Below are 113809 nucleotides of genomic sequence, written 5' to 3' on the forward strand. Positions count from 1 at the left end.
AGGGGCCAGCCGTCCTCGACCACGCAGCGGGCCAGACGCAGGCGACCGGTCTCGGTCAGGGGTGCATTACGGTGGACCACGAGGGCCTTTCTGGTCGGTGTAGACGTCGCAATCCACACCGAACCGGAAGGGCCCTCACCCGTTCAAGATCCCTCAGCCGAGACCTGGCTCACCCGTCCACAACCTCCCCGGACAGAACAGCTAGCGCCCCCACGACGCCCTGCCCGGCATTCGCGAACCGGCAGCCGCGTTCCCCTCACGCAGCCCACCAATGGCTGCCATCGGATGTGCCCGCCCGCTGGCCCAGGTCACGGGCGCGATAAACCCCTTAGCCGGTGAGGATCAGCCTCTCTCCTCCCCTCCGGCTCGTCCCCAACGGGACGCCTCCCCCCCCGTTACCTTGTTCGTGGCTCCGCAACGGGGCCTCCGGCCTTCGGGTCCGGCATGACTTCCCCCCCTTGTTGTTCATGATCCGGGGGGTGGTGTCACCGGGCCCGAAGGCATCGACGGACCGCTGATGAGGGGCTTGAGCACCGGCTTCACCCGGGCCGGAGGAGCTCTCCGTAACGTGGATGTGGCAGCTCGGTGCCCAGGCAAGGCCGGACGAAAGCGTGATGGAGGGGCCTGCACGTGATCGACACCGGCGACATCGACGTCTTCCTCGGCCTGGACGTCGGCAAAGGCGAACACCACGCCACTGCCGTCACCCCGGCCGGGAAGAAGGCGTTCGACAAACGCCTGCCCAACACCGAACCCAAACTCCGCGAGCTGTTCGCGAAACTCCAGGCCAAGCACGGGACGGTGCTGGTCGTGGTCGATCAGCCGGCCTCCATCGGCGCCTTGCCGCTGGCGGTCGCCCGGGACATGGGCTGCCCGGTCGCCTATCTGCCGGGGCTGACGATGCGGCGGATCGCCGACCTCTACCCAGGTGAGGCCAAGACGGACGCGAAGGACGCGTTCATCATCGCGGACGCGGCTCGCGCCATGCCGCACACGCTGCGGGCGATCGACGGCGAGGACGAGACGATCGCCGAGCTGGAGATGATCGTGGGCTTCGACGACGACCTCGCAGGGGAAGCGACCAGGGTCGCGAACCGGCTGCACGGTCTGCTGACCCAGATCCATCCCTCGCTGGAGCGGGTGCTGGGCCCGCGGTTGCAGCACCCGGCCGTTCTCACGCTGCTGGAACGGTTCGGCTCCCCGGCACAGATACGCAAGGCCGGCAGACGGCAACTGGTCACGCTGCTGCGGCCGAAGGCACCGAGGATGGCCGAGAGGCTGGTCGAGGAGATCTTCGCCGCCCTGGACGAGCAGACCGTCACGGTCCCTGGCACCGAGGCGGCCGCATTGATCGTCCCGAGCCTGGCCACCTCGCTGACGGCCGTCCTTGACCAGCGCAAGCTGCTGGCCGGGCGGATCGAGGAACTCCTGGAGGACCACCCTCTTTCGAAGGTCCTGACGTCGATGCCGGGAGTCGGCGTCAGGACCGGAGCCCGGATCCTGATCGAGGTCGGTGACGGCAGCACCTTCCCGACCGCCGGCCACCTCGCCGCCTACGCGGGTCTCGCCCCGGCGACCCGGAGCTCGGGCTCATCGATCCGCGGCGAACAGCCATCCCGGAGGGGAAACAAGCAGCTCAAACGAGCCTTCTTCCTCTCCGCGTTCGCCGCACTCGGCGACCCGGCATCGCGGGCCTACTACGACAAAAAGATCACCCAAGGGAAGCACCACACCCAGGCTCTGCTCTGCCTCGCCAGACGCCGGGCCGACGTCCTCTTCGCAATGCTCCGCGACGGCACCTTCTACCAGCCTCAACCCGCCACGGCCAGGTGAGGAGTCCAGACCGATCAGTCAGTCCTCCGGCCGAAGCCGCCGACGAGCGTCCGCAAGCCGCTGGTCATAGTCAGGTGCGAACAGCTCAGGAAGCGCTTTGTCCAGCGTTCCGGCGATCCGATGGATCGGTCCCCACACCGCCGGGTCATCAACAACACGGCTGAGGTCCGTCATCTGCAGCTTCTCCAGCCAGTGCGACAGCACCAGTGCCTCGTCACTCGTGAGCTTGATTGTGACCTGGCTATCGCCCATGCGCACCCCTACGGATCGGCCCACCCTCGACCACACGAACCTACTGGCCTTCGACCTTGACCAACCACATAGGGGCACCCCCCCCCCGGCAGTACGACCTCCCGGACGGTCCCCGCCGAGCGGAAGCACAAACTCACTCGCTCGGGCCTCGCCGGCCGCGACCGGCTTCAACGCGCCCTGAACGCCGCACACCGCCTTGGGATGAGGTCGCCTCCCTCACACACGTGTCAAGCAGCCGAGCCGGGGCGCGGCACCCTCACCGTGCCCCACAAACATCCTCGTCAACCCGTCTGAGACCCAGGAGAGTCAGTGATACCCGGCGACCTCGTCATCGCGGCCCTCGTGTGTGCAGGCATCGGCAGCGTGTGTCTACTCGCGGCCGGCATCACAGCCCTGGCCGCCGCCTACCGGTACGCCCACAAGCTCAAATGCACGTCGTTGAAAGAGCATGATTAACAGGCGGAGCCGTCGTACCGGCGCCACGGCGGTCGCCCCACACCGCCGCAGAAGCCGCCGAAGCACGGACCGGGGCCGTGGCACACACGGTAAACCTGCCGCACTGCGGCCCGATCGCAAGGATTGGCGCGGCATGACGTGGACAGGCTCAGCGCCGCGCTGCAGACCGGGAAGATCCGCACGCCAGCCTCGGAGGCGTGGCCGAGATCTGTATGCGCATCGCCGGGACTGGGCCTGAGCTCGGGCCGCTCCTCCAGCAAAGCAGAAGTTGTCGCCGACGCCCGGAGGGGCACAGCCGTCGTGGATGGGACATTCATCCTCAGGGCGACGTCCAGGTGGCCAGCACGGGCGCGGTTTCAAAGCCGATGATGAAGAGAGAGGCGCGAGTATCCTGGTCTACACCCCGCTCGCCGGCAGTGCTGACGCCATAGCCGTGACGTCATCGAGCGGTGGACACCACGGCTATCGCGGTCACGAAGTCAGGTCTTCCGGTGCTCGGCGCATTCGTCCATGCATTGTCAGGTAGAAGAGGCGCAGGGACTCTTCCGGACCGCCTGCCTCGAAGCGATTGAGCACCTTTCCCAGAGGATTCCAGACACGAGTGTCCGGCATCCGGATGCCAACTGGCTGCCCGAAGCGGGCACGTTGGTCGGCATCGAGGTCAATCCAGATAGCCCCCGCACGGCGGACGAGGATCTCCCCGACGTACGCGCCGAGCCCGAACAGCGTGTCGCGGGCCTGTTCTCGGTCGGCCCCGCCCTTGCGTAACCCATCGATCAGGAAGTCGACGATCCGCAGGCTGCGCTCCGAATAGTCCAGCGGCAGACGACTGCGAGCAGTGGCACGTGTGACAAAGGCCGCAGCGCACAACCGCATACGACTGGCGTCGGGCGCGCGTCTATCCATCTCGCTCAAGTGTCATCCCCTCGTTCAGCAACGGGGGAACTTGACCTTCATTCCCCCCCCCATTTGCTAAGCGGATTCTGGTCGTTGAGCGTCACAGGTAAGGAAGGTGACACATGCCACACTGAGAGTGAGCGAAGGAAGCACAACCTACCCGCGGGCAGCGGTTCATCCGCTGCGGTCTCGGTCAATGAGACATCGAGCACCTGTTTCTCCGGTCCAAGCAGAAGCTCGGATGGACTCGGCTGCGGCTTCGCAGGCACAGCTCCGGGGTGGCTCGCCTGCTGGCCACCGACCTCAGCTTGGCTCCCGCCACAACCAGGCCGAGCGAGACGCCGCGGGCATCAGTGGCGACCGAGCGTTTCAGGCCCTGCTCCCCGCCAAGGCTGCTGCTGACCGGCTGGCGGAGTCCGATGACCTGGACTGGAAGGAGCAGCTCCCGCGGCCTCCGCGCGAGGGCCGCTGGAACGAACTGGCCAAGGATGTTGCCGCGATGGCCAACACCCGCGGCGGTCAGATCATCTTCGGCGTGCGGGACACCACGTGCGAACTGGTCGGCATCGACCCGGACAAGGCGAACATCGAGCAGTACGCCCAGTGGGTCCGCAACCACGTCCACCCCTACCTGCCCGACCTCACCTTCAGGGTCCTCACTTCCCCAGACGGCGCCACCAGCGTGCTCGTGGCCGATGTCCCGGCCAGCCCCATGGCCCCCCACCTCGTCTACGGCACCGCCGCCAAGGACAAGGACCAGCAGGCCGCCGTCGCCCCCTACCGTGACCGCGACCACACCGCCTGGATGGCCGAGCACCAACTCGAACGCGCCTACCGCGACCGCTTCACCCGCGCCCAGCGCGCCGAGGACGAAGCACACCACCTGCTCGCCCACGCTCAGGAGACCGTGGCCGCCCAGCACACCGAGCCGACTGCCTACTTCTTCGCCCTGGCCCGCCCCGAGCGCCCGCTGCCGCGCACCGCCCCCCGCCTGACCCGCGAAGAGACCACCGCCGTCGCCCAGGCCGCCCGCCGCGGGGGCCGTGATCCGATGAGGCCCGGTCCCCTGGCCAGTCTGGAGGTCGTCACCGGCAACCCGCGGCCCGGACTGCGCCGCTGGGTCCTCAGCACGCTCCTCCTGCCGGGCGCCCGCGAGGTCCACGCCGAACTGCACCACGACGGGACCGTGCTGCTGGCCGCCAACGTCTCCTGGAAGGCCGCACGCAACCTGGTCGCCGATGACCTGCCCGACGCGGGCGTCGCGGTGTCCGAGGACTTCATCGGCGCGTGCTGCCGCGATCTGACCACCACCGCCTGGGAACTGGCCCGTCGGCTGCGGGTGGACAGCGCGCTGTAGGTGACCGCGAAGCTCACCGCCGTCACCGCCGCTCCCATAGCGCCGCCGCCCGCCCTGGTCCCGGTCGTCACCGGTTTCGGCGACTTCACCAACGTTCCCGACCACGCCCGCCACCCCCGCCGGATCCAGCCCGTCACCGCCACGCTGACCCCGCTCGACGAAGGCGGAGCCCTTGAGGAGACCGCACAGGAGCTGTTCACCGACGTGATGAACCAGTTCGGCCTCGACCCGCAGCTCTGAAGCTTCCGACGCCCGCCCCACCCAGACGAAACGAGCAGACCCTGCCGTGTACCAGGACACCCCATCTACAGCCGCCTCATTGCCGAGCGCGGCGACATACCCGCCCAGGTACGTGGTGAAGCCGACCGCATACACCGCCACCTGGCACAGACGATGCGCCTGCCCCAACCGCACGCCGCATCCACCCCCGGGCCGGGGCTGTTGCATGCCGCTTCGCGACTGGGGCCCGGCGGGCCGGCCGCCGCGCCGTGATTCCGGCCCGAAGCCCGTGGTTGTCCCGTCTGGTGCCGCCCCTTTGCCGCGCTGTGACGGTGCCCGGCCGAGTGCCGTGTCAGCCCACGACTGACGCGGACAGGTAGGCCCCAGACGCGCCGCGTCACTCACAGAGCCCCGCCCGTGGTGGTCCGCCACGCAGCAGGCGCCGGATCCCCCACGGCCCGACGCAGGACGCGGGACTGCAGCAGATCCGCGACGCCCTGCCGCCCGCGCCCGCCCCCCCCTCACGCGTCCTACGGCCCGACACGATCAGCTTGTCGCCCGATCTCAACCGCGCCCGGCGCCTGGTAGTCGCCGCCCGGCCCTTGCGCGTCCGTGGCCCTCCGGTCGGCCGGCATGGTGCCGCCCGCTGGCAGCGCACCCGGCAGGTCGGCCGTCCAGGTGCCGCTGGAGGAACTCCAGTTGGTGTCCCAGCAGCCGGGCGAACGTGTCGTCGGTCGGTGCGGCATGTGTCATCCCGCTCAGTGGCAGCACCTCGTGCGGTTTCCCGGCGGCCAGCAGGGCGGCGGACAGTCGCAGCGTGTTGGCCACGAAGGCGTTGTCGTCCGCCAGTCCGTGCATCAGCAGCAGCGGACGGCTGAGCTTCAAAGCGTCGGCGAGCAATGAGGACATCTCGTAGTTCCCCGGGTAGCGGTCGGGCAGACCGAGGAAACGCTCCTTCCAGCAGGCGTCGTAGAGCCGCTGGTCGGTGAGCGGGGCGCCGGCCACCGCGGCGGCGGCCAGCATCCCGCTGAACGACCAGCCGCGGATGCCGACCCGGCCGAGGTCCAGTTCCGGGTGGCGCTCGGCGGTCGCGTGCAGCGCGGCGATCTGGTCGGTCAGGGTCGGGCCGATCAGGTCGCCGAAGATCTCCTTCTCCCAGCGTGGTCCGCGTCCGGGCGTGCCGGCGCCGTCCGTCACCAGCACCGCGAAGCCCTGTTCGGCGAACCACTGTGAGACGAAGGTGTGACTGCTCTGTTCGGCCATCACCTTCTGTATCGCGGGGCCGCCGTAGGGGTCGACCAGCACCGGCAGTGGTGCGTCGCCGGGCTGGTGCCAGGATGGCAGGAAGAGGTGCGTGCGCAGTTCGCGTGGTCCGACGGCGGCGGATTCGACGCGCAGTTCGAGCAGTGGTCGCTGGGCGTGCGAGGTGATCTCGACGGGCGGGGGGCCGGCCGGCTGTGGTCGGCCGTCCTCGGCCGGCCGGTGCACGGTGGTGCGCGAGCCCGGCAGGTCCAGCGTGCGGGTGGTGTGCACCAGCGTGCCGCCGCGAAGGACGCCGGAGTGCACGCCCGGCTCCTCGGTCAACCGGCGTATGCCCTGGTCGGGGTGGTACGTCCACAGGTGGCGCTCGGTGGGCTCCGTGGCGGCCACGAAGAAGACCGTCTCGCCGTCCACGGCGAGCACTTCGTGCAACTGCAGGCCGTCCGGCGTGACCGGCGTTCCGTCGATGCTCAAATGCCGGGTCTCGTCCCGGTCCAGAGAGTCGACCAGCAGGCCGGTGGCTGTGTGCGCAGGCACCCCGGGCACCAGCAGTTCCACCCAGTGCTCGTCGTGCCGTTCGGCCAGCAGGCTGGTCGCACCGTCTGCCGGGTCGACGGCCAGCAACTGGAGCGTGCGCTGGTCGCGGCTGAGCACGACGGCGAACGGACCATGGCCGTCCCAGCCGGCCGCGGGCAGGTACTCGAAGCCGGCACGGTCCCAGCGAATTTCGCAGCGGTTGCCTGCCAGGTCGGCGATCCAGAGCGTGACCTCAGCGTTGGCGGTACCGACCTGCGGGTAGCGCATGGTGCGCGGCGGCTTGGCGGGGTCGGCCGGATCGGCGATGTACCACAGCCGGACCGCCCGGTTGTCCACCCGGGTGGTCAGCAGCCGCTCCCCGTCCGGTGCCCACCAGTACGCCCGGTAGCGGCCCATCGACTCGCTCGCCACATGCTCAGGCAGGCCGAAGAAGACGTCCGGTCCCTCCGCCGGCTCAGGCGCGGCCACCGCTCGGTCGCCCCTGCCGTCGGCGCCGATCACCCGGAGCGCGCCGCCGCAGACATAGGCAATGTGCCGGCCGTCCGGGGACGGGCGCGGGTCCACCACCGGCTGCCGGGCGGGCAGCTGCCGGAGCGCACCGGAGCCGGTGTCCACCACCCACAGCTGCCCGGACAGCGCGAAGGCGGCCAGCCGGGTGGCTGTGTCGGTGGCGTAGTCGGTGATCCCGCAGGCCTGCTGCCGGGCGCGCTCGCGCCGGATGCGCTCCTCCTCCGGCACCTCATCGGCCGTGCTGCCGAGCAGTTCGGCGGGATCAGCCAGTAGCCGCTCATCGCCGGTGGCCAGGTCGAGCGCCCACAGGCACCCGACCGGATCGTCCCCGGCCCGGCTCCGCAGGAACAGGACAGCCCCACCGTCCGGCGCCACGGTGAAACGGGTGGGCGCGCCGAGGGTGAAGCGGCGGGTGCGGGTCAGCTGTCGCGGAAGGGAACGAGTCAACATGCCTGACACTGTGTCACTCGCTTTGACGCAGCGGCGCCGAAAATGTTGGGCGTGCGCCGGGGCTTGCGAGGCTGGGGTGGTGATCGCGGTCAGGGATCTCGCCTCGGCCAGCACGCAGTCGCGGCGGCCGTCACAATCGCCACCAGCGGGAAACGCCGGCCGCGGGGATCCGGCAGGCTGGCAAGAAACCGGGCCGAGCACACCGCGTCCGGCAGTGGCCGCGGGGAGACGGCATGGGCCAGTTGTTCCAGGCCCGAGAGGATGGGAGAAGAGGAGACCGACAGGCATGGTCTTCGGTTTTGGTCATGCGGACTCGACAACTACATGATCGCCGGGCCGGGCCAGCGGGTGTTTCAGGAGCGGCTGCCGGGGGCCCAGGGGTGCGGAGCGCGGCCCTCGGGCAGCGCTGTCAGCGTTGTCGCCGCCGGATGCCGGCCGCGCGGGCTGCTGGCCCGACGGCAACGGTCAGGCCGCGGCGGCGGTGGGTGGCGGGCAAGCGCCTGGGCGCGGAGGGCGGCGGGGGGCGGACAGCCGGAGCGCAGCCGGAGGCGAGCCGCCGGGCGGCACGGCGACGGGCCCAGCGGCAACGAGCACGGTACCGGTAGCGCGGCCAGGACGGCGAGGCGCTCGGCGGAGCACCGCGGCAGAGCGGGTAGCGGGGTGGCGCCGACGGGCTGCCACGGCAGGACGCCGGTGAGCGGGCGAGCGGAGGCCAGGCAGCGGGACGGCGGCCGGGGGCGGCACGGGCCCATGGGCGGGGTGGCGCGCTCGGCCGGACGGTGACGGCCGGGAGCCAGTACGGACGGGGAGCGGCGCGGGCGAGGCGCGGCGTGGAGGCCGCCGTCATCTACGCGCGCGAGCACGGCGACTTGAAGCGTTCACGTTCCGCGTGCCCGCCGTCAACGACCATGAAGCGGAAGGCACGGGGTGGCCAGCCTCCCTCGCCAACTTCCCGCTCGGGCAGTGGACCGCCGACGCACGCCGGTTCTACGCCCGCGGCGACATGGTCGAGGACCGCATCGCCCAGGTGGAGAAGCTCGGCGTGATCTGGTCGCACTTCGACGTCGCGTGGGAGGAGGGCCTGTCCGCCGCGCGCGGGTGGGCGGCCGAACACGGGCACCTCCTGGCCCCGCTGGACGCCACCTTCCAGGGCGCGAAGGCGGCATCTTCCTGAAGAACGCGCGGGCCGCCGCCCGCAAGGCCGCCGAGAACGACCGGCGGCGTGCGGAAGGGCTGCGAGTGCCGGCGAGCAGTGGCGTGCGTGGGGTGCTCCCATCCCGTCTGCCGTCGACCCCGGCAGAGCCGAGCAGACGCGGCCCATGGCTTCCAGGTCGTTCGTACGGTGGCGCGCTCCACCTGGACGCCATGAACCACGCCCGCTCCACGGTGTGCGGGCCGACGGCAGACGGGGTGGGAGCTGGGGTGGATGGTGGGTTGAGGAGGGAAGCGGGTGCGGCTTGGCGCGGGCTCTATGGTGCTCTACGGCACCGTCAGGCCACAGGCCAAGTCCGTGCAGTAGCTTTCTCGTGGAGGGGTGCCATGTCTGCGTGGATCATGTTGGGCTCGGGCTGTTTTGTCGTAGTCCTGGGTGTGTTGACCTTGACCGGCAGCCGGGGAATCGCAGAGTACGCGCGGTCGTCTAGGGATGGTTGGGGTCGGATAGCGATGGGTGGTGGCTTCGTCTTGGACGGCGGAGCTAAACTTCTCGGCTTCTCCTCCGGAGCAGGCATGGCTGTTTCCACCGTTGCCCTGGGGATCATCGTGCTCGGTGCGGTGCTTCAGCTCCGGGCTGGAATGTTCGCCAAGGACCGTCATGCTGGCGACGCAGATTGAACAGTGCCTTTACTTCTGGTCAGGGCAAGCGTCAAGTGAGCCACTGATGTCTGACACCAGCGGCTGACACCAACAGCCCTGAACACAGTCGGATTCCGGCGTACCTCAGCGGCCGGCGTCGAGCCGCTTTCCCTTCGAAGTGCAGGGTCCGGAAGGCGTCGTGATCGACCCGTCCTCCGGTGCCGAAGAGGATGGCACGCCCAGGAGCACTCCCACCCTCCCGAAAAAGGACAGAAGTCCCCTATGTCGGTTTCTTGGTCCGTGGGTGTTCCGGACAGTGGATCTCCCTCAGCTCACCCAGACGCCCGTGGCCAGCCCCTTCCGTACACCGACCCCCGCCGGCCGGTCCGCTGGTGTTTCAGCCGGACTTGCCGCACCGCCCGGTCAGGAAAGATGCTGCCCTCCAACTCGGGGCCGAGGCTGCGGCGGGGCAGGCACGTCCAGGACCAGGCCGCCGGTGCAGTACGCCAGCACCGTGCCGTCGGCATCGACGTCGAAGACCGCCAGCGGGCCGTTCTCGAACCGCGGGTCGGCTCCGCCCGCCGGGGTTGCGGCCGGGGCCGCCCTTCTTCGCGCCTGGTCGGCGCGCCGGCGTCGACGTCCTGGTGGTGCGCGCCGGGCGAGTCGCGGCGGCCGGAGCAGCGGCGACGGGGGCCGGGGCGGCGGCGGTCTGGGTGTTCTCGGTTGCAGTCATGACCGCAGCCTCGGGGGCCACTGGATGTCAGTGGTTCTGCCATGGGGCGTGTCAGTAGGTGCTGACGTCGTCGGCGTCGGTGAGGCGGAGGCTGTAGCGGACGACGTCGGCCAGGACGGCGGTGCCGTCGTCGGCGCGGACCAGGAGCCCGCCGGGGCCAGGCCGTCGCTCTGTCTCGCATCGGAACTGGGCCAAGGTGCATTCGCTGCCGCGGTAGCTGCGCGCGATGCCAGCCGCCACGACGCAAGACACGGCGATTTTTTCAGCAACGCGTCGGTTCTGACGTACAGTGCGGTCGCCAAAGAGTCCAACTTTGCCTTCACTCACTGGCGTAGGACTCCCTTCCCACGTTCGCGCGGCCGACCCCTTGCAATTGATCATCTGGTGACCGCGGGGGAACCGCACGCGGCACCGAGCCGTCGTAGCCACCACGACGTGGACGCGGTTCTCGCGTTCGCCCCAGTCACCGGGAGGCAGTCCATGGACGGCGGCGGTCACAGCGACTCAGGTCACAGCCACGGCGGTTCCGGGCACCACGGCGGCCATCACGGCCACCACGGTCATGACAGCTCCAGCGACAGCAGCGGCTGGCTCGTGACCCGCGCCCGTAAAAAGGGGCGGGGCAGCCCCCTCGCGCAGGCCCTCACCGTCGTGGTGCTGAGCGTCAGCCTCATGGCCCTGATGGTCTTCGCGAGCGCGCGCTGAAGCGTGCCGCACGTCCGGCGCGTCCGGCGACCCTGTCCCGGAGGCCGCCGCGTGCAGGACGGCGGCGCTCCTGCGGCAGCTCGAATGGCCCGACGGGAACCCCGACATCCTGCGGCAGGCGTGGAACGACATGCTCGGCCTGTGCGCCGACTGGCGCGACCACCCCGAGCTGCCCGCCGACCTTCGCGAGCCACTGGCCACCGCGGAACCGCTTCAGCCCTGATCGGGCCGTACGTGCTGCGGCCCCGGGTGCCGGGCAGGTACCGGGGCCGCCGACCTGCACGAGTCCCGTGGGATCCTTCTACAACCCGTGCACGCGTCACCCCAACAACGCTCCCGGCGCCGGCGGGACACGACCGGCGTCAACACCGACGGCATGTCCGCCCCTCCTGCGACGATGCCCCCATACAGCCGCTGCCGACCCCGTGCCCCGCCGGCCAGATCCCCGACGCCACCGCCGTCGGCGCCTTCAACACCGCGTACCGGCAGGCCAAGCACCAGCGCGCCGTGTTCGTCGCCGTCGAGAACCAGGGCCGCTGCTGGACCGTGAAGGCCGACGCCCTCACCGCCGGCCCGGACCACACCGTTGAGGACGCCGCGTACGACTCGATCCGCGCTGCCGTCATCCGCCTGATCCGCGCGCGGGAAATCCTCAGGGGCGCAAGCCCAGCGGCGACCGGTTCGACATCCGCTCCGCAGCCAGGAGATAGGCCACGGGAGAGCCACTTCGCTGTTGCTGACGGGCCTTCAGGCGGCCCGTGTAGGGAACGACGGTGAGCGCGACCGCCGCGGTCCCGACCGCTGGGTGGCCTCCGGAAACGGCCAGGGTGCCCAACGCTGTGCCGGAGACGGCCCCAAGGTCCACCTTCAACCCAGCGTAGCCACCGTCGACTCGATGCCGAAGAAGCGCAACGCCCGGCGCAGTTCGTCCAGTTGCGGCTTGGTGGCCCGCTCGTAGAGCGCCTGCAGGTGGGCCTGGGCGATCTCGGCGTTCTCGACAGCGGCGATCTGTTCCAGTTCGGTTGCCAGGAAGTCGATGTGCGCGTGGAAGGCCGCGAGCTCGGGCGCGTACCGCTGCCGGAAGCGCACCAGCTGGGAGACGGGCACGGCTGCGATCCTCTCGGGCCGAATCGCCGCGCGCAGCGAGAGATGGACGTAGGCGGCCCGAGTGTCCAGGTGGCCCGTGGGTACGGGCTGGTCGAGCAGATCGGTGAGGTGGTCGAGGGCACAACACCGCGTGGTGTATCCGCACATCGTCGGTCACGGGTGACAGCGCGTTGTGACGGGCGACGGCGTCGGCCAAGGCGGTCAGGTAGACGGTGCCCAGCTTGGGGTGGAGGCCGATCCACGGGTCCCAGTCGTCGACCTGCTGGGCCAGGTCTGCCCTCACCAAATAGCGCCGCAGGTCGTCGGAAATCTTGGCGCCTGCGATGTCGCGGTAGATCCACACCAGTGCCCGATCGTGAACAGGCTCATCAGATGGCTGCCGGCTGGCTGGAGGGTAGAGGTCCACGGCGAGTGCTGGGGCTGTTCGTCGCAGGGCTCTGACGGCATAGCCCGCATGCCGTCCCTCACCCTCGATGAGTTCGAAGAAGGCGGCGGCTACCGTCTCCAGGTCGTGCCTGCTCGGAGTGATCTCCTCCAGGAGATCACTCTCCCCACGGATCTCCCGGACTACCTCGCTGTCGCGATCATCGACCGCGCGCGGACGAAGCCTGACGATCCTTTCCCATGACAGCAGCGCGAGCTTGAGCCAGTCGCTGTCCTGGAAGTGCATCCACGGGTAGTACAGGGCGATCGACGCCATTCCCCTCCGTTTCGTCATGCGCCTTGCGCGGCCCAGTCTGGCCAAGCATCGATGAGAAAGACGCCCACCCACCAGACTTCGGTGAGAGCGCTCAAGGTTCGTTGCGACGGAACAGCATGTTGTCGGTCGGCAGGGCCGGCCAGTCGATGTCGGGGTCGGCGTGCTCGTCGGGGTTCAGCGGCTGATGGTGGGCCGGGTCGGACACTCGCGGCTCGCAGGTGGAGATCGTGCAGAACATCGGCCGCGCGCTGCGGCTCAACAAGGACGGCAGCACGAAGGTCGCGCGGATCATCGTGCCGGTGTTCCTGGAGCCCGGCGAGGACCCCACCGACATGATCGCCTCCGCCAGCTTCCGCCCCCTCGTGGCCGTGCTCCAGGGCCTGCGCAGCCACGACGAGCGCCAGGTCGGCCGCCCGGCACGGCGGCTGGGTGCGCAGCGAGCGGCGTGACGTGGCGGAACACGCGCTGTTTCGCCGCGGGATGCTGTTCTTCCTCCGCAGGGCGGACGAGCGAATCGCCGGTGTGCTGTGCCGTCTCGAAGGGGACGTGCTCGTGATACGGCTCGCCGGCGTCCTCGAAGGCGATCCGGGGCATTACCGGGACGGGGCACAGCTCGTCCTCTACCACCTGGTCATGCGGTGGGCAATCGAGGAGGGCATCGCCCACGCAGAAATGTCGGGGTCACGGCCGTTCATCAGCGAGGGCCTGTACGCCTTCAAGCGCAAGTTCCGCCCGCGGATAGTCGTACCGCGCACCCACTTCGCCCGCAAGCGCCTCGTGCTGATTCCTCGTCAGGACACCCCGGAGGTACGCGACTTCCTGTGTGACCATCCCGCCATCACCATCGATCCGGCGGGGAAGCTGCACGTCACCTACCTCTACGACCGTGATAGGCCACCCCGAGTGGACCTCCCGTGGGACTGCTCCGGCATCACCGGGGCACACGAGTTGCATTTGGACGACCTGCTCGCGGGTCTGCCCAGGCCGGACGCACATGACGGGAGGTGAACGGGAGACATCCCGGATGCGCACACGACCGACGGCGACGACGAACCGCCGTGGAGGCCCGGCGTCGCCGCTGCGCGTCCTGGCAGCCGGTCAGGCGATCACCTCGGCCGGTGACGGGGCCTGGCTCACGGTGTGGACGATCTACCTCACCCGGTTCGGTGGGCTGAGCGCCTCCGAGTTCGCCGTCGGTGCGACCGCTGGGGGCGCCCTGGCACTTCTCATCGGCGTCCCCCTGGGACGTCTGGCGGACCGGCTCGGGCCCCGGCGCATCCTGGTCGCTCTCACCCTCGTCAGCGGTATCGCCCTGGCCGCCTTCCTCGGCGTCAGGAACTTCTGGACGTTCCTGCCCGTGGCCCTGGTCGCCAACGCCTGCGACAAGGCACGTGTGGGTGTCTTCCAGGTCTACGTCATGGGACTGGCCGGCCGCCATGAACGTGTCGCGGAACTCGGCAAGCAGCAGGCGGCACGCTCCGTCGGCTTCACCCTCGGCGGTGCCCTGGGCGGTGTCGTCCTCGCCTTGGGCTCGCTGCCCGCCTTCGTCGTCCTCATCCTGGCGAACTTCACCACCAACATCCTCTACGCCGTCATACTGCTGCGCCTGCCCCCGACCGTTCTTCCGGCCCGTGACAGCGCGCACCAAAGCACACGTGTCCTGAGGGACGTGCCCTTCGTCAGCATCGCCGTGGCCGGCGGTGTGCTGACCCTGGGCTGGTCGCTGCTGTCCACCGGAGTGCCCCTGTGGATGACGCATCACACCGACGTGCCGCCGTGGACGGCCGGCGCCCTCGTCGTACTGAACGGTGTCCTGGTCGCCCTCCTGCAGGCCAGGGCGGCACGCGCGGACAACTCCCGCCGGACCGCCACGCGCAAGGTCCTGTCGTCCGCCGTCGTCCTCGGTGTCGCCTGCGTCCTGTTCGCGCTCACCGGCGTCGTCCACGGCCGCGTTGCCGTGCTGGTCGCACTGGTCGCCGGCTGCGTCCACGCGGCGGCGGAGGTGATCTTCGTGGCGGCCTTCTGGGGTCTGTCGGTCGCCCTGATGCCCGAGGACGCCGCGGGCGAATACCAGTCGGTGGCAAGCATCGGCACGGCCGCCGCCAGTGTCCTCGCGCCCCTGGTCGTCGTGCCGCTCGTGGTCGGCGTCGGAGCGACCGGATGGGTGCTGCTGGCCGGGGTGTTCGTGCTGGCCGGAGCCGCGACCGTACCCCTGTCCGCACAGGCCGCCGGTAGACCGTCCCACCAGGAAACCGCCCGCCACACCGCGGTGGAGAACCCCGACGGCCCACCACGCCCATCGGCGGAGGCTTCCCAATGATGTTGTCCAGCGGCGCTGTTTCAGCGCTGGATGGTGACCACCATCTGCGGCAGCACTCGGCCGGCGATGGAGCCCGAGGGGACGGTTCCTATGCGGACTGCGCCCATCGCGCGGTAGAAAGGCTCAGCATTCGGGTCCGCGTCGATCGTGAGCTGGGTGTACCCCAGGTCTCGCCCGGCAGCGATGGTGCGTTCGAACAGAAGGCGGCCGATCCCCTGGCCAATGGCCTGCGGGTCGACAAACATCATGCCTAGAACGCCAGTGGGTGGCTCCCCCTCAAGGGTCGTGAAGCCCAGGATGCGGCCATCTCTGTCAGCCACCGTGGCTCGTCTGCGTGCGACCTCGTTCGCGGCGACGGTGAGCTCGTCTCGACACGCGTCCAGGAACTCGGCGTCATAGCCCCAATGCGCCTTGGACCGCACTGCCAAGTCGGTGAGCAAACCGGCTTCCGTTGCCCGTGCAGGCCTGATCAGCACGTCCATCTACGTCCCCCGCTCAGGTGTAGGTCTTTCGATCCACCACCGTGGCCTCCACTCCCCTCCGTGCACAGGGCGCACGGTGAAGTCCACCGTGTCTGCTCATCCCCGGCGGCGGCCCCTCGCGTGCGCCACGGGTTCGGCCGACTGCCGGCGTACTGCCGTGAGCGAGAGCGGCGCCGGACGGGTGGCGGCTTCGGCGACGGGGACAGCGCCATACGCAGCCGGGCCGCGTCGGCGAGCCGCTCCAGGCGCTCGCGCTGCTCCGGCGAGAAGTGCGGCGGGGTCGGGGCAACCATGGGGCCCCTGTGCTTGAGGGAGTGGTCCCCGGCACCCTCACCGCTCCGGGGTGGCTTCGAGGGTGGTCGGCCGGTCGCGTCCCGGCGCCTGGCGCGGTGACGTCGTCGTCCGTCCCGCCGTGCCCGCGAGAGCCGGGAATGCATCGCGGGATGGCGCTGTTGAGAGAACCGTCTGACATGTTCGAGTCAACAAGCTCGGGCGGTCGGCGGAAGGAGTCCCTCATGGCACGCAGCACCACACGCCCCATCGTCAAGCTGAGGTCGACGGCCGGCACTGGAGTCACCTACGTGACCCGCAAGAACCGTATGCACGACCCCGACCGACTGGTCCTGCGCAAGTACGACCCGGTGGCCGGCCAGCACGTTCTCTTCCGCGAGGAGCGCTGACCCCGCGCACCCCACCCCCCGCTTCCCGCCTCCGCGCCCGCCGGCGCAGGCCCCCCCGAGGAGGAACACCCCATGAGGAACGGCATCCACCCCGTCTCCCGCCCCGTCGTCTTCCGCGACCGCACGGCGGGCTACGAACTGCTCACCCGCTCCACCATCGACACTCAGCACACGGTCGAGTGGGAGGACGGCACCACATATCCGGTCGTCGACGTCGAGATCTCGTCGGCGAGCCACCCGTTCTACACCGGCACCTCGCGCGTCGTGGACACCGCGGGCCGGGTGGAACGCTTCCAGCACCGCTACGGCCTTACCACCGCCGGCCGCCGCTGAACCCCACCGACCGTCACCGACGGATGAAGGTACGCAAGTTCCTTCGCTCGCTGAAGGCCAGGCCTGGCGCCCCGGCCGTGCGCCGGCGGGGCGCGACCTTCGTGATCAGCAAGAAGGAACCCCGCTTCAATGCCTGCCAGGGCTGACCCCCGCCGCGGCGCGTACCCACGGCCCGGCACCGCACCCGCGGTGCCGGGCCATTCCGTGCGGTACACGTACATCCGCCCGGGCCGACAGCGCCGGGTGAAGCCGTCAACCGAGAGCAGCGTCCACCAAACGCGACATCGTCGTGCACCCCGCACACGACCTCGGCGCACTGCCGGCCGGTCCGGTCGTCCAGCCGGACCACGAGATGACCCCCGTCACGGGCGGCAGCCGCGGCATCGGGCGTGCGACCGCCGAGCGGCTCGGCAGGGAAGGCGCCCTCGTGGCCGTGCACTATGGGCGCAACACCGGTGCCGCGGAAGAGGTGGTGGCGTCGATCCGCGCGGCAGGCGGCACGGCCTTCGCCGTACGAGCCGAACTGGGCACGGGGGGCGACGTGGAGGCCCTGTGGGCCGAGTTCGACCGCCAGATCCTCGAGCACGGCGACAGCACCGGTCTCGACATCCTGGTGAACAACGCCGGCATCACGCCCCGCGGCCACATCGAGGAAGTCACCCCCGCGGCCTTCGACGAGGTGTTCGCCGTCAACGTGCGGGCCCCGTTCTTCCTGGTGCAGCAGGGGCTCAAGCGGCTGCGGGACGGCGGCCGGATCATCAACGTGTCGTCCGGGGCGACGCGCATCGCACTGACCGACATCATCGCCTACGGCATGACCAAGGGTGCCATCGACACCTTCAGCCTCACCCTCGCCAAGGCCCTCGGCAGCCGCGGCATCACCGTCAACTCGGTCGCGCCCGGCATCATCGACACCGACATGAACGCCTCCTGGCTCCGGGGCAACGAAGCCGCCGAGCAGTCCGCCGCGCAGCTCTCGGCACTCGGCCGGGTGGGCCGCCCCGAGGACGTGGCGGACGTCGTCGCCTTCCTGGCCTCGGACGACGCCCGCTGGGTGACCGGGCAGGTCATCGACGCCACGGGCGGCTCGCAGCTCTGATCCGAAGCACGGCTCACGCCATGGGCCGGCGCCACGCAAGGGTGTCAACGGGGACACCGCATCATCACGCACGACACTCAGCACGGAGACCCCATGCATGTCGTCATCGCCTGGTGGGACGGAACTCGCTCCGCCGGAACCCCGGCCAAGGACTCCATCGCCCGGCCGCAAGCCCCTGGCGCCGCCCCCGGCTCCTGCGCCGGCGAGTTCCCGGGCCTGCGGACGAGCCACTGGCTCACCGACCCAACGGCCGACCGGCAGGGCCTGGCCCTCCTGTGGGACAGCGCGGCTTCTGCCACGCGGTCCCTGCCGGCACTCGCCACGAAGACGTTCGGCTGCGCGCCGTCCCACCGCTGGGCCTTCGAACTGGACGAAACGCTCCAGCCGAAACCGGCCGGCACCCCCGGGCTCCCGCAGGAGCTCAGCCTCCTCCTCCACGTCTGAACCCCCTGCACTCCGCGCCCCTGGTTCACCCCCGCACCGGGGGCGCGGGCATGTTGCCGCAGAAGGTCAGCCCTCTACCACGCCGCCATGTACGTGGACTCAACGGGTGCTCTCGTCAGCGTGGCGGAAGTGGTGCCGCGGGGTGGCGCCCTCGTCGAGTGCCCGGCGGTACGCCGTGATCGCTCTGCCGGAGCCGGAAATGAGGCATGGGCGCACCACAAACGCACCGGATCGGGCGGTGAACAGCGCTCGGCGAGGGGCTCGGGCTCCGTGGTGCCGACCTGGTCTACGGCGCGGGCGGCGTCGGCGTCATGGGCGCCATCTCTCAGGCCGCGCACCGGTCCGGAGCCAGGGTGACCGGGGTGATCCCGCACGCGCTGCGCGAGCGCGAGCGGGCGGTCGAGGTGTGCGGCGAGATCTTCGCGGTGCCCAGCATGCACGAGCGCAAGGCGCTGATGTACCGGCTCTCGGACGCGTTCCTGGTGCTGCCGGGCGGGTTCGGCACGCTCGACGCCGCAAGCGGTGCGAGGAAGGTTTCTTCACGCCCCGGGAGTGTTCCATCGTCAAGATCGCCGACGCTCCTGAGGCGGCGCTCGACCTGCTGGGGCTTCCCTGCCCGGTGCCCGTGGCCCAGATGGCTTCCGGCTGAGCGGGAGGTGGAGGGGGTGGGGCCGCAGCACCCGAAGTGCGCAGCAGCGTACGGTGGTTCGCCGTAGCCGAAGGCGCGGCGCATCCCTTTCGGCGCCCGGCGGGACGCGCCACGTTCAGCCGGCGGCCGGGGGCGCCGCCTTCTCCGGCCGCTCCGCCCAGATGATGCTCGACCCAGCAGCAGGAACGCCTCCCCGCGTACCCGCCAGGAGCCAGGGCCGAAGACGGCTCCTACTCGGTGGTGTGCGTGGGGTAGACCTGGACGTCGGTGTAGGCGCCCTTGATGTCTCCCGCGCCCGCGGGCCACTGCAGGCTCACCGTGTGCGTCTCGTTCGGGGGCGTCACCAGAATGTTGGTCGGGGACGTGAGGCTGTTGCCGCTGTTGTCGATGTCGTAGGCGAGGTCGAAGACAGCGGCATCGCCGGGCTTCAGGGTGGTGATGCGCGGCTGGGCCTGGCCGCGCTCGATGGGGCTCGAGGTGTGGTCGGCGTCCTTGATGTCGACGCCCGCGAACCCCGTCACCGAGCAGGTGACCGAGCCCCGGTTGACCATGGTGACGTCGATCCTGCCGGCAACCGTGTCGGGCGCGGCGTTACGGGCGTCGATGGCCAGGTCCGCCGTCTTGCAGAACGCCACCTTGCCCCCGGTCTCCGTCCCGCCACCGTTCCCGCCGTCGCCGCCGACCTCGGTGCCCTGTCCGGAGCCCGACCCCGCAGCACCGGCCTCCGCGCCACCACCAGAGCCAGAACCACCCTCCGGCTTCGAACCGCCGTCCGGCTTCGAGCCGCCGTCCGAGGGCGAGTCGCCCTCCGAGGACGGGGAAGAAGACGAGGCCGAGGAGCCCTTGGAGGACGTCTCCTTCCCGGAGCCGTCGCTTCCGCAGGCGGTGAGCGAGAGGGTGGCGGCAACGCTGATGGCGGCCAGAGCAGTGATGCGGGTGTACTTCACGGTGTTCCCCCAGGAGCAGCGCGGTGCGTGCGGTCGGAAGTATTTGTATCCCGCACCGAGTCACAGGCGGCTCTGTGCCTCGTCTTCGTTCCGTCACAGGCGAATCGATGACCTCACGGCCTGCCAAGGCGCCGCCACGGCACTTACTGCGAGGGGTTTTCGCAGGCCGGCATACGTGTCCGCATCTCAGTTCGTTCCGCCGGGCGGTTCATTCCCTGAGGTATATATGGGCGGTCGCCGTCTGATGGCCAGGGTGCTGGCGGGGCACCTGCTCGGCGCCTTGGTGTGCGGGGACGGTAGGTGCTGGCGGGGTGAAGGGGCGGGGTGGGTCAGGTGGCCGACGCGGGTGTTGCGGGGTTCGGGTCGCTGCTGCGGCAGTTGCGGTTGGATGCGTCGCTGACGATCGAGGCGTTGGCGGAGGCGTCGGGGGTGAGTGTCCGCGGGATCGGGGATCTGGAGCGGGGGCGGCGGGCGACTCCCCAGCGGGGAACGGTGGCCGCGCTCGCGGACGGACTGGGGCTGGGTGAGGCGGAGCGGGAGCGGTTTCTGGCCGCCGCCCGGTCGGGCCGCAACCCGCGCCCCCATTCGGCGAGCCTGCGTGTCTTCCCGCGCGGCATCGATGATTTCACCGGCCGGGGGGCAGAACTCGCGCGGCTGACGGCACTGGCGGAGCAGGCGGTTGCCGGGCTGCCGGTGGCGGCGGCGGTGTCCGGGCCGCCCGGGGCAGGTAAGACCACTCTGGCGCTGCACGCCGCCCATGAGCTGGCCGGGCGCTTTCCCGGCGGGCAGCTGCTGCTCGATCTGCGGGGCATGGACGACGATCCTCCCGGTCCGGCTGAGCTGATGCTGCGTGTGCTGAAGGCGTTGGGGGTGGCCGACCGGGATCTGGCCAAGGCGGGCCCGCAGGGCCACCCGGGGCTGTACCGGCAGGTGCTGGCCGAGCGGCGCTGTCTGCTGGTGCTCGACAACGCCCGTGACGAGGCGCAGGTCCGCCCGCTGCTGCCGAGTGCGGGCGCGGGCATGGTGGTGGTCACCAGCCGGCGGATGCTCACCGGCCTGGAAAGCGTCCACCGCCTGCCCCTGGGCGAACTCTCCCCCGCCGACGCCACCGCCCTCCTGACCGTGCTGGTCGGACGGGAACGTACGGACGCGGACCCGGTCGCGCTGGCCGAGGTCGCCCATAGCTGCGCGCATCTGCCGCTGGCACTGCGGGTGGCGGGCAACTGGCTGGCCACCCGTACCGGCTGGAGTCTGCGCCGCCTCGCCGACCGCCTTGCCCTGGAAGAGCGCCGGCTGGACCAGCTGTCGGCCGGCGACCTTCATCTCTCGGCGGCTTTCGACCTGTCGTACCGCCAGCTCACCCCGGGTGCCGCCCGTCTGTTCCGGCTGCTGTCCCTGGTCGACGGCCCGGATGTCAGCGCCGCGGGCGCCGCCCAGCTCACCGGGCAGCACCTCTTCGACGCGGAGGACACCCTCGAGGAACTCGTCGAGACCGGGCTCCTGGGTACCGATCGGGACCGCTACCGTCTGCACGACCTGCTGCGCCTGTACGCCCGTAGCCGATTGCGGGCGGAGGAGCCCGAGGGCGAGTCGGAGAAGGCCCGTTCGGCGCTGCGCCGCTGGATGCTGGAGACCGCCGTCGTGGCCGGCCGCTGGTACGAACCCGACCACGGTGCCCCGCCCGCCACCTGGCAGGGCACTGCCGACCTGTCCACCGCCGAGCACGCCCGCCACTGGCTCCAGGCCGAAGGCGACAACTGGCTCGCCGCCCTGCGCGCGGCCGCCAACGCGGGCGACCACACCACCGTCGTCGAGGTCGCCGAAGCCCTGCACTGGTTCTCCGACCAGTGGATCTTCTGGGGACACTGGCCCGAGGTCTTCGGCACCGCCGCGCGCTGCGCCCAGGCGCTCGGCGACCCTCTTCTGGAAGCCACCCAGCTCAACTACCACGCCTGGGCCCTGCTCGTTTGTGAACGCCGCCACCGTGACAGCGTGGACCGCTCCGCCCAGGCCCTGGCCGCCGCCCAGCGCGCCGGAGACCTCCCCCAGCAGGGCTGGGCCCACGTCTACTCCGCCTGGGCGCTCGGTCTGCTCGGCGACCATGCCGCGGCGGCACATCACAACCAGGAGTCAGCCAGGCTCTTCGAGGCCGCCGGCGACCTTCACGGCACCCTCCAGGCCATGAGCAGCACAGCCCAAAACCTTCACCTGGCGGGCCGGAACGAGGAATCCGTCACGGAGCACATCCGCACGCTCGCCTTCCTCGACCAGGCCGGCGACGACATAGAACCGCACGTCGCCGAGGTCACCCGCGCGAACCTGCAGATGAACATCGGCCGGGCCTACGCCTCCCTCAGGAACTGGTCCGAGGCCGCCGGCCACCTGCACACCGCCGTAAGGCTCTGGCGCGACGGCGGGAACAACGGCATGGAAAGCCGCGCCCTGGTCTTCCTCGGCGACGCCCTGCTGGCCGCCGGACGCGATGACGAGGCCCGGAACGCCTTCACCCGGTGCCTCGCCCTCGGCACGGCGGCCGACCCCCAGCGCATCACCGAAGCCCGGGAACGCCTCGCCGGCCTCGGCTGAGCGGCCCCGGACGGCGCCCGGCTCGGTAGCCCGCCTTTGTGCCGGCCCTGGTGTGGTCCGGTTGAACTGGCGCGCCGCCCACGCCGGCTCACCCGGGGAGCCCGCGCGGGAAGCCGTGGTCACGGATGGGGGCCACCCGGATCAGCGCGTGCCCGCGTCCAGCGTCCAGTAGTGCTGGATTTCGGTGCTGCCCGGCGGCCGGGCCTGGTGGTAGTAACCCACGCCGGCTTCCAGGGCCGCGCAGTTGAGGATGAGGTTGCGGTGCGCCCAGTGCCATGCCGAGTCCCTCTGCATCCAGTACTCCACTGCCTGAGCGGGGCTGGGGGCGGGCTCGGGCTGCCCCCACTGGAAGTAGACGTTTTCCCCGCGGAAGGTGTGGTAGCCCGCGAGGTCCATGGGCTCGCCGCTTTCCCATACCAGTTTGCCGTCAGGCCCTCGGTGCATGTTCGAGTCCTGCTGGACCTGGGCGCTGGGAACGGTGGAGAGGTAACTGCTGTGGTCGTGCGCGATGTTTCCGAGCTGCTGGGAGAGCTGGAAGGGGTTGGGGCAGCCGCTCAGCTTCGCTTCTCCCTGCGGGTCCGGTTCGAGAAGGGGGTACGCCTCCGGGTGCGTCCGTGCGTGGTTGACCAGATCGAAGAGCTGTTGTTCCAGCGGATCCGGCGTGGGGCCGGCGCCCGAGGTGATCTGTCCGATCCTGCCGCTGACGTACTCGGTGAACCACAGGTTCCCGTCCGGGCCGGCCGCGATGCCGAACGGGTGGCCGTCCGCGGTGGGCAGGGGGTATTCGGTGACGGATCCCGTCGAGGTGATGCGTCCGATCCGGTTGCCCGTGGACTCGGTGAACCACGCGTCCGCGTCGGACCCGGACGCGATGGCGTACGGGGAACTGCCGGGGTTGGGCAGGGGGTATTCGGTGACGGATCCCGTCGGGGTGATGCGCCCGATCCGGTTGCCTCTGGATTCGGTGAACCACAGGTTCCCGTCCGGGGCGGCCGCGATGCCGGCCGGCCCGCTGTCGGGGGTCGGCAGGGGGAATTCGGTGACGGATCCCGTCGGCGTGATCTGCCCGATCTTGCCGCTCCAGTGCTCGGTGAACCACAGGTTTCCGCCCGGTCCCGCCACGATGTGCAGCGGGCGACTGCCCTCGGTGGGCAGAGGGAATTCGGTGACGGTCCCGCCCGGGGTGATTCGCCCGATCTTGCCGACCCAGTACTCGGTGAACCAGAGGTTGCCGTCGGGGCCGGCCGTGATGCCGAACGGGAAGGCGTCCGCATGGGGCACGGTGAATTCGGTGATGTTCCCGCCCGGGGTGATCTGCCCGACCTTGCCGCCGAAGTACTCGGTGAACCAGAGGTTGCCGTCGGGCCCGGCCGCGATCCCGAAGGGGAGGCTGACTGCGGTGGGCAGGGGGAATTCGGTGACGGACCCCGCCGGAGTGATCTGCCCGATCCGGCTGCCGGTGGACTCGGTGAACCACACGTTGCCGTCGGGGCCGGCCGTGATCCCGAGCGGATGGCTGTTCAGTACGGGCAAGGGGTATTCGGCGAGGGACCCGGCCGGGGTGACCTGACCGATCACACCGTTGTCGTACTCGGTGAACCACAGGTTCCCGTCCGGTCCTGCGACGATCCCGGTCGGCCCGCTGTCCGCGGGGGGCAGGGGGTATTCGGTGACGGACCCCTCCGGGGTGATCCGCCCGACCTTGCCGCCGAGGTACTCGGTGAACCACAGGTTGCCGTCCGGTCCGGCCGCGATCCCGGAGGGCTGGCTGCCCGCGGTGGGGACGGGGTGCTCGGTGATCTCCCCGCCCAGGGTGATCCGTGCGATCCGGTTGCCGTCGCCCTCGGCGAACCACAGGTTGCCGTCCGGGCCGGCCGCGATGTCCCACGGGGAGCTGTTCGGGCTGGGGATGGGGTGTTCGGTGATGGCTCCGGCCGGGGTGATCCGTCCGATCCGGTTACCGGTGGACTCGACGAACCACAGGTTGCCGTCCGGCCCGGCCGTGATCCCCGTCGGCCCGCTGCCCGCGTCGGTCAGCGGGAATTCGGTGATGGACCCGTCCGGGGTGATCCGCCCGATCACACCGTTGCCGTACTCGGCGAACCACAGGTTGCCGTCCGGGCCGGCCGTGATGCCCCACGGGAAGCTGTCCGGGCTGGGGATGCGGTATTCGGTGATGGCTCCGGCCGGGGTGATCCGCCCGAGCAGGCCGCTGTCGTATTCGGTGAACCACACGTTCCCGTCCGGGCCGGCCGTGACTCCCGTCGGCCCGCCGTCCGGGGTGGGCAGGGGGTATTCGGTGATGGCTCCGCCCGGGGTGATCCGCCCGAGCAGCCCCCTGTCGTACTCGGTGAACCACAGGTTGCCGTCGGGCCCGGCCGCGACGTCCCAGGGGTAGGGGGAGCTGCCCGGGGTGGGCAGGGGGTATTCGGTGACGATCCCGGGGAGGGCCGCGGCCGGCGCGCCTGTCTGGAGGAAGTTCGGCAGACGGCCTCGACGAAGGCCGTGCGGGGTGAAGGGTGCGGGCATTGGAAAACCTCATCCGCGTCCCACGCGGCGTCAGCCCCCCTACGGGGGTGTCGCCGCGGTGTAGTGGCCGCGCCGGGCTCGGTTGCCGAAAGGGCGGCACCGGCCTGAGATGAGCCGTTCGTGGTGCGTGCTGTGCGCGCACCGTGTGCCGACGAGCACGGCCAAGGGTTCGGCACCCATATTGCTTCCACTGTCAGCCTGTTACTCCGTGTGGGTGATCGCAACTTGCGCGGAGGCAGGGGCTTGTCCTCGGCTCAGTGGGCGGTGAAGCCGCCGTCCACCGGCAGGGCGACGCCGATGACGAAGCCGGCGGCCGGGCTGCACAGCCACAGAACCGCGGCGGCGATCTCGTCGGCGGTGCCCAGGCGGCCGATCGGCTGCTGTTTCATGATCTCGGCCATGGCCTCGGCCTGCCCTTCGAGCATGGCGGCGACCATCGGGGTGTCGATGGTGCCGGAGCACACGGCGTTGATGCGAATGCCCCTGGGCGCGTACTCGACGGCGGCGCTGCGGGTCAGGCCGATCACGCCGTGTTCGGAGGCGTGGTAGGCGGCCCGTTCGGGCAGGCCGACCAGGCCGCCGAGGGAGGAGCGGTTGACGATCGCGCCGCAGCCCTGGGTCCGCACCTGGCGCAGTTCGTGCTTCTGGCAGGTCCAGACGCCGCGCAGATCGACCGCGTTGACGCGGTCGAAGTCCTCGGCCCTCTCGTCGGCGGCATCGGTGGGCGGGGCCTGGATACCGGCGTTGTCGAAGGCCATGTCCAGGCGCCCGAAGGTGTCCACCGTGCGCGCGACCCTGGCGGCGGCCTGGGCCTCGTCGGCCACGTCGCAGCCGATACCGAGGGCCTGGTGGCCGGCGTCGGCAAGCTCTCGGGCGGCTCGCTCGGCGGCCTCCTGGTCGAGGTCGGCGAGGACGACGGCGGCACCGGCCTGCGCGAAGGCGCGGGCGGTGGCCAGGCCCATGCCGGAGGCGGCCCCGGTGACCAGGGCGACCTGCCCGGTGAAGTCGTAGGCGGGGTTCGTCAGCGAAGAATTCCTGTTCAGCGATCGGGGGCCGAGATGGCCGGAGTGGGCCGTGTGGTGCCGGCCGCCGGGGCGGGTGCCGGCACCGCGCGAGGTCTCAGGGACGCAGCAGGGCCTTGATGGCGCGGCGTTCGTCCATGGCCTTGTAGCCTTCGGCCGCCTCGGACAGGGGCAGTTCCAGGTCGAAGACCCTGCCCGGATCGATGCGGCCGGCGAGGACCAGGTCGATGAGGTGGGGCAGGTACTCGCGTACCGGGGCGGGGCCGCCGCGCACGCCGACGTGGGAGTAGAACAGCTGCTCGCCGTCGAGGGAGACGCCGTGGGGGACGCCGACGAAGCCGACGTTGCCGCCGGGACGGGTGGAGTTCAGTGCCTGCTGCATCGACTGCGCGTTGCCCACGCACTCCAGCACCCGGTCGGCGCCGATCCCGCCGGTCAGCTCCTTGATGCGGGCCACGCCCTCCTCGCCCCGCTCGGCGACGATGTGGGTGGCGCCGAACTCGCGGGCCAGTTTCTGCCGGGACTCGTGCCGGGACATGGCGATGATCCGCTCGGCGCCCAGTTCCCTGGCGGCGATCACCGCGCACAAGCCGACCGCACCGTCCCCGACGACGGCGACCGTGTCGCCCGGTCGCACCTCGGCGGCCTTGGCCGCGTACCAGCCGGTGCCCATCACGTCGGAGCAGGCCAGCAGGCTGGGGATGTACTTCTCGTCGGGCATCCGGGGGGTGGCGACCAGCGTGCCGTCCGCCAGCGGGATACGGATCCTCTCGGCCTGGCAGCCCTCCGCGCCGACGAACTCCCGGTGCAGGCAGTTGGTCTGGTAGCCGTTCTTGCAGTTCGGGCAGGTGTTGTCGGAGGCGAAGAACGAGCCGATGACGAACTGCCCCGGCTGGACGGCCTTCACGTCGGCGCCGACTTCCTCGACGATCCCGACGTACTCGTGCCCGAACGGGGTGGGCTGGACGACGGGGTTGATACCGCGGTAGTCCCAGAGGTCCGAACCGCACACACAGGTGGCGACGGTGCGGATGACCGCGTCGGCCGGGTTCTGGATCGTGGGGTCGGTGCGCTCCTCGAAGCGCACATCCCCGGGAGCGTAAAGGACGGCTCCATGCATGATGGACGGGCCTTTCTGGTTCTCAAAAGGGGGGCCGGTGCCGCGTCGTCGGAGCGGCCGGCAGGTACAGGGGGCGGTCAGCGGGCGACGGCGGCCAGCGCCTTGGCGTACTGCTCGTCGGTCACCGGCTCGAGCCAGGTCGTGCCGTCACCGTCGTCGTCGCCGACGAGCATGGCCACATGGGCCATGAGGGTGGTGTCGGTGGCACCGTGCCAGTGCTCCTCACCCGCCGGGCACTTCACCGTCTCCCCCGCCGTGGCCCGCACGACACTGCCGTCGCGGGTACCGACCAGGCCGGCCCCGTCGGTGACGTAGAGGGTCTGGCCCTTGGCGTGGGAGTGCCAGTTGGTGCGGGCACCGGGGGTGAAGCGCACCAGGGCGGCGGCCAGGCGCGCCGGATCGGTGGGCGCCTCGATCTGGTTGAGGTAGACATCCCCGGTGAACCGCTCGGCGCCAGCCTTGACGGTGGGGGTGGAGGTGATGTGTTCCACGACGGTCTTCCTTGTTCTCTGACGGTGCGGGGGCGGGCGGGGGCGGGGCGTGCCTGGTCAGGCGGCTCGCTCGTCGGCGATCTTCTTCAGAAGGCTGATCGCGGTCATGGCGTTGGGCCATCCGGCGTAGAAGGCCAGGTGGGTGATGGCCTCGGACAGCTCCTCCACGCTCAGCCCGTTGTCCAGGGCCACACCCAGGTGGTAGGGCAGCTGCTCGCTGCGGTAGAGGGCGGCCAGCACACTGACCGTGACCAGGCTGCGGTCGCGCGGCGGCAGTGAGGGCCGCTCCCAGACGTCCGCGAACAGCACCTCGTCGGTGATCTCGACCAGCTTCGGCGCGATACCGGCCAGCTCCCGGGGGGCAGACTGCTTCGGCACGGAAATTCTCCTTGATCGAACGGTGCGGACCCGAGTACCACCGTGTGGCCGGGCCCGGCGCGCGGCATCCGCTGAAGGCGGGAACCACCGGGGTCCCCGGCCGCTTCGGCCGGCGCCGTTATCGAGGAAACCGCAGCGCAAAGAGGGCGAGAAGGGCCTGCCGTTACAGGTACTGGCAGAGCCCCCCACACATGCGCTGTCCGGCTTAGCGTGGAATGCGTGAGTACCGAAAGCGACATCCGCGAGTTCCTGGCCTCCCGCCGCGCCAAGATCACTCCGCAGCAGGCGGGCCTGCCCGCCTTCGGCGGCAACCGGCGCGTGCCCGGCCTGCGCCGCGAAGAGGTCGCCCTGCTCGCCGGCGTCAGCATCGACTACTACGTGCGCCTGGAACGAGGACACCTGGGCGGCGCGTCCGAAGAAGTCCTCGACTCCGTCGCGAACGCCCTCCAGCTCGACGACGCCGAACGCGCCCACCTCCACGACCTGGCCCGCGCCGCCGCGAAACGCCCCGCCCGCCGCGCCAGGCGCCCCCGCGGGCCACTCCCGGACAGCGTGCTGCGGGTCCTGAACTCCATCGGCGACTGCCCGGCCTTCATCCGCAACGGCCGACTCGACATCCTGGCCACCAACGCCCTCGGCCGCGCCTTGTACAGCCCGCTCTACACCAGCGGCGCCCACCAGCCGGTCAACATCGCTCGCTTCCAGTTCCTCGACCCCGCCGGCCGCGACTTCTTCCCCCACTGGGAGGAGGCCGTGAACACCGCCGTCTCCCTGCTCCGCACCGAGGCCGGCCGCGCGCCCGGCGACAGCGAGCTGACGAATCTGATCGGCGAGCTCGTCACCCGCAGCGACGAGTTCCGCACCGCCTGGGCCAAGCACAACGTGCGCCTGCACTACACCGGCCGCAAAGCCTTCCGGCACCCGGCCATCGGCGAGATCAGCCTCGACTTCGACGCCATGGAGCTGCCCGCCCACCCCGGCCTGACCCTCACCGCCTACAGCGCCCCGCCCCATACCCCGGAGCACGACAAGATCCAGCTCCTCGCCGCATGGGCCGCCACCGAGAACGCCCCGTCCCCCAGCAGCCCGGCATCCACCGACCGGCAGGAATGAGACACGGGGAACGGACGGGTCCGCTCGGGCCGACCGGATCATGATCTCCGAAAACTGGCTTCGCCTGAACCGGCGTCCCGCAGTTGCCGCCGCGGGTTGATCACCCAGGTGGCAGTGTCCCCGGCGGGACCGCGCGCGTTCGCGTCGGGTGCCTGGGCGGTGGCCGTGTCGAACACGGGCCGGCCTGCTGGCCGTTGTGGACGGGAGTCCCCGAGGCGGGCGCCGGTGCCGGCTCTAACATGGCGGGCATGACGGGAACGCGGGTGGGGGCGGTCGGGTGGCTGCTGCGTGAGGTGGCCGCGGTCGGCCGGGGCGTGGCGGGCGCGGGGCCGGAAAGTGGTGCCGTGCTGGGGGTGGTGGAGCGGGCGCGGCCCGCGCGGTCGGTGGCGGGGAAGGCCGCCGCCGCGGGTGGGGTCGACGACGAGACGGCCTTATTCCTCGGCGAGTTGACGGGGCGTCATCTCGCTGCGGACGCGGGGCGCTGGTGCGGGCTGTACGAGGCGCTGGCCGGGTACCGGGGTGGTCTGCCCGAGTTGCTCGCCACGCTGCCGGTGCCGCAGGTGTCCGGGGAGACGCTCCGTCCTCCCGTGCCCCGCAGTGTCCACCGCACGCTTGGCCTGCTCCTGGAGCACGCGGAGCCGCGGCATGCCGCCGCCGCGTTCGCCGCCCTGCCCGAGGGGGTGGCGGCGGAGCTGCTGGCCGGCGGGGCTCTGCCGGGGGACGCTCTGCTCACGGCGGTCGTCGAGCATGGGGACACGCGCACGCGGGCGGCCCTGGCGCGTCATCCCCGGCTCGACACCCGGGTCCTCGCCCGGCTGGTCGCGGTCGGTGACGCCCGGGTCGCCGCGGCCGTCTACCGCAACCCGCGCACCACCCCGTCCCTGCGCCGCACCATCGCGGAACGGCTCGATGCCGTGCCGCTGGACGACGCGTTGCGTGCCGAGCTGACGGCGCCGCACGGCCGAGTCCCGCGTACCTGGCTCGTGCCGCTGCTCGGCTCGGGCGACCCGCAGCTCGTGGTGCCGGCGCTGAGGTGGGGTGTGCGTCAAGTCGCCCAGCAGTACGCACTGTTGAGGATCTGGGAGCGGACCGGCCCGGACGCCGTACGGGCCCTGCTCGGCGACCCCGCCGCAGTCCGGTGGCTCAGCCGGTCCGTCGTGGACGCGGTCGTCGCGGCCCTGGCCGCTCCGGGCGACGAGGGGCTGCGCCGGCTGCGCGCGCAGGGCGAGCCGTACGCGGACCCGGCCCGGCTGCCCGCGCTGCTTGCCACCGCCCGGGGCACCAGCACCCTGCGTCACCTGCTGTCCGAGCCGTACGCCCATGATCTCGGCGCGCTCGCCGCGGCCCATGCCGTGACCCCGTTCATGCCCAGGGCCTGCGAGGAGCTGGCCCGCCACGAGGCGGCGAGCGATGCGCAGCGCCAGGCGTTCCGGCTGAGTGTCCTCAACGAGCCGTGGCGGGCCGGGGGCCGTCGTGCGGGGAACACCACCCCGCCCGCGGCGCGCCTCGCAAAGGAGGAACTCGACGAGAGCGCCGCCGTCTGGGCGGAGGGCATGGCAGCGGCGGGGCTCCTCGACCCGGTCGAGCTGATCGGCACCGCGCGTCCCGCTGCCCGCGCCCTGGACGCGCTCGCTCGCCTCGCCGGGCGGGAGCTGCTGGGCGCGGCGGCGGCCGCCGAGCTGCGCGCGCTGACGCAGGCGCATCTGGACGAGCGGGAGCGGGCCTGGGCGGCGCTCGATGTCCTGCTGCCCGGATACGGGGGTACGGTCGCGGAGCTGATAGCCGAGGCGGGCAAGGCCACGGCGGCCGCTGCCGCCGAGCCCGAACCCGAGTCCGAGACCGAATCCGAGTCCGAGTCCGAGTCCGAGTCCGAGTCTCCGGCCGGGCCCGTGACACCGGCCTCGGCACCCGCGCCCCGGGGGGCCTTCCACCGGCGTGAGCGTGTGCACGCTCTGGCTGCGCTCGACCTGCTGTACTCCCTCGCCCCGGAGGGTGCGCCGCGGCCGAAGGATCCGCGGGTGCTGCGCGCGCTGACCGGGTACGAGCCGGCGACCCTGCCCGGCCTCGCCGTCCCCCGCTGGTTCGCCGCCGCCTGCGCCCTCCAGGGCGTCCCCGTGCCCGGGAACGCTCTCGCGGGTGAGGCGCCGAGCCTCGCGCAGGTGCGTGCGCGGCTCCCCGAGACGTACGGGTCCGGCGCGCAGCACACCGAACGCGCCTACGTGCAGGGGGTGTTGTCCCCCGATGAGCTGCTCGCCCTGCTGCCCGCGCGGCGGCTTCTGCTGCTGCCCTACGACTGGAGGCGACTCGCGTTCGCCGACGCCTGGCGGGCCGCGCTCGCCCGCCGGCTGCGCGCCCGGCTCGGCACCGATCCCGACGCCTGGCTCCGCCTGGCCGCGGCCGTGACGGCGTCCGAGGCCGCCTCGGAGGGGCTGACGTGGGCGGAGTTGGTGGAGCGCGCGCAGTGCGGAGCCGGCCCGGCGGCGAGCGCGAGGGCGTCCATCGGCGGCACCCGGCCGGGCACCCCCGACGAGGCGATCGGGCTTCTGGAGCGCGGTGACCATCTGTGGGCCTGGCCGGAGGGCACCCTGCTCTGCCTGGCCGACGCGGAGGTGGTCGACGCCGTACTGCCCCGGCTCGGCCCCGACGGGCCCTGGCTGCTGGCCGCGTACCTGCTGCGCTACGACCGTACGCCGCGCGTCGCTCTGGACCGGCTGCTCGCGGGCCGGGACCGCGACGCGCTGCGTGTGCTCGCCGCGCAGTCCCGGTGGATGGAGCGGAGTGGCGCGGTGGAGCGCCTCGTCGACCTCGACGACCCCGAGGTCGACCTGGTCCTGCTGGGGCACTGGATGCCCCGGTCCGCCGTCCACCGGATCGTGGCCCGGTCGCGGCCCGGTGCCGGGCGGCCGTCGCTGGGTGCGCGGGTGCTGGCCGACTGGCGTGCCGGGGGTGCCGGCTGGCCGGCCGGCGGTCTGATGTGGCTGTGCTCCGCGGAACCCGATCTCGTGGAGGAGTTGCTCGAAAGACAGGGCCGGCATCTTGGCTTCGGGCATCAACTGCTGGGCTGTCTGCGGGTGTTCGAGCACGGTGGTGCCGACCGGCTGGCGCGGCTCGCGGGGCGGGACGTGCTCGGGCCTGCCGCCGCCGCCGTGTGTGTGAAGGCCCTGGCGTCCGCCGACCCCGTCGGCGTCCTTCGTGCCCGGCTCGGCCGTGAGATGGCGCCGGACAAGCTCGTCCGCAAGCTGCGGCGTGCCCAGAGCGCGCCGCGCGCACGTGATCTCGTCGAGTCCCTCCCGCCGGGCGAGCCCGTGGACTGGGCGGCTCTGGAAGCCGCGCACGCCGAGGAGCCGCTCCCGTTCTGGCAGGACATCGTCCGTCTGGACGGTGTCCCCGAGGACGTACGGCTGCGGCATGCGGCGCTGCTGCCCGAGCCGGGCCCGGACGGCCTGCCCGGCGGCGCGCGGCTCACCCGGGAGCGGGCCCGGCACGGTCTGGGCGGCCAGTTCCACTGCGCGCCGTCCACCCAGGTGGACGGGCTGCTCACGGCGGGGTTCCTCGATGGCGCGGACCTGGTGCGCCTGGCGGCCCCGGCCGGGTGGCTGCTCGCCTACCTGGGCGGCGCCGCCCGCCGCACGGACGCGCCGCCCGGGGCCGCCGAGGCCCGGGCCCTCCTCGCGGACCTCGTGCGCTCCGGGCTCGGCACGGATCCGGCGGCCTGGCACCGGGTCGCCGAGCGGCTGACGGGCCTCGACGCCGAGTGGGATCCGGTCTCGACGGTGGAGGCGCTGCTGACCGCCTGACAGTGCTTCGTCGGGTTCTAGTTCAGTCGCGCCGGTTGAGGGCGGGGCGGGCCCCCGTACCGCCTTCTCAGGTCAAATTCCCGAAACCAGTGCGAGGCCGGTGACCAGGACGAAGAGCAGGACTACGGCCGCGACGATGAACAGGGCCTCGGCGGCTTCCCTGGACTTGGGCGTCGAGAACGCTTTGGAGAACTTTCCGGCACACCGTGTCATCCAGATCGGCGACGAGAGAAGAAAGCCGAAGAAGAGAACCAGCACGAGATCGATCATGTCTTCCCAGGTGTTCGGGGACGGGTCCGTCCGTTGAGGTTCAGCCGGTGAGGCGGATGGCGCGCAGGGTTTCCTGGGGGTCCAGGAAGGCGAGGGTCCGGCCTGCGGCGAAGGGGCTGCTCCTGCGGATGCTCCATGTGAACTCGCCCTGCCACAGCGTGTGGCCGTCCGTGGAGCGCAGGATGCGCACTGTCTCCCTGCGCTGGAACAGCCTCGCGGTGCGGGAGTGACGGACCATGGTGTAGTCGCCCGCGGAGTCGATGCCGAGGTTCTCGCCGCCCGTGGTCCGCCAGCGTTCCGTGCCGTCCTCGGCGCGGAGACAGACCGCGCCGTCGGGTGTGGGCAGGACGAAGCCGCCGGGGGTGGCCACCGGGCCGGGGTCGCGGTCCGCGGAACCGTAGTCGCCCTTGAAGGTCCATTTCCGGTTGCCGGTGCGGACGTCGACGGCGGTGGGTCTGCTGCGCTCGCCGTCGAGGCGGGGCAGCAGGAGGGTGGTGCCCGAGAGGGGGGCCGCCGGGGGATCCTCGCGCATGGTGCCGTCGCTGCCGGGTACGGTCTTGATCTCGGACAGGGGGGTGCGCCACTTCTCCTGTCCCGTGGCGGTGCCGCGCAGGACGAGATCGATGCGGTCCTTCTCACCGTGCTCGTGGAAGAGGACCGCGTCGCCCGTGCGCAGCGGCGCGCTGGTGGAGTCCCCCGAGTCGCCGTAGGGGGTCATGCGGGGCTGCTCCCACAGTTTCCTTCCTGTGGTGCCGTCGAGTGCCGTCGAGCCCACCAGGGCCAGGTCGCCGATCGCCGTGATGCCTCCCGGTCCGGGCACCGACTGGTTCCAGCGTTCCTCGCCGGTGCGTGCGTCGAAGGCGGTGACGTACTGCTGGCTGGGGTCGCCGCTGCCGAAGACGACCAGTGCGCTGCGGTCGAGTACGTGCAGGTCGTAATCGTCCTTGTCGTACGCCTCCCGCTTCCAGCGGGTCCTGCCGGTGGCGCCGTCGAGGACGTACAGCATCGGGATCAGGTCCTCGGGCAGCTGGACCAGCACGATCACGGTGTCGCCGCCGTTGAGTGCGACGGTCTCGGAGCGTCCGTGCAGGGGCCAGTCGAGGCCGAGGTCGCGTTTCCACAGACGCTTGCCGCTGTCGAGTGCGAACGCCTGGATCAGGGCGGTGTCATGGGCGGGGACGAAGCAGCGTCCGCCGGACCGCACGGGCTCGTCGTAGCCCCCGCCGCCCGCGGTGCCGAGGTCGTAGGACCAGGCGAACGGGTCGTGTCCGGGGCTGCCGGTGAGGTAGACGCCCGCGGAGACGCCGGCCGTGGCCACAGCGGCGATTCCGGCGCCGCGCAGGAGGAGTTCGCGGCGGCTCGGCGCGGTGCGGCCGGTCTGTCCCGGGGCGTCGAGACGCGTGGCCGTGACCGTGGGGGCGGCCTCGGGTGGTGCGGCGGTGTCCGCGGGTCCGGGGCGGGGGGAGGGCGCGGGCGCCGCGGGTACGGGCCGGCCGTCCAACTCGCGCAGTGCGTCGGCGAGTTCGCCGGCCGAGCCGTACCGGTCACGGGGGTTCTTCTCCAGCAGGCGGAGGATCAGCCGGTCCCATGCGGGTGAGATGTCCGGCGCCACGCTGCTCGGCGCGGGTGGCGCGTCGTTGAGGTGCGCCGTCAGGAACCCGAGGGTGTCGGGTGCGGTGAACGGCGGCCGCCCGGTGCGCAGTTCGAACAGGAGACAGCCCACCGCGTACAGGTCGCTGCGCTGCTCGGGGTAGCCGCGGGCTTGCTCGGGCGCCATGTACGCGGCCGTGCCGACCACGAGTCCGGTGCGGGTCAGCCGGCCGTCGGTGGCCGAGGGGTCGGCGGCGCGGGCGATGCCGAAGTCGAGGACCTTCACCCGGCCCGACGAGGCGACGAAGATGTTGGCGGGCTTGATGTCGCGGTGCAGGACGCCGACGGAGTGTGCCTCCGCGAGGGCCTCGCAGATCTGCGCGCCCCAGCGGGCCGTGTCCGCCCCGCCGACCGGGCCTCTGCGGACGGCGGCCTCCAGGCCCTCGCCGCGCAGCAGTTCCATGACCAGGAACGGTGTGCCGCCGTCGGCGGTGGCGGCCGTGCCCAGGTCGTGAACGGTCACGATATGCGGATGCTGCAGCGCGGCGGTGATCCGCGCCTCGCGCAGGAAGCGGGCGCGTGCCTCGTCGGCGGTGCTGCCGCCGCCGGCGAGTACGGAGATCACCTTGACGGCGACCGCGCGCCCCAGGACCTCGTCGCGGGCCTCCCACACCTCCCCCATCCCGCCCTGCCCCAGCAGCCTGACGAGCCGATACCGGTCGGCCAGTATGCGAGCCTCCACAGCGCCAAGTCCCCCGTATCGCACCTTGGTTCCGGCAAACTGAACGCAGCGTAGCCCCGGCAGGGGGGCGTGCGTGCGGTCGGGTGGGCGGCGGAAACGGTGGATGCGGGGGCCGCCGGCGGGGCGCGGCCGGCGGTTCCGGCGGCCGGGCCCGGCGACGAGAGGCGTTCTCAGTTCACGTCTTCTCTGGCGGACGGCAGGGTGGGGGGGCGGCACAGCCAGCCGTTGATGGCGAAGCGGCTGTCCTCGGGCCTTCTGCTCGGGCAGCCGACCTTGCGGACCTCGTGCAGGACGGTCGGGCGGAAGAAGACGATGCTGTCGTGTTCGGGTTCGTAGTCCCGCCATGTGCACCCCTCCCACGTCGGGGTCTTCTCCGGGTCGACGGGGTGGAACGCGTCGAACACGCGCAGGGCGCCGCCTTGGAAGGGGCGTGGGGTGCGGTGCAGGTAGTAGACGAAGGTGAGCAGGCGTTCGGTGTATCCGCGGCCGTCGGTGTCCCGGTGGGCCCGGTAGAAGTCGCCGTCGTTGTGCACGTTGAGGCAGTAGCTGGGTTCGGTGTCGTGGCAGGAGACGCGGAGGGTGTTCTCGACGACCTCCAGCACCTCGTCGATGGCCTCCAGCAGTTCCGGGGCGCCGAACCACGCGGAGCGGGAACGGCGCACCTCCGGCTTCACCGAGCTGCCGTCGACCGTGGAGGGCGCCATGGCGCCGCCTGCCTCCGCGGTGACCCTCTCCAGCAGGGTGGCCGAAGCCCGCTTCCCGAGGAAGTCGGTGATGCGGCAGACCGTCACCGGAAGCCGCCAGACCGCGTCCGCGGACACCCGCGGCGGCCGTTCCTGCGTACCGGATGCCGCTGTCGCCAGGTCTCGCACTGTCATCGTTCCCTGCCCTCACCATCGCCGAATGTGACATACACGATGAAACGGACAGATCCTAGGGGCCCTCAAGGAGTCGGCGAGGGTGATGACTTGCCCATGAGCCGTCTTCCGCGCAGGGAAATTCCGCCGATTAGCTGAACTCCTCACATTATCCGTCAATTGATCCGATTTGCTTGACGTGTAGGCGTTTGGAGAATATAAACCGCCAAAAATCGTGCGGAACCCTCACGCTTGCTGTCACGTTCGGGAACTTGCCCGAAAACTGTTGATGGATGGAGTGCCTGCGTGAGTCCTGAGTTCAAGTCGACTCCACCGCTCGGACCGCTGGCCCGGGACAGATGCATGAAGGCCAGCATGATCGCCTCGCTCGCGCTGGCGGTGGTCACCGGAGTCGCCTCCCCCTCCACGGCGGCCGCGCGCGGCCTGTCCGTGAAGCCGGCCACGTCGCACGGCAAGGGGTCTCACCACGGTGGCGACGGCTGCAAAAAGAAGCAACACGGTTCCAGCGGGTACGGAAAGCAGCACTCGGGCGGAAAGGGGTGCGTGGGCCCCACGGGTCCGACCGGCCCCACCGGCCCCGCGGGCCCGACGGGTGCGACGGGTGACACGGGTCCGGCCGGACCGGAGGGCCCGACGGGTCCGGCAGGTCCGACGGGCGACACCGGTCCGGCCGGGCCGGAGGGTCCGCCCGGAGAGAACGGACTGCCCGGCGAGCCTGGCCCGGCCGGGGAGAACGGACTGCCCGGGGAACCGGGCCCGGCCGGGGAGAACGGACTGCCGGGCGAGCCGGGTCCGCCCGGAGAGATGGGTCTGCCCGGCGAGCCGGGCCCGGCAGGAGAGAACGGACTGCCCGGAGAGCCGGGTCCGCCCGGAGAGCCGGGTCCGCCCGGAGAGATCGGGCCGCCCGGGGAACCGGGTCCGCCCGGGGAGAACGGACTGCCGGGCGAGCCGGGTCCGCCCGGAGAGATGGGTCTGCCCGGTGAGCCGGGGCCGGAGGGTCCGCCCGGACCGGCGGGTGCGTCGGGATGCTCCGACATCGACGCCACCCAGGACCTGGGCAACTACGAACTCCGGTCCGCGGTGACCAACGGCGGTCAGACGTACGTGGCCATCCGCAACGACACCGGCGACGTCGCCGGGCCCTTCACGTGGATCAACCTCACCGACCACCCGGGCTATCCGGGAAGGGATGTCGTCTGCAGCGCGTCGATCAACGAGACCAACGCGTTCACCGGGCAGCCGCACCCGGTGCGCATCAACGTCCTCACCACGGGTGGGCAGGTCTACGAGACCACATGCACCGCGAACCCGACGGCGCCGGGCGGGGCGACGCTGGAGTGCGACAACAATCCCTGGGAACCGCTGGTCTCGCCGGAGCCGTAAGCCGGCCTCCTCGGGATCTTCGAGATCCTCGAGAATGAAGAGCCCCTCTGCCCTGAGTCTCCTCAGGGCAGAGGGGCTCTCGCTCCAGGCGTCAGATGTCGGATGCCGGATGCCGGATGCCGGATGCCGGATGTCAGTCTCCCGTCAGCAGCTCCTGGGATGCTCTTTCACGTGACCGGCGCTGGGACATCACCCGGGGCCGGGAACGAGGAGAGGTGCCCGGAGTGGTTGATCGGGGACCAGCGAGCGCGTCTCGAGGTCGGATCCTTCAAGGGTCCACGCAGGTTCGAATCCTGCCCTCTCCGCCACGCACGACACCGGTGAGCCGATGGCGGCAGACCGCCCCGTGCCGCGGTGCGGTCTGACCCCTCCGGGGCCCGTCGTCATCCAGCGCTCGGTGCCACGGCCAATGCGTCGATCTCGACCCGGAAGTCCGGGTGCACCAGGCCGGCGACCCTCACCAAGGAGCAGGCGGGCGGGTGTTCCGCGTCCTGGTGCTCGTCCCGTACTTTGCGGAACGCGCCCAGGTCGTCCAGATCGGTCAGGTAGACGGTCAGTTTGACGACGTGTTCCAGGCCGGAGCCCGCTGCCTGAAGTGCGGTGGCCAGATTCGCGTAGACCTGCCGGACCTGGGCCTCGGCGTCCTCTTTCCCCACCAGTTTGCCGTCGCTGTCCACCGGGACCTGGCCCGAGACGGCGACCATCGCCCCGGTGAAGGCGACCGCGTGGCTGTAGCCGTTGACGGGCGGTGAACCGTCGGGACGTATGAAGTGCTCCATGGCGCCGATCATGCCACGACCGGAAACCGGCCCCTGCCGGTGCCCGATTCACCGATTCGGAAGTGCAGTTGGGGCTGCCGTCATGTTCCGTGCGTTGCCGGCATAACGGTGGTACGCACGTCGGCAACTCCTGTCCGCACCGCGGTTTTAGCGTGGCAGCGACGGCACTGGAGCACGCTTTTGTGCGCGATACAGGTTGTCTCGCCGGGAGGGCCGGTGCAGACGCGAAGGCCGGTGTCCTCATTCGACATGCCCGTGGCAGGGCCACCGAAAGGACCTTCATCATGCGATTCCGAGGAATACGTCCGCGCACCTCCCAAGCGCTGGCCGTCGCGGCCGCCCTGGCTGTCGCCGGGGTGGCGGTGCCGGTCACCCAGACGGTCGCGCAGGCCGCCCCGGTCGCGGCAGAAGAGGGCCCCAAGCCGACGATCGTGCTCGTCCACGGCGCGTGGGCGGACGCGTCGAGCTGGAACCCGGTGATCAGCCGCCTCCAGCACGACGGCTACACCGTCGTCGCCCCGCCCAACCCGCTGCGCGGCGTCGACTACGACGCGCAGACGCTGAAGGACTTCCTGGCCACTGTTCAGGGCCCGATCGTCCTGGTGGGCCACTCCTACGGGGGCGTGGTCATCACCAACGCCGCCGCGGGCAACCCCGACGTCAAGGCCCTGGTCTACGACGACGCCTACATCCCCGCGAAGGGCGAGACGGTGTTCCAGATCAACGCCGCCAAGCCTGGTTCGTGCGTCACCGCCGACCCGTCGACGTTCCTGAACCTGGTGCCCTACCCCGGCGCTCCCGAGGGGGACTACGACGCCTACCTGAAGGTCGCGCCCGACGGCGCTTACCAGGGGTTCGCCGGCTGCTTCGCCAACGGTGTGCCCAGCGGCCAGGCCAGGCTCCTGGCGGCCGGTCAGCGTCCCTTCGCGGTCAGCGCCGGATCCGAACCGTCCGGCACGCCCGCCTGGCAGTCCATCCCCTCCTGGGCCGTCGTCGGGACCGCCGACCACGTCATTCCCCCCGCCGAGCAGCTGGCCATGGCCACCCGTGCGCGGGCTCATGTCACCAAGGTCGACGCCGGTCACCTCTCCCTCCTCACCCGGCCCGGCGTGGTGAGCGACGTCATCCTCGATGCCGCGCGATCGGCCGTCCGCTCCTGACCCCTCGGCGTCGGCCCGCGTGACGCGGCCGCGGGTCTCCCCGGCGGTCGGCGACGAGAGCTGAGCGCAGGGAGCCGGCGTCGGTTCCCGACGCCGGCTCCACGGTGTCGCTGCCGCTCACCGGGGGCCGCTCCGTGTGACGCGCTGAGGGCTCAGTGCCAGGGCTCGTAGTACGGGTTGCCCTGGCAGTCGTCCATGATCTCGGTCTTCTTGACCTTGTCGACCGGGCAGACGCCGATGATGTACTGCCGGGCGACACCGCCGGGGAAGGCGACCTCCAGCTGGTCGGCCCACCTGTGGGTGTCGCCGATGGTCTTGTTGACGTCGATGCCGCCGGGGGCGTCGATGTAGTAGTTCCAGCCGGACTTGTACCAGGTCTTGTAGAGATCGTGGTCGTAGGACGTCGAGACGTACGGCGAGGGCTGGTTGACGAGGACGTACTTCTCGATGTCGTACTGGCCGTTCATGTCCTTGGGGAAGAAGCCGACCGGGAAGATCTTGTCGGGCGAGCGGCTGTCGCTGCGGTAGAGGGTGCCGCAGGTGGTGCGCCACACCGGGTTCGGGGTGATGCGGTCGATGTCGAGGTCGGGGTCGGGGTCGGCGGCGGCCCGCAGTCTGTCCGCGAACTGGGGGCAGTTGGGGGCCGCGAGGGCGGGGGCGGGGGCGGCGGCCGACGTGGCGAAGACGGCGGTCAGGCACAGGACGAGGGCTGCGGCGCGCCGCCGCACAGAGGTGGTGATCACGCCCGGATCCTGACGGCCGCACGGTCGCGGGTGGGGGATTTTCACTCTTCGGGCGGCGAGTCAACTGACCTGTGCTCGAAGGACGTTCTACATCCAGAGTGTCCGGGACGGTGCCGTCACACGTGCCACGGGCCGCCCCGGCTGCTTCCGCTCCTCGTACGGCGGCGGCGCGCTCTGCGCGGACCGCCCTTCCGGCATGCCGGCCGGGAGAATCCGCACCCCCCGTGTCAGGCCGGCGCGAACGCTTTGCGGTGCCGCGACATGTAGAGGGTGAGAGCCCTGAGGACGGGGACGGATGAGGAGAGGTGTGGACAGCGACGATGAGACACTCAGACGCGCCCGGCACGACCCGGCGGCGTTCGAGCCGCTGGTGGACCGGCACTCCGCGACGCTGCACGCGTATCTGACCCGGCGGTGCGGGCCGGCCGCCGACGACCTGCTCTCCGAGGTGTGGCTGACGGCGTACGCGCGCCGCGCGGAGTTCAGGGTCGTGGAGGCGGGCACGGTCCGCGGCTGGCTGTTCGGGATCGCCCGCAACCACGTGCTGGCGCACTGGCGCAGGACCGCGCGCCCGCCCGCGCCCGACGGCGGTGCCCCGCAGCGCGACGACGGGTGCTGGGACGCGGTCGACGACCGGCTGGACGCCGCCCGGCTCCGGCCCGCCCTGCGCGCGGCCCTGCGCGAACTGCCGCCCGTGGAGCGGGAGATGCTCGTTCTCACCGCGTGGGAGCAGCTGACGCCCGCCGAGGCCGCCCAGGCCGTGGGCATCTCCGCCGGTACCGCGCGTTCGCGTCTGCACCGGGCCAGGGTGCGGATGCGCGACCTGGTGGCGGGCCACCCCGCCGAACCGCCGGCCGCCGGCCGGCCGCTTCCCTTCGCTTCGAAAGGTGCCCAGACGTGATGGAGCCGAGCCCTCGCGACCTGCCGTTCCCCGGGTGGGACGAGCTGGTGGCCGCCGGTGCGGTGCCGGCGTCGGATCCGGCGGTGCTGGCGTCGGCCCGCGCGGCCGTCGCCGCGGCCGTGCGCCGCGACCGCGAGCAGGCCGCCGCCCCGGGCGCCGCGCCGGTGCCGGCCGCCTCGCCCGCGTCGTCCGCTTCCGCTCTGCCCGGCCTGGGCGAGGCGGGAGCGCGGGCGGACGTGCCGCGCCGTCCCCGGTGGCGCAGGCCGGTGCTGCGTGTCGTGGTCACGGGTCTGTCGGCTGCCGCGGCCGCCGCGGCCGTGCTCACCGTCGCGCCTTCGCCCGCGGACCGGCACTCCGGCCCGCGGGCCGCGCACAGCACCGGCGGCGGCGCGACCGCGTCTTCGTCGTTCCTGACCGAACTGGCCGCCGACCAGTCGGCCCGCCCCAGCACCTGGGACGACGCCCCGTACTGGAAGGTCGCGTACACCCGGGCCCACGCCGACGGCACGGTGTTCGGCCGTATGACGGTCTATCTGGCGCACCGTGCGGGCCTGACGTCCCACCTGCGGCACACGCTGCCGGTGGCGGGGGACAAGACGGCGCCGGGACCGTGGCGGTTCGCCGTCGGCACCGGCGGTCTGACGTGGGACCAGCTGACCCGGCTGCCCACCTCGCCGGCCGCGCTGCGCGCGCGGTTGCGGCCGTATGCCGAGCCGGAGCAGGACCCGTCGGAGGCGGTCTTCGTCACCGTCGGCGAGCTGCTGGCGTCACCGGCCCCGCCCAAGGTGCGTGCCGCGTTGTTCCGCGTGGCCGCCGAGCTGCCGGGGGTACGGGTGGCCGGACCGGCGACCGACAGCACCGGCCGTCGCGGCACCGCCGTGGAGCGCGGTGACGGCACGGTCGTCGTCCGCTATCTCATCGATCGCAGCGGCCAGTTGCTGGAAACGGTCGTCTTCGCCGTGCACGCCCTGCCGGCGGTCCCGCCGGCGCAGCGGCCGCAGAGCCTGGCCGATCTGAACGGCGTGTCCCAGGGCCGTGGCGCCGGCGGCAGCCGGCCCGCGGTGCCGGCGGGCGGCGTGGTCGAGCGCACCACCTACACCTTCATCGGCCCCGCGACCAGTCCCAGCTGACCTCTCCGGCCGGGCGTTCCGGCCGGTCCACCTCTTGGGGAGAACAGATCATCATGTCCCTCGTCATGTCCCGTTCCACGTGGGTGACGGCCGTGACCGCCGCGTTCGTCGCGTCGGTCACGGCGGGGTCCGGCACCGCCGGCGCCCAGAGCGCGGTTCCCGCCGCGGCCGCGTCCCGCGGTGCTCATCCTGTCGTCGCGTCCGGGGCCGCGGCCGTGCCCTCGATCGGCCCGGGCTGGAGCGCGGCGGCGCTGCCGGTGAGCGGCACCGTCCTCACGGGCGTCGCCCAGCCCGACGCGGGCACCACCTGGGCCGCCGGTTTCCGCCTCACCCCGGCCGGCAAGGGCAGCCTGCACGCGCCGGTCCTGCTGACCCGGCAGGGCAGCGCGCCGCAGGGCTGGACCGAAACGCCCACCGCGCCTCTGCCCGCCGGCGCCGAGACCCGCTTCAACGCCGTGACCGCGCTCCCGCGCGGCGGCGGCTGGCTGGTCGGGGACGGCTCCGCACAGGCCGGCGGTATCGTCACCGAGCACTGGGACGGTACTTCCTGGACGCTGGTTGCCGCGCCCCTCCCGGACAATACCTACGCGGACGACGCCGGCATGGTCAGCGTGTCGGGCCGCGCGGCCGACGACGCGTGGGCGGTGGGCTACGTGCAGCTCCTCGACGGCACCGGGACCGCTCCGGACGGCCATACGCTCTATGTGACGCATCAGGCGGGCCTGGCCGAACACTGGGACGGCACCGCGTGGACGGCCGTGCGGCTCCCCGAGGTGGGCGGCGGCTTCCTGCTCACCGGCGTGACCGAGATCGCCGCGGACGATGTGTGGGCGGTCGGCAAGGACGACGACGACCAGCCGCTGCTGCTGCACTTCGACGGGCACGCATGGCGCCGCATCGCCACCCCGTCGTACGCGGGCGTGGGCGGCGCGCTGAACGCGGTCGCCGCGGGCGGGCCGGACGACGTGTGGGCGGTGGGCCGGGTCACGCGCGACGACGCCGACGCGGGCCACGCCCTGGTGCTGCACTGGGACGGCCGCGGCTGGCGGCAGGTCGCGGCGCCCGAGGAAGCCGGCCGGCTCAGCGCCGTGGCCGTCACGGACCAGGGGGTCGTCGCCGTCGGCCGCGACGCCACCGCGGACTATCCGGGCCCGGGAGCGGACGGTTATGCGATCCGCCTGTCCGGCGGCCGGTGGTGCTCGCTGGGCCTGCCCTCCGGCACGCTCTTCGACCCTTCGGGGGTGGCCGTCTCGCCGCAGCGGCAGATCACGGCCGTCGGCGTCGTCGCCGACCCCGGCCAGTCGGAGCCGCAGCCGATGGTGCTGACGAGCGGCGGCTGACCGGGGCGCGGCGGTGCGGTCACCGGTCGGCGACGGCTCTGGGGTCGACGTCGCAGTGAGCGATCTCCTCCACGCGCCCCGAACTGATGAGGGGTACCCGGAGGGTTGTCTTGTCCTTCGCGGGTACCGACACCTGGTCGCCCGTGTCGACGAGGGTGATGCCGCGCGCGTCCTTGAAGTTGATCTTCACGGTGAACAGGCCCTCGCGTCCGTTCGGGTTGCGGACCTCGACGGTCGCGTAAGGGTCCGCCACGCTCGCGCAGTGGACGAGCACCGCGGTGCCGTCCTTGAGGGGCTGGGCGGTGGCGTGGGAGGGGAACGCCGTGGGGGTGGACGGGTGGGTGGTCCGTGAGGGGTGTGATCCGCCGCCGCTGTCACTGGAGCTCGTCGCGGAGTCGGACGAGTCGCTGCCGCGCGGCGTCGGTGAACTGTCGTGGTCCTGGCGGGAGTTGCTGCAGCCGCCGCCGTCGTCGCTGTGCCCGCCGCTCTTGTGGTCATGGCCTGACGAGAAGCCGGTCAGGGCCAGCACGACCGTCGCCGACACCGCTGTGATCTTGAGTCCACGCCCCCGTGCATACATGCCGTCACTCTATCCACAGCCGTCACGGGCCGGCCCGAGTGGTCCCGTCGCAGGTCGCAGGGGCCGCGTCGGGCGGGTACGCGTCCGCGGGCGCGTCAGGTCAGAAGGGGGCCTGAACCGACGTAGGCGTGGGCGAAGGGGGCGGCGTCCGGGCCGTGGGTGATGCGGTGCAGGCCGGCGCGCTTGAGGCCGAGGGCGAAGCGGCGGGCGACCGGGTCGGTGACGTGGGGGTCCATCATCACCAGGCCCATGAGGCGGTGGGAGAACTCCTGGACCTGCCAGATCTCCCGCAGCCGCCGCTCGCTGTAGGTGTCGAGCGGCCGTTCGTCGCCCTGCCGGTAGTAGGTGATCAGCGCGCGGGTGAGGTCGGCGACGTCGGCGACGGCCAGGTTGGCGCCCTTGGCGCCGAACGGGGTGATGATGTGCGCGGCGTCCCCGGCCAGCAGCAGCCGGCCGTGGCGGAGCGTGCCGGGGATGTGCCCGCGCATCAGCAGGGTGCCGATGTCGCTGAGCTTTCCGATGGACGGGCAGAGGTCCTCGCCGGCGGTGGCCAGCCGGCGGGTGAGTTCCTCGCGGATCCGGGAGTCGGGCCAGTCGGCGGGGGTCTCGCCCTGGGCTATCTGGAGGTAGAAGCGGCTGATGCTGCTCGTGCGCGGCATCATCCCGGCGAAGCCGTGCTCGCTGATCGTGTAGACGACGCCCTCGGCGGGGCGGTCGACCTCGGCGAGGAGGGTGAGTGTCTCGTAGGGGAAGCGGATCGAGGCGGGTGGGGCCGGTGCGCCGTCCGGCCCGGTGTCGGGCAGCAGGGTGCGGGTGACGCCCTGGTGGCCGTCGCAGCCGATCACGAAGTCGCAGTCGACTTCCAGGCCGTCGCACACGACGCGCGGTGACGGTCCCTGCAGGCCGGTGACCTCGCGGACCGGGCGGGAGAAGAGCGGCGGCCGTCCCGCCGCGGCGAGCACGTCGCACAGGTCGCGGACGAGGAACTGCTGCGGGTAGACCCAGTGGTGGCAGCCGCCGGTGAGTGCCGCGTAGTCCATGCGCAGGCGCAGGCCGGGGACCTGGAAGTCGGACCAGCCGGCCCGGCGGCCCTCCAGGAGCAGGCGGTCGGCCAGCCCGTAGGCCTTCAGGTACTCGACGGTGCGGTGTTCCAGGACGCCGGCCCGGCCGCGCTGCTCGATGTGCTCGCGGGAACGCCGTTCGAGCACCACATGGTCGATTCCGGCCTGCCCCAGTACGGCCGCGGTGACCAGCCCCGCCGGCCCCGCGCCGACGACGGCCACCTGCGTACGGACGCGCTGCTGCACTTCTTGGCCCCCCGATCCCTCAAGTGCACTGCCCCGCCGGACGATACCGCCCCGGACCCGCTCGCGGAGGCCGCCCGGGAAGTTCGGCCGGGGCACGGCGGGCGGCCGTGCGGGGAGCCGGGGTCCTTTTCTGAGGGACGGCAGGTGCTGCGCGGGGCGGCCTTCGTCGGCGGCCCGTTGTCAGTGGTGGGCGGCAGGATGCCGGGCATGACGACTCCTGTTGCAGTGATCGATGATGCCGCCGGCTATGCGCGGGCGGTCGAGGATGCCGGGCGTGCGGCTGCCGCCTACTACGCCGGTGGCACGTCGTCTCTGGACGACGACAGCTACGACCGTCTGGTGCGCGCGATCGCCGCGTGGGAGGCGGAACATCCCGCGCAGGTGCTGCCCGGCTCCCCCACCGGCAAGGTCGCGGGCGGTGCGGTGGAGGGGGACGTGCCGCACATCGTGCCGATGCTCAGCCTGGACAACGTGTTCTCCGACCAGGAGTTCACCGCGTGGACGGCCTCTGTGGGCAGGCGGATCGGTCGTGAGGTCACGCGGTTCCATGTGGGGCCGAAGCTGGACGGGCTGGCGGTCGCCGCCCGTTACAGCGGTGGCCGCCTCACCCAGCTGATCACTCGGGGGGACGGGACGGCCGGGGAGGACGTCTCGCACGCGATAGGCACCATCGAGGGGCTGCCCGCGGCCCTGGCCGAGCCGGTGACCGTGGAGGTGCGGGGCGAAGTCCTCATGACCACCGTCCAGTTCGAGCACGCCAACGAGGTGCGCACGGCGCACGGCGGACAGCCGTTCGCCAATCCCCGTAACGCGGCCGCCGGCACGCTGCGGGCCAGGGAGCGCGCCTACACGGTCCCGATGACCTTCTTCGGCTACGGCCTGCTTTCCGTGCCCGGCACCGACCCGGTCCTGGCCGAGCGGCTGAAGGCGGCCGCGCACAGCGAACTCATGGAGCTGGCCGCCGCGTTCGGGGTGCACACCAGTGCCCGAACCGCCGTCCCGGACACGGTCGCCGCGGATCCCGGGCAGGTTCTGGCCCGGGTGAAGGAGATCGCCGCCGCGCGTGCGGACCTGCCCTTCGGCATCGACGGCATCGTCGTCAAGGCCGACCTCGCCGCCGACCAGGAGGCGGCCGGGTCCGGCTCCCGCGCGCCGCGGTGGGCGATCGCCTACAAGCTGCCGGCCGTGGAGAAGATCACCCGGCTGCTGGAGGTGGAGTGGAACGTCGGCCGTACCGGGATCATCGCCCCGCGCGCCGTCCTGGAACCGGTCGTGATCGACGGCTCCACCATCACCTACGCCACCCTGCACAACCCGGCCGACATCACCCGTCGCGGTCTCCTCCTGGGCGACCACGTCATGGTGCACCGCGCCGGCGACGTCATCCCCCGGATCGAGGCTCCCGTCGCCCACCTGCGCACGGGCGACGAGAGGCCCGTCGTCTTCCCCGAGCACTGCCCCCGCTGCCAGTCCGACATCGACACGAGCGAGGAACGCTGGCGGTGTGCCCAGGGCCGCAACTGTCACCTGGTCGCCTCTCTCGCCTACGCCGCAGGCCGCGACCAGCTCGACATCGAGGGCCTGGGCCGGACCCGCATCGTCCAGCTCGTGGACGCGGGCCTGGTCACCGATCTCGCCGGCCTGTTCGCCCTGCGGCGCGACCAGTTGCTCGGCCTGGACCGGATGGGCGAAACCAGCACCGACAACCTCCTCGCCGCGATCGACAGGGCCAAGGGACAGCCGCTGGCGCGGGTGCTGTGCGCGCTCGGCATCCGCGGCACCGGCCGCTCCATGTCCCGCCGCATCGCCCGGCACTTCGCCACCATGGACCACGTGCGCGCCGCCGACGCCGAGGCGATGCAGCGGGTCGAGGGCATCGGTGCGGAGAAGGCTCCCTCGATCGTCGCGGAACTCGCGCAGCTCGCCCCGCTCATCGACGAACTCGCCGCGGCGGGCGTCAACATGAGCGAGCCCGGCGCGATGCCGCCCTCGGCCGCCGAGACCGGCCCCGACAGCGAAAGCGGCAGTGGCAGCGCGGCTGACGCGCCGGCCGGGTCGGGCCCGCTGGCCGGCATGACGGTGGTCGTCACCGGCGCCATGACAGGAGAGCTGGAACGGCTCACCCGCAACGAGATGAACGAGCTCATCGAACGGGCCGGAGGGCGCTCCTCCTCCAGCGTCTCGAAGAAGACGACGCTCGTCGTCGCCGGCGAAGGCGCCGGTTCCAAGCGGGCAAAGGCCGAACAGCTCGGCATCCGCCTCGCCGGCCCGGACGAGTTCGCCGCCCTCGTCGCCGGCCTCCTGGGCTGAGCGCCGTCCCCGGCTCCCGCGGCAAACGGGGGCCGGCTGGAGCGGCGTCGAGCCGCGGCATCAGCAGGCCCGCGCCGCAGGCGGCCATGAGGGTACGGCGGGACAGAGCCCTTCGGTCGCTGGTCGTCACCGCGCCGGCATGGCGTACCGCCACCGTGGCTACCGTCCCACGCGACGCGTTCGAGGTTGCGACCCCTCGCGCAGGCTCATCAGTAGCGTGACCGTGTGCCTCCTTCCCCGCGAGCGGTTCGCAGGGTCCTGGCCGGTGTGACGGCCGTCGCCGCCTCGGCGCTGACGCTGCTGGGCACGGCACCGGCGGCCGTCGCCGGCCGCGGCCACGCGGCGCCGCCCCCCGTGCGTGCCGCCCTGGTCCGTCCCCTGCCCGCGGACGGGCTGCGTGCCCTGTACGGGTCCGAGAACCGCACCCTGCCCACGCGGCGGCGCGCAGTGGCGCTGACTTTCAACGCCGCCTGGCAGACGGAGGGCCTGGAGACGGTGCTGCGCGTGCTGCGCCGGTACCGCGCCCCGGCATCTTTCTTCCTCACCGGTGACTTCGCCCACCGCCATCCACAGGCCGCCCGGGCCATCACGGAAGCCGGATTCGGCAACGGACACCAACGGCTACCTCGGCCCGGCCGGCGGCATGACCGTGCGGAAAGTCGTCCAGCGGGCCCTGGACGCCCTGCGCCCCGGGGAGATCATCGAGATGCACGTCGGCTCCGACGGTCAGAGCACGGTCCTCGACGCCGACGCCCTGCCCCGGCTGATCCGCGCCATCCGCGCCCGCGGCTACGACATCACCGACCTGCGCGGCGTCCTCGGCGGGGACGGCGTCGCCCGGGGAGGCCGTGTTCGGCTGCGTTGAGGATCTCGGTGCGCAGGCGGGCGCAGTCGGTCATTTCGCGGGTGTGGAGGGCGGGGTTCAGGGTGGCGAGGGGGGCGAGGCTCTTCTCGCAGGCCGTCACCTCGCGCAGTGCCTCGTCGAAGGCGCCGGTCCAGGCGAGGGTGTCGGCGAGGTTGTAGTGGCAGGTCGCGACGGCGAGCGCGTACTGCTCGGGCTCGGTGTGCGGTTGTGTCCCGTGTGTCAGTTCCAGTGCCTCGCGCAGGTGGGGCAGGGCCTCGCGCTGGTGGCCCAGCAGGGAGAGCGCGGCGGCGTACCGGGCGAGGGTGCTGGCCAGGGCGGACCGGTCGGCGGGCAGGCCGCACACGTCGAGGAGTATCCGGCGCAGGGCGGCCGCCTCGCCGAGGAGGCCTTCGGCGCGGTCCGCTCGCCCGGCTTCCAGGCATTCCTGGGCATGGGCTTCGAGCTGGGCCGCCACGCTGTCGCCGTGCTGGGCGGGGTCGCGGCGGACCAGGAGGCGGCGGACGAGCATCACCCGGCGGATCGTCGAGCGCGCCGACCGGCGGCGGCCGAGGGCGAAGTAGAGGTCGACGGCGGCGGACAGCAGGGCGGCGTACTCGCCCAGGTGGTCGCCCGGGAGGTTCTCGATGTCGCGGTCGTAGTTGCGGACGGCCCGGTCGACGAGTCGCTTCGCCCTGCGCAGGTCGTCCCGGTGGCCGGGGTTTCCTTGGGCCGGGTCGATCAGGTTCTCGGCGAGCATGATCTGGGCCAGGGCCTCCACCCGGGGGCGGGAGATCTTGTCGCGGACGAGTTCGGAGCCGGTCTTCAGGCACTCCTCGGCGGCCTTTCGCGCCTCGTCGCGGCGGCGCAGTCGGGTCAGGACGGCGCCGTGCTGGAGGAGGGAGCTCCAGAGCAGTTCGTTCGGGGCGCCGGCGTCCGCCGCGAGGCTTCGCCGGATGGCGAGTCCGCGGCGGATGGGTTCCAGTGCCTCTTCGGGCCTGTCCAGGGAGACGAGCGTGGCGCCGAGGTCGTTGAGGACGACGGCCAGGTTGGCCGCGGCGACCGGGGTGGCCAGGCTCTGCGGCCGGTCGGCCACGGCGAGCACGTCGCGCAGGACGGCGAGCGCCTCCTCGGGCCGGCCCAGGGCCCGCAGCCGGTTGGCACGGCCGACGAGGCTGCCCAGGGCGTCGTCGCCGAGGACGTCGGGCCGCTCGTCGGCGAGCTGCCGCAGGGTCTGTGCGGTGGCTTCGGACAGCGTCTGGGCGGCGGCGCGGAACTCGCCCTTGCGGCCGAGGGTGCGCGCGAGTTCGGCCTCGGCGTCCGCGAGGCGTTCGAGTACGAGGGGATCGCCGTGGCGGGCAAGGGAGTTCAGGAGGGTGACGCGTTGTTCCTGGAGGGGGTGCGCGGCGTCGTCGTCGCCGCGGCCGGCGAGGACACGGGCTCGCTCGCCGAGGATCTCGGCCTCGGCGAGGGCCTGGTCGGCGGGGGTGAGGGTGCCGGCCGGGCCGGCGGCCAGGTCGAGCGTGACCAGGGCCTGGTCGAACTCGGCACTCCAGCGGTGCGAGCGGGCCTTGGTCAGCAGCGCGGCGAACCATTGGGCGGGGGTGGCTTCGGCCTCGCCCGCGTCGTACAGGCGCAGTGCCTCGTCGCATCGGCGCAGGGCCGTGTGGTGGTCCCCGGCGGCCTGGCGCCATCCCGCCTCGTGCACGAGCGCGGCGGCCCTCGGGGTCGGCGGCAGGCCGCGTGCGGCGGTGGCGGCGGTGCGGGTGGCCCATCCGGCGAGTACCCGGCTGCGTCCCGCGCCCAGCCGGTCGAGCAGGTCCAGCAGCAGTGCGGGGTCGGTGTGGGGTGCGTCGGTGAGCCGGTGCAGGGCGTCGAGGAGGGGCTGGGGGGATTCGGTGAGGGTGGCGGCCTGCATGACGGTGGCGGCGAGGTGCGGTTCGCGGGCGAGGGCGTGGTCCAGGGCGCGGGCGACGGGGTTCCAGTGGCGGGGTGTCTCGCTGACGCGGGAGAGAGTGACGAGGGCGGCGAGGAGGGTGGGGGTGGCTGTCGGCGCGGTACGGCGCTCGGGGCCCGGTGGGGCGGGGCGGGGGCCGGGGTTCGCGGCGGGCGCCGGCTCCTGGGTGCGGGAGGGCCGCGGTGCCGTGCCGGTCCTCGCCAGCGTCAGCAGGGGCAGGGCCGCCAGGTCCGGGTCGGCCCGGGTCCGGTCCCCCACGTGGTACTCCCCCAGGCGGTCCGGCTGGAGGGCGCCCCAGCAGCTGTCACCCGGGGCGGGGTACATCTCGGCGAGCCAGGCCGTGCCCTGGTCCAGGGTCGGGGCGTCCGCCGTGCAAAAGCCGGGTGAGGAGCGCAGCAGGGGTGCGGCGAGGGCGGGTTCGGCGCCCGCGGTGAGGACCGCGGTGGCGACCGCGTCGGCCAGGGGTACGGGGCCCGCCTGTGCCAGTCGGGGCCGGCCGGCGGCGCTGTCCTCCCAGTAGGCGCGTTCGTGCAGGAGGAGTTGTTCCTCGACCCGCAGGCCGGTGTCGTCCGGGCGGGTCGCGGGGTGGGTGGCGAGGAGATCGGTGAGGGCGGTCATGTGCAGGGTGAGGGCGCTGCCGTACTCGGGGGCGCTCACATCGCGGGGGACGACGAGGGCGACGCGGCCCGTCCAGTCGCCGGTGGCGTCGCGCAGCGCGCGGGGCAGTGCCTCGGGCAGGCGCCGGGCGAGGTCGGTGAGGGCGTCGCGGTAGTGCGCGTCGCGGTCCGGTAACCCGGTCAGCGCGGGCAGTTCGTGGTGCAGGGCGTCGTAGGTCAGGTTTCGTGTCTCGCGTGTGCGGGTCCTGAGCTGGTCCCACCAGCCGCCCGTGGTGTCGCCCCTGCCCCGGGCGGTGAGCAGCAGCCGTACCGGGGGGCGGCCGTCGGGCCGTCGGTCCAGCACGGTGAGCAGGGCGGTCAGCTGGGTGATCCGCAGTTCGGCGTAGTCGGCGACGAGGATCAGCGGGCGGTCCACCTCGGCGAGCACGCCGAGGTCTTCGGCCGGGCCGCGGTCGTCGAGCCAGCCGCAGACCCAGCCGTGCCGGTCGCGCAGTCGCGTGCACAGTTCGCGGGCGAGCCGGGATTTGCCGGCGCCGCCGGGCCCGGTGAGGACGGCGAGCCGGACGCCGTCGCCGTCGCACCAGTGGTCGGTCAGCTCTCCGAGGAGATGCTCGCGGCCGTGGAAGCGGACCACCTCGGCGCGCTGGTCCAGCAGCGTCGCCGGGGAGCGGACCCGCCAGTTCGCGGCGGGTGTGACAAGGTGCTGCAGGTCGGCGGGCTCCCATACGGGTGCGGCGGCGGTGTGCCGGGTGACCAGGTCCGTGAAGTGCGGGTCGGCCAGCAGCGCGTACGCCGGTACGGCTTCCCAGCGCGGCAGGCTCCAGCCGCTGACGTCGCTCACGACGACGCCGGTCAGCAGGGCGCCGCTGAAGAGGGCCGCGCCGGACTGGCCGCTCCAGGGTGAGGGGGTGCGCCGGGCGGGGTCGGCGGGCGGGGCGCTGGCGAGTTCCACGGTGTAGCGGTGGGAGAGGGCGCCGGTGCCGGGGGCGAGGGTGGCGCGCGGCTGCTGGAGGTCGAGGCCGCCGTCGGCGCGGCGTCCGGCCTGGGGGTAGCCGGCGACGTCGCAGGGCTGGTGGCGGGCGGTGACGAGGCGTCCCCAGCGGGCGGGGGCGACCTGTTCGCGCAGGTCTGTCTCGGCGAGGAGCAGGGCCGCGTCGACGTGGGTGGCGCCGCGCCACAGGACGGTGCAGGGTACGGCGCGGCCGCCGGGTACCTGTACGTCGCAGGTGGTCCGTCCGGCCAGGACATGACGGGCCGTCAGGACGAGTCGGGGGCCCAGGAGATAGCCGGTTCCGTTGCCGCCGTAGCGCTGCTGTGCGCCCGGCAGCAGGACCGCGACCGTACGGCTCAGTTCCATCCGTGCCCCCCTCGCCGTTCCCCGTTCGCCGGCGTTCGCCTGTGGCGGGTTACCGGGTCAGCCCGTCCGTGCCGGTCAGGCCGTCCGTCGGGGCGTCGCTGTTGCCGATGCGGATGCCCTCGCCGTCCCGGTCCACCGCGCGCAGGGTGAACGCCAGTTTGTGGGCGGTGGTCTCGGACCTGGCGGCCCCCGCCTCCCCGGAGACGACCCACGCCTTGACGGACCCCTTCCCGCTGTGTTCCCGGCGTAGCTCGACCGTGAACTCCAGGGAGATGTCGCCGAGTTCGAAGCGCACACCGCAGTCGGCGGCGCGATCGCGGGCGGCGGTCAGTTCCGCTCGGAGGTGGTCGATGGCCTCGCCGACGGTGATGTCGTCCATGGGGTCACCGTAGCGACGTGCCCGGGGGGCTGTCCCCGCGACGGCGGAAGCGGTCAGCCGGCCCGGCCCGCCAGGGTGGGCACCAGGTCGCGCTGCGCGTGACGGACGTACTCCCGCAGGCGTTCCCACCCGTCCTCCTCCCCCGCCAGCCGGGTGCGCAGCCCCCAGGCTTCGGGCAGGGCGTGCTCCTTGACCCAGAGCATGTAGGCGCACACCGTCTCGCGCCGGTCGCCGATCGCCTCCAGGCGGCGGGCGAGGGCGCCGTCGTGGCGGGCGCGGGCGAGTGCGGCGTACAGGTCCACGACGGCGTAGTAGCTGAGCATGGCCTCGGTCGTGCGGTTCATGCAGGCCAGCACCACTGTGGCGTCGTGCCGGGCCTGTTCCTCCAGCCGTCGTGTCCGGCCGGACCGGCTCGGCCGCCCGGGGTGGAGGTGGCGCCGGATGTTGTCGAAGTCGGGTCTGTAGGGGCCGTCCTCGCCGGCCCCCAGGATGAGGGCGTTCATCGTGTGGACGTAGGCCGCGCAGTCCGCCTGCGTCTCCAGGCGTGCCTCCCGGGGCAGTCCCGCGGTGAACGACACCAGGGGCGGCTCGGCCCCGTTGCCGAGTCTGCCCTGGAGGATCGGGGTGAGTTCGCGGGCGATGAGGAAGAGTGAGCAGGCGTCGAAGACCACGCGGGGGTCGGTGGGGCCGTAGCGGCTTTCGTCCTTGGGCAGGGCCATCGGGATGAGGGGGCGGGGCGGGAGCAGGGCGGCGGCGCGCGGGGGCCGCCAGGAGCGCAGGTAGGAGGCGACGGTGGCGTCGATGTCGGCCCAGGTGCGGTCGCGGTCAAACGTGCGGGAGCCGGGAGCGGCGGGGGCGGGTGCCGCTTTCGCCGTGGCGGTGAAGAGGGTGGGCAGGGTCCAGGAGATGTTGGCCATCAACTCGGCTGTCTGGGCCGGCAGTGCGATGACGAAGCCCTGCCGGCCGTCGGTGAGGGGGTGGGCCAGTACCCGGGACTCCGGTTCGGTGGACGGCTGGACGAAGACCTCGACGGTGGAGGCCGCTCGCCGGGCCTCGTCCAGACCGGGTATGCGCAGGTCGCGCGCGCGGTGATCGCCGTCGTCGGTACGGGAGAAGGCGTGGACGAGCAGGAGCAGGTCGAGCAGTCTGCGGGATCCCCCGGAGATGTCGGCCAGTTGCCGCGGGTTGTCGAGCAGGGTGCCGGTGGGGTCGGCGCCGACGACGAAGTCGGGGTCGGTGAGGACACGGGCGAGGCGGGTGGCCTCGGCGGCGAGTTCGGCGCTCTGGTCGTCGCGGAACATGACGCTGGGCGGGTAGGGCAGGGGGTCCGGGTCCGGCGCGCCTTGTGCGAGCAGGCCGTTGAGGGCGGAGCACAGGGCTGCGGCGTCCCGTACGGGTACGTCGCGGCGCGGTTTGCGGATCACGATCTGCCCCTGCTCGACGCGGGGATCGGACCGTACGACGACGTCGGCCGGTCCTGCGGGGCGTACGGCGATGCCGTGCCGGAAGCGGTGACGGAGCGCGGCGACGGCGTCCGCGAGGGCGGCGGTGGTGGCGGTGCCGGTGAGGATGTCGTCGCCGGCGGCGGGGGCGCCCGGCGGGCGCAGGTCCGCGTAGGCGACACCGGCGCGGCTCAGCACGTCTGTCGCGGCGGCCGTCTCCTCGCGGTCCGGTGCGGTGAGGAGATGGAAGACGACCCGGGCTCCGGTGCCGGCGCCGGTGGTCGTCGGTGTCGTCGCTTCCTCCATGCCTCGACAGCATGGCGGCGGCGCAGCGGTGAATCAACCGGCCGGAGGAACACGCCTCTTCGCCGCCTCGCCGGCCGCTGCCTCTCCTGCCGCAGCGGCGCTGACGGGGTGGTGGCCGGGGCGGCGAGGGCGGCCGAATGTGTCCGGGATGTGTGAAAGAGCCGGAACGCGGCCGGTCCGGGCCGCACGGCGGGATACTGGGGCTTTCCGGCGGCGAAGCGAGCAGGGGGCGTACCGGTGAAGTCTGCGGAGAAAACGGGTCGTCAGGGTGCGGGCGGGGTGCGGGGTGCGCGGCATGCCGTCGTCGTGGGCGGGAGCCTCGCGGGGCTGCTCGCGGCGCACGGCCTGGCCGGGCATGCCGACCGGGTGACCCTCGTCGAGCGCGACCGGTTCCCGGACGGCGCGGGGCCGCGGGCCGGTGTACCGCAGGGCCGGCATCCCCATGTTCTGCTGGAGGGCGGGCAGAGGGCGCTGGAGTCGCTGCTGCCCGGCTTCCTGGCGGAGCTGCGGACGGCGGGGGCACCGCGCGTGGGCATGCCGTCGGACCTGGTGCAGTGGCAGAACGGGCGCTGGTTCCGGCGGCTGCCCGCGACGACGCACATCTACACCGGTTCCCGGGGGCAGTTGGAGGAGCTGGTGCGGCGGCGGGTCCTCGCCGATCCGGTGATCAGCGTGGTGGAGGGGACCGATGTGGTCGGGCTCCTCGGGGACGCCTCGCGCGTACGGGGCGTGCTGCTGCGGGAGCGCTCCGGGGATGCCCGCGGGGAGGAACGGGCGCTTGAGGCCGACCTGGTGGTCGACGCCTCCGGCGGCGGTACGAAGGCCCAGCAGTGGCTGAAGGCGATCGGGGCCGAGGCCGCGCACGAGGAGACCATCGACACGGGTCTCGCGTACGCCTCCCGCGTCTACCGCGGCAGGAGCGGCGTCCTCGACGGCGACACGCTCGGCTACTACGTCTACCCGAGCCCGGACCAGGTCCACGCGGGGGGTGCGCTGCCGCTGGAGGACGGCACCCACCTGGTCATCCTGTCGGGGCTGCGCGATGACCAACCGCCCACCGGCGACGAGGAGTTCGTGACGTACGCCAAGAAGAGGCTGCCGCATCCGCTCCTGCACCAGTGGCTGGACGAGGCGGAACCGCTCTCGCCGGCGTTCGGCTACCGGCGGACCGCGAACATCCGCCGCCGCTACGACCTGCCCGGCCGCCGCCCGGCCGGCTTCCTCGCGACCGGTGACGCGCTGTGCAGGTTCAACCCCGTCTACGGGCAGGGCATGGCCGTCGCCGCGATGAGCGCGGTCGCCCTGCGTGACGCGCTGGCCGATCCGCGCCGGGTCCCCACGACGCGGCGCGTGCAGAGGGCGCTCCTCGCGGCGTCCCGGCAGGCGTGGGACATCTCCGCCGGGGCGGACCGCACGATGCCGGGCGCGGTGGGCACCGCCGTCGCCGCCAAGCCGGCGGACCGCGCCGCCGACTGGTATCTGCGGCGCGTTCTGGACCGCTATCCCGGCGATCCGGTGGTGGGGCCCGTCTTCCGCTCGGTGCTGGGCCTGGGCGCGCCCGTGACCGCCCTGTTCGCTCCGCCCGTGGTCCGGGCCGTCCTCTTCCGCCCGCCCGCGCCGACACCCGCCGAGCCGCCGGCGGCACCGGAGGAGCCCCGGGGCTGAGCTGTGCCGGCGGGGCTGCCCGGGCGTCATGGCGGCCGGGCAGCCCCGCTCTCACGGTGGTGCCTGCCGCGCGGGCTCAGTCGATCCGGACCGTCGCGGTGGCGGTGGCGGCGTTGTGGGCGGCGTCGCCGGCGTAGGTGACGGTGTAGGTGACCGTGCCGCTCGCCGGGGGGACGTCGTCGATGGTGAAGGTGTTCAGGCTGCTGACGCCGGCCGTGCCCACGGTGACGCCGTCCGGTGAGGCCGCGTCCGTGCGGGTCACGCGCACCTCGGTGGCGTCCGGGATGGCGAGGGGCGAGTCCAGCGTGCCGGTCAGGGTGAGCGGCTCGTCGCGCCGGGCGGTGTCGGGTGCCTGGAGCGTCAGGGTGGTGTCCGCCTTCGCGGGCGTGGTCACGTGCAGGGTGACGGGGCCGCCGCCGCTGGGCTGGGTGAGGGCGAACAGGTCGCTGGTGAAGGGATCCCAGGCGAGCCCGGCGGGGACCACGTCACCGGAGAGGTCGTAGGTGCGCAGGGCCGCGGGGTCGCCGGGGAGGAAGAGGGACAGGTCCTGCGCGGTCGGTCCCGCCGAGCCGGTGACGATGCGGCCGTCCACGGAGGTGACCACGGCGTCCGGCGCCGCCGCGGTCGTACAGGTGCCGTCCGCGCCGAGGTCCGAGGTCCTGAAGAGCCGGGCGCCCTGGGACGAGGTGCCGGCGGTGACGATGTCCTTGCCGTCGTTGGTGAGGGCCATGTCCGACAGGCCGGCGCTGCCCGGGTCGACGGGCTGCGAGGTGTACGCCGTCGGCACCGGGGTGCTCGGCGTGGCGTCGTAGACCTGCAGTTCGGTCACGCTCTGCCCGGTCTGGGTCCGGCCGGGCGCCCCTGCCACCAGGGTTCCCGAGCCGCCCATGACGAGGAAGGGTGCGGACTGCCAGCCGTGGGGCCCGTCCAGGTCGAGCCTGACGAAGCCGTCGGACTCCACGGAGCCGAGCTTGCCCACCAGTGAGGTGTCGTAGCCGAACCACAGCCTGCCGCCGTCGTAGGCCAGGTGCCGTGGCTCGATGCCGCGTCCGGTGGAGTAGCGGGCCGTCTCCTGGAGCGTCTGGGTGTTGATCACGGAGATGGCGTCGGCGTCCGGCAGCGCCACGTAGAGGAAGGTGTCCGACAGGGCGAGTCCCGCCGCGCCGGGCTGCTCGGGGATATCGGTGACGACGGAGCCGGCGTAGTCGGTGACCAGGACGCTGCTGTCGGCGGGATCGCTGATGTACAGGCGCTGGTGCTCGTGGTCCACGACGATGTCCGCGGCCGAGGAGATCGGCAGTTCGGCGGTGGCGGGTTCCGCCGCGGCCCGGGCGGTCGCGGCGGGGCCCGGCAGGGCGAGGGCGGACAGCAGGACGACGGGCAGTAACGCTTTGCGGGCCGAAGAGCTGACGGGCATACGGGTCTCCCTGAATGGTCCGGGGCGGCGGGAACCACTCCCGCCACACCTCGCACACTAGTTCGCACCACTGACAGGCCCCCGGGCCGTCGTCAGACGGGGATCAGGCGGGCATCAGGGCGCCCGGCCAGCATGGATGGCCTCTGCACAAGCCCACGGAGGTCAGCCATGTCCGAACGCTCGGCCGAGCTGCCCGAGTGGCCGATGCCGCGCTCCTGTCCTTTCTCGCCGCCGGACCAGTACGCCGCACTGCGCGAGCGGCCCCCGGTGAAGGTGCGTATCCGCGGGGGCGAGGCGTGGCTGGTCACCCGGCACGATCACGCCCGGCTGGTCCTGAACGATCCCCGGTTCACCGCCGACGACCAGCATCCCGGTTTCCCGGTCCGGGTCCGGCTGCCGCCCGCGCCCCGCATGATGTCGTTCAACCGCATGGACGACCCCGATCACGAACGGCTGCGCCGGATGGGCACCACCGAGTTCACCGCCCGGCGCACGCGCCGTCTGCGGCCCTGGGTGGAGGAGATCGTGGGCCGGCTCCTGGACGAGCTGGAGAAGGGGCCCAACCCGGCCGACCTGGTGACCGGATTCTCCCTGCGGCTCCCCTCGCTGGTCATCGGCCGGCTGCTCGGCGTGGCCGAGGGCGACGAGGCCGTCCTCGCCCGGCAGACCGAGACCGTGCTCTCCCAGGAGGCCGAGCCCGAGCGGATCCAGGACGCCTACCTGGGGATGACGCAGTACCTGGACCGGCTCGCCACCGACCGGGAACGCAGTCCGCGCGACGATCTGGTCAGCCGGCTCGCCACCCGCTACGTCGCCACCGGCGAGCTGTCCCACGAGGATCTGGTGGCCATGGCCCGGATGTTCCTCGTGGCGGGACACGAGACGACCGCGCACCAGATCACCCTGAGTGTGCTGAGCCTGCTGAGGGCACCGGAGCAGCTGGCCGAGCTGCGCAGGGACCCCGGGCTGTACCCGGCCGCCGTCGAGGAGCTGCTGCGCTACTGGTCCATCCCGCAGGACAACCAGGCCCGGGCCGCCGCGGTCGACGTGCACCTGGACGGGGCGGACATCCGCAAGGGGGACGGGGTGATCGTGGCGATCCCCGGCGCCAACCACGACGAGTCGGTCTTCCCCGGCGCCGCGAACCTCGACGTCCGCCGCGACGCCCACGGGCACGTCGCCTTCGGCCACGGCAAGCACCTGTGCCTCGGTGCCCCGCTGGCCCGGATGGAACTCGAGATCGCGCTGCGTTCCCTGTTCTCCCGCTTCCCGGCCCTGCGCCTGGCCGTGGAGCCGCAGCGGGTCGCCTTCCGGGAGAACTCCATCGTGTACGGCATCAAGGAACTGCCGGTCGCCTGGTAGCCGGGGCCCGGCCGCGGTGCGTCAGCGGCCGGTCAGACGAGTATCAGACGGGCCCGCGAGTCTGCGGGCGTGTGCGGCTTGTCCGGCCGTTCCTCCGATCCGACCAGGCAGGGAGGGTGTGCGCTCATGGCAGGGGACACTGAGGAAGCGTTATCGGGGCGGTTGGCCGCGGCGGACGGGCCGGGCCGGACCCGGCTGCTGCTCGACCTGATCTCCCGGCACGTGCGGGACATCCTGGGCCAGGTGGCGCCGGAGGAGATCCTCGGGCACGAGACCTTCCGCGACATCGGGATCGGCTCGCTGACCGGGGTGCAACTGCGCAGACGGCTGTCCGCGGAGACGGGCCTCGCCCTCGCCTCCACCGCGGTCTTCGACCACCCCACCCCCGACGACCTCGCCCGCCACCTGCTGTCCGAACTGCTCGGCCCCGAACCCGCCACGGAACCGGCCACGGAGCCGGCCACGGAGCCGGCCACGGCCGGCCCGGCGGCGGCCTGGGACGAGCCGGTCGCGATCGTCTCGATGGCCTGCCGCTTCCCCGGCGGCGTCGAATCCCCCGAGGACCTGTGGCGGCTGGTCGGCGACGGCGTGGACGCGGTCTCCGACTTCCCCACCGGGCGCGGCTGGGACCTGGAGGAACTGCGGGGCGCGGGACCGGACCAACCCGGCCGCAGCCACGCCCGCGAAGGCGGCTTCCTGTACGAGGCGGACCGGTTCGACGCCGCTTTCTTCGGTATCTCGCCGCGTGAGGCGCAGGCGATGGACCCGCAGCAGCGCCTGGTGCTGGAGACGTCGTGGGAGGCGTTCGAGCGGGCGGGCATCGACGCCTCGGCGCTGCGCGGCAGCCGCACCGGCACCTTCGTGGGCTGTGCCCACACCGACTACGGCACCGATCTGCGCCACGCCCCGCAGGGCATGGAGGGCCATCTGGTGACCGGCGGTGCCGCGAGCGTGCTCTCCGGACGCGTCGCCTACACCTTCGGTCTGGAGGGTCCCGCCCTCACCGTGGACACGGCCTGTTCGTCCTCGCTCGTCTCGCTGCACCTGGCCGCGCAGTCGCTGCGGGCCGGTGAGTGCACCATGGCGCTGGCCGCCGGGGTGACCGTGATGGCCACCTCCGGCGGGTTCATCGGGATGAGCCGGCAGGGTGCGCTGGCCGCGGACGGCCGGTCCAAGGCCTTCTCGGCGGACGCCGACGGCATGGGCATGAGCGAGGGGGTGGGGGTGCTGCTGCTGGAGCGTCTCGCGGACGCCCGCGCGCTGGGGCACCCGGTCCTCGCGCTCGTCCGGTCCTCCGCCGTCAACCAGGACGGGGCGAGCAACGGCCTGACCGCGCCGCGCGGCGTGGCGCAGGAGCGGGTGATCCGCCAGGCGCTCGCCGCGGCGGGGCTGGAGCCCGGCGAGGTGGACGCCGTGGAGGCGCACGGCACGGGCACGCCGCTCGGCGACCCGATCGAGGTGCGTGCCCTGCAGCGGACGTACGGCCAGGGCCGCCCGGCCGGCCGGCCGCTCTGGCTGGGCTCGGTGAAGTCGAACATCGGTCACACCGCCGGTGCGGCGGGCGTCGCCGGTGTCATCAAGACGGTTCTCGCGCTGCGCCACGGGGTGCTCCCGCGCACCTTGCACGCCGACCGGCGCTCCCCGGAGATCGACTGGGCGGCCGGCGCCGTCGACCTGCTCACCGAGGCCCGCCCCTGGCCCGAGTCGGGGCGTGCGCGCCGGGCGGCCGTGTCGTCGTTCGGGATCAGCGGCACCAACGCCCACGTCATCCTGGAACAGGCCGGGCAGGCCGACGGCGGGGAGGAGCCGCCGCGACCCGGTGAGACGGCCGGGGGCGGGGAGAGCGCGCGACCGGATGAGGCGGCCGGTGCCGGGCAGAGGCCGCGACCGGATGAGCCGGCCGGTGCCGGGGAAGGGCGCGACGGCGGCGGGCCGGTGATGTGGGTGGTGTCCGGGCGCGGCCGGGACGCCCTGCGCGCCCAGGCCGCGCGCCTGGGCACGCATCTGCGGGCGCGGCCGGAGCTGCGGCCGGTGGATGTCGGGTACACGCTGGCGAGCGGCCGTTCGGTCTTCGAGAACCGGGCCGCGATCGTGGCGCGGGACCGTGCCGGGCTGCTGCGCGGGCTGGACGCGCTGGCCGCGGGCCGGGGCGCGGCGGAGCTTGCCGAGGGCGTGGTGGCCCGGGCCCAGGGCACGGTGTTCGTCTTCCCCGGCCAGGGTTCCCAGTGGGCCGGTATGGCGGTCGGGCTGCTGGATTCCTCCGAGGTGTTCGCCCGCCGGCTCCGGGAGTGCGGTGAGGCGCTGGCGCCGTATGTCGGTTACTCGGTGGAGGGGGTGCTGCGGCAGGACGCGGCGGCGCCTTCCCTGGAGCGGGTGGACGTCGTGCAGCCGGTGCTGTTCGCCGTGATGGTCTCCCTCGCGCGGCTGTGGCGTTCGGTCGGGGTCGTGCCCGATGCCGTGGTCGGTCACTCGCAGGGCGAGATCGCCGCCGCCTGTGTGGCCGGTGCCCTGTCGCTGCCGGACGCGGCGCGGGTCGTGGCCCTGCGCAGCCGGGCGCTGGCGTCCGTGGCGCCGGGCGGCGGCATGCTCTCGGTGGGGCTGTCCGCCGGCGAGGTGCGCGGTGATCTGGCCCTCTTCGGGGGCCGGTTGTCCGTCGCGGCCGTCAACGGGCCCGCGTCGGTCGTCGTGGCGGGCGAGGAGGAGGCGCTCGACGCGTACGAGGCCCGGTGCGCCGGGCGGGGTGTGCGGGTCCGTCGTATCGCCGTGGATTACGCCTCGCACTGTGCCCAGGTGGAGCCGCTGCGCGAGCGGTTGCTCGCCGAGCTGGCGGACATCGCGCCGGTCGCGGGGCACACCGCGTTCTACTCGTCGGTGGCCGGGGGCCTGCTGGACACCGCGGGGCTGGACGCCGGCTACTGGTACCGCAATCTGCGCGGCACCGTGGAGTTCGAGCAGGCCACCCGTGCCCTGCTCGCCGCCGGGCACCGGCTCTTCGTGGAGGTCAGCCCGCATCCGGTGCTCGGCTGGGGCATCGAGGAGACGGCTGCCTCGCCGGGCGGGAGCGGGGCCGCCGTGGTCGGTACGCTGCGCCGCGACGACGGCGGCCCCGACCGTTTCCTGAGGTCGCTGGCGGACGCGCACGTGAACGGTGCCGTGCCCGACTGGGCGGCGGTGTTCGCCGGGCGGGGTGCGCGGCGGGTGGAGCTGCCCACCTATGCCTTCCAGCGGCGGAGTTACTGGCTGCCGCCGGGCTCCGGCCCGGAGCCGGGGGTGGCCGCGGCCGGTCTGGAGGCCGCCGGGCATCCGCTGCTGGCGGCCGTCACCCCGGTGGTGTCCTCGGGCGGTCTGCTGTTCACGGGCCGGCTGTCCCAGAAGGCGCAGCCCTGGCTGGGCGAGCACGAGGTCGGGGGCGAGGTGGTGGTGCCCGGCGCGGTCTTCGTGGATCTCGCGCTGGACGCGGCCGCCCGCTGCGGCTGTGCCGGGGTGCGGGAACTGGTGCTGCACGCGCCGCTTTCCCTTCCCGCGCACGGTGGTGTGCGGCTTCAGGTCGCGGTCGGGGCGCCGGCCGCGGACGGGGTGCGGACGTGGGAGGTGTACGGCCGCGGTGACGGCGTTGGGCCCGCCGAGCCCTGGCGCCGGTATGCCACGGGTGTGCTGGGCACGCCGGACGCCGCGGATGCCGGGGACCTGGGGGTGTGGCCGCCCGAGGGGGGCGAGGCGGTCGCGCTCGATGTGCTGGCGGAGCGGTTCGCGGCCGCGGGGGTGCGGTACGGGGCTTCGTTCCGGGGGTTGCGGGCGGTGTGGCGCCGGGGCGGGGACGAGCTGTTCGCCGAGGTGTCCCTGCCTCGCCCGCTGCGTGCGCAGGCTGGGCGTTTCGGGCTGCACCCGGCGCTCCTCGACGCGGTCCTGCAGCCCCTCGCGCTGGACCTGGACGGTTTCGGGGACGCGGCGCCGCGGCCGTTCTCCTGGCACGACGTCGCGCTCGCGGTGCCCGGACGCACCACGGTGCGGGCGGTGCTGCGGCGCACCGGTGCGGACCGGATCGCGGTCCGGCTGGCCGACGAGGACGGGCGGACGGTGGCCGCGCTCGGCTCGCTGGTGCTGCGGTCGGCCGGGGCGAGCGGCGAGGCGGCGGACCGGGTCGCCGCCGCGGCCGTACGGGTGGACCCCGCTGCGGAGGCGTTCGGCGGCCCCGCGGCGTTTCCCGTCGCACCGCCCTTTGGGGGGCGGGACGGCGAGCGGTGGTCGGTGCGGCTGGCCGGGCAGGACGAGGCGGAGCAGCTGCGCCTGCTGCGGGAGCTCGTGCGGGAGCAGGCGGCGGCGGTGCTGGGCCACCCGGACCGGGGTGCCGTCCCCGTCGACCGTGCTTTCCGGGACATCGGGTTCGAGTCGGTGACGGCGGTCGAGCTGTGCAACCGGCTCAACTCGGCCACCGGTGTCCGGCTGCCCGCGGTCACGGTCTTCGACCACCCGACGCCCGAGTCGCTCGCCCGGCGGCTGCGGCAGGAGCTGTCGGCGGCGGGCGAGGTGTCCGGTACGGGGCTGGCGGACCGGCTGGACGCCCTGGAGGCGGCGCTTGAGGGCGCCGGCCCGGACGCGCTCGCCGGGGCCGCGGCCCGGCTGCGGCAGCTGCTGTGGAAGGCCGGGGACACGGCGGCGGGTGCGGCGGATCCCTCCGGTGGCGGTGGCGGGTCCGAGGACCTGTCCGCGGTCTCGGACGCGGAGATGTTCGCCCTCATCGACAAGGAGTTCGGTCCGGCGTGAGCCGCCGGCCGCCCCGGCCGGCGGCCCTGCCCCGGCCGGCTCCGCCCCCCCTGCCCGGCCCCGCCCCTTGCCCGCCCCCGCCCCGTTTGCCCGGCGCCGTCGCCGGGCCCCCACTGCCGAGGACGTGAGACCGATATGAACGACGACGACCGGATGCGCAGTTATCTCGAGCGGATGGTCGGTGAGGTGCGGCGCTCGCAGCGCCTGCTCGCCGAGGCCGAGGCCAGGGAGCACGAACCGATCGCCATCGTGGCGATGAGCTGCCGGTTACCCGGCGGCATCCGCTCCCCCGAGGACCTGTGGCGGTTCATCGAGGCCGACGGGGATGCCATCAGCGGTTTCCCGGTCCGCCGCGGCTGGGACACGGCGAAGCTGTACGACCCGGACCCGGACCATCCGGGCACGACCTATGTGCGGGAGGGGGGTTTCCTGCACGACGCGGAGGAGTTCGACGCCGAGTTCTTCGGCATCTCCCCGCGCGAGGCGCTGGCCATGGACCCGCAGCAGCGGATCCTGCTGGAGTGCGCGTGGGAGGCCGTCGAGCGGGCCCGGATCGATCCGGTGGGCCTGCGCGGCTCGCGCACCGGTGTCTTCGTCGGCTGCAACGGCCAGGACTACGCGGCCCGGCTGCGGCAGCCGCCGCCGGCGGCCGAGGGGCTGCTGGCCACCGGGAACGTGGCGAGTGTGCTGTCCGGGCGGATCGCCTACACCTTCGGTTTCGAGGGGCCGGCCGTCACGCTGGACACCGCGTGTTCCTCCTCGCTGGTGGCGCTGCACCTGGCCGTCCAGGCGCTGCGCCGGGGCGAGTGCGCGCTGGCGCTGGCCGGCGGGGTGAGCGTGATGTCGTCGCCGGTGTCGTTCGTCGAGTTCAGCCGGCAGCGGGCGCTCGCCCGTACGGGGCGCTGCCGGCCGTTCGCGGAGGGCGCGGACGGGATGTCGCTGGCCGAGGGCGTGGGCGTGCTGGTCCTGGAGCGGCTGTCCGACGCCCGGGCCGCCGGTCACCAGGTGCTCGCCGTCGTGCGTGGTTCGGCCGTCAACCAGGACGGTGCGAGCAATGGTCTGTCGGCGCCCAGCGGGCCCGCGCAGCAGCGGGTGATCGCGCAGGCCCTGGCCGACGCCCGGCTCGCGCCCGGGCAGGTGGACGTGGTGGAGGCGCACGGCACGGGGACCGCGCTCGGTGACCCGATCGAGGTGCGGGCGCTGCTGGCGGCGTACGCGCGCCAGCGGCCCGCGGGACGTCCGCTGTGGCTGGGTTCGGTGAAGGGCAACATCGGGCACACCCAGGCGGCCGCGGGGGTGGCGGGGATCGTCAAGGTCGTCGGCGCGCTCGGGCGCGGGGTGCTGCCGCCCGGCCGGGAGGTGACGGAGCCGTCCACGAAGGTGGACTGGCCGGCCGGCGCCGTGCGGCTCGCGGCGGCCGCACAGCCGTGGGTGACGGGCGGCGAACCGCGCCGGGCGGGGGTGTCCTCGTTCGGGATCAGCGGCACCAACGCCCACGTGATCGTGGAGGAGTGGACGGAGCCGGTCGCCGGCGCGGAGACCGAGAACGGCGCGGACGGCGAAAACGGCGCGGACGGCGCGGATGCGGGGGTGCCGGCGGCCGGGGTGCAGTGCTGGCCGCTGTCCGCGCCGAGCGAGGTGGCCTTGCGGGCTCAGGCCGAGCGGCTGCGTGCGCATGTCGCGGCCCGGCCGGATGCCGATCCGATGGCCGTCGCGTACGCCCTGGCGACCACGCGCACCGTCTTTCCGTGCCGGGCCGCGGTGGTGGCGCGGGACCGGGCGGGTTTCCTGGCCGGTCTGGACGCGCTGGCCGACGGGCGGACGGCTCCCGCCGTGGTGCGCGGGACGGCGGTGCCGGGCGGGAAGGTGGCCTTCGTCTTCCCCGGGCAGGGCGCGCGGCTGGCCGGCACGGTGGCCGGGCTGCTGGAGACGGCGCCGGTGTTCCGCGAGGAGATCGAGAAGTGCCGGGCCGCGCTCGCGCCGTACGTGGACTGGTCGCTGACGGACGTGCTGCGCGGTGTGCCCGGGGCCCCGGCGCTTGACGAGGCGAGCGTGGTGCAGCCGGTCATGTTCGCCGTCAACGTGGCGCTGGCGGCGCTGTGGCGGTCCTACGGGGTGGAGCCGGATGCGGTGATCGGGTCGAGTCAGGGCGAGGTGGCCGCCGCGTACGTGGCCGGGGCTCTGACCCTGGACGACGCGGCACGGGTCATCGCCCTGCGCGGCCGTGCCGTTACGGGCATCGTGTCCGACCGGGGGGCGATGCTGTCCGTCTCGCTCCGCCGTGAGCAGGTCGAGGGCCGTCTCGCGGCCTGGGGCGGGCGGTTGTGCGTCGCGGCCTGCAACGGGCCCACCTCGCATGTCGTGGCGGGTGAGCAGGAGGCGGTGCAGGAGCTGCGGGCCGCGCTGGAGGCCGACGGGGTGTGGGTGCGCCGGATCACCGCGACCTTCGCCTCCCACTCCCGGCACGTGGAGCCGGTCGAGCAGGTGCTGCTGCGGGACCTGGCGGGCATCGCGGGGCGTCCGTCCCGGGTGCCGTTCCACTCGACCGTGACGGGCGGGGTGTTCGACACCAGCGGTCTGGACGCCCGGTACTGGTATCGCAATCTGCGCCGGCCCGTCGAGCTGGAGCGGACGGTGCGCGGGCTGCTGGAGCAGGGCGTCACCCATTTCGTGGAGGTCGCCTCGCATCCCGCGCTGGCGTTCGCGCTGCGCGAGACCTTCGAGGACGCCTCCCGTCCCGAGGCCACGGTCGTGCCCTCGCTGCTCAGCGAGGAGGGTGATCTGCGGCGCTTCGTCACCTCGGTGGCCGAACTGCACACCGCGGGCGGGCCGGTGGACTGGCGCGGGCAGGCGGGCGGGCGTCCGCCGGCCGTGGTGGATCTGCCCACCTACGCCTTCCAGCGTCGCCGGTACTGGCTGGACGACGCCGTCGAGGAGCCGGATCCGGCGGGCGGCCGGGCGGCCGAGGCCGCGTTCTGGTCGGCCGTCGAAGCGGGCGACACGGCCGCGCTCGCCGGGATCGTCGGCGACACGGACCTGGACGGCGCCTCGCCGCTGGGCGAGGTGCTGCCGGCCCTCACGTCCTGGCGGCGGCGGTCGCGCACGGAGATCCCGCTGGCCGACTGGCTCTACCGCATCACCTGGGTGCCGCTGCCGGAGCCGGAGCCCGGGGCGGCCGCGGGCACCTGGCTGCTCGCGGTGCCCGCGGGCGCGGGCGCGGACGTGGAGCGGGTCGCCGAGCGCGTCACGCGGGAACTCACCGCGCGCGGTGCCCGCGTCGAGCGCCGGGAGGTCGACACGCTGCGCGGCGAGCGTGGCGCGCTCGCCGCGCAGCTGGCCGGCGGGCCGGCCGCGGAGCCCGCGGTGCGGGCGGTGGTCTCCCTGCTCGGGCTGGACGAGCGGCCGCATCCCGCGCATCCCGCCGCCCCGGCCGGCGCGGCGGCCACCCTGACCCTGCTGCACGCGACGCTGGACGCGGAGCTGGCCGTGCCGCTGTACCTGGTGACGCGCGGCGCGGTGTCGGTCGGGGACGGCGATCCGCTGGCTTGCCCGACGCAGGCGATGGTCTGGGGCATGGGCCGGGTCGTGGCGCTGGAGCATCCCGAACGCTGGGGGGCGCTGATCGACCTGCCCGCGGAAGCGGACGAGGGCTGGGCCGGCCGGCTGTGCGCGGTCCTGACGGGCGGCGGCGACGAGGACCAGGTGGCGCTGCGGCCCTCGGGGACGTACGCGCGGCGCCTGGTGCGCGCGAAGGGCGGTGCGCGGACCGAGTCCGGCTGGCGGCCGGACGGCACGGTGCTGGTGACCGGTGCGACGGGCACGCTGGGCCCGCACATCGCGCGCTGGCTGTGCGGGCGCGGCGCCCGGCATCTGGTGCTGACCAGCAGGCGTGGCGCGCAGGCTCCGGGGATGGCGGAGCTGCGGGGTGAGCTGGGCGCGCTGGGCACGCGGGTGACCGTGGCCGACTGCGATGTCGCCGACCGGGCGGCCGTCGCGCGGCTGCTCGCCTCGCTCAAGGAGCAGGGCGTCACCGTGGGGAGCGTCGTGCACGCCGCGACGCTGATGGACCTCGCGCCGCTGAGCGAGATCGATGTGGCCCGGTTCGAGGAGTCGCTGACGGCGAAGGCCGCGGGCGCGGACCATCTCGCCGAGCTGCTGGACGGCGACGGCCTGAAGGACTTCGTGCTGTTCTCCTCCGTGGCGAGCATCTGGGGCAGCGGCGAGCACGGCGCCTACGCCGCCGCCAACGCCTATCTCGACGCGCTCGCCGAGCACCGCAGGGCCCGCGGCCTGCCCGCCACGTCGGTGGCGTGGGGTGTCTGGCACGTCCAGGACCCCTACCGGCCGAAGTCCGTGGACCCCGAGCAGCTGCGGCTGCGGGGGCTGCCGTTCATGGCCGCGGACCCGGCGTTCGACGCCCTGGGGGCCGCCCTGGACCGCGACGAGGTGGGCGTGACGGTGGTGCCGGTGGACTGGGAGCGGTTCGTCACGGCGTTCACGTCCGCCCGCCCCCGGCCGCTGCTGTCGGGCGTGCCGGAGGCACGGCGCCTGATGGAGGCCTCCGCGGCGGGCCGGGCCGAGCCGCAGGACGACGACCGGGCGGACGGCCCCGGGGAACTGCTGCGGACCCTGGCCGCCCTCACGGAACAGGAGCGGGTCGGCGCCGTACTGGACCTGGTGCGGTCCGTCGTCGCCGAGGTGCTCGGGCATCCGTCGGCCGAGTCGGTGGCCGCGGACCGCCCCTTCCGGGAGATCGGGCTCGACTCGCTGGGCGCGGTCAGGATCCGCAACCGGCTCGGTGCGGCGACCGGCCGGCCCGTCCCCGCCACGCTGGTCTTCGACCATCCGACACCGGCCGCGCTCGCCGAGCACCTGCGCACCGAGATCCTCGCCCAGCAGACCCCACCGGACCCGGACCCGCACCCGGACCCGGCCTCGTGCCTGGAGCCCGGGGCGTCCTTGCCGCCGGGGCCGTCCGCGCGGAGCGGGGAGCGGAGCGCCCCGGCGGCGGGTGCGGCGGACGGCGGCCCGGCCGGGGGTGCCGGCCAGGAGCGCGAGCCCATCGCGATCGTGGGCATGGCCTGCCGGCTGCCCGGCGGCATCCGCACCCCCGGACAGCTGTGGGACCTGGTCACCTCCCGGGGCGAGGCCATCACCGGCTTCCCGGCCGACCGGGGCGGCGACGGCAGGCGCCCGGACGGTACGCGACCGCTGGGCGGTTTCCTCCAGGACGTGGGCGCGTTCGACGCGGAGTTCTTCGGGATCCGGCCGCAGGAGGCGTCGGCCATGGACCCGCAGCAGCGGATCCTGCTGGAGACGTCCTGGGAGGCGATCGAGGACGCCGGGATCGATCCGCACTCCCTGCGCGGCAGCAGCACCGGCGTCTTCGCCGGGGCCTCGCACAGCGGCTACGCGGACGGCATCATCCACCACGCGGACGGCAGCGCGCTGGACCGGCTCCCGGACGGCCTGCCGGCCCATCTGGGCGGCGGCACCACGGCCAGCATCGTCTCCGGCCGGATCGCCTACACCCTCGGTCTGGAGGGGCCCGCGATCACCCTGGACACCGGGTGCTCCTCCGCCCTGCTCGCCCTGCACCTGGCCTGCCGCGCCCTGCGCCAGGGCGAGTGCTCCCTCGCCCTGGCCTCCGGGGTGACGGTCATGGCGACGCCGGTGCTGTTCAGCGGGCTGTCCACGTTCCTCGGCCTGGCACCCGACGGGCGCAGCAAGTCCTTCGGCGCCGCCGCCGACGGCATGGGCCTGGCCGAGGGCGCGGGCACCCTCGTCCTGGAGCGGCTCTCGGACGCCCGGCGCCTGGGCCACCCGGTGCTCGCGGTCGTGCGCGGCAGCGCGGTCAACCACGTGGGGGCGGGCAACGGGCTCAGCGCGCCGTCGGGCCCGGCGCAACAGCGGGTGATGACGCGGGCGCTGGCGGACGCCGGGCTCGACCCCGCCGGCGTCGACGCGGTGGAGGGCCATGGCTCGGGCACCGCGCTCGGCGACGCCATCGAGGCCCAGTCCGTCATCGCCGCCTACGGCCGTGCCCCCCGCCCGGCCGACCGTCCCCTGTGGCTGGGATCGGTCAAGTCCCACCTGGGCAACACCCAGTGCGCGTCCGGCGCGGCCGGCGTCATCAGCATGGTGCTGGCGATGCGGCACGGCGCCCTCGCGGGCACGCGCGGCGCCGAGCGGCCCTCGCGCCAGGTGGACTGGTCGTCGGGGACGGTACGGCTGTCCGCGACATCCGTGCCCTGGCCGCGCGGGGACCGGCCGCGCCGCGCGGGCGTGTCCTCGTTCGGGGCGAGCGGCACGAACGTCCACGTCATCCTCGAAGAAGCGGCCCCCGAAGACGCGGGCCCCGAAGAGGCGCGCCCGCAAGCAGCGGGCCCGCAGGAGGTGTGCCCGCCGGCCGGGGACGGGGGCGGCGCGGCCGGGGACGGCGTGCCGATGCCGTGGGTGCTGTCGGCCCGCACCCCCGAGGCGCTGCGCGAGCAGGCCGCGCGCCTCGCCGCCCATCTGTCCGCCCGCCCCCGTCCGGGCCCGCAGGACGTGGCCTTCACCCTGGCCGCGGGCCGGGCGGCCCTCCCGTACCGGGCGGCGGTGACCGGCGCGGACCACGCGAGCCTGCTGCACGGGCTGACCGAGCTCGCGGCGGGCCGCACGGCCGTGCCGTCCGCCCCCGCCGGCGCGGCGCCGCAGGTGCTGGTCTTCCCCGCCGCGGACCACGCCGCCGGCCGGGCACCGCGTACGGCGGCGGCGATCGGCCGACTCGCCGGGGCATTCGGGGAGTTCGCGGTCGCCGTCGGCGAGATACGGCAGTACGCCCCGCGTCTGGCCCTGTCGGCGTTCGCGCTCCAGGTGGGCCTCTTCCGGCTCCTGCGGTCCTGGGGCCTGGAAGGGGACCGTGTCCTCGGGCAGGGCCTCGGCGCACTCGCCGCGGCCCACGCGGCGGGAGTGCTGTCCCTCGCCGACGCGTGTGCCCTGCTGACGGCGGACCCGGGGGGCGATGCCGTCGAACAGGTCGCCGCCGAGCGGTCGTACAGCACTCCGAGGCTGCCCGTCCTCGACGAGAGGGGGCAGCCGGTGGCGGCCGGCCGCCTGTGCTCGCCCGGGCACTGGGCCGCGCTGCTGCGCGCCTCGCACACCCGCGGGCCCGTGGCAGCGGCGGACCTTCCCAGCTCGCGCCGGATCGTGCTCGGTGCCGCGGCGGCGGACCCGGCGCCCGGTGCCGGGCAGGTCACCGTGCTGGACGGCGCGCGCCCCGCACCGGTGGCCCTGCTCGGCGCGGTGGCCGCACTCTTCGTGGAGGGCGTGGACTTCGACTGGCCCGCGGTGTTCGCCGGCCGCCCGGTGCGCCGGGTGCAGCTGCCGACGTACGCCTTCCAGCGCGAGCGGTACTGGCTGCGGGTCCCGGCCGCCGACGCGGCACCGGCCGGCGCCGACCGGGTGTGGGAGGCGGTGCGCAGCGGTGACGTGAGCGCGCTGGCCGCCGCGCTCGGGGTCGAGGAACAGGACCAGGCCCGCCCGCTGGCGCAGGCCATCACGGCGCTGGCCGCGCTGGCCGGCCGGGCGGGCGCCGGGGACTGAGCCGGGGGCGCGGACGCGCCGGGCCGGACGGGGGCGTGCGGGGGCGTCGGGTACGCGACGCCCCCGCGGTGGCGCGACCACGTGCATTATCCAGCGTATGCAATTATTGTTTTTGACTGTCTCGGCTTCGGCACCGCCCCGCTCGGCAACATGTACCGCGCGATCCCCGGCGAGGAGGCCGCCGCCACCGTCGAGGCCGCCTGGGACCAGGGCATCCGCTACTACGACACCGCCCCCTTCTACGGCGCCGGCCTCGCCGAGGAACGGCTCGGCCAGGTGCTGTCCGCCAAGCCCCGCGACGCCTACGTGCTGTCCACCAAGGTCGGGCGCGTCATCCTCGACGAGCACGAGAGCGCCGCCCGCGACCTCGGCGAGAAGGGCGGGATCTTCGAGCACGGCAACCCCAACAAGATCGTCCACGAGTGGACCGCCGAGGCCACCGAGCGTTCCATCGAGGGCAGCCTCAAGCGCCTCGGCACCGACCGCCTGGACATCGTCTGGGTCCACGACATCGCCCAGGACTTCCACGGCGACCTGTGGCTCCAGAAGTTCGAGGAGGCCCGCACCGGCGCCTTCCGCGTGCTGTCCCGGCTGCGCGACGAGGGCGTCATCAAGGCCTGGGGCCTGGGCGTCAACCGCACCGAGCCCATCGAACTGACCCTCGCCCTCGACGAGCCCCGGCCCGACGGCTTCCTCCTCGCCGGCCGCTACACCCTCCTCGACCACGAGCACGCCCTGCAGCGCCTGCTGCCCATGGCCCAGGAGCAGAACGTGGGCATGGTCGTCGGCGGCCCCTACAGCTCCGGCATCCTCGCCGGCGGCACCCACTTCGAGTACCAGCAGGCCCCGCCGGAGATCGTCGAGAAGGTGTCCCGGCTGAAGGCGCTCGCCGGCAAGCACGGCATCAGCATCAAGGCCGCCGCCCTCCAGTTCTCCCTCGCCCACCCGGTCGCCGCCGCCGCCGTCGCCGGCGCCACCCGCCCCAGCCGCATCGCCGAGGACACCTCCGCCCTGAACGAGGACATCCCGGCCGCGTTCTGGACCGACCTGCGCGCCGCCGGCCTGATCAGCCCGGCCGCCCCGCTGCCCGACGGCGCCTGACCCCCACACCGGCACCACCAGGAGAACGAACCATGGCCTCCACCTCCGTCAGCCGCACCGTGCCCGCCTCCCCCGACCGGGTCTGGAGCCTCATCGGCGGCTTCGCCACCCTGCCCGACCGGCTCCCCTCCATCCTGGAGAGCACCCCGCTCGAAGGCGGCCGGGTCCGCCGGCTGAAGAACCCGGACGGCGAAGTGATCACCGAGCGCCTCGTGGACTTCACCGAGGCCGAGCGCCACTACAGCTACGCCATCCTCCAGGCCCCCTTCCCCGTCAGCGGCTACGTCTCCACTCTCCGGGTCCACCCGGTCCCCGGCCGGGACGACGCCGCCGAGATCCAGTGGTCCGGCCGCTTCCACCCCGACAACGCCACCGAGGACGAGGTCGCCGGCCTCTACCGCGACGGCCTCGACGCCCTCCACAAGACGCTCACGGCCTGACCCCCCGCCCCGGCCACCGCGCCACCCCACCACGCAGCCCGGATACGCCCCCGCGTACCCGGGCTGCGGCGCGCCCGGGCGGCTGCTTCTGCGAGGATGCGCCCGTGACATCCCCGCCTGATCAGCGTCCCGACGAGGCCACACTCGACTTCCTGCGTTCCGCGTTCGCGCCCGAGTGGCGTGAGCCCCCGCTGGGCGATGAGGGCGTCGCGAGGTGGGAGGCGGAGAACGGGGTGACGCTTCCGGAGCCGTACCGCACCTTCGTGGCGCGGATCAGCAACGGCAGCGCTCTCGGTCCTGCCGAGGACGGCGGTCTCCAGCCGCTGGGGTGGCTGCCGGCGAGCTGGCCGGATCCGGGGCCGCGGCAGCCGGGGCAGGCGTTTCCGCTGGAGGCGGCCTGGCTGTGGGAGGACGACGAGACGAGCGGTCCGCAGGATCCGCGCGTCGATGCCGTGTTCACCCGCGGGTCGGTCGTCCTCGGCTCCGAGGACGGCTCGTCGTTCTGGCTGCTGGTGACCGCGGGGCCGCGCCGCGGTGAGGTGTGGATGGTGGCCGACGTCGGCGCGATGCCGGTGCCGGGCCGCGACGCCTGGGGCTTCGCGCAGTGGGTGCGGCGCTGGAGTACGGGCGAGGGCTGGTCGGACTGAGCACGGCGTCCCGCGAGTACCGGTTCCCGGTCCGCGCGCGGTGCGCCGCCCCCGACACCTGGCGCCGGCTGGTGGCCCACATGCTCCGCTCCTTCGCCACCCCCGACGCGCCCCTGCCCCCTCTCCCCGACGCCCCGGCACCCACCGCTCTCTACCGGGCCATGGTCGGCATCACCCGCCACGGCAGATGATTGCATTCGCTCTATATGGGCTATAGCCAATATTTTGCTCGATGGCTTATCCTGGGTTCAGCCGTACTGGAAGGAGACTGGAGCCCGTGACCGCCACCGACCCGGCACTCACCGCCCTCGCCAGCGGATGGGGCGCCCTCTCCCTCCTGCACGGCAAGATCGAGGCGCACATCGAGCGCGCCCTGCAGTCCGGGCACGACCTCAGCGTCCGCGAGTACTCGCTGCTCGACGTGCTCAGCCGTCAGCACGACGGCGAAGGCGGGCACCTGCAGATGAAGCAGGTCGCCGACGCCGTCGTACTCAGCCAGAGCGCCACCACCCGCCTGGTCACGCGCCTGGAAGACCGCAATCTGCTGTCGCGCTACCTGTGCCCGACCGACCGCCGCGGCATCTACACCGACGTCACCGAAGCCGGCCTGAAACTCCTGGAAGAGGCCCGGCCGACCAACGACGCCGCCCTCCGGGAAGCCCTCGACGAAGCCGCGAAGAACCCCGAACTGGCCTCGCTGGTCGCGGCCGTGGAAGCGGTGGACGCTCCCTCACGGCGCCCGTAGTCCCGGACGGCCCGGCACCTTCCCGCGCGACCGGTTACCGCGGCCGCGGCAGCCGCCGGCCGGGCGATGCGCCCGGCGCACGGCGCGCATGGGCACCTCCGCCGGGCGCGGAGGAGGCCCGCCGGTTCGGCACCGGCGCGCCCGCGAGCGACGGGACGACGAAACAGATCCCGCGCCCCCGAGCGACAGCGCGGCGGCCACCTCGGGCGGGGCGACCGCGACCCCGGTCCGCCCGGAGGCCGCCGACGACGCCCCTTTCCCCTCTCCCCCGCCGCCGCGCCCGCGTTCCCGTCCGCGCGGCGGCCGGGCTTGCGGCCCACCCCCCTCTCCCCCTCCCGCCTGAGCGCGGCCAGCCCTGCCCCACGCGAGCCACCCCCGCACGCCCCTCGGCACCCCCGCACCCCCGCGCCCACACAATGTCCGCGTTTGCATTTACAAGCGTCTGCAATTATTTTTTAGGCATGCAAGCCGCTCGTTCAAGTAATCACGGAAGGGCTGAGCCCATGCCCCTCGCGCTCCTCGCCCTGGCTGTCGGGGCCTTCGGGATCGGCACCACCGAGTTCGTGATCATGGGACTGCTGCCCGAGATCGCCGCCGACTACGGCGTCTCCATCCCCACCGCGGGGCTGCTGGTCACCGGCTACGCCCTCGGCGTCCTCGTCGGCGCGCCGCTGCTGACCGTGCTCGGCACCAAGGTCAGCCGCAAGCGGATGCTCATGCTGCTCATGGCCCTGTTCGTGCTCGGCAACACGCTCTCCGCCCTCGCCCCCACCTTCGGGCTGATGCTGGCCGGGCGCGTGGTCGCCTCCCTCGCCCACGGCTCGTTCTTCGGCATCGGCTCCGTGGTCGCCGCCGGGCTGGTCGCCCCGCACAAGAAGGCCGGCGCCATCGCCACCATGTTCACCGGGCTGACCGTCGCCAACATCGTCGGCGTGCCGCTGGGCACCTTCGTCGGGCAGGCCGCGGGCTGGCGGGTCACCTTCGTCGTCGTCGCCGCGCTCGGCGTGGTCGGGCTGCTCGGTATCGCCAGGCTGGTGCCCGCCGTGCCCCGGCCCGAGGAGACCCTGCTGCGGCGGGAGGTGACCGCGTTCCGCAACCCGCAGGTACTGCTCGCGATGGCGATGACGGTGCTCGGCTTCGGCGGTGTCTTCGCCGCGATCACCTACATCGCGCCGATGATGACCCATGTCGCCGGCTACAGCGACGGCGCGGTCACCTGGCTGCTGGTGCTCTTCGGCATCGGCATGTTCCTGGGCAACCTGCTCGGCGGCCGTTTCGCCGACCGCGCGCTCATGCCCCTGCTGTACGTCACCCTCGGCGGGCTGGCCGTCGTCCTCGCGCTGTTCACCCTGACCGCGCACGACAAGATCCTCGCCGCGGTCACCATCCTCCTCGTCGGGGCGCTCGGTTTCGCCACCGTGCCGCCGCTGCAAAAGCGCGTCCTGGACCAGGCCCACGGCGCGCCGACCCTGGCCTCGGCCGTCAACATCGGCGCCTTCAACCTCGGCAACGCGCTGTCCGCCTGGCTCGGCGGGCTCGTCATCACCGCCGGTCTCGGCTACACCGCCCCGAACTGGGTCGGCGCCGTCCTCGCCGCCGCCGCGCTCGTCCTGGCCTTCTGGTCGGCCGCGCTGGAGCGCCGTACCCCCGCGGCCGAACCCGCCGGCGCCGGCGCCCCTGCCCCCGTCCGCCACTGACTCCCCCTCCCCCTGTCACGCCCTCTGAAGGAGCGAACACCTCATGGCACCCGCCTCCGTCCCGACCGTCGCGCTCAACAACGGCGTCGAGATCCCCCAGCTCGGCTTCGGCGTCTTCCAGGTCCCCGACGACCGGACCACCGCCGCCGTCAGCGCCGCGCTGGAGACCGGCTACCGCAGCATCGACACCGCCGCGATCTACGGCAACGAGGCCGGCGTCGGGCGGGCGCTGGCCGCGTCCGGACTGCCCCGCGAGGACCTGTTCGTCACCACCAAGCTGTGGAACGCCGACCAGGGCTACGACGCGACCCTGCGCGCCTTCGACGCCAGCCTCGCCAAGCTCGGCCTCGACCACGTCGACCTCTACCTGATCCACTGGCCGGCCCCCGCCCGCGACCTGTACCGCGAGTCCTGGCGGGCCCTGGAGCGCCTCGCCGGGGAGGGCCGCGCCCGTGCCGTGGGCGTCTCCAACTTCCAGCCCGGCCACCTGCGCCGGCTGCTGGACGGCGCGACGCTGACCCCGGCCGTCAACCAGATCGAGCTGCACCCCGGCCTGCAGCAGGCCGAACTGCGCGCGTTCCACGCCGGGCACGGGATCGCGACCGAGGCGTGGAGCCCGCTCGCCCAGGGCGCGGTGCTCGACGAGCCGGTCATCAGCGGCTTGGCCGCCAAGTACGGCAAGTCCCCCGCTCAGGTCGTCATCCGCTGGCACCTCCAGCTGGGCAACATCGTCATCCCCAAGTCGGTCACCCCGGCCCGTATCCGCGAGAACTTCGACGTCTTCGGCTTCGCGCTCACGGCCGAGGAGATGCAGGCCCTGGCCGCGCTCGACCGCGGCCTGCGCACCGGCCCCCACCCCGACGAACTCGACTGAACCGCACTCCCCCACCGCTCCGTCCCGCCCCCGCGGCCCGGGACGGAGCCGCGTGCGCGCGAAGCTGTCTGGCCTCGTCCTGTGGCTGCGAGCTTGTGCCTACTCCGGATAGAGAGCTGCCAGGCGGGGCAGGCGGCGAGTCATTTCGTCGTGGTCGTCGAAGTCGAAGTTCCAGGTGGGGTCCAGCTCCGGGAAGCGGATGGCGGTCGGTCCGGCGGGGAGCTGATCACCGGTCGCCGAGACATGTGCGTTCCAGGCGATGCCCAGCATGTCCTCGCCCTCCAGGTCGACGCCGTCGGCTGCGGATGCTCGAACGACGGGCAGTTCTGCCAGGGCATCGGGGTCGGCGATCATTCGCTCGAAGACTTCACGGCCCTGAGCGATCAGCCAGCCGCGGAAGTAGTCGAAGCCGTCGTCGGAGCACCCGCCGTTGGCGAGGTGAGCAGCGGCCCACAGAGGGTTGGTGTAGGAGTCGGCCATCAGCTCCCACAGCACCTGCTCGGCTGCGATGATCTCCTCGATGGGCCGGGAGGCCAGCAGCGAGGTCGCTTCGTGAGCGACCGCTTCGCCGTCGTCCGGGTTGGACGCCTGGTTGCGGGCTGTCTCGATGAGCTGCCAGAACTGCTGCTTGTCCATGGGGGCAGAGCGTGCCACCCGGTACTGACATCGGGCCGGTCGCGGGGGCTTGTTCCCTCAGAGGTCGGCGAGGAGACCGGTCTGCTGACGGCCACGGTGGTCCGGCGGATCGCCGTGGACGACAAGCCCCACCCCGGCACGGGTCAGTCACGACGAACCGGCTTCTTCCACCTCCGGGTGCCCGTGGATACCCCCGATGCCTGGGAGCACCGCGTCCACGGCGGCGGAGACGACGCCGGCCTTACTTTCGCCTGCCGGTTCCTCTCCCTTCCCTTGCAGCAGCCCCTGGCCGACGGTCAGGACGCATGGCTGGGCCGCATCGATCCGCGATGGACCACCGTTACCGGTGCCAGTCGGTAATCAGCGCGTCAGAGGCGGGCCTTCATGCTTTCGCAGACGCCGTGGACGTTCTTGATCTCGAAGTCGCCCTCGGCGCCGCGGAGGACGCCGCGGTAGTGCCCGAAGAGCTGGAAGTAGTCGATCGCGAAGAGGCCGAGGTTGTGCTTCACCCGTTTGCGGCCTTCCGGTTCGAAGACGACGTCGACGCGGCCGTCCCGGGAGGCGATGTGCCAGGTGGCCGACGGGTCGGCGGAGGCGGGCTCGAAGACCACGTCGCCGAGGGGCTCGCACCTGCCCGGGGTCCACAGGCAGGATTCCTCCGGTTCGCCGGGCAGTTCGGGCCGCGCCGCGAAGTTGGCCCCGACGACCTCGCCGGCGTCCGTCAAGGTGGCGAAGGTGCCCCAGAGCCAGTTGGTCCGGTACGGCAGCAGTGAGCGGTGTTCGTCGAGTACCGCCAGGTCGCGGGTGGGGTCGAAGGTGATCTCGGCGTCCCCGACGCGCAGTACGCCCAAGGCGGGGAAGGCGGCCTTGTGGGTGTACATGCTGCCGCCCGGCAGCCGGGAGCTGACCGAGAGGGCGGGGGTGGCCGCCGCGGCGTCGAGTTCGAGTTCACCGCGGACGGCGGGGGCCTTCAAGGTCGCGGCGATGTCGAGTTCGATCCGGTGCCGCGCGAAGGCGCGGGAGAAGGAGAAGGCGATGCGGTAGCCGTCGCGTTCGAAGCGGCAGGCGCTGTCGAGGAGCCGGGCGGGGAGGGCGGGGCTGCCGCCGGGCGCGTTGGCCGCGTGCTGGTGGAGGGCGCCGGCCGTCCGGTCGTAGGCGTAGATCTCGGAGCTGGCGAGGTAGTGCGCGTCCTGGATGATCAGGGAGGAGTACCAGTCGGGGTGCAGCAGCGTGAAGCCGACCCATTCCTTCAGGCGCAGGCTCTTCAGGCGGCGGGTGAGGCCGGTGTACGCGTCGAGGGGGTTGGCGGCAGCGGGCCGGTCCGGCAGGCGGCCCCAGTGGCGGATGCCGTCCTCGACCAGGCGCTGGGGGGTGGGCATGGCGCGTAGTCTGCCCAGGGGCGTCGTCGCCGGTCAACAGCCTGCCGGCGGGGATCCGCCGGGGCACAAACCTCGTGCGACGGTCTCGGGTGGCTTTGTCCACGAGCGGTACGGCCGGGGGGTGTTGGCCGCTCGCGCGGGGTCCTGGAGCACGGTGCCGGCCGGCGCGTCGTACGCCGCTGGATGCCGGCCCGGGCGGGCGGTGGCGTTCTGTCAGGTGTCCGGCAGCAGCAGCCAGACCTCAAAGAAGGCGAGGCCGTGGTCGCGGGTGGCCGTCCCGCACGGGCAGCCCAGCGTGCTCCGGTGCCAGTCGCAGGTCACGGTCCAGGGGCCGGCGGTGCTCGCGCACCGCGAGCAGGCGACGGTCTCGGCCGCCCATACCCCCGGGGCGGGCCTGCTGTGGCGGCGCAGCCGGCCCGTGTACAGGGCGTGCCAGGGCTCGGCCGGGGGCGTGAGCGGGGCGGTCGTGGGCGGGGAGGCGGCCAGGGTGGTGAAGAGCGCGGTCAGGCCGGGGAGCAGGGCCTCGCCGGCCTCGGTCGGGGGCGTGGAGGTGCCGTCCGGGGCCTTTGGTGGGGTGCCGTAGGCGGGTGCCGCCGCGGCGGCCGGCCGGTTGGGGTGGGTGTGCCAGGGCAGGAGGGCGCGGGCGACGGCGGCCAGGAGTGCGGTGGCGGGCGGGCTGACGGCTCCGGCGTCCAGGTGGTGCAGGGTGGTGCGCAGGATGCGCTGGAGTCGCCGGTCCCGGTGGGTGGCCACGGTCTGTGCGCTTGTGGTCCGTTGGGCGGGCGGCGGGGCGGTGAGGCGGGTGAGGACGGCTGTCGCGGCCTCGGTGTCCGGTGGGGCGGGGTGCCACTGTCCGGCGGCCAGGAGGTGCCGGGCGCGTGCGGATTCCCGGGTGAGGGCGCGTGTCATGAGCGGGTGGGGGCCGGCGGCCGCGGTGCGGGGGTCGTGGGCGCTCGTCATGGTCTTTCCGTGTTCGTTCCCTCGCGGGGGCGTGCTGTCCGGACCGGCTCATCGGCGCAGGTGTGCCAGGAGTCCTTCGGTGACGGGGTAGGGGTCTTCGCGGGGCAGCAGTCGCCGTGCGGCGTCGAGGTCTCCGTTTTGTACGTGCGTGTGGATGGTGCGGGCGAGCGGGGTGACGTCGGTGATGGAGAGGGTCCATTCGTCGGCGTAGCGGCGTGCGGCTTCGCCGGTGAGGCCGAGCTGGAGCGAGCGGTGGGCGAGCGGCTGGAGGCGCAGGTCGCGTTCGGGGTCCCATTGCACCCGGGCCGGGGATCGCTTCAACTGGCGCTTCCACGTGGCGCGGTCGGTGTGGAGCCCGGGTTCGTAGTGGGACAGGCAGGCGTGTTCGAGTGCCCACTGGAAGCCGTCGCGGGAGATCTCGACGGCGAGGACGGTCTCCTGTCCTTCTTTGGTGCCCCACCCGCAGCGGTACATCATCCACAGGAACGACGGTTTGATCCAGGTCATCCGGTCTCGCTGCCACGCCGCCGGGAAGCGGCCCTCCCGGGCGGCGGGCAGGCCGATCCGCGGGGTGTAGGCCTGGTAGACGGTGAGGGTGGAGTCGGTGTGCCGGGCTCGGATCCGGTGGGTGGGTTCTGTCACGGGGACCAGCGTGGGCACCCGGTTTCGTGTGCGCCACCGGATTTCCGTTTGGTGGGCGCCGCGTGGGCGGGGTGCTGTGCGGGTCCTGCGCCGCCGGCGGCCGTCGTTCGGTCGTGGTGCGGTGTCACTGGTGCTGGGGGCGCCATTCGAAGAGCAGGATGGTGGCGTCGTCCCGCAGTTGGTTGCGCTGGTAGTCGAGGATGGCGTGGATGAGGAGCCGCAGTACCTCGGCCGGGCGCTGTCCGGCGGCGGAGGAGCGGATGATGAAGTCGGTGAACCGGTCGAGGCCGAACTCCGCGCCGTCCGCGTCGCGGGCCTCCACGACACCGTCGGTGTAGAGCAGGACGCAGTCGCCCGGTTGCAGGGTCGTCTCGTGGACCTGCCGGGTTGCCGGGGCGAGGGGGCCGGCCAGGCCGATCGGCGGTTGCGGGGGGCTGTCCAGCGCCCCGGCGAGGACCCGCTCGGCGCGGATCAGCAGCGGTGGGGGGTGGCCGCAGTTGACCCAGCGCAGCACTCCGGTCTCGGCGTCGAGCCGGCACAGCACGCCGGTGCAGAAATGGTCGGGCAGCCACTGGGCGAGCGCCCGGTCGACGGAAGCGACGACGTCGATCAGGTCGCCGCCGCTGCGGCGGGCGTTGCGGGCCGCCGCCATGGCGACCGATGTGGTCAGGCCGGCGGTCAGATCGTGGCCCATGGAGTCGAGGATCATGGTGTGCAGCACGTTCTTGACCACCGAGTGGTCGAAGGCGTCGCCGGCGATGTCGTACGCCGGTTCCAGGACCGCGGTCGAGACGCACTTGGCGCTGCCGACGGTGCGGGGTGGCAGGAAGGCCCGCAGCATCTCGGCGGGCAGGCCCATGGCCGAGACGCGGGTGCGGGCGGCGAGCCAGTCGCTGTAGGCCCGCTTGGAGGTGATCAGCATGGCGAGCAGATGGGCCAGCATGCGGCTGCGGCGCATCCGGGCCGTCTCGTCGAGCGAGGCGGCGCGCACCGCCAGTACGCCCAGCCGTTCCGAGCCGTCGACCAGTGGCATCCAGATGACCGGGTCGTCGTCGGCGGTGGCCACCCGCGGGGAGATCGTGCGGTATGCCCAGCCGGCCGGCGAGTGGTCCACCGGCAGCGGTTCCAGGGTCTCGGCGAGGGGGATGAGGAGCCGTTGCTGGAGGTCGACGAGGTAGATCAACGCGGTGTCCAGGCCGAGGGCCCAGGCGCACCGGTTCACCAGGGCGGGCAGTTCGATCGGCAGGGCGGTCTGTGCCTCGACGATCAGCTCTTCCAGCCGCTTCTCGTCGATGGCCGTGTCGGGACCGCAGGACACGTGCGGTGGGTCCGACACGGTGATCACCCCTTCCGTGCTCAGTCTCACACCGATCCGGTCCTCTCTCACGTCAGGCGAGGCTGCGGGCGGTGATGTCGCCGTGGGAGGTGGTGGCGTGGATGTCGAGGTCGGTGGTGCCGGTGCGGGTGAGGGCGTTGCTGATGCGGCCGTGGGTGGTGCCGGCGTCCAGGGCGGCGGAGACACCGGCGGCGGCGGTCACCGAGATGTCGCCGGACTGGGTGGCCAGGGTGAGGGTGCCGCGGACGGCTTCGGCGATCCGGATGTCGCCCCGGGTGGTGCTGATCCGCGCCGGGCCGTCCAGCCGGCCGACCTCCACGTCGCCGTCGACCGCGGTCAGGTGCAGGCTCGCGGCTTCGTCGATCTTGATGTGGTGGTAGGCGCCGTCGAAGGTGACGTCGCCGAGGCGGCCGACGCCGCGCAGTTCGCAGGCGGCGGTCCTGGCCTCGACGCGGGAGCCGGCGGGGAGTTTCACCGTGACGTCCAGCGCTCCGGAGGGCCCGAAGAGCTGGTTCTTGGGGGCGTCGGTGCGGATGCGCAGGACGCCGTCGGCGTATTCGGCGGTGGTCTGCTCCGCCGCCTTCACGTCGCGGCTCTTCGAGGCGTTCGCGGGCAGGATCTCGACCACGGTGTCGGTGCGGTCGGCGGCGATGAACTGGACGCGTCCGGCCGGGAGGTCCAGGACGGCGGAGATCGGGGCGGGGGTGTCGAACTTCTTCTGCATCATGATGCTCTCTTCCGCGTTGACGACTCGCTGTTTCCTGATGACGGAAACGCTACGTTGCTTTCCATACCCCGGCAACAAGTTCTTTGCATGCGAGCGGCATTTCAGCAGGTGGACGGGCGATAATCAGTGCAACGCCCTCCCGCTTAACGCAATGACAGAACAGCCGTTCGTTGCAATGCAGTGAAGGTGAACGCTATGGTGGAGGCGTCGGGGAGACACCGAGCGGCGCCCTGGGGCGCCCGTGGCACGAAAGGGGGTCGTGATGCCGGGAGGCAGGCTCACCCAGCAGGAGCGCCGGCAGATCGCGGCGGGGCTGGCCGACGGCCTGGCCTACGCCGAGATCGCCCGCCGTCTGGGCCGTCCGACCTCCACCGTCACCCGTGAGGTGACACGCAACGGCGGCCCCGCCGGTTACCGCGCCGACCTGGCGCACCGCGCCACCCAGCAGCGCACCCGCCGGCGCACGCAGGCCCCGCCGCAGGGGCCGCAGGCGCCCGCGCAGCCCTACGGACGCGACGCCGAGGCGGTGCGCGACTACCAGGAGGCCCTCACCACCGTCCTGATGACCTCGGGCCTGCCCCGGATGATGGCCCGGGTCCTGGGCTGCCTCTACACCACCGACACCGGCAGCCTGACCGCCTCCGACCTCGCCCGGCGCCTCCAGGTCAGCCCGGCGTCCGTCTCCAAAGCGATCACGTTCCTGGAGGGCCTGGACCTCGTCCGCCGCGAACGCGACGAACGCCGCCGCGAGCGCTACGTCGTCGACGACGACCTCTGGTACCAGTCGATGATCCGCAGCGCCCGGGCCAACGACCGGTTCATCGAGACCGCGCGGCAGGGCGTCGGCGTCCTCGGCCGGGGCACCCCCGCCGCCACCCGCCTGGAGAACGCCGCCCGCTTCCTCGACTTCGTCAGCGAAGGGCTCGTCCGCGCCGCCGAGCAGGGCCGCGAGGTCCTCTACACCCGCACCGGACCGGCCCCGGACGACGGGCGGCCCGCCGCCGCGGCGGACCCGGGGTGAGACCCGCCTCTTCGTCCTCCCGGTCGTCAACCTGTGTTGTGCGAGGTGGGCACCGGCACCCGTGGTGCGCAGACTTCGATCACCTGTTACGGCGGCCTCGCGCCGCAGACGAGGAGAACGAACGATGCGTACGACGAAGAAGACGGCGGCCGCGCTCTCGGCCGCGGCGGTGCTGGGCGGCCTGCTGACGCTGGCCGGCGCCCCGGCCGCGCAGGCCGCCGACGGCTGCAACAACGACAACGGCAGGACGGTGCGGACCGCGTTCGGGGGCAAGGGGCAGGGCTTCGAGCTGCGGGTGAACGGCTCGGGCGACGGCACCTGCGCCTGGGGCCGCATCGTCGGCGGCGCGCCGGGCATGCACGTCTGGGTGGACCGCAGCAGCGACGGCGGCCGCACCTGGGAGCCCCAGCTGGGCTGGCGGGAGATCAGCAGCGGGGGCAGCGTCTGGACCGAGGCGTGGCGCGACAGCAACGGCAAGGTGATGCGTGCCTGCGGCGACTCCGGCTACAACACGTCGATCACCTGCACCGGCTGGTACTGAGCGGGCGCGGGCGCCTGGCGGCGGGCCGCCGCCTGCGGTGGCCCGCCTCCTCACCCTGGGGCTCGTCACCCCCGCCGGCCGCAGCGGGGCGGTCACCGTCCTTCGCGGGGGTGACGAGCCGCAGCAGGATGCGCCGGGCGGTCTCGGCCAGGTGTCGCCGTCCCCGGCGGCCGGTTCCAGGCGCGCCGCGTGGGTGCGGTGCGGGTGCTCGCCGGGGGTGAGGACCCGCGCCGCGGCCGGGCGCGGCCCCGGCGGGTGCGGGCCGCGCAGGCGGGGGATCGGGCCGGCGCGCGGCAGGGAGGACTTGCCGCTGCCCGACGTGCCGAACACCGCGGTGCGACGGTGTGCCGCGGCGTGCCGAAACAGGCGCTCGGTCAGCTCGTCGCGGCCGAAGAACAGGTCGCTGTCTCCGGGTTCGAAGCGGGCCAGGCCCCGGCAGGGGGCTCGGCGTCCTCGTGTCCGGGGCGGGGCCGGGCGGCGCTGCGGGCTGCCGCCTCGTGCCGGCGCCGCGTCCACGGGCCGGGGCCGGCGCCGCAGGCCCGGACGCGGGCGAGGACGACGGGCAGGGTGGGCAGGCGCTCGCCGCCGGCCGCCTGTGACAGGGCGCTCGCCCCCTGCCCCGTGCGCCGCGCCACCGTCCGGCAGGTCGGGCTTCCCGCCCGCGCCCGCAGGGCGCACGACTCGGATGCGAACCGCTCGACGGGCCCGGCACTCGGGTCCAGCGGGTCTTCCGGACGCCCCGCCATCGGCGGTTCTCCTGCGCGCCACCGCTTCCCCCGTGGAGGCGGCGTGGCGGCGGCGTGGCGGCGGCGTGGCGGCGGCGTGGCGGCGGCGTGGCGGCAGACGATACGCGCGGGCGCGCAGGGGCGAACCATTGCGTACGCCGTAAGCATGTCCCCGGCCATGGCCGGGGCGCGGGTGCGGCCGGGACGCGGGCCGGGGGCCGACGTCGTCCCAGGGCGGGCCCCGCCGGATGGCCGGCGCTGCCCGGGCCGGATGCCGTCCCGGCATGCCGCCCGGCGGTACCCGACGGCCGCCCCGGATCACCGGATCTGACTATTCGTCAGTTCTTTCAGGGGGCGCGGCGGTGAATTCCCGGTTTCGCGCGGCGCGTTCGATGTATGGACGGACGGGGATTCACAACCGCTTCCTTCGTTCGATACATAAAGGCACGGCGGGCGCCGCGCCGGTAATCCCGGGCCGGGCCGCCGACAACGGTGTCGTTGCTTCCACAGCGCCGGACTGCCGTATTCCGTTTGGGTGTTCGGGTTCCCGCCGACCGGCTGTGTGCCGTCGCCACACATTCCCGGCGGACGCGACCTTACCGGCGCGTAGCTCTTGCGTATCCGCTGATCACAGGGATTGCCGGGGGCGATGAAGATTGTTATTGTCGCTCCGCAATCGAGTTGGACATTCCAACTCGGCCGTGTACACGAGTACAGAGAGCCCTCTTGAGTTCGGGCTCTGCACCATTGCACCGCGAACCGCGCGTCCGGCCGGATCACCTGCCTCGGACACGCTGATGTACCGCGCACCACCGGCAATTTCCGAACTCGCCCTGTACCGCCCGCAAGGACGCACCCCCGTACCGCACGCACCGCATGCCCGGCTGCCGTCGAATATCCGGAGTGAGAGTGAGTCCCACCACAATCCTGGCAGAGCCGATCGACGCGTCGGGCCGTCCGCTGTCCTTCGGGGGCGGCTGCGGCACGCTGTCCGTGCCCGTGCCCGGCCCCGCCGGGTCCTCCGGCTGACCCCGCCTGCCGGGCGGGCCCGCGTCCGGCCCGTCCGGGGCAGGCGCCCCCGCGTGACACCCGTGGCAGCACCGCGGCGCTCACGCGACGACCCCTCTTCGACCCCCACACCCGAACTGGATGCTGTCTTCGCATGCTGAACACTGACGGGGCCACCCCGGGAGCCCTCCTGAGAAAACCGGTGAGCGGATGGCTCCCGGCACAAGCCCACCTGCGCGGGTTCGGCGGATTCCACGGCGGGCTCGCCCTCGCCCTGCTCACCTCCGCGATGCGGGAACACGCGCCCGGACTCGAACTGCAGAGTGTCACGGGCCGGTTCGACCGGCCCGTCGACCCCGGCTTCGGCGTGGACAGCTCCCTGGTGCGCGCCGGACGGACCCTGACCGTGGTCCGCGCTGCGGCGCAGGGCGAGAAGGGGACGGCGATCGAGGCGTCCGCGGTGTTCGCCCGCCGCGGCGAGGACGCCTGGCAGGCCGTCACTCCCCCGCCGCCGGCCGCGCCGCGGCCCGAGGAGTGCGAAGTGTTCGCCATCCCGCCGGAGTTCGTGCCCATCGCCACCAGCATGGAGATCCGCCCCGTCGGCCCGGCCCGCCCCTACGCGGGCGGCCCGGTGCCCGAACTGATCGCCTGGGTGCGGCTGGTGGAGGACGACGAGGCCCCGGACGTGCTGCGTCTGGTCCTGCTGATGGACGCGCTCGCCCCCTCGTACGCGGCCGTCCTGTCCACGCTCGCCGTCGTGCCCACCGTCGAGCTGACCGTGCGTCCGGGCCCGGGGCTGGCCGGCGCCTCCTCCCGCTGGATCCTGCTGCGGGCCACCACGCGCGCCGCCGGCCCCGACGGCTGGGTCGACGAGCAGATCGACGCCTGGGGAGCGGACGGGACCCACCTGGGCAGCGCCCACCAGCTGCGGGTGGTCCGCGCCGTCTGACCCCGCCGTCCCCCGGAGAACACGCACGCGTCCCACACGCAGACCGACACGAAAGGCCGTATCCCGTGAGACCGTTGCCACCGTCCGCCGGATCCTCGCTGGTGCACGTCCTGCGGCACCGCGCCCAGGAGACGCCCGACCGGCTCGCGTTCCGGTTCCTGCCCGACGGGACCAGCGACCACCTGATCGACTGGACCTACCGCGAACTCGCCGACCGCGCCGACGCGGTCGCCGCCCGCCTGCACGGGCGCGGCCTCGACGGCGGCAGAATCGTGCTGGCCCTGGACCCCGGACTCGACTACGTCGCCGGGCTGTTCGGCATCATGCAGGCCGGCTGCACCGCCGTGCCCTGCTTCCCGCCGTTCGGGCGGCGCGCCACCGCGCGTTTCCTGTCCGTCCTGGCGGACTGCGCGCCGCGCGCCGTGCTCACCGACCCCCGCTTCGCCGGGCAGGTCGAGCAGTTCCACGAGCAGTTGCCCGCCGGCGCCGGACGGCCGCAGTGGATCTTCCCCGAGCCGGACTTCTACCAGCGGCCCGACGGCGCCGGGGTGCCGCTGCGGGCGGTGGAGCCGGCACTGATCCAGTACAGCTCCGGCTCCACCGGCGATCCCAAGGGCATCGTCCTGACCCATGAGAACCTGCTGAGCAACTGCCGGGTCCTGGACGCCCACATGGGCTACGAGGAGGACCGCATCGGCTGCTCGTGGCTGCCGCCGTACCACGACATGGGGCTGATGGGCACCATCATGCTCGCCGTGCACGGCGGCTGGCCGCTGGTGATGCTGTCGCCGATCCACTTCGTGCAGGACCCCTACCGGTGGCTGAAGGCGATCACCGACCACAAGGTGACCATCTCGGTCGGCCCGAACTTCGCGTTCGACCTGTGCGCGCAGAGCATCGGCGACGAGGAGGTGGCCACGCTCGACCTGAGCACGCTGCGGCAGGTGTTCTGCGGCAGCGAGCCCGTCTCCGGCAACACCATGGAGCGGTTCCGGGAGCGTTTCGCGCCGGTCGGGTTCGACGCGGGCAGTTTCATCCCCTGCTTCGGGCTGGCCGAGGCCACCTTGTTCGTCTCCGGCAAACCCGAGGCCGACGACCGCATCCGCACCGAATGGCTGGACAAGGACGCGCTCGAACACGGCCGGGCGCGCCGCGCCCCGCACCCGGGCGGCGCGGACGCGGTGGCCGTGGTCAGCTGCGGGGTGATCGCCGAGAACCACGAGGTGCTCATCGTCGGCCCGGACAGCCTCGCCCCGCTCGCCGAGGGGGAGATCGGGGAGATCTGGGTCAGCGGCGCCAACGTGGCCGCCGGCTACCTGGGCCGCCCCGAGCTGTCCGCGAGCACCTTCGGCGCCCGCCCCGCGGGCGGCCACAGCGGCGCGAGCGCCTACCTGCGGACCGGGGACCTCGGGTTCTTCCTCGACGGGGAACTCTTCGTCACCGGACGGCTCAAGGACCTCATCGTCGTCAGCGGCCGCAACCTGCACCCCCAGGACATCGAGCACTCGGTGCTGCGCGCCCACCAGGACCTGCGCCGCATCGCCGCGTTCGCCGTGCGCAGCGAGGCCCGCGACGAGGAGGAGGTCGTCCTGGTCGCCGAATTCCGCGGCACCGCGGCCGAGTTCGGCGAGCGGGAGAAGGAGATCCTCCAGCGGGTGAGGGCGGCGGTGACCGAGGACCACGGGGTGCGGCCCGGCCGGGTGCACATCGGGCCGCCCGGGACGGTCCTGATGACCACCAGCGGCAAGGTCCGCCGGCGCGACACCCGCAAGGCGTACCTGGAGGGGACGCTCAAGGCGTTCCCCGCCGCCGCCCCGGCGGGCGTGTCATGAGCAGCGCCGAGACCGGGGTGGGCGAGGCGCTGCCGCGCTCGCCGGCCGCCGCCGGAGCGGACCACGGGGCGCGCCGGCTCGCCTGGGTCACCGTGGGCGTGCCCACGCTGGGGACGGCGGCCGCAGTCGTCTTCGCGGTGCGCTACGGGTTCACGTGGACGGACGGGCTGCTGCTGGCGGTGATGTACGCGCTCACGTCGCTGGGCGTGGAGGGCGGCTTCCACCGGTTCTTCTCGCACCGCTCGTTCGCGGCCGGACCGGTCGTCACCACGCTGTGGGGGATCGCGGGGAGCATGGCGGCGCAGGGGCCGGTGGTGTTCTGGGTGGCCATCCACCGCCAGCACCACGCCTTCACCGACCGGGACGGGGACCCGCACTCGCCGCGCGCGCTGGGGCCGGGCCTCACCGGGCGGCTGCGCGGGTTCTGGCACGGGCACGTGGGCTGGCTGTTCACCGTGCAGCGCCAGGACTGGGCCCGGCGCGCCCCGGACATGGTCCGCGACCGCCTCGTCATGCGCCTGAACCAGTACTACTTCGGGTGGGTGCTGGCCGGTCTGGCGCTGCCCGCGCTGGCGGGGTGGGCGCTGTCCGGGGGGACGGCGCGCGGCGCGGCGGGCGGGCTGCTGTGGGGCGGGCTGGCCCGGATCTTCCTCCTCGACCACGTCACCTGGGCCGTGAACTCGATCGGCCACACGGTCGGCAGCCGGCCCTACCGCACGCGGGACACCAGCCGCAACGTCGCGCCGCTGGCCGCGATCTCGGTGGGCGGCTCCTGGCACAACAACCACCACGCGCGGCCCTCGCTGGCCCACAACCGGCACAACCTGCTGCAGATCGACCCGACGGGGGCGGTCATCCGGGCACTGGACGCGCTCGGGCTCGTCCACAACGCGCGCTACCCGGACCGCGCCGGCCCCCGGCACGCCGTGCCCGGGGCCTCCCCGCGCACACCGGACCTGGAAGACCCGAAGGAAGGGAGTTGAACGATGTCCGCGACCGCGGCCGCGAACGCCGTCGTCAGGCTTGATCCCGTCAGTCTGCGGATCAAGCGGTTCTCCGCCCTGACCACCATGACCCTGCCGCTGATCGGAACCGCGGCCGCCGGGTACCTGCTGTGGACAGGGCGGTACACCGCGACCGATCTGTGGCTGTTCGCCGCCATGTACTTCGTGCACATGTTCGGCATCACGGTGGGGTTCCACCGTTACCTCGCCCACAAGGCGTTCAAGACGTCGCCCGCCTTCGAGGCGGTCATGATGATCGCCGGGTCGATGGGCGCGCAGGGCCCGCTGATGTTCTGGGTCATCACGCACCGCCGCCACCACCGCTTCAGCGACCAGGAGGGCGATCCGCACTCCCCCAACCTGCACGGCTGGGCGCTGCGGGCCCGCATGCGGGGCCTGTGGTACGCGCACATGCCGTGGATGCTGAGCCCGGAGGCCAGCAAGGTCACCGTCTTCGGCCCGGACGTGCTGCGCAGCAGGCGGCTGATGTTCTTCAACCGGACCTACCCGCAGTGGGTGCTGCTGGGGCTGGCGCTGCCGGCCGTCGTCGACTTCGCGGTCGTGCACAGTGCGATGTCGCTGCTGGGCGGTCTGGTCTTCGGCGGGCTGGCCCGTATCTTCGTCGCCAACCAGGCGGCGTGGTGCGTGGGTTCCGTCTGCCACGCCTTCGGCGGGCGTCCCTTCGACAACGACGACCACAGCGCCAACAACTGGCCGGTCGCGGTGTTCACCTTCGGTGAGGGGCTGCAGAACAACCACCACGCCTTCCCCGGGTCCTTCCGGCACGGCGTCACCTGGTGGGAGCCCGACCTCAGCGGCTGGCTGCTGATGGGGCTCGGCAAGCTCCGCGTGGTGTGGAGCCTGCGCGAGCCCGACAAGGCGGCCATCGCCCAGCGCAGACAGGAAGCGAAGAGCGCGGCCTGACACGGGGCCGCGCGAAGGACGAGGAAGGGCACACCCATGTTCAACCGCAAGAAGATCCAGCGTCCCCAGGGACCGCTGACCGAGCAGGCCCTGCGCCAGTGGCTCGTCGACTACCTGGTCGTCCACGTCGAGATCCCGCGCGAGGACATCGACACCGCCAAGACCTTCGAGGCCTACGGCCTGGACTCGCGGGTGGCCGTGCAGGTCTCCGGCGCCCTGGAGAAGGTCATCGAACGCCGCCTGTCGCCCGGCCTGCTCTACGAGTACCAGTCCATCGACGCCCTCACCGAGTACCTCACCGCCGAACTCAAGCTCTAGCGCCTGGAAGGAGACTTACGACATGGGTGCATTCGACTTCCCCTCGGCGCCGCAGGAGAGCTTCCGGGCCTTTCTGCGCCAGGCGGAGCAGCTGGAGGGGGAACGCCTGGCCGGGGCGATACCCAAGGAGTACTTCGAGCCGCGCGTGGGGCGGGGCCTGCTCGGCTTCGTGGTCAGCTGGGCGCTGTACGCGGGGGCGCTGGTGGGCGTGGCGTTCTCGCCGAGCCGGCTGCTGTGGATCCCGCTGTGGATCGTGGCGGGCCTGGGCGGGTGGGGTCTGCACTGCATCGCGCACGACTGCGGGCACGGCTCCTTCTCGCGTTCGCGTAAGTTCAACTACGCGATCGGGCACGTCTCGCTGCTGCCGCTGATCTACCCGTTCCACGCCTGGCGGCACGTGCACAACATGCATCACAGCAGCACCAACCACCTGGAGTTCGACACCGACTGGCGTCCGGTGCCGGCCGGCATGTTCGAGCGGATGTCCCTGTGGGACAAGACGGTCTACGTCTCCACCCGTACCTGGGCGTTCTGGGGCGGCACCATCAACTACTGGGCGGAGTCGGCGCTGCGCCCGGGGTTCTTCCCCAAGGCCAGCCAGCGGCGCGAGGTGCGGCGCTCGATGCTGTTCGTCGCCGTGGTGGGCGTGCCGTACGCCGCCGCGCTGGTGTACTTCACCGGCTTCACCGGGCTGCTGGTCTACTTCGTGGCGCCGTGGCTGGCCACGCACGCCTGGTTCAGCGCCACCACGCTCATGCACCACAGTGCCAGCGACATCCCGTACCTGACGGCCGAGTACTGGACGCGCAACGCCAGCCGGCTGCTGGTGACCACCGACTACGTCTACCCGCGGTGGCTGCTGTTCCTCACGCACAACATCTCGATCCACACCGCGCACCACGTGGCGCCGGTCATCCCGTACTACAACCTGCCCAAGGCGCAGGAGACGCTCAAGGCCCGCTATCCGGGCATGGTGCGCGAGCGCCGGTTCTCCTTCGGGCAGATGTGGGGCATCGTGCGTCATCTCCACTTCTACGACACCGAGTCCGGCTTCTACGCGGACCTGGCGCGCAACAAGGTGGAGCCGAAGGTCGCGGTGCCGGCCGCCGCCGAGGGCGCCCAGTGACCAGCCGGCGGGTGCGCCGCTACGCGCACACCGCGCTCGGCGCCGTGGCACCGGGGCGGGCGGTGCGGTGGGCGACCGACGTGTTCAGCAGTACGCGGACCTACGGTCTGCGCCCCGACGACGTCCTCCCGCTGGGCGCGGCCCACTTCGCGGTGCGCGGCGACGCGCTCGTCACCGACGGCTTCGCGTGGAACGAGGGCGCGGGCGAGGGCAGTGCGCTGCTGGTGCACGGGTGGGCGTCCAACAGCAGCAGCATGCACTCCCTCGTGCCGCCGCTGCGCGGGCTGGGGCTGCGGGTCGCGGCGTTCGACGGGCCCGCCCACGGGGTCCGCAAGGGTGAGCAGGCCACCATGACCCAGTACACGCGGGCCGTGGGCGCCGTCCTGGACACCCTCGGCGACGTGCGGGTCGTGGTGGCGCACTCCCTCGGCGGGATCGCGGCGATCGGCGCCGTCGCCGCGCACACCGGCCGCGCGCCCGAGTGCGCGGTCCTCATCGCCCCGCCGGCCGCGCTCGGCGCCGTCCTGGACCGCTGGGACGGCGCCGGGCTGCGCCTCACCCCCGCTCTCGTGGAGGGGATCTACGGTGAGCTGCACCGGCGCAACGGCGTCCCGGTCAGCCACTGGGACCTCATCGCCCTGGGCGCCTCGCTCGACCTGCCCACCCTCGTCGTGCACGACCCGGACGACGCCATGGTCCCCTACAGCGACGCCCAGGCGGTGACGGCCGGCCTGAAAGACGCCCGCCTCGTCGAGCGGACGGGCGGCCACATGGGCATCCTCATGTCCCGCGACACCGCCTTGCTCGTCTCCGGCTTCGCCGCCGGGCACCTGGCCGCCAAAAGCGGCCCGCACACGCACCTGCACCGCGAAGGAATCGTATGAGCGACACCCCTGGCAAGCGGGCCTGGATGTGCCTGCTGTGCGGCTGGGTCTACTACGAGGCCCTCGGCCTGCCCGAGGAGGGCATCGCCCCCGGCACCCGCTGGGAGGACATCCCCGACGACTGGGAGTGCCCGGCGTGCGGGGCGAGCAAGGACGACTTCGTCATGGAGGAACTCTGAAGGATCCGGCCGGACGGGGACGAGGGGCCACCGCACGCGCGCGGGGCCCCTCGCCTCACCCGGTGACGACGCCGCGCCCGGTGGGCGAGTGGAGCTGTTCGCGGGCCTGCTGACCGCAGTGCGCGCAGACGACGGCGGCCGTGAAGCCGTGGCCGCAGGCGTGCTGGAAACGCATCGGCGGGTCCTCGGCGTTCAGATGCCGGTCGCCCCAGGCCATGAGGGTGAGCAGCACGTCGCCGAGTTCCTCGCCCGCCTCGGTGAGGTGGTACTCGTAGCGCGGGGGATGCGCGCTGTAGGGCTCGCGGCGGACGATGCCGGTGGCCTCCAGCCTGCGCAGCCGGGTGGTGAGGATGTCGCGCGGCGCCCCGGTGTTGCGCGCGATCCCCTCGAAGCGCCGTACGCCGTGGCTGAGTTCACGCACGACGAGGAGGGTCCAGCGCTCCCCCACCAGGTTCAGGGTGTCGGTGATGGAGCATTCCCGGGGCGGCATGGCGGCTCCCCCTCAATTTTTCGGTCCTGCGTGCGTCCGGCGTTCCTGCCCGCGAGGATAACCCGGCGTGATCTGCGGGCGGTTGCCGGGTGCGCCGGCTGCGGGCCGGACAGGCGGGGCGCCGGCACCTTCGCGGGGCGTGCGCGGCCGCGGCCCGCCCCGGCCCCCGTTTTCTTCATCAACTGGCCTTGGGTTTCGGCGAGTTACCTACTCCTGTGCACGCGGGTGACGCTACGGTGTCGGCCTGGCGAGTCGGTGGGCGGGAGCCGGCGAGGACCGGTCGGGGCCGGGGGACGAGGGATTCATGCTGACGTGGGTGCAGGCCACGGCGTGCGGCGCGGGGGGCGGCCTGATCGTCGAGGCGGTGGTCACCTTCGGGCGGCTGCACGCCTGGCAGCAGGCGCGGCACACGGCGAGGTCGGCGGGGCGGCGGTTACCGCGGCTCGGGAAATTCATCGATCCGCTCGCGGACCCGCTCGCCGCGCTCTTCCGGCTGGCCCTGGGCGGCGCGGCCGCCTGGCTGCTGCACGACGAGATCACCGGGGTGTACGCGGCCGTGACCGTCGGAGCCTCCGCGCCCGCGCTCCTGGCCCAGCTGGGCCGGGCGACCACCGCGGCCGAGGCCCTGCAGGGCGAGCCCGGCCGGCAGATCGGCCCGCCCCCGGACTCAGCGAGCGGCGCGGGGAGCGGCGGGGTGGTGCCGGGGGTGGCGCAGGGTCTGCCGGCCCGCAAGGGGAGGGCGTCGTGAGCGCCCCTTCCCTCGCCCGGCGCGGCTGGGACTCGTTCACCGGCCGGCCGCGTGCGGGCCGGGTGCGCACGGTGGGGCGCGCCCGCCGCGGATACACCCTGTGGCAGCGGCTGTGGGCGTCGTTCATCGGTGTCGACCTGCCTCCCGCCTGCGTGGGGCCGCGGGAGGCGCGCGGCGCGGCCCCCGCCCGCCCGGCCCTGGTCCCGGATGCCCACTGGGCGGACCGGGTGATCCGGGCGGAGGGGACGGGCCGGGTGGAGGTGGTGGCCGCGTCGGGCGCGCAGGCCGGCGCGGGCACCGTGTCCGGGCGGTCTGGGGACGGGTGGTTCGCGCTGCCCGCGCTCGGGCAGGCCTTCGGGCTGACCGCGGCGGGAGGTGACGCGGTGCTCCTGGAGGCGCCGTCACCGGACGGCGCCGCCGCGTTCCTCCTGCGCGCCGAGCAGAGCGCCCAGCCCGAGTACCGGCTGGAGGTGGTCGTGCACGGCGCCGAGACCGCCCGTCCGCTGATGGCCTGCCTGCGCTACCCCGTGGCGGGCGGCGGCGAACACACGCTGCTGGTGCCGGTGGCGGCGGCCCGGTTCGGGCCCGCCGCCTCGCTGGTGCGGCTGCCCGGTTTCGACCCGGTCCCGGCGTCGGCGCGGTGGTCGGCGCGGGGCCCCGAGCCGGTGACCCCCGCACTGTCCTGGGACGCCGCGACGGTGGCCGTCTCGGTGCGGGCGGCGCTCAACGAAGCGACCCGTCAGGCCTGGCGCGCGGTGCGGGAGCAGGCCGGGGACGAACTGCGGGCGGCCATCGACGGCGGGCTGTCATGACGGCCGGCACCCAGGGCCCCGCGCGGGCGCCCCGGGAGGGCGCGAGACCGCGGTCGCCCCGGACCTGGCGGCGCCGCCCGGATGCCGGGCCGCCTCCCCTCGCGCAGCGGGCGGCCCTGGAGGGGGTGCTCCACGGCGCGGCCAGCCCGCAGGCGGCCCTGCGGGAACTGCTCGGGCCCCGGCAGCTGTGGTGGCAGTGCTGCGGCGAAGCGGCCCGCACCGACCCCGCCTGGCTGGTGGGGGAGCGCGGCGGGCAGCTGCTGGCCTGGCTGGAGTCCACCGCGGCGGACCGGGCGGCAGACACCGTGACGGCGGCCGAGCACGCCTGGCTGCTCGCCCGGGCCCTGGCCGCGGCCGGCACCGGGGAACCGGAGCGGCTGGCCGGGATGTGGGAGCGCGGCGGGCTCGTCCCGGCCGGCTGCGCCGACGGGCCGGCGCAGCCGTCCGGGAAGGGACTCGCGCAGCTGTCCCCGGACCTGGCGGGCAGGCTGAAAGCCGTCGTCGACCATCTCCAGGCGCTGCCCGCCGCCACGGCCGGGGCGGCGGGCGTGCTGGTGATCGGGGCGCTGCTGATGGCCGGGGTGGAGCCGCGCCGGCGGGGCGTGGTCAGTGTGCCGGTGGTGTTCGGGCGCTCGGCGGGCGGTGGGGCGGCCGGGGCGGAAGGCGTCACGGGGGTGCTGGAACTGCGGGAGTTCCCGCCGGGCCCGGCGGGGCTGTATCCCGATCCCCGGGCGATGGCGGGCACCGCCAGCCCGAACGGGCAGTTCGCGGCCTCGCTGGTGCACGCGTGGCACGCGGCCGGCAGCCGGCGCGAGGGGCGGTGCGTGCTGTGGCGGCTGGTGCTGTCCGACACCGGGCTGCCTCCCGTGCGGGTCCAGGGCCCGTCGCTGGGCGCGGCGTTCGCGCTCGGGCTGCGGGAGCTGCTGCGGCATCCGCCGTCCGGGCGGCCCGGCGGGGCCTGGCTGCGCGATGTCTTCTACGGGCTGCGGCCGCGGACCGCGGTGACCGGTGCGCTCGACGGAGGTGAGCGGCTGCTCCAGGTCAGCGACATGGACGCCAAGCTGCTGGCCGCGCGCCGCATGAGGCTGCGGCTGGTGGCCCCCGAGGCGAACCGGCTCGATGTCGTCAAGGCGCCCGAGCCCGGCGACGTGCGGTTCGCGGCGACGCTGCGGCAGGCCGGCCGCTACGCCCGCAGGTACCGCACCGGCCGGCTGGCCGTCGCCCTGGCCCTGGTGGTCACGGCCGCCTCGACCGGTGCGCTGGTGACCCGGCAGGACGCGGCGGCCACCCGGCGGCTGACGACCGCGCACCGGCTCGCCGAGGTGTCCCAGGGCCTGCTGCGCAGCGATGTCGCTCTGGCGGAGCTGTTCGCGGTGCAGGCCTACCGCTACCACCCCGACACGCTGACCCGTGCCGCGCTGTTCCAGGCGGTCACCGCCAGCCCTCATCTGGCGGGCAGTGTGCAGGCGAGCGGGCGGATCTCGGCCACGGCGGGTTCGGGCGACGGGCGGGTCCTGTTCGCCGGGACCGCGCAGGGCGCGGTGGAGCGGTGGACGCTTGCCGGCTCACGGGCCGCACCGCGCCTCCGGCTGGGCCGGCTGCCCGCCTCCGTCGTTTCCGTCGCGGCCGACACCAGCGGCCGCACGGTCGCCGCGATCGACCACGACACGGTCCGGGTCTTCTCCCACACCCGGCCGGGCACGGCCCCGCGCATCCCCGCGGGGCAGCGCCCCACGACGGTGGCGGTCTCCCCCTCGGGCCGCTTCACCGCCGTGACCACCACGAGCGGGACGTTCGGCGACCCGCCCACGCTGTGGGTGCTGGACCGCACCACGGGCCAAACCCGCCATCTCGCCCTCCACCTGGACTTCGACGCCAGTGCGCTCGCGTTCTTCGGCGACGCGGGCCTGGTGGCGTTCGAAAGCGGCGACGGCTCCTGGGAACGGGTCGCGCTGCCGGCGCTCACCCGCAGCGCGGGCAGCACGCTGAGCTTCGGAACGTACAACCAGGCGTCCGCGCTCGCCCCGGACGCAAGCCACTTCACCTACAGCAACGGCGGCCCGTCCCTGCCGGTGTGGCCGTCCCGGGGCACCCCCGACATCGACAGGCCCCCGCTGAGGGCGCAGACCAGGATCGGTCACCCGGCAACGGCGCTGGCGCTGAGCGCCGGGGGGACCTGGACCGCCGAGGCCGTGGGCAGCAGCATCTACGTGTCCCGGACCGCCGCGTCCGGGCAGACGCCCGCCGCCGCACTGGCCCTGACCGGAGCGGGCACCGTCTCCCGGGACTCCCTCGCCTTCCTCGCAGGCGACGGCCCGCGGCTGATCTCCGCCTCCGGCGACACGCTGAGCCTGTGGGACCTCGCCCAGTACTCCCGGATCGCGCAGGTGACCCGGGCCCCCATCCCCCCGGGGTGCCCCGGCTGCGGCGCGCCCCGGCTCACCCTCTCCCCCGACGGCCGCTTTGGGGCGGTCATCGACGGCCCCGGCACCACGCTCACGGTGCTGGGGCCGGACACGGCCGGCGCCGGGGGGACGCCCCTCGCCCGCAGTGCCTCGCTCACCGACGGCGAGGGCTATGCCGTCGCCCTGTGGCGGCGCGACAGCCGCGGCCTCATCGTGGTCTCCCCCCAGGACGGCAGCGCGAAAACCCTCTCCCCCACCAGCCTGCGCACCACCGGCACCTGGCAGCCGGTGCCGTATCCGCTGCAACTGACCGATTCCGCCTACCTGGTGCAGTACCTGCCGGGCGGCGGGCAGGTGGCCGAGATCGACGACTCGGGCACCATCCGCCTGCGCGACGCGGCGAGCGGGAAGGTGCTGCGCCGCATCGACGGGCCCCGGGACATGGCCTCGACCGGCCGCGGCGCCTCCGCGCAGCCCTCCCAGGGGTGGGCGGCCCTGGACGCGCAAGGCGCCCACGCGGCCGTCATCGACCCGGGCTCCGTGGACGGCCCGGCCGCGCGGGTGATCGTCACCGACACCGCCACGGGCCGCTCACGGCAACTGCCGGGAACCAGCCCCCAGGGCGTCGCCTTCGCCGGGCAGCGCCTGCTCGTCCAGCGCGAGAACGGCAACCTGGAGGTGTGGACCGCCGCCGGCGACCGGCGCCTGGACCGCCTCGAAGGCGCCGACCCTACGAATGTGGGCCCGGTCGCCGCGGGAGACCTGGTCGCCGAGAAAGCGGACGACGACAGCGTCCAGCTGACCGACCTCGCCTCCGGGCACCCCTTCGGCACGCTCACGCTGCCACCCGGCAGCAGGGCCCCCTCGACCGGGCTGGCGTTCTCCGCCGACGGCGGCGAACTGGTCACCGCGACCGAGTCCCAGGACGCCGGCGATACGGGCACCCTGCTCGTGTGGCGGCTGGAAGCCGACTCCTGGACCCGCGCCGTGTGCTCCTCCGTCGGCCCGGAGCTGACCGGCGCCCTGTGGCGGCAGTACCTCGGCTCCGGCGCCCCCACGGACCTGCGCTGCCCGGCATGACCTTGACCCCGACGTCTCCCGGAAGGCTGGTGCCCATGCGCTCGGTGGTCCGCGTCCTCGCCGCTCTCGCCGCCCTCACGCTCCCGCTCGCCGGATGCGCCGGCACCCCCCGCCGCGCCGCCCCCGCACACGGCGCCACCCCCACCGCCGCCGTGCCGCGCCCGCCCCGCGGCATCGAGCTGCCCGGCAACTCCTGGCCCAGCAAGATCGCCATGGCACCGGACGGCACCCTGTGGGCGGTGGAAGGCTCCATCGGTTTCCTGGCGTCGGTCAGCCCGGGCGGCCGCGTCACGCAGCACCGCCTCGCCGGCCCCGCGGACGCCCCCTCGCTCGACCCCGGCTACCTCGCGATCGCCTCCGACGGCACCGTCTGGTTCAGCTGCCCGCTCGGCCTCGGCCGCCTCACACCCGACGGGAAGGTCACCCTCTTCCACGACCCGCCGCTGGTGTACGGCTCGCCCTACGCCCTCACGGCGGGTGCCGACGGCTCGTTCTGGTACGGCGGCACCACCTCCGACGGATGGCGGCTGGTCCACGTCACGCCTTCGCTGTCGGTGTCCCACATCAGCGTCCCGCTGCACCAGGCCGGGCCGGCCATCACCGGGCTCGCCTTCGGTCCGGGCGGCCGGCTGTGGTTCACCTCCTCCCCCAGCGGCGGCGAAAGCGGCAAGGTCGGCTACGCGGACGCCGGCGGGCACACCAGGGTCTGGCCGACCGGCAGCCCGTTCCTCTCCTCGATCGTCCCCGGCCCCGACGGGGCGCTCTGGTTCGCCGAGACCGACGCCATCGCCCGGGTCACCCCCGAGGGCACGATCTCCTACCACCGCGCGCCGGCGATGAAATACACCCGGGGGCTCGTCACCGGCCCCGGCCGCGCCCTGTGGTTCGCCACCGCCTCGTCCGTGGGCCGGATCACCATGACCGGCCGCATCACGCTCTGGCCGGTCCCCGGCGCCCAGCAGCTCACCGACCTCGTCTACGACACACACCGCCACGGATTCTGGCTCGCCGACGCCAGGGCCGCCGTGCTGCGCTGGTTCCCGGTGCCGTCCTGAGACGGACGCCGACGGCCTCCTCGCCCGGGGCCGGCGTGGATCTTCGTCTGTGTGCCGGCGGCCGGCGTACGGCTTCCCGCCGCGTGGGGTGGGTCAGGGGGCGGTGGGGTCGAGCCAGTCGCCGGTCGGGGAGCCGAAGCGGCCGCCGGCGTGGTCGAAGATGATCTCGCCGCGGCGGATGGTGGTCTCGGCCCGTCCGGTCAGGGTCCAGCCTTCGTAGGCCGACCAGCCGCATTTGGACTGGATGGTGTCGGGGCCGGGGCACCAGGTGGCGTCGGGGTCGAGGACGACGAGGTCGGCGTCGTGGCCGGGGGCGATGCGGCCCTTGCGGGCGGCGAGGCCGAAGAGTTCGGCGGGGCGGGCCGAGCACAGGGAGGCGACGAGGGGCAGGAGGTCGTCCAGGTGCCGGTGGGGGTGGCGGCGGCGCAGGCCGGTGAGCAGGACGGGCAGCAGTTCCTGGACGCCGGGCAGGCCGGGGGGTGCCTCGGCCGGCGGGCGGGTCTTCTCCTCGATGGTGTGGGGGGCGTGGTCGCTGCCGACGGTGGCCAGTTCGCCGGTGGTCAGGGCGTGCCAGAGGCGGTCCTGGTCGGCCTGGGTGCGGATGGAGGGGCTGATGCGGGTGCGGGCGCCGGTGCGCTGGGTGTCGGTGTGGGTGAAGGAGAGGTGGTGGGGGGTGGTTTCGAAGGTGACGGGCAGGCCGGTGTGGCGGGCGGCGGCGAGCAGGTCGCATTCCTCGGCGGAGGAGACGTGCAGGATGTGGGCGTGGGTGCCGTGTTCGCGTACGAGGTCGAGGATGCGGGCGACGGCGACGATGGCGCCGCTGCGGGGGCGGCGGGTCTCGTAGTCGCGGTAGGTGCGGGGGGCGGCGAGGTAGTCGTCGAGGAGGTGGAAGACGGTGGTGTCCTCGGCGTGCAGGACGACGCGCAGGCCGCGGTCGGCGCAGGTGGCGAAGATGCGGCTGAGGGTGGCGTGGTCGTGGATGACGTCGGGGGCGGTGTGGTGTCCGGCCATGAACACCTTGACGGAGGTGGCGATCCGGGGGTCGAGGTCGGTGAGGTGGCCGATGGTGTGGGGGGCGACGCCCATGTGGAAGCGGTAGTCGACCAGGGAGGTGCCCTTGATGAGGTCGGCTTTGGCGTGGGCGGCTTCGGCGCTGTGCAGGGGCGGTTGGGTGTTGGGCATGTCGATGACGGTGGTGACGCCGCCGGCCGCGGCGGCGCGGCCGGCGTGGGCCCAGTCTTCTTTGTGGGTCAGGCCGGGGGTGCGGAAGTGGACGTGGGAGTCGATGAGTCCGGGCAGGACGTAGCGGCCGCGGGCGTCGACGCGGGTGGCGGCGGCCGGGGTGGGGGTGGTGGGGGGCAAAAGGGCGGTGATGCGGCCGGCGTGGACGGCGATGGTGGCGTCGTGGACGCCGTCGGGGGTCACGAGGCGGCCGCCTTCGACGACGAGGTCGCAGGGCGGGGTGTGCGGGGCGGGGGTCAGGCGGTCCATTGGGTGGTCACCAGCTCTCGGCACAGGTCGTTGGTGGGGCCCATGAGGGCGATGGCGCGGGCGTCGCGGCTGATCCGGTTGACGGGGTGGGCGCGCAGGAAGGCGGCGCTGCCGATGAGGCGCTGGGCTTCCAGGCAGACCTCTTCGGCGAGGGCGGAGGCGGCGGTCTTGCTGTGCAGGGTGAGGGTGCCGGGATCCGGGCTTTCGCGGCGGCCGGCGCTGTCGACGATCGCCCGTGCCTGGGCGACGCGGGCGGCGAGGTCGGCGAGGCGGTGGCGCGGGGCCTGGGGGACGGCGGGGCCGTTTTTGAGGGTGTGGGCCAGGGCGAGCCGGTAGGCGGCTTCGGCGATGCCGACGGCGACGGCGCCGAGACTCGCGCCGCTTTCGCGGACGCCGCGGATGATGTCGGCGGCTTTGCCTTCGGGGCCCAGGACGGCGTCGTCGGGGACGGTGCAGGCGTCCAGGGTGACGGTGCCGGTGGCGGAGGCGCGCATGCCGACCAGGTCCAGGCTCGCGTGGGCGGTGATGCCGGGGCGGTCGGCTTCGACGAGGAAGAAGGTCTGTCCGTCGCGGCCGTAGGCGCTGTCGCCGGCGGGGGGCCGGGTCTGGGCGAGGACGAGGTAGAGGTCGGCGAGGCCGGCGCCGGTGGTGAAGGCTTTGGTGCCGTCAAGGCGCCAGCCGCCCGGGACGCGCCGGGCGGTGGTCTGGATGTTGCGTTTGTCGGCGCCGGCGCCTTGCTCGCTCCAGGCGGAGGCGGCGAGCCAGCGGCCGTCGGCGAGGCGGGGCAGGCAGCGTTCGCGTTGTGCGCTGGTGGCCCATTCGGTGATGCGGGCGCTGACGGCCCAGTGCTGGAAGAGGATGATCGCGGCCGACGGGTCGGCTTCGGCGACCAGTTCGGCCAGGCGGTTGATGAGGGGTGCGGTGCCGTCGTGGCCGCCGTAGGCCTGGGGGACGGCGGTGGCCAGGAGGGGGCTGGCGCGCAGTGCGGCCAGGGCGGGGGCGGGCAGGCGGGCGTGGGTGTCGGCTTCGGCGGCGTGGGTTTTCAAGGTGGTGAGCAGGCCGGTGTGGCGGGCGGCGAGCCGGGTGCGGGAGGGGAGGTGGGTCAGGTCCGTGGCGGCAGGCACAGGCCGACCTCCTTGCGTGTCTCGGGGTGCCTGGTGGGGATGCGGAGCGGGCCGGTGAGGATGCGGGCGCGGCGGCCGTGGACGCTGGTCCGGGTGAGGGCGGGGCCGGCCGGGGTGGGGGTGGTGGTCACGGTGACGGTGCGGGGGCCGCCGGGGGTGTGCATCTCGATACGGCGGCCACGGTCGGGGTCGTGGGGGTGGGGGCGGGGGGTGAGGCGGGCGGGCAGGGTGTGGTCGAGGGTGGCGGCGACGGCGAGGCAGACGGCGCCGGTCAGGGCGAGGGTGGGGTGCCAGGCGGGCACGGACAGGGCCCGCACCGTGAGGGGGCCCGGCGGCCAGCCGCCGATGGCGGCGATCTTGGGGAAGGCGCCCGTGGGGGGCCGGCCCAGAAGGCGGGCCGCGGCCGCCCGGATGCCGCGCAGCTGGCCGAGGACGTCGTCGCCGGCGGTGAACAGGGCCGGGCGGCCGGTGAGGCCCAGGTCGGCCGCGTCGACGAAGACGTAGGGGTTGCCGGCGCTGACGAGGGAGGCTTCGACACTGCGCCGGCCGGTGGTGAGGCGGTCCACGGGGTTGCCGGTCGGCAGCAGGCTGGACAGGAGGGGCGCGGGGGTGTGGACGAAGTGCAGGCTCAGTTCGGCTTCGTGGTGGGCGGGCGTGTCCGTCTCGCAGACGACGTGGTCGTCGTTGTTGGCGACGTGGACGCGGACCGGCCGGCCCGGCGCGAAGGGGACCAGGTGGTGGCGGGCGGCGGCCAGGGCGGCGCAGGCCAGGGAGTGGCCGCAGTTGCCGGTGGTGTCGAACCGGCCGCCGGGCAGGCACTGCACGAAGCGGAACTCGAGGTCGCGGCGGGGGCGGCGGGAGGGGGCCACGAGGGCGATCTTCAGGACCTGTGCCCGGCCGGTGCCGGCCAGCCAGCGCCGTACGTCCGCCAGGCGTGCGAGCAGGGCCGGGCCGTCGTCCGGCAGGGTGCGGGCGGGCAGGACGAGGGTGGGGCAGGGGGCGCCGTCGGCCTGGGCGAGGTATCCGATCACCGGTGCGCCTCCCGGCCGGCTCCCCCGCCCGGGCCGGCCGGGAGGGCGGCCGCGGGGGCGGGAGGGAAGTGGTCGAGCCACAGCTGGTGGACCAGCAGGGCCCAGATCGCCAGGGCGGCGCGGTTGGACGGCGTTTCGGCCTGCTCGGTGAACAGCCGCTGGACGCGGGCCGCGTCGAGCTGGCCGGCGCGGCGCAGGCGGGCGGTGGACAGGACGTCGCGGGCGTGGCTGAACAGGGGGGTGCCGGGGCGGAGCATGGCGGTGACGGGCAGGGTGAAAGGCTGTTTGGGCCGCCCCAGGACCGCTGGGGGCAGATGGCGGGCGGCGGCGGTGTACAGGACGTCCTTGCCGCGGCGGGGGGTGACTTTCAAGGCGGCGGGAAGGGCGCGGGCGTAGTGCTGGACGGCTGGCTGGCAGTAGGGCAGGCGGACTTCGACGGCGGCGGCCATGGACATGTGGTCGACGCGGCGCAGGTCGTAGGCGGGCATGCGGGTGCCCGTCTCGAAGCGGGTGAGGATGTCCAGGCGGCGATCGCCGCCGGCCGCCTGGTGGGGTGGTGGGGTCTGGGATTCCTCCTGGGCGGCCAGCAGGCCGGCCAGGCGTTCGCCGGCCGGGCCCCGGTCCTTGACGAAGGCCCGGTAGTCGGCCGTGTACAGCTCTTCGCGCAGCACCTGGGGGACGGCGGCCAGGGCGTCGGTGTAGCCGGTGCTCCAGGGCCGGCCGGGGGGGATGGTCAGGGCGTGGCGTACGCGGTCGTAGCCGGCGAGGAGTTCGTCGGCGGCGTCCCCGGTGAGGGCGACGGTGAAGCCTGCGCCGCGGATGGCGCGGAACAGGGCGAGGGAGGGCAGGGTGATCGGGTCGGCGTTGGGCTGGCCGAGGTGGCGTACGACGTCGGGCAGCAGGTCGGGCAGGGTGGCCGGGTCGAGTTCGACCTCGTGGTGGTGGGCGCCGATGCGGTCGGCGACCTGGCGGGCGAAGTGGCGTTCCTCGCCGGGCCAGCCCTCGCCTTTGTAGCCGATGGTGAAGGTGTGCAGGGCGGGGTGGGCTTCGGCGGCGAGGGCGGCGACGAGGCTGGAGTCCAGACCGCCGCTGACGACGGCGGCGACGGGGACGTCGGCGTGCAGCAGGCGGTGCACCTGCCGGCGCAGCCGGGCCAGCAGGCCCTCGGCCGCCTCGGGGCCCGCCTCGGGGCCGGGCGGGAGGCCGGGCTGGGCGGGGGTGGTGCGCCGGATGAGGCGGGGGCCGCGGGTGGGGGTGGCGATCAGGGTGGATGCCGGGGGCAGGACGCGGATGTGGTCGAACATGGTCTGCTCGCCGAAGGGGGTCTTGGTGGCGAGGTACTCCTCCAGGCCCGCCTCCCAGGCGCGGGCGGTGACGGCGTCGAAGGCGAGCAGGGCGGGCAGTTCGGAGGCGAAGCTGATCCGCTGGTGGTGCGCGTCGTGCTGGTAGTAGAGGGGTTTCATGCCCATGTCGTCGACGGCGAGGACGAGGGTGGGCTCACGGCGGGTGTCGACGACGGCGATGGCGTACATGCCGTCGAGGTGGTCGGTGAACGCCGTTCCGTACTCGGCGTACAGGGCGGGCAGGAGGGAGCCGTCGCAGTGGCCGGGGATGTGGTGGCCGCGGGCGCGCAGGCGGGCACGCAGTTCGGTGTGGTTGTAGATCTCGCCGTTGAAGACGACGGTGATGTGGTCGCCGAGCCGGTAGGGCTGGTCGCCGCCGTGGGGGTCCATGACGGCCAGGCGGTTGCTGCCCAGGGCCCAGCCGGGGCCGGTGGCCCAGGTCTGGGCGTCGGGGCCGCCGTGGTGCTGGGCCGCCGAGACGGCGCTCAGTTCGCCGGGACGGGTGGGGGTGTTGAACTGTCCGTGGATGCGGCACATGGGCCGGTCACCGGACTTCGCCGGGCACGCCGGCCCGGGCGTAGAGGACGGGGTCGAAGGGGGTGGGGCCGCCGCAGGTGACGAAGCGGTCGCCGGGGTGGGTCTCGGGCAGGCGGGTGCCGTGGGGGACGCCGGGGCGGGCGAAGAGGATGTCGCCGGCGCTCGCGTCGATCCAGCGGTCCTTGAGGTAGAGCTGTCCGCTGCCGTCGAAGGCGATGAACGCCTCTTCGCTGTCGGGGTGGACGTGGACGTTGAAGTACTCGCCGGGGCGCATCATGCCGCAGTGCAGGCACAGCTGCGGGGTGCCGGTGCCGGGCCAGAAGACGAAGTTCATCGTGGCGGTGCGTTCGCTGGCCTCGTCGTGGCCGGTGCCGGTGAACCCGGTCAGCTGGGTCTCGTCGTTGTCCAGGGTGCTGAACCTGCGGGGGGCGGCGCCGTGGCGGCGGCCGGGCAGCAGGCGGGAGCGCCATACGTAGGCGACGAGTTCCCCGCCGTCGCCGGCGGTCAGGGCGCACGGGTCGCCGGTGGGGGCGTACAGGGCGCTGCCCCGGGTGAGGGGGGCGCTCTGGGTGCCGCAGCGGCCGTGGCCGGTGCCGGAGAAGACGACGGCGATGTTCTCCTCGCCGCTCGTCTCGGGCGGCTGCCAGGAGGCGTTCGCCGGGATACGGACGACGTCGAGGCGGATGGTCTCGGCGCCGGTGTGCGGGCCGACGGCCTGGGCGACGTGGCAGTCTCCGGCGGGGCGGAAGTCCAGGTCGGCGGCCTTGAGGACGGCTCCGTGGGCGGGGTGCCCGGCGCTGGGCCGGGTGGCGGGGCTAGTCATGGTCGGCGAGCCGGCCGCCGGTGGCCCAGTGGGAGCGCTCGACGTCGCGGACGATGACGGTGACGGCCTGCACGGGGCAGTTCGCGATCCGTGCGACCGTCGCCGAGACCTCCTCGACCAGTTCCTTGCGGGCGTCGCCTTGCCGGCCGGCCCACCAGTCGACGGTGACCACGGGCATGGGGTTCTCCTTGTCCCGAAACGGTTGGCCCCGCGGGCGCGGGGGTGTGACTGAGAAGAAGAGAAAAGAGAAAAGAGAGCGAGGGGTGAGGGTGGGGGTGGGGGTGGGAGTGGGAGCGGGCAGAGGGGGGTGGGGTCAGACGACGTCGGCGGACAGGCCGGCCGAGCGGTACAGGGTGGGGTCGTAGGGCACGGGGCCGCCGACCGAGATGAACCGGGCGCTGTCGTCGGGGCCTTCGGGGTGGCGGGTGCCGTGCAGGACGCCGGCCCGCGCGAAGACGCCGTCACCGGGGCCCATGTCGAACCAGGTGTCGCCGAGGAAGAACTGGCCCTGGCCGTGCAGGGCGAACAGGGCGTCCTCGGCGCCGGGGTGGCCGTGGATGTTGAACGTGTGCCCGGGGGCGGCGACGCCGGTGTTCACGCACAGGTAGGCGCAGCCGTTGCCGGGCCAGTGCGGGAAGTTCATGTAGGCGCGCTGCTCGCTGTCCACGGGGGCGATCTCGCCGGTGCCGGCGAAGTCCCGGATCCCGGCGGAGGTGTCGTGCACGGTGTTGAACAGGGCGGGCGCGGTGCCGCGGGGGGCGCCCTCGGGGAGGTCGCCGCGCCAGAAGTACACCGTCAGTTCCTCGCCGGCGGCGGTGAAGGACACGGGCAGGCCGGTGGGCGCGTACGCGGTGGAGCCCTGCTCGACCTGCCGGGTCTCGGCGGCGATGCGTGCGGTGCCGCTTCCGGTGAAGACGACCGCGGTCACTTCCTGTCCGGTGTAGCCGGCGGGTTCCCAGCTGGCGTGCGGGGGGATGCGGACCACGTCGACGCTGACGTGGTCGGCGCCGGTGTGGGGGCCGACGGGGCGGCTCACCCACACCCCGTCCACCTTGTCGAACTCCAGTTCGCTGCTGCGGATGAGGATGCCGTAGTCCTTGTAGGCGCTCATGGGTGTTTCTCCTTCACGGAAGTTTTCCGGGGGGTTTGGGGGGTGGGGGTTCGGGGGGTGGGGTCAGGGGGCGACGGGTTCGGCGAGGCGGCGGGTGAGGACGTCGGCGTGGGCGTCGGGGGCGTCGGTCAGCATGCGGTCGAGGGCGGGCAGCAGGTCCTCGCCGTGGGTGGCGAGGTAGAGGGGGAAGGAGGGGCGGCCGCCGGCTTCCCGGAGCTGGGCGAGGAGGTCGCCGGGCAGGGGGGCGACGGCGTCGAGGTTCACCTTCGACATGCCGAGGAACTGCGGGAAGGGCTCGTTCTCCCCGATGCGGTCGAGGAAGGGGGCCAGGACCGAGGCCATGGCGGCCTCGTAGCCGGCCATCCGTTCGGTGCCGATGGTGGCGCTGAGCTGGAGCCGGTAGGAGTGCCACAGGTTGAGGTAGTTGGGGCAGATCAGGGTGGTGCGGATGTCGTGGGGGTCGGGGGCGGGCAGGCCGGCGGCCTCGGCGCGGTCCGCTTCGCGTAGTTCCAGGTCGTCGCCGATCACGCGCAGCGTGAGGTCGTTGTCGTACATCGCCTCCCGCCACAGCGGCAGGGAGGCCGCGGTCAGGGAGTGGACGTTCATCAGGTCCAGGGGGATCTCGACGGTGGCGTGCGGCAGGTGGAGGCCGACTCCGCGTTCCAGGCCGAGGCGGTAGAGCATGGCGAAGTAGGCGTAGTTCGTGGCGTGCCCGGCCAGGTGGAGGGCTTCGCGGTCGGCGGGTGTCATCCCGGGCTCGTCCGGGTCGATGGAGGGGACGGGCTGGGCCAGGAGGATCTGGTGTTTGAAGCGGGGCTGTTTGCTGAACAGGGGGACGCGGACCAGGCGGCCGTGGGTGTCGCGGCGCCACCACACGTGGGGTTTCCACCGGTTGTCGCTGAGGTTGTTGTGGGTCAGCAGGGTGCGCAGGTGGCTGGCCCCGCCGGCGTCGGTGCCGGTTTGTCCCCGGGTCATCAGGCGCAGGCAGAACCAGGGGAAGGTGAGCATCGGCGCGAAGGCGTTCATGGCGACGTGGGTCGAACTGTGGACCACCATGGGCGAGTTGATGAACCGGTCGAGGGAGGTGTCGTCCCAGCCCAGCAGCCGTCTCATCCGTTCCCGCTCGCTCGCGGGGGCGTGGTGGACGCGGTCCTCGCAGGAGCGGACGAAGTCCGCCAGGCGCTGGCGGCGCCGGCGTACCTCGCTCCCGGGCGTGCCGGCGGGGCGGAACGCGGCGAGGGTGTCACGGAGGGTGGGGTGCATGCGGGAACCCTTCAGGTGTGGTGGTACCGGAGGTTCACGGTCAGCGGCACACGGCCGGCCCCGGCGCGGTGCGCGGGCGGCCGGGGCGGGGCGCGGGCGGCGCACGGGGGGGCGCGGGCGGCCGGGGCGGAGTGCGCGGGCGGCGGCGTGCGGGGGGGCGCGGCCGGGCGGGTGGCGTGCCGGGGGGTGCGGGCGGCGGCGTGCGGGGCGGCCCGCCGGGGGTGGGAGTGGCGGTCGGTGGCCGGGGTGTGTGCAGGGGTGCGGGGGTGTGTGGGTGGGCGGGGGGTTGTGGGTTGTGGGTTGGGGGTCAGTGGGGGGCGGGTTGGGGGGGCCGGGGGGTGAAGGGGCGGGTGCGCTGGGCGTGGGCGGCGACGGCGGGGGCGGCGGCGCCGGCGGCGGCCAGGGCCAGGCCGAGCAGGAGCCAGCCCAGGGGGCCGTAGCCGAGGATGACGAACGTCGTCACCGCGGGTGTCAGCGCGGTGCCCAGCTGGGAGGTCAGCCCGAACATGCCCTGGTACTGGCCGTGCGCGTGTTCGGGTGCCAGGTCGTACGACAGGGCCCAGGAGCCCGCGCTGTAGAGGAGTTCGCCCGTGCTCTGGGCGACGACGCCGGCGGTGAGCAGCAGGGCCGCCCACCACACGGGGCCCGTTGCGGCGGCGGCGAAGGCGGTGCAGCAGGCCGCGAGCCACAGTCCCGAGCGGCGCAGCGCCCTGGCTCCGGTGGGTACGTCGGTGACGCCTCGGCTGGCGGGGATCTGGCAGAGGACCACGAGGGCGGTGTTGACCAGGAGGAACGCGGAGAAGGCGGCGGAGGGGACGTGGGTGTGCCGGGTCATCCAGATGGGCAGGGCGATGTTGAGCATGCCCGCGTTCATGATCAGTACGGCGTTGAGCAGGCCGACGTTCATGTAGCCGCGGTCGCGGAGCACGATCCAGCGGGGTGCGCCCTCGGGTGCTGCCTCGGGGGGCGGGTCGGGGATCGGGAGCAGGAGCAGGCCGGAGAGGAGGAAGAGGGCGCCGCCGGCGGGGAGGGCCGCGGTGTAGGCGGCGGGGGTGTCGGCGGCGATGACGAGGCCGCCGGCCAGCGCGCCCGCGGAGAAGGCGGCGTTGGTCACCGCGCGCAGGTAGGCGCGGGTGCGGATGCGCTGGTCGCGGGGGACGGCGGTGGCGACGAGGGCGCCGCGGGCGGCGGTGGACGCGGAGTCGGCGACCGCGACCGCGGCCGCCGCGGCGAGGAATCCGGTGAAGGTGTGGACGGCCGCGTAGCCGGCGATGGCCAGGCCCTGCAGGATCAGGGCGGCGACGGCGACGCGGCGGGTGCCCAGGAGGTCGGCGAGGCGTCCGGCGGGGACGCTGGCGGCCATCGCGGCCAGCGCGGCCAGGGTCAGGGCGAGGCCGACCTTCCCGGCGGGCAGGTTCTGGCGGCGGGTGAAGTACAGGACGACGACGGTGACGACGATGCCGTTGCCGATGCTGCGGCTCAGGGTGCTCGCGGCCAGGGCCCGTTCGGCTCCGGGGGCGGGCAGCATCCCGCGCAGGCGGCCGGCCGGGCGGGGTGCGTTCACCGGACGGCCCGGGGAGCGGGACCGGACGGGACGGCCACGGGGGCGGGACCGGCCGGGGCGGCCACGGGGGCGGGGCTGCCGGCCGGGGCGGCCTCGGGGTGGGCGGGGCCGGCCGGGGCGGCTGCGGGGGTGGTGGGGTGGGCTGGGGGGTGCTGCTCGCACTCGGTGTGGGTGAAGAACCAGTGCGCGAGGTCTTTGACCCGTTGTTCGGTCTGTTCTTCGGTGGTGCCGCTGACGACGGCGAGGCCGGCGCGCAGGTGGGAGGCGACGGTGATGTCGGGCATGAGGCCGCCGGGGGCGATCTCGACGTGGGCCTGGAGGACTCCGGGGCGGGCGAGGGTCTGGGCGTGTGAGGGGATGCGGCGGACGGTGCCCGGGGGTGCGGGCAGGTTCATCCCGGCGAACACGACGCCGTCGGGGTGGACGGGTTCCCGGGTGAGGGCGGGCGGGCGGCCCAGGACGGCGCGGGCCCATTCCTCGCGCAGGTCGACGCCGAAGGCGAGGCGGACCACCTCGTCGGTCCGGCCGCCGCCGACGCGGGCCGCGCACTCGCCGAACACCAGGCGCTCGCCGTCCTGGAACATCTCCAGGTGGAAGGGGCCGTCGGGGTAGTCGAGGGCCTTGAGCGCGGCGGAGGTCAGCGCGCGTGCCCCGGTGTAGAGGGCGGGGTGGCGGGCGGGGGGCAGCACGATGTGGGCGACCAGTCCGCCGTCGTGGACCTCGATGAGGTTGTGCACGTAGCGGGAGACGGACAGTACGAGCAGGTGCCCGTCGCGGACGATGCCGTCGAGCTGGAACTCGGTGCCGGGGATGTACTCCTCCAGCAGCCAGGGGCCGGCGCCGTCCTTGCGCAGGGCGGTGACGGCGGTGCGCAGGCTTTCCGCGCCGGTGATCAGGAAGGTGTTCTTCGCTCCGCCGCCGTCCAGGGGTTTGAGGACGCTGCGGGGGGCGGCGGGGGGCACCCGGGCGGTTTCGGGCTGCTCGGTGACCGTGCAGCCGGCGACGGGCAGGCCGGCCCGGCGGACGAGGGTTTTCTGCAGGGCCTTGTCCCGCATCGCCAGCATCCGCACCGCGCGCGGCCCCCCTCCCCCACCACCCGCGCCACCCGCGCTGTGGGGGGTGGGGGTGGTGGCCTGGCGCAGGTCGTCGAGGATCTGGGCCGGGACGATGCAGTACTCAAGGACGCTGCAGATGCGGGTGAAGGAGTCAAGGGGCAGGCCGTCGCGGGCCAGGCCGGCCAGCACGTGCTGGGGGCTGGCCGGGTCGGGCACCACGACGGTGCGGGCCACGGTGTCGCCGGCCCGGGCCGCGGCGGCGTCGCGGGGCGCCACCACGCAGGTGACCTCGGCGCCCTCGCGTGCCAGCGCGGCCACGGCCCTGGGCATCCAGCCGACGTGGAGGACCGGTGGGTGCTCGGTCATCAGTCGATACCCCGCACGATGTGCGCGTCGTCCGGGTCGTCGGGGTAGCCGGCGAGGTGGAGGGGGCGGGGAGCGATCCACAGGCCGCGTGCGCAGACCTCGCCGAGCCCGGAGGGCACCGCCTGCGCGGGCGCGGTGGCGGTTTCGGGGGCGGCGGGGTGCGGCGGGGTGCCGGGCGGGGGGGTGCCGGGGGCGGATGCGGTGCGGTCCAGGGGGGTCATCGCTCGTTCCTCCTCAAAAAGGGGGGGGTGCCTGTTCCGGTCAGTTCAGTGCCTGTGCCTGTGTCTGCGCGGGGGCGGGGGTGCGGGCGCCGGGCCGGGCGGCGAGGATCACGGCGCCGGCGACGGCGACGACGGCGGCCGAGCCCCACATGACGGCGGGTGCGTGGCCCGCGCCCAGGCCGAGACCGCCCAGGACGAGGACCAGCGTGTTGGCGCTTCCGGTGAGCTGTTCCATGCGGACGGTCACCCGGCCCCGGGCGGGGCCGTCCAGGGCGGACAGGCCGTCCTGGGTGAGCGGGCGGGCCGCTCCGGCGCCCAGGCCCAGCAGGGCGATCGCGATGACCACGGGGGCCAGGCGGGACGTCGTCGCGAGCAGGACGAGGGAGGCGGCGACCGAGGCGAGGGTGGCGGCCAGCAGCAGCGCGGCCGGTGCGGTGCGCAGCAGCCGGGCCGTCCAGCGGGCGACGAGCAGGGCCGCGATGTTGAACACGGCCAGCAGGATGCCGAACAGGGCGAGGGAGACCTTGGTGCGCACGAACAGCAGGTAGGGGATGAAGCCGACGAACGCGGCCAGGGCGACGCCGCGCAGGCACACGTAGTAGGCGATCCACCAGCCCGCGCCGCCCGTCCAGCCCCCGCGCCGCACCGGCGTGCCGGCCGTGCCGGGGGTGGGGCGGGTGGCGGGGAGCCGTACGGGGCCGATGCCGGTGGCGGCGGTGGCGGCGGCGGCGCAGGCGAGCGCGGACAGCAGGAACACGGTGAGCCGGGTGTGCTGGAAGAGCACGGCGCCGGCGATGCCGGAGACCATGACCACCGCGAAGATCCAGCTCTGGGTGCGGGCCTGGATCTTCGCGGCCCGTTCGCGGTCCGGTTCCAGGACGCCCACCAGGGGCGACTCGACGCTCGCGGTCAGCGCGTACCCGAAGCCGCTGAGGACCTGTCCTGCGACGAGGCCGGCGGTGCCGCCGGCGATGGTGCCGGTCAGCAGCAGGCCCGCGGCTTTGACGATCTCGCCGCCGACCAGGAGGGTGCGGGGGCCGAAGGCGGCGGAGAACCGGCCGACGAACGCTCCGCTGACCATCACGGTGAACCCGTACAGCGCCAGCAGGGTCTGGGCGAGGGCGATCCCGAGGTGGTGCAGGTAGAAGAAGGCGAACAGGACGGGCAGGTGGAAGTAGGCGCGGGAGATCAGCCGGTAGACGAACAGGGCGCGCAGGGCGCCGGGGCGCGGGGCGGCGCCCACCCCGCCCGGGGCGTCGTGCTGTCCGGGCGGGGTGGCGGGGGCGGGAGTACTCGTCACTGCATGGCTCCGCTGGCGGTGAAGTAGTTCCCGTCGGCGCCGCTTTGGGTGGTGAACACCGAGGAGGAGTCCTTCGCGCCGGGCAGCGGCAGGTGCACCGGGACCGGGGCGAGGCGGACCTGGCGGTCCTGGCCGCGCACCAGGAGGTCCTGGTAGGCGTCCCAGTCGCCGCCCGCGCACAGGTGGCGGTCGCCGGGGGCGCCGCAGCCCACCAGCGGCCAGGCGTCCGCGGCCGCGTAGTTCTGGAAGATGATGCGGCGCGAGCCGGTGGAGAGGTTCGGGCCGCTGGCGTGGACCGCGCGGACGTGGTGCAGGGTGATCGACCCGGCCGGCGCGGTCAGGCGCACGGCGTTGTCGAGCATGTCCTTGATCAGGGTGTGGTCCAGGGCGCCGGCGAACCGGCCGTTGTGGCTGTGGGAGTACACCTCGCCCAGGTGGGAGCCGGGCACGACCAGCAGCGGCCCGTTCTCCTCGGTCATGTCGTCCAGGAGCACCCCGACCGCGACGAGCGAGTCGTTGGTGTGCGGGTAGAAACCCCAGTCCTGGTGCCACTGGATGGCGTCCCCGGTACCCGAGGGCAGCTTCAGGTTGATCTTGCTGCCGTACAGGCGCAGGTCGTCGCCGAGGAGGTCGGCGACGATGTCGAGGATGCGGGGGTGGCGCACCGTGCGGTCGTAGACCGGGTGGT

General features: G+C 73.3%; 93 protein-coding genes and 7 pseudogenes (1 of these 100 cut by a window edge). 53 read left to right on the forward strand and 47 right to left on the reverse strand.

Annotation, left to right across the window (positions count from 1 at the left end; genetic code table 11):
• The first annotated feature begins 633 nt into the window (after positions 1 to 633).
• Positions 634 to 1833 carry an IS110 family transposase gene (locus tag AB0927_RS13975; RefSeq protein WP_366667957.1) on the forward strand — a complete coding sequence of 400 codons (1200 nt, stop codon included), beginning with the start codon at positions 634 to 636 and terminating at the stop codon, positions 1831 to 1833.
• 18 nt (positions 1834 to 1851) lie between these two features.
• Here AB0927_RS13975 and AB0927_RS13980 read toward each other — a convergent pair whose 3' ends face one another.
• Both AB0927_RS13980 and AB0927_RS13985 read right to left on the reverse strand, forming a co-directional pair.
• A complete protein-coding gene (locus AB0927_RS13980; RefSeq protein WP_366667811.1) occupies positions 1852 to 2085 on the reverse strand; it encodes a hypothetical protein in 234 nt (77 codons plus the stop codon).
• A gap of 927 nt (positions 2086 to 3012) precedes the next feature.
• Positions 3013 to 3447 carry a hypothetical protein gene (locus tag AB0927_RS13985; protein ID WP_366667958.1) on the reverse strand — a complete coding sequence of 145 codons (435 nt, stop codon included), beginning with the start codon at positions 3445 to 3447 and terminating at the stop codon, positions 3013 to 3015.
• Between the two features lie 232 nt (positions 3448 to 3679).
• Here AB0927_RS13985 and AB0927_RS13990 point away from each other — a divergent pair, with 232 nt between their 5' ends.
• Both AB0927_RS13990 and AB0927_RS13995 read left to right on the forward strand, forming a co-directional pair.
• On the forward strand, positions 3680 to 4795 hold the full coding sequence (locus tag AB0927_RS13990; protein WP_366667812.1) for an ATP-binding protein: 1116 nt from the start codon (positions 3680 to 3682) through the stop codon (positions 4793 to 4795).
• The gene (locus AB0927_RS13995; protein WP_366667813.1) at positions 4796 to 5035 is read left to right on the forward strand and encodes a hypothetical protein; all 240 of its coding nucleotides are present in this window, start codon (positions 4796 to 4798) and stop codon (positions 5033 to 5035) included.
• 543 nt (positions 5036 to 5578) lie between these two features.
• On the opposite strand, the gene AB0927_RS14000 is transcribed toward AB0927_RS13995, so the two are convergent.
• The gene (locus tag AB0927_RS14000) at positions 5579 to 7771 is read right to left on the reverse strand and encodes a DPP IV N-terminal domain-containing protein (RefSeq protein ID WP_366667814.1); all 2193 of its coding nucleotides are present in this window, start codon (positions 7769 to 7771) and stop codon (positions 5579 to 5581) included.
• 821 nt (positions 7772 to 8592) lie between these two features.
• Between AB0927_RS14000 and AB0927_RS14005 the strand changes: the two are divergent.
• A pseudogene (locus AB0927_RS14005) lies at positions 8593 to 9028 on the forward strand (helicase associated domain-containing protein); the annotation flags it as partial.
• Between the two features lie 1005 nt (positions 9029 to 10033).
• Here the strand turns inward: AB0927_RS14005 and AB0927_RS14010 are convergent.
• Positions 10034 to 10298, reverse strand: a pseudogene (locus tag AB0927_RS14010) (transcriptional regulator); the annotation flags it as partial.
• Positions 10299 to 10349: 51 nt separating this feature from the next.
• Positions 10350 to 10493, reverse strand: coding sequence for a hypothetical protein (locus AB0927_RS14015; RefSeq protein ID WP_366667815.1), 144 nt, complete (start codon positions 10491 to 10493; stop codon positions 10350 to 10352).
• Between the two features lie 240 nt (positions 10494 to 10733).
• Between AB0927_RS14015 and AB0927_RS14020 the strand changes: the two genes are divergently transcribed.
• Positions 10734 to 11003, forward strand: a complete 270-nt coding sequence (locus AB0927_RS14020) for a hypothetical protein (RefSeq protein ID WP_366667816.1) — start codon at positions 10734 to 10736, stop codon at positions 11001 to 11003.
• Between the two features lie 867 nt (positions 11004 to 11870).
• On the opposite strand, the gene AB0927_RS14025 is transcribed toward AB0927_RS14020, so the two are convergent.
• Positions 11871 to 12257, reverse strand: a complete 387-nt coding sequence (locus AB0927_RS14025; RefSeq protein WP_366667817.1) for a hypothetical protein — start codon at positions 12255 to 12257, stop codon at positions 11871 to 11873.
• A gap of 25 nt (positions 12258 to 12282) precedes the next feature.
• Here AB0927_RS14025 and AB0927_RS14030 point away from each other — a divergent pair, with 25 nt between their 5' ends.
• Positions 12283 to 12738: a hypothetical protein gene (locus tag AB0927_RS14030; protein ID WP_366667818.1), complete on the forward strand. Its 456-nt coding sequence runs from the start codon at positions 12283 to 12285 to the stop codon at positions 12736 to 12738.
• A 163-nt stretch (positions 12739 to 12901) separates the two neighbouring features.
• Here the strand turns inward: AB0927_RS14030 and AB0927_RS14035 are convergent, their stop codons facing one another.
• Positions 12902 to 13048: a hypothetical protein gene (locus AB0927_RS14035; RefSeq protein WP_366667819.1), complete on the reverse strand. Its 147-nt coding sequence runs from the start codon at positions 13046 to 13048 to the stop codon at positions 12902 to 12904.
• On the opposite strand from AB0927_RS14035, the pseudogene AB0927_RS14040 reads away from it, so the two are divergent.
• The 3 genes and pseudogenes from AB0927_RS14040 to AB0927_RS14050 form a co-directional block, all read left to right on the forward strand.
• Positions 12999 to 13211: pseudogene (locus tag AB0927_RS14040) on the forward strand (helicase); the annotation flags it as partial. The gene AB0927_RS14035 and the pseudogene AB0927_RS14040 sit on opposite strands and share 50 nt — an antisense overlap.
• 28 nt (positions 13212 to 13239) lie before the next feature.
• A complete protein-coding gene (locus AB0927_RS14045; protein ID WP_366667820.1) occupies positions 13240 to 13818 on the forward strand; it encodes a GNAT family N-acetyltransferase in 579 nt (192 codons plus the stop codon).
• 16 nt (positions 13819 to 13834) lie between these two features.
• Positions 13835 to 15130 carry an MFS transporter gene (locus AB0927_RS14050; protein ID WP_366667821.1) on the forward strand — a complete coding sequence of 432 codons (1296 nt, stop codon included), beginning with the start codon at positions 13835 to 13837 and terminating at the stop codon, positions 15128 to 15130.
• 20 nt (positions 15131 to 15150) lie between these two features.
• Here AB0927_RS14050 and AB0927_RS14055 read toward each other — a convergent pair whose 3' ends face one another.
• Positions 15151 to 15612 carry a GNAT family N-acetyltransferase gene (locus AB0927_RS14055; protein WP_366667822.1) on the reverse strand — a complete coding sequence of 154 codons (462 nt, stop codon included), beginning with the start codon at positions 15610 to 15612 and terminating at the stop codon, positions 15151 to 15153.
• Between the two features lie 515 nt (positions 15613 to 16127).
• Here AB0927_RS14055 and rpmG point away from each other — a divergent pair.
• The 6 genes from rpmG (at position 16128) to AB0927_RS14085 (ending at position 18884) form a co-directional block, all read left to right on the forward strand.
• Entirely contained in the window at positions 16128 to 16292 is a 165-nt protein-coding gene (gene rpmG / locus AB0927_RS14060) for a 50S ribosomal protein L33 (RefSeq protein ID WP_366667823.1), read from the forward strand.
• A 72-nt stretch (positions 16293 to 16364) separates the two neighbouring features.
• Positions 16365 to 16625: a type B 50S ribosomal protein L31 gene (locus AB0927_RS14065; protein WP_366667824.1), complete on the forward strand. Its 261-nt coding sequence runs from the start codon at positions 16365 to 16367 to the stop codon at positions 16623 to 16625.
• A 23-nt stretch (positions 16626 to 16648) separates the two neighbouring features.
• On the forward strand, positions 16649 to 16771 hold the full coding sequence (locus tag AB0927_RS14070; protein WP_366667825.1) for a ribosomal protein bL36: 123 nt from the start codon (positions 16649 to 16651) through the stop codon (positions 16769 to 16771).
• A gap of 206 nt (positions 16772 to 16977) precedes the next feature.
• Positions 16978 to 17724: an SDR family oxidoreductase gene (locus tag AB0927_RS14075; RefSeq protein WP_366667959.1), complete on the forward strand. Its 747-nt coding sequence runs from the start codon at positions 16978 to 16980 to the stop codon at positions 17722 to 17724.
• A gap of 93 nt (positions 17725 to 17817) precedes the next feature.
• A complete protein-coding gene (locus tag AB0927_RS14080) occupies positions 17818 to 18168 on the forward strand; it encodes a hypothetical protein (protein WP_366667826.1) in 351 nt (116 codons plus the stop codon).
• A gap of 281 nt (positions 18169 to 18449) precedes the next feature.
• Complete coding sequence (locus AB0927_RS14085; RefSeq protein ID WP_366667960.1) at positions 18450 to 18884, forward strand: LOG family protein; 435 nt, start codon at positions 18450 to 18452, stop codon at positions 18882 to 18884.
• 163 nt (positions 18885 to 19047) lie between these two features.
• Here the strand turns inward: AB0927_RS14085 and AB0927_RS14090 are convergent, their stop codons facing one another.
• Positions 19048 to 19764, reverse strand: a complete 717-nt coding sequence (locus tag AB0927_RS14090) for a DUF4232 domain-containing protein (RefSeq protein ID WP_366667827.1) — start codon at positions 19762 to 19764, stop codon at positions 19048 to 19050.
• A 333-nt stretch (positions 19765 to 20097) separates the two neighbouring features.
• Between AB0927_RS14090 and AB0927_RS14095 the strand changes: the two genes are divergently transcribed.
• Complete coding sequence (locus AB0927_RS14095) at positions 20098 to 22350, forward strand: helix-turn-helix domain-containing protein (RefSeq protein WP_366667828.1); 2253 nt, start codon at positions 20098 to 20100, stop codon at positions 22348 to 22350.
• Positions 22351 to 22491: 141 nt separating this feature from the next.
• Here AB0927_RS14095 and AB0927_RS14100 read toward each other — a convergent pair whose 3' ends face one another.
• From AB0927_RS14100 to AB0927_RS14120, 5 genes are all read right to left on the reverse strand, one after another.
• The gene (locus AB0927_RS14100; RefSeq protein WP_366667829.1) at positions 22492 to 24879 is read right to left on the reverse strand and encodes a CAP domain-containing protein; all 2388 of its coding nucleotides are present in this window, start codon (positions 24877 to 24879) and stop codon (positions 22492 to 22494) included.
• Positions 24880 to 25133: 254 nt separating this feature from the next.
• A complete protein-coding gene (locus AB0927_RS14105; protein ID WP_366667961.1) occupies positions 25134 to 25922 on the reverse strand; it encodes a glucose 1-dehydrogenase in 789 nt (262 codons plus the stop codon).
• A gap of 76 nt (positions 25923 to 25998) precedes the next feature.
• The gene (locus AB0927_RS14110; protein WP_366667830.1) at positions 25999 to 27021 is read right to left on the reverse strand and encodes a zinc-dependent alcohol dehydrogenase family protein; all 1023 of its coding nucleotides are present in this window, start codon (positions 27019 to 27021) and stop codon (positions 25999 to 26001) included.
• 77 nt (positions 27022 to 27098) lie between these two features.
• Positions 27099 to 27512, reverse strand: coding sequence for a cupin domain-containing protein (locus AB0927_RS14115; protein WP_366667831.1), 414 nt, complete (start codon positions 27510 to 27512; stop codon positions 27099 to 27101).
• A gap of 57 nt (positions 27513 to 27569) precedes the next feature.
• Positions 27570 to 27890 carry a carboxymuconolactone decarboxylase family protein gene (locus tag AB0927_RS14120; RefSeq protein WP_366667832.1) on the reverse strand — a complete coding sequence of 107 codons (321 nt, stop codon included), beginning with the start codon at positions 27888 to 27890 and terminating at the stop codon, positions 27570 to 27572.
• Between the two features lie 219 nt (positions 27891 to 28109).
• On the opposite strand from AB0927_RS14120, the gene AB0927_RS14125 reads away from it, so the two are divergent.
• Together AB0927_RS14125 and AB0927_RS14130 are read left to right on the forward strand one after the other, a co-directional pair.
• Entirely contained in the window at positions 28110 to 29003 is an 894-nt protein-coding gene (locus tag AB0927_RS14125) for a helix-turn-helix transcriptional regulator (RefSeq protein WP_366667833.1), read from the forward strand.
• A 248-nt stretch (positions 29004 to 29251) separates the two neighbouring features.
• A complete protein-coding gene (locus tag AB0927_RS14130) occupies positions 29252 to 32800 on the forward strand; it encodes a hypothetical protein (protein WP_366667834.1) in 3549 nt (1182 codons plus the stop codon).
• A 72-nt stretch (positions 32801 to 32872) separates the two neighbouring features.
• On the opposite strand, the gene AB0927_RS14135 is transcribed toward AB0927_RS14130, so the two are convergent.
• From AB0927_RS14135 to AB0927_RS14145, 3 genes are all read right to left on the reverse strand, one after another.
• Entirely contained in the window at positions 32873 to 33070 is a 198-nt protein-coding gene (locus AB0927_RS14135) for a hypothetical protein (RefSeq protein ID WP_366667835.1), read from the reverse strand.
• A 40-nt stretch (positions 33071 to 33110) separates the two neighbouring features.
• A complete protein-coding gene (locus AB0927_RS14140) occupies positions 33111 to 35402 on the reverse strand; it encodes a PQQ-binding-like beta-propeller repeat protein (protein ID WP_366667836.1) in 2292 nt (763 codons plus the stop codon).
• Positions 35403 to 35572: 170 nt separating this feature from the next.
• On the reverse strand, positions 35573 to 36280 hold the full coding sequence (locus AB0927_RS14145; protein WP_366667837.1) for a 2OG-Fe(II) oxygenase: 708 nt from the start codon (positions 36278 to 36280) through the stop codon (positions 35573 to 35575).
• A gap of 342 nt (positions 36281 to 36622) precedes the next feature.
• Between AB0927_RS14145 and AB0927_RS14150 the strand changes: the two genes are divergently transcribed.
• Positions 36623 to 37663 carry a hypothetical protein gene (locus AB0927_RS14150; protein ID WP_366667838.1) on the forward strand — a complete coding sequence of 347 codons (1041 nt, stop codon included), beginning with the start codon at positions 36623 to 36625 and terminating at the stop codon, positions 37661 to 37663.
• Between the two features lie 209 nt (positions 37664 to 37872).
• A pseudogene (locus AB0927_RS14155) lies at positions 37873 to 37971 on the forward strand.
• Positions 37972 to 38046: 75 nt separating this feature from the next.
• On the opposite strand, the gene AB0927_RS14160 reads toward AB0927_RS14155, so the two are convergent.
• Complete coding sequence (locus AB0927_RS14160; RefSeq protein WP_366667839.1) at positions 38047 to 38442, reverse strand: RidA family protein; 396 nt, start codon at positions 38440 to 38442, stop codon at positions 38047 to 38049.
• A 284-nt stretch (positions 38443 to 38726) separates the two neighbouring features.
• On the opposite strand from AB0927_RS14160, the gene AB0927_RS14165 reads away from it, so the two are divergent.
• Entirely contained in the window at positions 38727 to 39602 is an 876-nt protein-coding gene (locus AB0927_RS14165) for an alpha/beta hydrolase (RefSeq protein WP_366667840.1), read from the forward strand.
• 152 nt (positions 39603 to 39754) lie between these two features.
• On the opposite strand, the gene AB0927_RS14170 is transcribed toward AB0927_RS14165, so the two are convergent.
• Positions 39755 to 40345, reverse strand: coding sequence for an ADP-ribosyltransferase (locus AB0927_RS14170; protein ID WP_366667841.1), 591 nt, complete (start codon positions 40343 to 40345; stop codon positions 39755 to 39757).
• A 307-nt stretch (positions 40346 to 40652) separates the two neighbouring features.
• Here AB0927_RS14170 and AB0927_RS14175 point away from each other — a divergent pair, with 307 nt between their 5' ends.
• The 3 genes from AB0927_RS14175 (at position 40653) to AB0927_RS14185 (ending at position 43716) form a co-directional block, all read left to right on the forward strand.
• Entirely contained in the window at positions 40653 to 41246 is a 594-nt protein-coding gene (locus AB0927_RS14175; protein WP_366667842.1) for a sigma-70 family RNA polymerase sigma factor, read from the forward strand.
• Complete coding sequence (locus tag AB0927_RS14180; protein WP_366667843.1) at positions 41246 to 42376, forward strand: CU044_5270 family protein; 1131 nt, start codon at positions 41246 to 41248, stop codon at positions 42374 to 42376. The genes AB0927_RS14175 and AB0927_RS14180 overlap by 1 nt, the downstream gene beginning before the upstream one ends.
• A gap of 65 nt (positions 42377 to 42441) precedes the next feature.
• Positions 42442 to 43716 (forward strand): hypothetical protein, encoded by a 1275-nt coding sequence (locus AB0927_RS14185; protein WP_366667844.1) that lies wholly within the window; start codon positions 42442 to 42444, stop codon positions 43714 to 43716.
• Between the two features lie 19 nt (positions 43717 to 43735).
• On the opposite strand, the gene AB0927_RS14190 is transcribed toward AB0927_RS14185, so the two are convergent.
• A complete protein-coding gene (locus AB0927_RS14190) occupies positions 43736 to 44260 on the reverse strand; it encodes a hypothetical protein (RefSeq protein ID WP_366667845.1) in 525 nt (174 codons plus the stop codon).
• A 131-nt stretch (positions 44261 to 44391) separates the two neighbouring features.
• On the reverse strand, positions 44392 to 45603 hold the full coding sequence (locus tag AB0927_RS14195; protein ID WP_366667846.1) for an FAD-dependent monooxygenase: 1212 nt from the start codon (positions 45601 to 45603) through the stop codon (positions 44392 to 44394).
• A gap of 198 nt (positions 45604 to 45801) precedes the next feature.
• Between AB0927_RS14195 and ligA the strand changes: the two genes are divergently transcribed.
• The 3 genes and pseudogenes from ligA to AB0927_RS14210 all read left to right on the forward strand — a co-directional run bounded on the left by ligA (position 45802) and on the right by AB0927_RS14210 (position 48778).
• On the forward strand, positions 45802 to 47913 hold the full coding sequence (gene ligA / locus AB0927_RS14200) for an NAD-dependent DNA ligase LigA (RefSeq protein ID WP_366667962.1): 2112 nt from the start codon (positions 45802 to 45804) through the stop codon (positions 47911 to 47913).
• Positions 47914 to 48360: 447 nt separating this feature from the next.
• A pseudogene (locus tag AB0927_RS14205) lies at positions 48361 to 48456 on the forward strand (polysaccharide deacetylase family protein); the annotation flags it as partial.
• Between the two features lie 100 nt (positions 48457 to 48556).
• On the forward strand, positions 48557 to 48778 hold the full coding sequence (locus tag AB0927_RS14210; RefSeq protein WP_366667969.1) for a hypothetical protein: 222 nt from the start codon (positions 48557 to 48559) through the stop codon (positions 48776 to 48778).
• Here the strand turns inward: AB0927_RS14210 and AB0927_RS14215 are convergent.
• From AB0927_RS14215 to AB0927_RS14225, 3 genes are read right to left on the reverse strand one after another with little or no spacing between them, the layout of a single operon-like run.
• The gene (locus AB0927_RS14215) at positions 48711 to 52685 is read right to left on the reverse strand and encodes a tetratricopeptide repeat protein (RefSeq protein WP_366667847.1); all 3975 of its coding nucleotides are present in this window, start codon (positions 52683 to 52685) and stop codon (positions 48711 to 48713) included. The two genes, AB0927_RS14210 and AB0927_RS14215, sit on opposite strands and share 68 nt — an antisense overlap.
• A 49-nt stretch (positions 52686 to 52734) precedes the next feature.
• Positions 52735 to 53064: a trypco2 family protein gene (locus AB0927_RS14220; protein WP_366667848.1), complete on the reverse strand. Its 330-nt coding sequence runs from the start codon at positions 53062 to 53064 to the stop codon at positions 52735 to 52737.
• A 53-nt stretch (positions 53065 to 53117) separates the two neighbouring features.
• Positions 53118 to 54812 (reverse strand): hypothetical protein, encoded by a 1695-nt coding sequence (locus tag AB0927_RS14225; protein WP_366667849.1) that lies wholly within the window; start codon positions 54810 to 54812, stop codon positions 53118 to 53120.
• Between the two features lie 306 nt (positions 54813 to 55118).
• Here AB0927_RS14225 and AB0927_RS14230 point away from each other — a divergent pair, with 306 nt between their 5' ends.
• Positions 55119 to 56477 (forward strand): FAD-dependent monooxygenase, encoded by a 1359-nt coding sequence (locus AB0927_RS14230; protein ID WP_366667963.1) that lies wholly within the window; start codon positions 55119 to 55121, stop codon positions 56475 to 56477.
• 76 nt (positions 56478 to 56553) lie between these two features.
• Here the strand turns inward: AB0927_RS14230 and AB0927_RS14235 are convergent, their stop codons facing one another.
• Positions 56554 to 57894: a hypothetical protein gene (locus AB0927_RS14235; RefSeq protein ID WP_366667850.1), complete on the reverse strand. Its 1341-nt coding sequence runs from the start codon at positions 57892 to 57894 to the stop codon at positions 56554 to 56556.
• Positions 57895 to 58062: 168 nt separating this feature from the next.
• On the opposite strand from AB0927_RS14235, the gene AB0927_RS14240 reads away from it, so the two are divergent.
• From AB0927_RS14240 to AB0927_RS14285, 10 genes are all read left to right on the forward strand, one after another.
• Positions 58063 to 59256, forward strand: coding sequence for a cytochrome P450 (locus AB0927_RS14240; RefSeq protein ID WP_366667851.1), 1194 nt, complete (start codon positions 58063 to 58065; stop codon positions 59254 to 59256).
• A gap of 126 nt (positions 59257 to 59382) precedes the next feature.
• Complete coding sequence (locus AB0927_RS14245; RefSeq protein ID WP_366667852.1) at positions 59383 to 64020, forward strand: acyltransferase domain-containing protein; 4638 nt, start codon at positions 59383 to 59385, stop codon at positions 64018 to 64020.
• Between the two features lie 135 nt (positions 64021 to 64155).
• Positions 64156 to 71607, forward strand: a complete 7452-nt coding sequence (locus tag AB0927_RS14250; RefSeq protein ID WP_366667853.1) for a type I polyketide synthase — start codon at positions 64156 to 64158, stop codon at positions 71605 to 71607.
• A gap of 81 nt (positions 71608 to 71688) precedes the next feature.
• Positions 71689 to 72708: an aldo/keto reductase gene (locus AB0927_RS14255; protein ID WP_366667854.1), complete on the forward strand. Its 1020-nt coding sequence runs from the start codon at positions 71689 to 71691 to the stop codon at positions 72706 to 72708.
• A gap of 32 nt (positions 72709 to 72740) precedes the next feature.
• Positions 72741 to 73148: an SRPBCC family protein gene (locus AB0927_RS14260; protein WP_366667855.1), complete on the forward strand. Its 408-nt coding sequence runs from the start codon at positions 72741 to 72743 to the stop codon at positions 73146 to 73148.
• Positions 73149 to 73252: 104 nt separating this feature from the next.
• Positions 73253 to 73795 carry an SMI1/KNR4 family protein gene (locus AB0927_RS14265; protein ID WP_366667856.1) on the forward strand — a complete coding sequence of 181 codons (543 nt, stop codon included), beginning with the start codon at positions 73253 to 73255 and terminating at the stop codon, positions 73793 to 73795.
• The gene (locus AB0927_RS14270) at positions 73753 to 73986 is read left to right on the forward strand and encodes a hypothetical protein (RefSeq protein ID WP_366667857.1); all 234 of its coding nucleotides are present in this window, start codon (positions 73753 to 73755) and stop codon (positions 73984 to 73986) included. Before AB0927_RS14265 ends, AB0927_RS14270 begins: the two co-directional genes overlap by 43 nt.
• Before the next feature lie 86 nt (positions 73987 to 74072).
• The gene (locus AB0927_RS14275) at positions 74073 to 74540 is read left to right on the forward strand and encodes a MarR family transcriptional regulator (RefSeq protein WP_366667858.1); all 468 of its coding nucleotides are present in this window, start codon (positions 74073 to 74075) and stop codon (positions 74538 to 74540) included.
• A 503-nt stretch (positions 74541 to 75043) separates the two neighbouring features.
• Complete coding sequence (locus AB0927_RS14280; protein WP_366667859.1) at positions 75044 to 76237, forward strand: MFS transporter; 1194 nt, start codon at positions 75044 to 75046, stop codon at positions 76235 to 76237.
• Positions 76238 to 76280: 43 nt separating this feature from the next.
• Positions 76281 to 77111: an aldo/keto reductase gene (locus AB0927_RS14285; protein WP_366667860.1), complete on the forward strand. Its 831-nt coding sequence runs from the start codon at positions 76281 to 76283 to the stop codon at positions 77109 to 77111.
• Positions 77112 to 77210: 99 nt separating this feature from the next.
• On the opposite strand, the gene AB0927_RS14290 is transcribed toward AB0927_RS14285, so the two are convergent.
• Positions 77211 to 77747, reverse strand: coding sequence for a DUF4240 domain-containing protein (locus tag AB0927_RS14290; protein WP_366667861.1), 537 nt, complete (start codon positions 77745 to 77747; stop codon positions 77211 to 77213).
• Between the two features lie 69 nt (positions 77748 to 77816).
• Between AB0927_RS14290 and AB0927_RS14295 the strand changes: the two are divergent.
• Positions 77817 to 78107: pseudogene (locus tag AB0927_RS14295) on the forward strand (DNA mismatch repair protein MutT); the annotation flags it as partial.
• An 8-nt stretch (positions 78108 to 78115) separates the two neighbouring features.
• Here the strand turns inward: AB0927_RS14295 and AB0927_RS14300 are convergent.
• From AB0927_RS14300 to AB0927_RS14320, 5 genes are all read right to left on the reverse strand, one after another.
• Positions 78116 to 79126 (reverse strand): DUF2804 domain-containing protein, encoded by a 1011-nt coding sequence (locus tag AB0927_RS14300; protein WP_366667862.1) that lies wholly within the window; start codon positions 79124 to 79126, stop codon positions 78116 to 78118.
• A gap of 213 nt (positions 79127 to 79339) precedes the next feature.
• Positions 79340 to 80086, reverse strand: a complete 747-nt coding sequence (locus AB0927_RS14305) for a hypothetical protein (protein ID WP_366667863.1) — start codon at positions 80084 to 80086, stop codon at positions 79340 to 79342.
• Between the two features lie 48 nt (positions 80087 to 80134).
• The gene (locus AB0927_RS14310) at positions 80135 to 80728 is read right to left on the reverse strand and encodes a DUF4291 domain-containing protein (protein ID WP_366667864.1); all 594 of its coding nucleotides are present in this window, start codon (positions 80726 to 80728) and stop codon (positions 80135 to 80137) included.
• Positions 80729 to 80852: 124 nt separating this feature from the next.
• Complete coding sequence (locus AB0927_RS14315) at positions 80853 to 82094, reverse strand: PP2C family protein-serine/threonine phosphatase (protein ID WP_366667865.1); 1242 nt, start codon at positions 82092 to 82094, stop codon at positions 80853 to 80855.
• 22 nt (positions 82095 to 82116) lie between these two features.
• Complete coding sequence (locus AB0927_RS14320) at positions 82117 to 82791, reverse strand: DUF4097 family beta strand repeat-containing protein (RefSeq protein WP_366667866.1); 675 nt, start codon at positions 82789 to 82791, stop codon at positions 82117 to 82119.
• Between the two features lie 262 nt (positions 82792 to 83053).
• Between AB0927_RS14320 and AB0927_RS14325 the strand changes: the two genes are divergently transcribed.
• Both AB0927_RS14325 and AB0927_RS14330 read left to right on the forward strand, forming a co-directional pair.
• Positions 83054 to 83812, forward strand: coding sequence for a helix-turn-helix domain-containing protein (locus AB0927_RS14325; protein WP_366667867.1), 759 nt, complete (start codon positions 83054 to 83056; stop codon positions 83810 to 83812).
• Between the two features lie 124 nt (positions 83813 to 83936).
• Positions 83937 to 84353: a glycosyl hydrolase gene (locus AB0927_RS14330; RefSeq protein WP_366667868.1), complete on the forward strand. Its 417-nt coding sequence runs from the start codon at positions 83937 to 83939 to the stop codon at positions 84351 to 84353.
• A 237-nt stretch (positions 84354 to 84590) separates the two neighbouring features.
• Here the strand turns inward: AB0927_RS14330 and AB0927_RS14335 are convergent.
• Positions 84591 to 84782, reverse strand: a pseudogene (locus tag AB0927_RS14335) (hypothetical protein); the annotation flags it as partial.
• Positions 84728 to 85099 (reverse strand): hypothetical protein, encoded by a 372-nt coding sequence (locus AB0927_RS14340; protein WP_366667869.1) that lies wholly within the window; start codon positions 85097 to 85099, stop codon positions 84728 to 84730. The gene AB0927_RS14340 and the pseudogene AB0927_RS14335, both read right to left, overlap by 55 nt.
• A gap of 1141 nt (positions 85100 to 86240) precedes the next feature.
• On the opposite strand from AB0927_RS14340, the gene AB0927_RS14345 reads away from it, so the two are divergent.
• From AB0927_RS14345 to AB0927_RS14380, 8 genes are all read left to right on the forward strand, one after another.
• Entirely contained in the window at positions 86241 to 87035 is a 795-nt protein-coding gene (locus tag AB0927_RS14345; RefSeq protein WP_366667870.1) for a thioesterase family protein, read from the forward strand.
• Positions 87036 to 87100: 65 nt separating this feature from the next.
• Positions 87101 to 88867: a fatty acyl-AMP ligase gene (locus AB0927_RS14350; protein WP_366667871.1), complete on the forward strand. Its 1767-nt coding sequence runs from the start codon at positions 87101 to 87103 to the stop codon at positions 88865 to 88867.
• The gene (locus tag AB0927_RS14355; protein ID WP_366667872.1) at positions 88864 to 89850 is read left to right on the forward strand and encodes an acyl-CoA desaturase; all 987 of its coding nucleotides are present in this window, start codon (positions 88864 to 88866) and stop codon (positions 89848 to 89850) included. Before AB0927_RS14350 ends, AB0927_RS14355 begins: the two co-directional genes overlap by 4 nt.
• A 3-nt stretch (positions 89851 to 89853) precedes the next feature.
• Positions 89854 to 90795: an acyl-CoA desaturase gene (locus AB0927_RS14360; RefSeq protein ID WP_366667873.1), complete on the forward strand. Its 942-nt coding sequence runs from the start codon at positions 89854 to 89856 to the stop codon at positions 90793 to 90795.
• 36 nt (positions 90796 to 90831) lie between these two features.
• Positions 90832 to 91113 (forward strand): acyl carrier protein, encoded by a 282-nt coding sequence (locus AB0927_RS14365; RefSeq protein ID WP_366667874.1) that lies wholly within the window; start codon positions 90832 to 90834, stop codon positions 91111 to 91113.
• 22 nt (positions 91114 to 91135) lie between these two features.
• The gene (locus AB0927_RS14370) at positions 91136 to 92239 is read left to right on the forward strand and encodes a fatty acid desaturase (protein WP_366667875.1); all 1104 of its coding nucleotides are present in this window, start codon (positions 91136 to 91138) and stop codon (positions 92237 to 92239) included.
• Positions 92236 to 93123: an alpha/beta hydrolase gene (locus AB0927_RS14375; RefSeq protein ID WP_366667876.1), complete on the forward strand. Its 888-nt coding sequence runs from the start codon at positions 92236 to 92238 to the stop codon at positions 93121 to 93123. The genes AB0927_RS14370 and AB0927_RS14375 overlap by 4 nt, the downstream gene beginning before the upstream one ends.
• The gene (locus tag AB0927_RS14380; protein ID WP_366667877.1) at positions 93120 to 93302 is read left to right on the forward strand and encodes a rubredoxin; all 183 of its coding nucleotides are present in this window, start codon (positions 93120 to 93122) and stop codon (positions 93300 to 93302) included. The genes AB0927_RS14375 and AB0927_RS14380 overlap by 4 nt, the downstream gene beginning before the upstream one ends.
• 55 nt (positions 93303 to 93357) lie before the next feature.
• Here AB0927_RS14380 and AB0927_RS14385 read toward each other — a convergent pair whose 3' ends face one another.
• Entirely contained in the window at positions 93358 to 93792 is a 435-nt protein-coding gene (locus AB0927_RS14385; protein ID WP_366667878.1) for a helix-turn-helix domain-containing protein, read from the reverse strand.
• A 304-nt stretch (positions 93793 to 94096) separates the two neighbouring features.
• Here AB0927_RS14385 and AB0927_RS14390 point away from each other — a divergent pair, with 304 nt between their 5' ends.
• The 4 genes from AB0927_RS14390 to AB0927_RS14405 are packed head-to-tail and all read left to right on the forward strand — an operon-like array spanning position 94097 to position 99892.
• Positions 94097 to 94540, forward strand: coding sequence for a hypothetical protein (locus AB0927_RS14390; protein ID WP_366667879.1), 444 nt, complete (start codon positions 94097 to 94099; stop codon positions 94538 to 94540).
• Positions 94537 to 95352: a hypothetical protein gene (locus AB0927_RS14395; protein WP_366667880.1), complete on the forward strand. Its 816-nt coding sequence runs from the start codon at positions 94537 to 94539 to the stop codon at positions 95350 to 95352. The genes AB0927_RS14390 and AB0927_RS14395 overlap by 4 nt, the downstream gene beginning before the upstream one ends.
• Positions 95349 to 98837, forward strand: a complete 3489-nt coding sequence (locus AB0927_RS14400; RefSeq protein WP_366667881.1) for a hypothetical protein — start codon at positions 95349 to 95351, stop codon at positions 98835 to 98837. Before AB0927_RS14395 ends, AB0927_RS14400 begins: the two co-directional genes overlap by 4 nt.
• Positions 98834 to 99892 (forward strand): hypothetical protein, encoded by a 1059-nt coding sequence (locus AB0927_RS14405; protein ID WP_366667882.1) that lies wholly within the window; start codon positions 98834 to 98836, stop codon positions 99890 to 99892. The genes AB0927_RS14400 and AB0927_RS14405 overlap by 4 nt, the downstream gene beginning before the upstream one ends.
• 93 nt (positions 99893 to 99985) lie before the next feature.
• Here AB0927_RS14405 and AB0927_RS14410 read toward each other — a convergent pair whose 3' ends face one another.
• From AB0927_RS14410 to AB0927_RS14470, 13 genes are all read right to left on the reverse strand, one after another.
• A complete protein-coding gene (locus tag AB0927_RS14410) occupies positions 99986 to 101383 on the reverse strand; it encodes a dihydroorotase family protein (protein WP_366667883.1) in 1398 nt (465 codons plus the stop codon).
• Positions 101371 to 102507 (reverse strand): acyl-CoA dehydrogenase family protein, encoded by a 1137-nt coding sequence (locus AB0927_RS14415; RefSeq protein ID WP_366667884.1) that lies wholly within the window; start codon positions 102505 to 102507, stop codon positions 101371 to 101373. The genes AB0927_RS14410 and AB0927_RS14415 overlap by 13 nt, the downstream gene beginning before the upstream one ends.
• Positions 102486 to 103538 (reverse strand): PrpF domain-containing protein, encoded by a 1053-nt coding sequence (locus AB0927_RS14420; protein WP_366667885.1) that lies wholly within the window; start codon positions 103536 to 103538, stop codon positions 102486 to 102488. The genes AB0927_RS14415 and AB0927_RS14420 overlap by 22 nt, the downstream gene beginning before the upstream one ends.
• On the reverse strand, positions 103535 to 105418 hold the full coding sequence (asnB, locus tag AB0927_RS14425; RefSeq protein WP_366667886.1) for an asparagine synthase (glutamine-hydrolyzing): 1884 nt from the start codon (positions 105416 to 105418) through the stop codon (positions 103535 to 103537). Before asnB ends, AB0927_RS14420 begins: the two co-directional genes overlap by 4 nt.
• Before the next feature lie 7 nt (positions 105419 to 105425).
• On the reverse strand, positions 105426 to 106241 hold the full coding sequence (locus AB0927_RS14430; RefSeq protein ID WP_366667887.1) for a cupin domain-containing protein: 816 nt from the start codon (positions 106239 to 106241) through the stop codon (positions 105426 to 105428).
• The gene (locus AB0927_RS14435) at positions 106234 to 106419 is read right to left on the reverse strand and encodes a tautomerase family protein (RefSeq protein WP_366667888.1); all 186 of its coding nucleotides are present in this window, start codon (positions 106417 to 106419) and stop codon (positions 106234 to 106236) included. Before AB0927_RS14435 ends, AB0927_RS14430 begins: the two co-directional genes overlap by 8 nt.
• Positions 106420 to 106554: 135 nt before the next feature.
• Positions 106555 to 107352: a cupin domain-containing protein gene (locus AB0927_RS14440; protein ID WP_366667889.1), complete on the reverse strand. Its 798-nt coding sequence runs from the start codon at positions 107350 to 107352 to the stop codon at positions 106555 to 106557.
• 63 nt (positions 107353 to 107415) lie between these two features.
• Complete coding sequence (locus AB0927_RS14445) at positions 107416 to 108615, reverse strand: hypothetical protein (protein WP_366667890.1); 1200 nt, start codon at positions 108613 to 108615, stop codon at positions 107416 to 107418.
• Between the two features lie 307 nt (positions 108616 to 108922).
• Positions 108923 to 110179, reverse strand: coding sequence for an MFS transporter (locus tag AB0927_RS14450; RefSeq protein WP_366667891.1), 1257 nt, complete (start codon positions 110177 to 110179; stop codon positions 108923 to 108925).
• Positions 110176 to 111600, reverse strand: coding sequence for a hypothetical protein (locus AB0927_RS14455; RefSeq protein ID WP_366667892.1), 1425 nt, complete (start codon positions 111598 to 111600; stop codon positions 110176 to 110178). The genes AB0927_RS14450 and AB0927_RS14455 overlap by 4 nt, the downstream gene beginning before the upstream one ends.
• Positions 111600 to 111821 carry a hypothetical protein gene (locus tag AB0927_RS14460; RefSeq protein WP_366667893.1) on the reverse strand — a complete coding sequence of 74 codons (222 nt, stop codon included), beginning with the start codon at positions 111819 to 111821 and terminating at the stop codon, positions 111600 to 111602. The genes AB0927_RS14455 and AB0927_RS14460 overlap by 1 nt, the downstream gene beginning before the upstream one ends.
• A 40-nt stretch (positions 111822 to 111861) precedes the next feature.
• Positions 111862 to 113121, reverse strand: coding sequence for an MFS transporter (locus AB0927_RS14465; protein ID WP_366667894.1), 1260 nt, complete (start codon positions 113119 to 113121; stop codon positions 111862 to 111864).
• Positions 113118 to 113809, reverse strand: the 3' portion of a protein-coding gene (locus AB0927_RS14470) for a phytanoyl-CoA dioxygenase family protein (RefSeq protein WP_366667895.1). The gene runs 217 nt beyond the window's last position; 692 of the gene's 909 nt are visible here — the last part of the coding sequence; the start codon falls outside the window, past its right edge; its stop codon occupies positions 113118 to 113120. The genes AB0927_RS14465 and AB0927_RS14470 overlap by 4 nt, the downstream gene beginning before the upstream one ends.

It is taken from the genome of Streptomyces sp. NPDC048106 (genome assembly GCF_040706415.1).
Lineage (GTDB): Bacteria > Actinomycetota > Actinomycetes > Streptomycetales > Streptomycetaceae > Streptomyces.

What these genes read in the sequence shown, in the direction of transcription:
- AB0927_RS13990 (WP_366667812.1), top strand. Translation starts at nt 3,680, where the DNA reads ATGGACTCGGCTGCGGCTTCGCAGGCACAGCTCCGGGGTGGCTCGCCT.
- AB0927_RS14250 (WP_366667853.1), top strand. Translation starts at nt 64,156, where the DNA reads ATGAACGACGACGACCGGATGCGCAGTTATCTCGAGCGGATGGTCGGT.
- AB0927_RS14225 (WP_366667849.1), bottom strand. Translation starts at nt 54,812, where the DNA reads ATGGAGGAAGCGACGACACCGACGACCACCGGCGCCGGCACCGGAGCC.
- AB0927_RS14405 (WP_366667882.1), top strand. Translation starts at nt 98,834, where the DNA reads ATGACCTTGACCCCGACGTCTCCCGGAAGGCTGGTGCCCATGCGCTCG.
- ligA (WP_366667962.1), top strand. Translation starts at nt 45,802, where the DNA reads ATGCCGGGCATGACGACTCCTGTTGCAGTGATCGATGATGCCGCCGGC.
- AB0927_RS14260 (WP_366667855.1), top strand. Translation starts at nt 72,741, where the DNA reads ATGGCCTCCACCTCCGTCAGCCGCACCGTGCCCGCCTCCCCCGACCGG.
- AB0927_RS14300 (WP_366667862.1), bottom strand. Translation starts at nt 79,126, where the DNA reads ATGCCCACCCCCCAGCGCCTGGTCGAGGACGGCATCCGCCACTGGGGC.
- AB0927_RS14400 (WP_366667881.1), top strand. Translation starts at nt 95,349, where the DNA reads ATGACGGCCGGCACCCAGGGCCCCGCGCGGGCGCCCCGGGAGGGCGCG.
- AB0927_RS14455 (WP_366667892.1), bottom strand. Translation starts at nt 111,600, where the DNA reads ATGACCGAGCACCCACCGGTCCTCCACGTCGGCTGGATGCCCAGGGCC.
- AB0927_RS14240 (WP_366667851.1), top strand. Translation starts at nt 58,063, where the DNA reads ATGTCCGAACGCTCGGCCGAGCTGCCCGAGTGGCCGATGCCGCGCTCC.
- AB0927_RS14390 (WP_366667879.1), top strand. Translation starts at nt 94,097, where the DNA reads ATGCTGACGTGGGTGCAGGCCACGGCGTGCGGCGCGGGGGGCGGCCTG.
- AB0927_RS14180 (WP_366667843.1), top strand. Translation starts at nt 41,246, where the DNA reads ATGGAGCCGAGCCCTCGCGACCTGCCGTTCCCCGGGTGGGACGAGCTG.
- AB0927_RS14220 (WP_366667848.1), bottom strand. Translation starts at nt 53,064, where the DNA reads ATGGACGACATCACCGTCGGCGAGGCCATCGACCACCTCCGAGCGGAA.
- AB0927_RS14130 (WP_366667834.1), top strand. Translation starts at nt 29,252, where the DNA reads ATGACGGGAACGCGGGTGGGGGCGGTCGGGTGGCTGCTGCGTGAGGTG.
- AB0927_RS14185 (WP_366667844.1), top strand. Translation starts at nt 42,442, where the DNA reads ATGTCCCGTTCCACGTGGGTGACGGCCGTGACCGCCGCGTTCGTCGCG.
- AB0927_RS14380 (WP_366667877.1), top strand. Translation starts at nt 93,120, where the DNA reads ATGAGCGACACCCCTGGCAAGCGGGCCTGGATGTGCCTGCTGTGCGGC.
- AB0927_RS14355 (WP_366667872.1), top strand. Translation starts at nt 88,864, where the DNA reads ATGAGCAGCGCCGAGACCGGGGTGGGCGAGGCGCTGCCGCGCTCGCCG.
- AB0927_RS14075 (WP_366667959.1), top strand. Translation starts at nt 16,978, where the DNA reads ATGACCCCCGTCACGGGCGGCAGCCGCGGCATCGGGCGTGCGACCGCC.
- AB0927_RS14235 (WP_366667850.1), bottom strand. Translation starts at nt 57,894, where the DNA reads ATGCCCGTCAGCTCTTCGGCCCGCAAAGCGTTACTGCCCGTCGTCCTG.
- AB0927_RS14145 (WP_366667837.1), bottom strand. Translation starts at nt 36,280, where the DNA reads ATGACAGTGCGAGACCTGGCGACAGCGGCATCCGGTACGCAGGAACGG.
- AB0927_RS14110 (WP_366667830.1), bottom strand. Translation starts at nt 27,021, where the DNA reads ATGCATGGAGCCGTCCTTTACGCTCCCGGGGATGTGCGCTTCGAGGAG.
- AB0927_RS14100 (WP_366667829.1), bottom strand. Translation starts at nt 24,879, where the DNA reads ATGCCCGCACCCTTCACCCCGCACGGCCTTCGTCGAGGCCGTCTGCCG.
- AB0927_RS14160 (WP_366667839.1), bottom strand. Translation starts at nt 38,442, where the DNA reads ATGGAGCACTTCATACGTCCCGACGGTTCACCGCCCGTCAACGGCTAC.
- AB0927_RS14050 (WP_366667821.1), top strand. Translation starts at nt 13,835, where the DNA reads ATGCGCACACGACCGACGGCGACGACGAACCGCCGTGGAGGCCCGGCG.
- AB0927_RS14445 (WP_366667890.1), bottom strand. Translation starts at nt 108,615, where the DNA reads ATGCACCCCACCCTCCGTGACACCCTCGCCGCGTTCCGCCCCGCCGGC.
- AB0927_RS14135 (WP_366667835.1), bottom strand. Translation starts at nt 33,070, where the DNA reads ATGATCGATCTCGTGCTGGTTCTCTTCTTCGGCTTTCTTCTCTCGTCG.
- AB0927_RS14070 (WP_366667825.1), top strand. Translation starts at nt 16,649, where the DNA reads ATGAAGGTACGCAAGTTCCTTCGCTCGCTGAAGGCCAGGCCTGGCGCC.
- AB0927_RS14065 (WP_366667824.1), top strand. Translation starts at nt 16,365, where the DNA reads ATGAGGAACGGCATCCACCCCGTCTCCCGCCCCGTCGTCTTCCGCGAC.
- AB0927_RS14430 (WP_366667887.1), bottom strand. Translation starts at nt 106,241, where the DNA reads ATGACTAGCCCCGCCACCCGGCCCAGCGCCGGGCACCCCGCCCACGGA.
- AB0927_RS14385 (WP_366667878.1), bottom strand. Translation starts at nt 93,792, where the DNA reads ATGCCGCCCCGGGAATGCTCCATCACCGACACCCTGAACCTGGTGGGG.
- AB0927_RS14215 (WP_366667847.1), bottom strand. Translation starts at nt 52,685, where the DNA reads ATGGAACTGAGCCGTACGGTCGCGGTCCTGCTGCCGGGCGCACAGCAG.
- AB0927_RS14245 (WP_366667852.1), top strand. Translation starts at nt 59,383, where the DNA reads ATGGCAGGGGACACTGAGGAAGCGTTATCGGGGCGGTTGGCCGCGGCG.
- AB0927_RS14370 (WP_366667875.1), top strand. Translation starts at nt 91,136, where the DNA reads ATGGGTGCATTCGACTTCCCCTCGGCGCCGCAGGAGAGCTTCCGGGCC.
- AB0927_RS13980 (WP_366667811.1), bottom strand. Translation starts at nt 2,085, where the DNA reads ATGGGCGATAGCCAGGTCACAATCAAGCTCACGAGTGACGAGGCACTG.
- AB0927_RS14340 (WP_366667869.1), bottom strand. Translation starts at nt 85,099, where the DNA reads ATGGCGGGGCGTCCGGAAGACCCGCTGGACCCGAGTGCCGGGCCCGTC.
- AB0927_RS14000 (WP_366667814.1), bottom strand. Translation starts at nt 7,771, where the DNA reads ATGTTGACTCGTTCCCTTCCGCGACAGCTGACCCGCACCCGCCGCTTC.
- AB0927_RS14055 (WP_366667822.1), bottom strand. Translation starts at nt 15,612, where the DNA reads ATGGACGTGCTGATCAGGCCTGCACGGGCAACGGAAGCCGGTTTGCTC.
- AB0927_RS14325 (WP_366667867.1), top strand. Translation starts at nt 83,054, where the DNA reads ATGCCGGGAGGCAGGCTCACCCAGCAGGAGCGCCGGCAGATCGCGGCG.
- asnB (WP_366667886.1), bottom strand. Translation starts at nt 105,418, where the DNA reads ATGTGCCGCATCCACGGACAGTTCAACACCCCCACCCGTCCCGGCGAA.
- AB0927_RS14460 (WP_366667893.1), bottom strand. Translation starts at nt 111,821, where the DNA reads ATGACCCCCCTGGACCGCACCGCATCCGCCCCCGGCACCCCCCCGCCC.
- AB0927_RS14165 (WP_366667840.1), top strand. Translation starts at nt 38,727, where the DNA reads ATGCGATTCCGAGGAATACGTCCGCGCACCTCCCAAGCGCTGGCCGTC.
- AB0927_RS14410 (WP_366667883.1), bottom strand. Translation starts at nt 101,383, where the DNA reads ATGGACCGCCTGACCCCCGCCCCGCACACCCCGCCCTGCGACCTCGTC.
- AB0927_RS13985 (WP_366667958.1), bottom strand. Translation starts at nt 3,447, where the DNA reads ATGGATAGACGCGCGCCCGACGCCAGTCGTATGCGGTTGTGCGCTGCG.
- AB0927_RS14150 (WP_366667838.1), top strand. Translation starts at nt 36,623, where the DNA reads ATGAAGGCCAGCATGATCGCCTCGCTCGCGCTGGCGGTGGTCACCGGA.
- AB0927_RS14360 (WP_366667873.1), top strand. Translation starts at nt 89,854, where the DNA reads ATGTCCGCGACCGCGGCCGCGAACGCCGTCGTCAGGCTTGATCCCGTC.
- AB0927_RS14290 (WP_366667861.1), bottom strand. Translation starts at nt 77,747, where the DNA reads ATGGACAAGCAGCAGTTCTGGCAGCTCATCGAGACAGCCCGCAACCAG.
- AB0927_RS14285 (WP_366667860.1), top strand. Translation starts at nt 76,281, where the DNA reads ATGGCACCCGCCTCCGTCCCGACCGTCGCGCTCAACAACGGCGTCGAG.
- AB0927_RS14345 (WP_366667870.1), top strand. Translation starts at nt 86,241, where the DNA reads ATGCTGAACACTGACGGGGCCACCCCGGGAGCCCTCCTGAGAAAACCG.
- AB0927_RS14365 (WP_366667874.1), top strand. Translation starts at nt 90,832, where the DNA reads ATGTTCAACCGCAAGAAGATCCAGCGTCCCCAGGGACCGCTGACCGAG.
- AB0927_RS14435 (WP_366667888.1), bottom strand. Translation starts at nt 106,419, where the DNA reads ATGCCCGTGGTCACCGTCGACTGGTGGGCCGGCCGGCAAGGCGACGCC.
- AB0927_RS14440 (WP_366667889.1), bottom strand. Translation starts at nt 107,352, where the DNA reads ATGAGCGCCTACAAGGACTACGGCATCCTCATCCGCAGCAGCGAACTG.
- rpmG (WP_366667823.1), top strand. Translation starts at nt 16,128, where the DNA reads ATGGCACGCAGCACCACACGCCCCATCGTCAAGCTGAGGTCGACGGCC.
- AB0927_RS14320 (WP_366667866.1), bottom strand. Translation starts at nt 82,791, where the DNA reads ATGATGCAGAAGAAGTTCGACACCCCCGCCCCGATCTCCGCCGTCCTG.
- AB0927_RS14080 (WP_366667826.1), top strand. Translation starts at nt 17,818, where the DNA reads ATGCATGTCGTCATCGCCTGGTGGGACGGAACTCGCTCCGCCGGAACC.
- AB0927_RS14330 (WP_366667868.1), top strand. Translation starts at nt 83,937, where the DNA reads ATGCGTACGACGAAGAAGACGGCGGCCGCGCTCTCGGCCGCGGCGGTG.
- AB0927_RS14280 (WP_366667859.1), top strand. Translation starts at nt 75,044, where the DNA reads ATGCCCCTCGCGCTCCTCGCCCTGGCTGTCGGGGCCTTCGGGATCGGC.
- AB0927_RS14305 (WP_366667863.1), bottom strand. Translation starts at nt 80,086, where the DNA reads ATGACGAGCGCCCACGACCCCCGCACCGCGGCCGCCGGCCCCCACCCG.
- AB0927_RS14025 (WP_366667817.1), bottom strand. Translation starts at nt 12,257, where the DNA reads ATGTGCGGATACACCACGCGGTGTTGTGCCCTCGACCACCTCACCGAT.
- AB0927_RS14035 (WP_366667819.1), bottom strand. Translation starts at nt 13,048, where the DNA reads ATGTTCTGCACGATCTCCACCTGCGAGCCGCGAGTGTCCGACCCGGCC.
- AB0927_RS14210 (WP_366667969.1), top strand. Translation starts at nt 48,557, where the DNA reads ATGACCGTGCGGAAAGTCGTCCAGCGGGCCCTGGACGCCCTGCGCCCC.